At 44.7% G+C, this 115,343-nt stretch carries 98 protein-coding genes, 1 other RNA gene and 2 pseudogenes (2 of these 101 only partly in view); 39 read left to right on the forward strand and 62 right to left on the reverse strand.

Annotation, left to right across the window (positions count from 1 at the left end; genetic code table 11):
* The 5 genes from MJ612_RS10900 to MJ612_RS10920 form a co-directional block, all read right to left on the reverse strand.
* A protein-coding gene (locus tag MJ612_RS10900; RefSeq protein WP_187033502.1) for a hypothetical protein crosses the window boundary here: on the reverse strand, window positions 1–976 show its 5' portion. Its footprint begins 86 nt before the window's first position; 976 of the gene's 1,062 nt are visible here — the first part of the coding sequence; its start codon is at window positions 974–976; its stop codon lies beyond the left edge, outside the window.
* A 498-nt stretch (window positions 977–1,474) separates the two neighbouring features.
* Entirely contained in the window at window positions 1,475–2,668 is a 1,194-nt protein-coding gene (locus MJ612_RS10905) for a hypothetical protein (RefSeq protein WP_250419123.1), read from the reverse strand.
* 249 nt (window positions 2,669–2,917) lie between these two features.
* The gene (locus tag MJ612_RS10910) at window positions 2,918–4,093 is read right to left on the reverse strand and encodes an MFS transporter (protein WP_187033563.1); all 1,176 of its coding nucleotides are present in this window, start codon (window positions 4,091–4,093) and stop codon (window positions 2,918–2,920) included.
* A 178-nt stretch (window positions 4,094–4,271) separates the two neighbouring features.
* Complete coding sequence (locus MJ612_RS10915; RefSeq protein WP_187033564.1) at window positions 4,272–4,772, reverse strand: hypothetical protein; 501 nt, start codon at window positions 4,770–4,772, stop codon at window positions 4,272–4,274.
* Entirely contained in the window at window positions 4,773–5,261 is a 489-nt protein-coding gene (locus tag MJ612_RS10920; protein WP_187033565.1) for a hypothetical protein, read from the reverse strand. It abuts the gene before it with no gap.
* A 133-nt stretch (window positions 5,262–5,394) separates the two neighbouring features.
* On the opposite strand from MJ612_RS10920, the gene MJ612_RS10925 reads away from it, so the two are divergent.
* Window positions 5,395–7,359, forward strand: coding sequence for a peptidylprolyl isomerase (locus tag MJ612_RS10925; RefSeq protein WP_187033566.1), 1,965 nt, complete (start codon window positions 5,395–5,397; stop codon window positions 7,357–7,359).
* A gap of 90 nt (window positions 7,360–7,449) precedes the next feature.
* Here the strand turns inward: MJ612_RS10925 and MJ612_RS10930 are convergent, their stop codons facing one another.
* Window positions 7,450–8,088 carry a thioredoxin family protein gene (locus MJ612_RS10930; protein ID WP_187033567.1) on the reverse strand — a complete coding sequence of 213 codons (639 nt, stop codon included), beginning with the start codon at window positions 8,086–8,088 and terminating at the stop codon, window positions 7,450–7,452.
* A 149-nt stretch (window positions 8,089–8,237) separates the two neighbouring features.
* Window positions 8,238–9,161 (reverse strand): DUF1684 domain-containing protein, encoded by a 924-nt coding sequence (locus MJ612_RS10935; protein WP_187033568.1) that lies wholly within the window; start codon window positions 9,159–9,161, stop codon window positions 8,238–8,240.
* A 110-nt stretch (window positions 9,162–9,271) separates the two neighbouring features.
* Between MJ612_RS10935 and MJ612_RS10940 the strand changes: the two genes are divergently transcribed.
* From MJ612_RS10940 to MJ612_RS10950, 3 genes are all read left to right on the forward strand, one after another.
* Window positions 9,272–10,681, forward strand: a complete 1,410-nt coding sequence (locus MJ612_RS10940; protein ID WP_187033569.1) for an alpha/beta hydrolase family protein — start codon at window positions 9,272–9,274, stop codon at window positions 10,679–10,681.
* Between the two features lie 107 nt (window positions 10,682–10,788).
* Window positions 10,789–11,478 carry an SH3 domain-containing protein gene (locus MJ612_RS10945; protein WP_187033570.1) on the forward strand — a complete coding sequence of 230 codons (690 nt, stop codon included), beginning with the start codon at window positions 10,789–10,791 and terminating at the stop codon, window positions 11,476–11,478.
* 147 nt (window positions 11,479–11,625) lie between these two features.
* Entirely contained in the window at window positions 11,626–12,072 is a 447-nt protein-coding gene (locus tag MJ612_RS10950) for a GNAT family N-acetyltransferase (protein WP_187033571.1), read from the forward strand.
* Window positions 12,073–12,129: 57 nt separating this feature from the next.
* On the opposite strand, the gene MJ612_RS10955 is transcribed toward MJ612_RS10950, so the two are convergent.
* On the reverse strand, window positions 12,130–12,405 hold the full coding sequence (locus MJ612_RS10955; protein ID WP_187033572.1) for a hypothetical protein: 276 nt from the start codon (window positions 12,403–12,405) through the stop codon (window positions 12,130–12,132).
* Between the two features lie 134 nt (window positions 12,406–12,539).
* Window positions 12,540–12,761: a membrane protein insertion efficiency factor YidD gene (gene yidD, locus MJ612_RS10960; RefSeq protein ID WP_187033573.1), complete on the reverse strand. Its 222-nt coding sequence runs from the start codon at window positions 12,759–12,761 to the stop codon at window positions 12,540–12,542.
* Between the two features lie 162 nt (window positions 12,762–12,923).
* Here yidD and MJ612_RS10965 point away from each other — a divergent pair, with 162 nt between their 5' ends.
* The 4 genes from MJ612_RS10965 to MJ612_RS10980 all read left to right on the forward strand — a co-directional run bounded on the left by MJ612_RS10965 (window position 12,924) and on the right by MJ612_RS10980 (window position 20,793).
* Window positions 12,924–15,245, forward strand: a complete 2,322-nt coding sequence (locus tag MJ612_RS10965; RefSeq protein ID WP_250419124.1) for a S46 family peptidase — start codon at window positions 12,924–12,926, stop codon at window positions 15,243–15,245.
* Between the two features lie 200 nt (window positions 15,246–15,445).
* Complete coding sequence (locus MJ612_RS10970) at window positions 15,446–17,779, forward strand: glycoside hydrolase family 20 protein (protein ID WP_187033574.1); 2,334 nt, start codon at window positions 15,446–15,448, stop codon at window positions 17,777–17,779.
* A 138-nt stretch (window positions 17,780–17,917) separates the two neighbouring features.
* Window positions 17,918–18,712 (forward strand): PorV/PorQ family protein, encoded by a 795-nt coding sequence (locus MJ612_RS10975; protein ID WP_187033575.1) that lies wholly within the window; start codon window positions 17,918–17,920, stop codon window positions 18,710–18,712.
* Window positions 18,713–18,714: 2 nt separating this feature from the next.
* A complete protein-coding gene (locus MJ612_RS10980; RefSeq protein WP_187033576.1) occupies window positions 18,715–20,793 on the forward strand; it encodes a hypothetical protein in 2,079 nt (692 codons plus the stop codon).
* Here the strand turns inward: MJ612_RS10980 and MJ612_RS10985 are convergent.
* The 12 genes from MJ612_RS10985 to MJ612_RS11040 all read right to left on the reverse strand — a co-directional run bounded on the left by MJ612_RS10985 (window position 20,790) and on the right by MJ612_RS11040 (window position 31,108).
* A complete protein-coding gene (locus tag MJ612_RS10985; RefSeq protein ID WP_187033577.1) occupies window positions 20,790–21,212 on the reverse strand; it encodes a peptidase associated/transthyretin-like domain-containing protein in 423 nt (140 codons plus the stop codon). The genes MJ612_RS10980 and MJ612_RS10985 overlap by 4 nt on opposite strands.
* Window positions 21,213–21,221: 9 nt before the next feature.
* Window positions 21,222–21,824 carry an RNA polymerase sigma factor SigZ gene (gene sigZ / locus MJ612_RS10990; protein WP_187033578.1) on the reverse strand — a complete coding sequence of 201 codons (603 nt, stop codon included), beginning with the start codon at window positions 21,822–21,824 and terminating at the stop codon, window positions 21,222–21,224.
* Window positions 21,825–21,835: 11 nt separating this feature from the next.
* A complete protein-coding gene (locus tag MJ612_RS10995) occupies window positions 21,836–22,057 on the reverse strand; it encodes a hypothetical protein (protein ID WP_187033579.1) in 222 nt (73 codons plus the stop codon).
* Window positions 22,054–22,566: a GNAT family N-acetyltransferase gene (locus MJ612_RS11000; RefSeq protein WP_187033580.1), complete on the reverse strand. Its 513-nt coding sequence runs from the start codon at window positions 22,564–22,566 to the stop codon at window positions 22,054–22,056. Before MJ612_RS11000 ends, MJ612_RS10995 begins: the two co-directional genes overlap by 4 nt.
* Window positions 22,567–22,649: 83 nt before the next feature.
* The gene (locus MJ612_RS11005) at window positions 22,650–23,060 is read right to left on the reverse strand and encodes an ArsI/CadI family heavy metal resistance metalloenzyme (protein ID WP_187033581.1); all 411 of its coding nucleotides are present in this window, start codon (window positions 23,058–23,060) and stop codon (window positions 22,650–22,652) included.
* A 258-nt stretch (window positions 23,061–23,318) separates the two neighbouring features.
* The gene (locus MJ612_RS11010) at window positions 23,319–23,777 is read right to left on the reverse strand and encodes a hypothetical protein (RefSeq protein ID WP_187033582.1); all 459 of its coding nucleotides are present in this window, start codon (window positions 23,775–23,777) and stop codon (window positions 23,319–23,321) included.
* A 123-nt stretch (window positions 23,778–23,900) separates the two neighbouring features.
* The gene (locus MJ612_RS11015) at window positions 23,901–25,802 is read right to left on the reverse strand and encodes a DUF3857 domain-containing protein (protein WP_187033583.1); all 1,902 of its coding nucleotides are present in this window, start codon (window positions 25,800–25,802) and stop codon (window positions 23,901–23,903) included.
* A gap of 94 nt (window positions 25,803–25,896) precedes the next feature.
* Window positions 25,897–27,861, reverse strand: a complete 1,965-nt coding sequence (locus MJ612_RS11020; RefSeq protein ID WP_187033584.1) for a DUF3857 domain-containing protein — start codon at window positions 27,859–27,861, stop codon at window positions 25,897–25,899.
* Between the two features lie 424 nt (window positions 27,862–28,285).
* A complete protein-coding gene (locus tag MJ612_RS11025) occupies window positions 28,286–28,654 on the reverse strand; it encodes a hypothetical protein (protein WP_250419125.1) in 369 nt (122 codons plus the stop codon).
* A 183-nt stretch (window positions 28,655–28,837) separates the two neighbouring features.
* Entirely contained in the window at window positions 28,838–29,617 is a 780-nt protein-coding gene (locus MJ612_RS11030; protein ID WP_187033585.1) for a TIGR03915 family putative DNA repair protein, read from the reverse strand.
* Window positions 29,618–29,625: 8 nt separating this feature from the next.
* Window positions 29,626–29,826 carry a hypothetical protein gene (locus tag MJ612_RS11035; protein ID WP_187033586.1) on the reverse strand — a complete coding sequence of 67 codons (201 nt, stop codon included), beginning with the start codon at window positions 29,824–29,826 and terminating at the stop codon, window positions 29,626–29,628.
* Between the two features lie 16 nt (window positions 29,827–29,842).
* Complete coding sequence (locus tag MJ612_RS11040) at window positions 29,843–31,108, reverse strand: putative DNA modification/repair radical SAM protein (RefSeq protein WP_187033587.1); 1,266 nt, start codon at window positions 31,106–31,108, stop codon at window positions 29,843–29,845.
* Window positions 31,109–31,350: 242 nt separating this feature from the next.
* Here MJ612_RS11040 and MJ612_RS11045 point away from each other — a divergent pair, with 242 nt between their 5' ends.
* The 8 genes from MJ612_RS11045 (at window position 31,351) to MJ612_RS11080 (ending at window position 40,773) form a co-directional block, all read left to right on the forward strand.
* On the forward strand, window positions 31,351–33,252 hold the full coding sequence (locus MJ612_RS11045) for a BamA/TamA family outer membrane protein (protein ID WP_250419126.1): 1,902 nt from the start codon (window positions 31,351–31,353) through the stop codon (window positions 33,250–33,252).
* A 63-nt stretch (window positions 33,253–33,315) separates the two neighbouring features.
* The gene (locus MJ612_RS11050) at window positions 33,316–33,945 is read left to right on the forward strand and encodes a Dps family protein (protein WP_187033588.1); all 630 of its coding nucleotides are present in this window, start codon (window positions 33,316–33,318) and stop codon (window positions 33,943–33,945) included.
* A gap of 836 nt (window positions 33,946–34,781) precedes the next feature.
* Complete coding sequence (locus MJ612_RS11055; RefSeq protein ID WP_187033589.1) at window positions 34,782–35,621, forward strand: CvfB family protein; 840 nt, start codon at window positions 34,782–34,784, stop codon at window positions 35,619–35,621.
* Between the two features lie 81 nt (window positions 35,622–35,702).
* The gene (locus tag MJ612_RS11060) at window positions 35,703–38,231 is read left to right on the forward strand and encodes a DUF5916 domain-containing protein (protein ID WP_187033590.1); all 2,529 of its coding nucleotides are present in this window, start codon (window positions 35,703–35,705) and stop codon (window positions 38,229–38,231) included.
* Between the two features lie 15 nt (window positions 38,232–38,246).
* Complete coding sequence (locus tag MJ612_RS11065) at window positions 38,247–38,918, forward strand: oxidoreductase (RefSeq protein WP_187033591.1); 672 nt, start codon at window positions 38,247–38,249, stop codon at window positions 38,916–38,918.
* A gap of 45 nt (window positions 38,919–38,963) precedes the next feature.
* Window positions 38,964–39,752, forward strand: a complete 789-nt coding sequence (locus MJ612_RS11070; RefSeq protein ID WP_187033592.1) for an SAM-dependent methyltransferase — start codon at window positions 38,964–38,966, stop codon at window positions 39,750–39,752.
* A 96-nt stretch (window positions 39,753–39,848) separates the two neighbouring features.
* A complete protein-coding gene (locus MJ612_RS11075; protein ID WP_187033593.1) occupies window positions 39,849–40,343 on the forward strand; it encodes a hypothetical protein in 495 nt (164 codons plus the stop codon).
* Window positions 40,344–40,536: 193 nt separating this feature from the next.
* The gene (locus tag MJ612_RS11080) at window positions 40,537–40,773 is read left to right on the forward strand and encodes a hypothetical protein (protein ID WP_187033594.1); all 237 of its coding nucleotides are present in this window, start codon (window positions 40,537–40,539) and stop codon (window positions 40,771–40,773) included.
* A gap of 329 nt (window positions 40,774–41,102) precedes the next feature.
* On the opposite strand, the gene MJ612_RS11085 is transcribed toward MJ612_RS11080, so the two are convergent.
* The 8 genes from MJ612_RS11085 to cmk all read right to left on the reverse strand — a co-directional run bounded on the left by MJ612_RS11085 (window position 41,103) and on the right by cmk (window position 48,006).
* Window positions 41,103–42,044 (reverse strand): succinylglutamate desuccinylase/aspartoacylase family protein, encoded by a 942-nt coding sequence (locus tag MJ612_RS11085; protein WP_187033595.1) that lies wholly within the window; start codon window positions 42,042–42,044, stop codon window positions 41,103–41,105.
* A complete protein-coding gene (gene rimK / locus MJ612_RS11090) occupies window positions 42,045–42,947 on the reverse strand; it encodes a 30S ribosomal protein S6--L-glutamate ligase (protein ID WP_187033596.1) in 903 nt (300 codons plus the stop codon). It lies immediately after the preceding gene.
* Window positions 42,944–43,438 (reverse strand): ATP-dependent zinc protease family protein, encoded by a 495-nt coding sequence (locus MJ612_RS11095; RefSeq protein ID WP_187033597.1) that lies wholly within the window; start codon window positions 43,436–43,438, stop codon window positions 42,944–42,946. Before MJ612_RS11095 ends, rimK begins: the two co-directional genes overlap by 4 nt.
* A gap of 85 nt (window positions 43,439–43,523) precedes the next feature.
* A complete protein-coding gene (locus MJ612_RS11100) occupies window positions 43,524–44,708 on the reverse strand; it encodes a PQQ-dependent sugar dehydrogenase (RefSeq protein WP_187033598.1) in 1,185 nt (394 codons plus the stop codon).
* 95 nt (window positions 44,709–44,803) lie between these two features.
* The gene (locus MJ612_RS11105; protein WP_187033599.1) at window positions 44,804–45,613 is read right to left on the reverse strand and encodes an alpha/beta fold hydrolase; all 810 of its coding nucleotides are present in this window, start codon (window positions 45,611–45,613) and stop codon (window positions 44,804–44,806) included.
* Between the two features lie 162 nt (window positions 45,614–45,775).
* Window positions 45,776–46,318, reverse strand: a complete 543-nt coding sequence (locus tag MJ612_RS11110) for a DUF502 domain-containing protein (protein ID WP_187033600.1) — start codon at window positions 46,316–46,318, stop codon at window positions 45,776–45,778.
* An 80-nt stretch (window positions 46,319–46,398) separates the two neighbouring features.
* On the reverse strand, window positions 46,399–47,289 hold the full coding sequence (locus MJ612_RS11115) for a 4-hydroxy-3-methylbut-2-enyl diphosphate reductase (RefSeq protein WP_187033601.1): 891 nt from the start codon (window positions 47,287–47,289) through the stop codon (window positions 46,399–46,401).
* A 12-nt stretch (window positions 47,290–47,301) separates the two neighbouring features.
* Complete coding sequence (cmk, locus tag MJ612_RS11120; RefSeq protein WP_187033602.1) at window positions 47,302–48,006, reverse strand: (d)CMP kinase; 705 nt, start codon at window positions 48,004–48,006, stop codon at window positions 47,302–47,304.
* A gap of 258 nt (window positions 48,007–48,264) precedes the next feature.
* Here cmk and ade point away from each other — a divergent pair, with 258 nt between their 5' ends.
* Together ade and MJ612_RS11130 are read left to right on the forward strand one after the other, a co-directional pair.
* Window positions 48,265–49,902: an adenine deaminase gene (gene ade, locus MJ612_RS11125; protein ID WP_187033603.1), complete on the forward strand. Its 1,638-nt coding sequence runs from the start codon at window positions 48,265–48,267 to the stop codon at window positions 49,900–49,902.
* A 31-nt stretch (window positions 49,903–49,933) separates the two neighbouring features.
* Window positions 49,934–50,785, forward strand: coding sequence for a sulfite exporter TauE/SafE family protein (locus MJ612_RS11130; RefSeq protein ID WP_187033604.1), 852 nt, complete (start codon window positions 49,934–49,936; stop codon window positions 50,783–50,785).
* Between the two features lie 58 nt (window positions 50,786–50,843).
* On the opposite strand, the gene MJ612_RS11135 is transcribed toward MJ612_RS11130, so the two are convergent.
* Together MJ612_RS11135 and MJ612_RS11140 are read right to left on the reverse strand one after the other, a co-directional pair.
* Entirely contained in the window at window positions 50,844–51,284 is a 441-nt protein-coding gene (locus MJ612_RS11135; RefSeq protein ID WP_187033605.1) for a response regulator, read from the reverse strand.
* A gap of 329 nt (window positions 51,285–51,613) precedes the next feature.
* Window positions 51,614–52,597, reverse strand: a pseudogene (locus MJ612_RS11140) (PLP-dependent cysteine synthase family protein); the annotation flags it as partial.
* Window positions 52,598–52,838: 241 nt separating this feature from the next.
* On the opposite strand from MJ612_RS11140, the gene sucD reads away from it, so the two are divergent.
* Window positions 52,839–53,729 carry a succinate--CoA ligase subunit alpha gene (gene sucD, locus MJ612_RS11145; protein ID WP_187033607.1) on the forward strand — a complete coding sequence of 297 codons (891 nt, stop codon included), beginning with the start codon at window positions 52,839–52,841 and terminating at the stop codon, window positions 53,727–53,729.
* Window positions 53,730–54,022: 293 nt separating this feature from the next.
* Here sucD and MJ612_RS11150 read toward each other — a convergent pair whose 3' ends face one another.
* Entirely contained in the window at window positions 54,023–54,967 is a 945-nt protein-coding gene (locus tag MJ612_RS11150) for a hydrogen peroxide-inducible genes activator (protein WP_187033608.1), read from the reverse strand.
* 168 nt (window positions 54,968–55,135) lie between these two features.
* On the opposite strand from MJ612_RS11150, the gene MJ612_RS11155 reads away from it, so the two are divergent.
* The 3 genes from MJ612_RS11155 to MJ612_RS11165 all read left to right on the forward strand — a co-directional run bounded on the left by MJ612_RS11155 (window position 55,136) and on the right by MJ612_RS11165 (window position 56,897).
* Window positions 55,136–55,609: a Dps family protein gene (locus tag MJ612_RS11155; RefSeq protein WP_187033609.1), complete on the forward strand. Its 474-nt coding sequence runs from the start codon at window positions 55,136–55,138 to the stop codon at window positions 55,607–55,609.
* 48 nt (window positions 55,610–55,657) lie between these two features.
* Complete coding sequence (locus MJ612_RS11160; protein WP_187033610.1) at window positions 55,658–56,215, forward strand: peroxiredoxin; 558 nt, start codon at window positions 55,658–55,660, stop codon at window positions 56,213–56,215.
* A 94-nt stretch (window positions 56,216–56,309) separates the two neighbouring features.
* Window positions 56,310–56,897: a carboxymuconolactone decarboxylase family protein gene (locus tag MJ612_RS11165; protein WP_187033611.1), complete on the forward strand. Its 588-nt coding sequence runs from the start codon at window positions 56,310–56,312 to the stop codon at window positions 56,895–56,897.
* 692 nt (window positions 56,898–57,589) lie between these two features.
* On the opposite strand, the gene rny is transcribed toward MJ612_RS11165, so the two are convergent.
* From rny to MJ612_RS11190, 5 genes are all read right to left on the reverse strand, one after another.
* On the reverse strand, window positions 57,590–59,155 hold the full coding sequence (rny, locus tag MJ612_RS11170) for a ribonuclease Y (RefSeq protein ID WP_187033612.1): 1,566 nt from the start codon (window positions 59,153–59,155) through the stop codon (window positions 57,590–57,592).
* 109 nt (window positions 59,156–59,264) lie between these two features.
* Window positions 59,265–59,549, reverse strand: coding sequence for a cell division protein ZapA (locus MJ612_RS11175; RefSeq protein WP_162347069.1), 285 nt, complete (start codon window positions 59,547–59,549; stop codon window positions 59,265–59,267).
* A 55-nt stretch (window positions 59,550–59,604) separates the two neighbouring features.
* Window positions 59,605–59,901 carry a DUF4349 domain-containing protein gene (locus MJ612_RS11180; protein ID WP_187033613.1) on the reverse strand — a complete coding sequence of 99 codons (297 nt, stop codon included), beginning with the start codon at window positions 59,899–59,901 and terminating at the stop codon, window positions 59,605–59,607.
* Window positions 59,902–59,904: 3 nt separating this feature from the next.
* Window positions 59,905–62,325 carry a phenylalanine--tRNA ligase subunit beta gene (pheT, locus tag MJ612_RS11185; protein WP_187033614.1) on the reverse strand — a complete coding sequence of 807 codons (2,421 nt, stop codon included), beginning with the start codon at window positions 62,323–62,325 and terminating at the stop codon, window positions 59,905–59,907.
* Between the two features lie 747 nt (window positions 62,326–63,072).
* A complete protein-coding gene (locus MJ612_RS11190; protein ID WP_187033615.1) occupies window positions 63,073–63,693 on the reverse strand; it encodes a DUF1684 domain-containing protein in 621 nt (206 codons plus the stop codon).
* A 191-nt stretch (window positions 63,694–63,884) separates the two neighbouring features.
* On the opposite strand from MJ612_RS11190, the gene MJ612_RS11195 reads away from it, so the two are divergent.
* Window positions 63,885–64,448, forward strand: a complete 564-nt coding sequence (locus tag MJ612_RS11195; protein ID WP_222619796.1) for a hemerythrin domain-containing protein — start codon at window positions 63,885–63,887, stop codon at window positions 64,446–64,448.
* Between the two features lie 110 nt (window positions 64,449–64,558).
* Window positions 64,559–65,323, forward strand: coding sequence for a DeoR/GlpR family DNA-binding transcription regulator (locus MJ612_RS11200; RefSeq protein ID WP_187033616.1), 765 nt, complete (start codon window positions 64,559–64,561; stop codon window positions 65,321–65,323).
* Window positions 65,324–65,425: 102 nt separating this feature from the next.
* Here MJ612_RS11200 and MJ612_RS11205 read toward each other — a convergent pair whose 3' ends face one another.
* The 9 genes from MJ612_RS11205 to MJ612_RS11245 form a co-directional block, all read right to left on the reverse strand.
* Complete coding sequence (locus MJ612_RS11205) at window positions 65,426–66,172, reverse strand: GDSL-type esterase/lipase family protein (protein ID WP_222619798.1); 747 nt, start codon at window positions 66,170–66,172, stop codon at window positions 65,426–65,428.
* A 51-nt stretch (window positions 66,173–66,223) separates the two neighbouring features.
* Entirely contained in the window at window positions 66,224–67,147 is a 924-nt protein-coding gene (locus tag MJ612_RS11210; protein ID WP_187033617.1) for a glycerophosphodiester phosphodiesterase, read from the reverse strand.
* A 36-nt stretch (window positions 67,148–67,183) separates the two neighbouring features.
* A complete protein-coding gene (locus tag MJ612_RS11215) occupies window positions 67,184–68,602 on the reverse strand; it encodes a calcineurin-like phosphoesterase C-terminal domain-containing protein (protein ID WP_187033618.1) in 1,419 nt (472 codons plus the stop codon).
* A gap of 11 nt (window positions 68,603–68,613) precedes the next feature.
* Window positions 68,614–69,756 carry a phospholipase D-like domain-containing protein gene (locus MJ612_RS11220; RefSeq protein WP_187033619.1) on the reverse strand — a complete coding sequence of 381 codons (1,143 nt, stop codon included), beginning with the start codon at window positions 69,754–69,756 and terminating at the stop codon, window positions 68,614–68,616.
* 299 nt (window positions 69,757–70,055) lie between these two features.
* Complete coding sequence (locus MJ612_RS11225; RefSeq protein ID WP_187033620.1) at window positions 70,056–71,327, reverse strand: DUF5689 domain-containing protein; 1,272 nt, start codon at window positions 71,325–71,327, stop codon at window positions 70,056–70,058.
* 38 nt (window positions 71,328–71,365) lie between these two features.
* Window positions 71,366–72,805, reverse strand: coding sequence for a SusD/RagB family nutrient-binding outer membrane lipoprotein (locus MJ612_RS11230; protein WP_222619800.1), 1,440 nt, complete (start codon window positions 72,803–72,805; stop codon window positions 71,366–71,368).
* 52 nt (window positions 72,806–72,857) lie between these two features.
* Window positions 72,858–76,100 (reverse strand): SusC/RagA family TonB-linked outer membrane protein, encoded by a 3,243-nt coding sequence (locus tag MJ612_RS11235; RefSeq protein ID WP_187033622.1) that lies wholly within the window; start codon window positions 76,098–76,100, stop codon window positions 72,858–72,860.
* Between the two features lie 29 nt (window positions 76,101–76,129).
* Window positions 76,130–77,473 carry a glycerol-3-phosphate transporter gene (gene glpT / locus MJ612_RS11240; protein WP_187033623.1) on the reverse strand — a complete coding sequence of 448 codons (1,344 nt, stop codon included), beginning with the start codon at window positions 77,471–77,473 and terminating at the stop codon, window positions 76,130–76,132.
* Between the two features lie 306 nt (window positions 77,474–77,779).
* Window positions 77,780–79,429, reverse strand: a complete 1,650-nt coding sequence (locus tag MJ612_RS11245) for a glycerol-3-phosphate dehydrogenase/oxidase (protein WP_187033624.1) — start codon at window positions 79,427–79,429, stop codon at window positions 77,780–77,782.
* A gap of 356 nt (window positions 79,430–79,785) precedes the next feature.
* Between MJ612_RS11245 and MJ612_RS11250 the strand changes: the two genes are divergently transcribed.
* Together MJ612_RS11250 and MJ612_RS11255 are read left to right on the forward strand one after the other, a co-directional pair.
* Window positions 79,786–81,636, forward strand: a complete 1,851-nt coding sequence (locus MJ612_RS11250; RefSeq protein ID WP_187033625.1) for a pyruvate kinase — start codon at window positions 79,786–79,788, stop codon at window positions 81,634–81,636.
* Window positions 81,637–81,676: 40 nt separating this feature from the next.
* On the forward strand, window positions 81,677–81,883 hold the full coding sequence (locus MJ612_RS11255; RefSeq protein ID WP_187033626.1) for a YwbE family protein: 207 nt from the start codon (window positions 81,677–81,679) through the stop codon (window positions 81,881–81,883).
* Between the two features lie 20 nt (window positions 81,884–81,903).
* Here MJ612_RS11255 and MJ612_RS11260 read toward each other — a convergent pair.
* Together MJ612_RS11260 and radC are read right to left on the reverse strand one after the other, a co-directional pair.
* A pseudogene (locus MJ612_RS11260) lies at window positions 81,904–82,200 on the reverse strand (four helix bundle protein); the annotation flags it as partial.
* A gap of 119 nt (window positions 82,201–82,319) precedes the next feature.
* On the reverse strand, window positions 82,320–83,036 hold the full coding sequence (gene radC, locus MJ612_RS11265; RefSeq protein WP_187033627.1) for a RadC family protein: 717 nt from the start codon (window positions 83,034–83,036) through the stop codon (window positions 82,320–82,322).
* A gap of 150 nt (window positions 83,037–83,186) precedes the next feature.
* Here radC and MJ612_RS11270 point away from each other — a divergent pair, with 150 nt between their 5' ends.
* The 4 genes from MJ612_RS11270 to uvsE all read left to right on the forward strand — a co-directional run bounded on the left by MJ612_RS11270 (window position 83,187) and on the right by uvsE (window position 86,946).
* Complete coding sequence (locus MJ612_RS11270; protein ID WP_250419127.1) at window positions 83,187–84,410, forward strand: metallophosphoesterase; 1,224 nt, start codon at window positions 83,187–83,189, stop codon at window positions 84,408–84,410.
* 158 nt (window positions 84,411–84,568) lie between these two features.
* A complete protein-coding gene (locus MJ612_RS11275) occupies window positions 84,569–85,141 on the forward strand; it encodes a hypothetical protein (RefSeq protein WP_187033628.1) in 573 nt (190 codons plus the stop codon).
* Between the two features lie 208 nt (window positions 85,142–85,349).
* A complete protein-coding gene (locus MJ612_RS11280) occupies window positions 85,350–86,000 on the forward strand; it encodes a carboxypeptidase-like regulatory domain-containing protein (RefSeq protein ID WP_187033629.1) in 651 nt (216 codons plus the stop codon).
* 52 nt (window positions 86,001–86,052) lie between these two features.
* A complete protein-coding gene (uvsE, locus tag MJ612_RS11285) occupies window positions 86,053–86,946 on the forward strand; it encodes a UV DNA damage repair endonuclease UvsE (RefSeq protein ID WP_187033630.1) in 894 nt (297 codons plus the stop codon).
* On the opposite strand, the gene MJ612_RS11290 is transcribed toward uvsE, so the two are convergent.
* From MJ612_RS11290 to MJ612_RS11305, 4 genes are all read right to left on the reverse strand, one after another.
* On the reverse strand, window positions 86,947–87,444 hold the full coding sequence (locus MJ612_RS11290; RefSeq protein ID WP_187033631.1) for a DUF4112 domain-containing protein: 498 nt from the start codon (window positions 87,442–87,444) through the stop codon (window positions 86,947–86,949).
* 101 nt (window positions 87,445–87,545) lie between these two features.
* The gene (locus tag MJ612_RS11295) at window positions 87,546–87,755 is read right to left on the reverse strand and encodes a hypothetical protein (protein ID WP_187033632.1); all 210 of its coding nucleotides are present in this window, start codon (window positions 87,753–87,755) and stop codon (window positions 87,546–87,548) included.
* Window positions 87,756–87,979: 224 nt separating this feature from the next.
* Window positions 87,980–88,255 (reverse strand): hypothetical protein, encoded by a 276-nt coding sequence (locus MJ612_RS11300; RefSeq protein ID WP_187033633.1) that lies wholly within the window; start codon window positions 88,253–88,255, stop codon window positions 87,980–87,982.
* A gap of 101 nt (window positions 88,256–88,356) precedes the next feature.
* A complete protein-coding gene (locus tag MJ612_RS11305; RefSeq protein WP_187033634.1) occupies window positions 88,357–88,968 on the reverse strand; it encodes a trimeric intracellular cation channel family protein in 612 nt (203 codons plus the stop codon).
* A 98-nt stretch (window positions 88,969–89,066) separates the two neighbouring features.
* Here MJ612_RS11305 and MJ612_RS11310 point away from each other — a divergent pair, with 98 nt between their 5' ends.
* Window positions 89,067–89,591: a hypothetical protein gene (locus MJ612_RS11310; protein WP_187033635.1), complete on the forward strand. Its 525-nt coding sequence runs from the start codon at window positions 89,067–89,069 to the stop codon at window positions 89,589–89,591.
* 63 nt (window positions 89,592–89,654) lie between these two features.
* Here the strand turns inward: MJ612_RS11310 and ssrA are convergent.
* From ssrA to MJ612_RS11330, 4 genes are all read right to left on the reverse strand, one after another.
* Window positions 89,655–90,024, reverse strand: a transfer-messenger RNA (tmRNA) gene (ssrA, locus tag MJ612_RS11315).
* A gap of 259 nt (window positions 90,025–90,283) precedes the next feature.
* Window positions 90,284–91,420 carry a transglutaminase-like domain-containing protein gene (locus MJ612_RS11320; protein ID WP_187033636.1) on the reverse strand — a complete coding sequence of 379 codons (1,137 nt, stop codon included), beginning with the start codon at window positions 91,418–91,420 and terminating at the stop codon, window positions 90,284–90,286.
* A 101-nt stretch (window positions 91,421–91,521) separates the two neighbouring features.
* On the reverse strand, window positions 91,522–92,907 hold the full coding sequence (locus tag MJ612_RS11325) for a S41 family peptidase (protein WP_187033637.1): 1,386 nt from the start codon (window positions 92,905–92,907) through the stop codon (window positions 91,522–91,524).
* Window positions 92,908–92,936: 29 nt separating this feature from the next.
* A complete protein-coding gene (locus MJ612_RS11330) occupies window positions 92,937–95,294 on the reverse strand; it encodes an ABC transporter permease (RefSeq protein ID WP_187033638.1) in 2,358 nt (785 codons plus the stop codon).
* A 351-nt stretch (window positions 95,295–95,645) separates the two neighbouring features.
* Here MJ612_RS11330 and MJ612_RS11335 point away from each other — a divergent pair, with 351 nt between their 5' ends.
* From MJ612_RS11335 to MJ612_RS11350, 4 genes are all read left to right on the forward strand, one after another.
* Window positions 95,646–97,010 carry a sigma-54-dependent transcriptional regulator gene (locus tag MJ612_RS11335; RefSeq protein WP_187033744.1) on the forward strand — a complete coding sequence of 455 codons (1,365 nt, stop codon included), beginning with the start codon at window positions 95,646–95,648 and terminating at the stop codon, window positions 97,008–97,010.
* Window positions 97,000–98,355, forward strand: a complete 1,356-nt coding sequence (locus MJ612_RS11340) for a sensor histidine kinase (protein ID WP_187033639.1) — start codon at window positions 97,000–97,002, stop codon at window positions 98,353–98,355. The genes MJ612_RS11335 and MJ612_RS11340 overlap by 11 nt, the downstream gene beginning before the upstream one ends.
* Before the next feature lie 234 nt (window positions 98,356–98,589).
* A complete protein-coding gene (locus MJ612_RS11345; RefSeq protein WP_187033640.1) occupies window positions 98,590–100,242 on the forward strand; it encodes a catalase in 1,653 nt (550 codons plus the stop codon).
* Between the two features lie 236 nt (window positions 100,243–100,478).
* Window positions 100,479–101,471, forward strand: a complete 993-nt coding sequence (locus MJ612_RS11350) for a DUF3667 domain-containing protein (RefSeq protein WP_187033641.1) — start codon at window positions 100,479–100,481, stop codon at window positions 101,469–101,471.
* A gap of 93 nt (window positions 101,472–101,564) precedes the next feature.
* On the opposite strand, the gene MJ612_RS11355 is transcribed toward MJ612_RS11350, so the two are convergent.
* A complete protein-coding gene (locus MJ612_RS11355; protein ID WP_187033642.1) occupies window positions 101,565–102,089 on the reverse strand; it encodes a hypothetical protein in 525 nt (174 codons plus the stop codon).
* Between the two features lie 315 nt (window positions 102,090–102,404).
* Between MJ612_RS11355 and cfa the strand changes: the two genes are divergently transcribed.
* The 3 genes from cfa (at window position 102,405) to MJ612_RS11370 (ending at window position 108,530) form a co-directional block, all read left to right on the forward strand.
* Window positions 102,405–103,526 (forward strand): cyclopropane fatty acyl phospholipid synthase, encoded by a 1,122-nt coding sequence (cfa, locus tag MJ612_RS11360; RefSeq protein WP_187033643.1) that lies wholly within the window; start codon window positions 102,405–102,407, stop codon window positions 103,524–103,526.
* Window positions 103,527–103,656: 130 nt separating this feature from the next.
* Entirely contained in the window at window positions 103,657–105,525 is a 1,869-nt protein-coding gene (locus MJ612_RS11365; protein ID WP_187033644.1) for a DNA polymerase III subunit gamma/tau, read from the forward strand.
* Window positions 105,526–105,575: 50 nt separating this feature from the next.
* Complete coding sequence (locus MJ612_RS11370; RefSeq protein WP_187033645.1) at window positions 105,576–108,530, forward strand: M16 family metallopeptidase; 2,955 nt, start codon at window positions 105,576–105,578, stop codon at window positions 108,528–108,530.
* A gap of 229 nt (window positions 108,531–108,759) precedes the next feature.
* On the opposite strand, the gene MJ612_RS11375 is transcribed toward MJ612_RS11370, so the two are convergent.
* From MJ612_RS11375 to MJ612_RS11385, 3 genes are all read right to left on the reverse strand, one after another.
* Window positions 108,760–109,671, reverse strand: a complete 912-nt coding sequence (locus MJ612_RS11375) for an NmrA family NAD(P)-binding protein (protein ID WP_187033646.1) — start codon at window positions 109,669–109,671, stop codon at window positions 108,760–108,762.
* A 99-nt stretch (window positions 109,672–109,770) separates the two neighbouring features.
* Window positions 109,771–110,403, reverse strand: coding sequence for a hypothetical protein (locus MJ612_RS11380; RefSeq protein WP_187033647.1), 633 nt, complete (start codon window positions 110,401–110,403; stop codon window positions 109,771–109,773).
* Window positions 110,404–110,505: 102 nt separating this feature from the next.
* A complete protein-coding gene (locus MJ612_RS11385; protein ID WP_187033648.1) occupies window positions 110,506–112,734 on the reverse strand; it encodes an NADP-dependent isocitrate dehydrogenase in 2,229 nt (742 codons plus the stop codon).
* Window positions 112,735–113,182: 448 nt separating this feature from the next.
* Between MJ612_RS11385 and MJ612_RS11390 the strand changes: the two genes are divergently transcribed.
* Window positions 113,183–114,475, forward strand: coding sequence for an SGNH/GDSL hydrolase family protein (locus MJ612_RS11390; protein ID WP_187033649.1), 1,293 nt, complete (start codon window positions 113,183–113,185; stop codon window positions 114,473–114,475).
* On the opposite strand, the gene MJ612_RS11395 is transcribed toward MJ612_RS11390, so the two are convergent.
* Window positions 114,476–115,111 carry a phosphoribosyltransferase gene (locus tag MJ612_RS11395; protein WP_250419128.1) on the reverse strand — a complete coding sequence of 212 codons (636 nt, stop codon included), beginning with the start codon at window positions 115,109–115,111 and terminating at the stop codon, window positions 114,476–114,478. It lies immediately after the preceding gene.
* 10 nt (window positions 115,112–115,121) lie between these two features.
* Window positions 115,122–115,343, reverse strand: partial view of a dienelactone hydrolase family protein gene (locus MJ612_RS11400; RefSeq protein ID WP_187033650.1) — the 3' end only. 462 nt of this gene lie beyond the right edge of the window; only the last 222 of its 684 coding nucleotides appear in the window; its start codon lies off the right edge, out of view; its stop codon occupies window positions 115,122–115,124.

Consider the following 115,343-nt stretch of genomic DNA (forward strand, 5'->3'; position numbering starts at 1 on the left):
CTGTTGTATCTCCATTTAAATATGCCTGTGCAGCTAACCATGCATTCAGCACATCCTGAGGTATTGAAGCACCGGCAGCCACGTTAAGTTCAGCAGCAATAAACTGGTGCGCCAGGATGATATCAGCGTTACCTCCTCTAGGTTCCATCCACAATATCTCACGATAGGTAGCTGAGCCAAGTCTGGTAAGGGTTGAGTTCAGGTAAGCATCCCAGGTATCATCATATTTTGTGTTACCGTTGCCATTGCCGTTGCCTTTTGGCTTGTAGCCGGAGTGAGTTTTCCAGTAGCCTTGTGTACGGGTACAACCTGTTACTTCTTCTCCTGGAATACAGAATCTGATATCATCAACTGCACCAGAGCCATACGGACCATCGCCATCATAAACTAAAACCAGTTTGACCACATTTTCAATTCCACCAAAGTCAACTGTAAAGCCTACGTTGTCGCCATGTGGCTCCAGATAAACTTCAATCGGATCTGCCTGGCCTGCTACATATACAAAAGCCCATGAATCATTTTCATAAGGATCTATATCCAGTATACGCATTGATTCTAGTGTTACAGCTTCAGTGAATGTGATTCTCATATCAGCACCCCACTGGTTGTCGTTAGGTTCAGACTCAAAACCCAGTTGTTGTGTAATCAACACATTTCCCCAGTCAGTAGTAGCCAGGTCATCGTCATCCCCGGTCCAGTTCTCAGAGTCAAAGATCATGGCCCTGTTATCATCTTCAACAAGAACATCATTTTCGTTTCTGGCTAAACCAGCCAGGTTTACAGTAACTAATCCTCCCTCTGAGGTTACCTGATCTACATAACCTGAATAACCCTCAAATGTAATTACATCGCATTCCTCTGTTGTTCCTTGATTATCGGTTTTAGCACTATCCAGAAGATCATCTTCTTTTTCGCAACCATAAAATACCAGCGCTGCTGCGCACAGTGCCATTAACTTCCCATTAAATCTCTTCATAGTTATTATTGTTTAAGTTTATTGTGCATTAATATTTCAATCCACTGCTAAGGCAGCGTACGGCGAGGGCAAACATTACTTGTACATCAAATATCCAAGGCCATATGACTTAATTAATTAAGTTAAAGAAGGGTGAGGTATGATCAGGTAGTTACTTAAAATAAGCAGCTTTACCCGTATTTTGGAGCGTTGCAAGTTGTTGCACTATGTTAATACGTATACATCACTCCAACTTCAGCCTGTTTTTTAATAATTTAGGGAATATTGCTTTCAAGCAATTGAAAGGCTATTTTATTTTCGTAAATAACTCTTTTTGAAATGTTAATAATTCAGGATACACCTTTTATAAACAGTTCTACCATCAATTGCAGGATTAGCATCTATACTGTGGAGTCAGCAAAATTAAAGGGGAGCCGAAGCTCCCCTTTAAGCTTATAATAAGAACATAACATCAAATTTTAGACTTTTTAAATCTCTTATTTGAATCCCTCTTCCTGATTAAGTTCCCTGTGGAGTTAGGCAGAAGGAGATATCATCGATAGCTCCGGAACCAAAGGCACCGTCGCCGTCAAACCAGATCACCAGCTTCACTACATTTGCAGTGTTGAGCAAATCTACTGTAAAGCCTACGTTATCGCCGTGAGGCTCCAGGTAAATTCGTATCGGCTCTTCCTGGCCTGCTACATACAGGAAGGCCCAGGAGTCGTGCTCGAAATCATCAATGTCGAGTACGCGCATTGATTTCAGGGTCACCCGTTCAGGGAAAGTAAAGCGCAGCTCAGATCCCCATTGATTGTCGTTAGGTGCTCCTTCATCGCCCAATTGCTGGGTGATCAGCACATTACCCCAGTCAGCAGTAGCCAGGTCATCGTCATCGCCGGTTGGATTTTCAGAGTCGAAGATCATGGCACGGTTGTCGTCCACCGGCTCATCGTTGGCATCGCGGGCAATACCGGCCACGTTCAGCACCATACCGCCTTCAGAAACCACCTGATCCAGGTAGCCTGTCTGGCCTTCAAAGGTGATCATGTCACATACTTCTTCTACCTGTGGAGTTAGGCAGAAAGAGATATCATCGATAGCTCCGGAACCAAAGGCACCGTCGCCGTCAAACCAGATCACCAGCTTCACTACATTTGCAGTGTTGAGCAAATCTACTGTAAAGCCTACGTTATCGCCGTGAGGCTCCAGGTAAATTCGTATCGGCTCTTCCTGGCCTGCTACATACAGGAAGGCCCAGGAGTCGTGCTCGAAATCATCAATGTCGAGTACGCGCATTGATTTCAGGGTCACCCGTTCAGGGAAAGTAAAGCGCAGCTCAGATCCCCATTGATTGTCGTTAGGTGCTCCTTCATCGCCCAATTGCTGGGTGATCAGCACATTACCCCAGTCAGCAGTAGCCAGGTCATCGTCATCGCCGGTTGGATTTTCAGAGTCGAAGATCATGGCACGGTTGTCGTCCACCGGCTCATCGTTGGCATCGCGGGCAATACCGGCCACGTTCAGCACCATACCGCCTTCTGAAACCACCTGATCCAGGTAGCCTGTCTGGCCTTCAAAGGTGATCATGTCACAGGTTTCACCTGTCTGGTTTTTGTTTTGGTCTACTAAAAGATCATCTTCCTTTTCGCAGCCAAAGAAAAACAATGCCACCGCACAAATTGCGAGTAGTTTTCCGTTCATTTGTTTCATAGTTGTTTAAATTAAGTTTATTTATAGTTAAGGCATGTACAAACCACTGCAGCACAGTGTAACTTGGGAGGGTCAGATTTAAAGGCTGTAAAATGCATAACAATTCCAGCAACAAACACGCTTGCTTGTTATAACTTGCCTTTGTGCTAGTATAAAAATTCAGATATTAAATAATACGATTTTGAAATAATTAGATAACAGCAGTAAAGCTGTATTTAGCGAAGGATGAGATTAAATTAGCGAACCCAATTAATATTTTCGAGGGGGCACTTTTACAAAAAATAACAGGTAAAAAAGAGAAATCATAACAACAAATGCACTGGTCAGGAACACCAGACGGAAGTTATCAGGATTGTTATTATACAGCCATCCGGAACATAAAGCGCCTATCCCGATACCTGCCTCCAAGGCAATATACATGGTTGCCATAGCCCTGCCACGATGCGCCTCAAGACTCAGATCTATTGTCCAGGCAAATACGGTAGGAGAATTCATACCCTGGCCTATTCCGAATAATACACCAGCCAGCATAAGTTCTGTTAATGAGGTAGAAAAACCAACTGCAAGCATAGCGAGCATCAGCACGAACGTACTGATCCTTAAAATAATTACCCGCCCATATTTGTCAGAAATACGACCGGCAACAAACCTTATTGCCAGAGAAGATAGTGTGAAGCTTAGAAAGAAAAGACCCTTGTTCCGGATACCCAGAAACTCACTGAAATCTGGAACAACGGTAAGTATAGTACCAAAAGAGAATACGGTAAAAAAGAGAACAAGAGAAGGAGCAATTACACGTGGCTCAAACAATTCGCTTCTTGAAATACGCAGCAGCCCCATCCGGAAATGATGTTTATCCTGAACAGTTTCCTTCATACGTGCTATAACCGCCACCGACAAAAATGCAGCCAGCGATGAAGTATAGAACATAATATCCAGAGAGAATTGATTGGCAATGGCACCACCTAACGCCGGGCCTGCCGCCATACCCAAACTACCTGACAGACCAAGCAGGCCGGTTGCTTCTCCCCTGCGCTGCACAGGGATGATATCGGCTACATAGGCCGCGGTGCCTGTAGGAGTAAACCCTGTAGAAAAACCATGTATGAAACGAAGCAACAGAAACGCAGCAACAGACCCAGTAACCGGATATAGAAAACCGCAAAGTATACACACTGCGCCACCCACTACCATTACTGGTACCCGGCCAATCTTATCTGCAAGCTGCCCGCTAAAGGGTCTGGACAAACCTGCTGTAAGTGTAAAAAGAGAAATAATAAGTCCTTTATACTCTTCGCCACCCAAACTGGTAAGGTAATCGGGAAGCTCAGGTATGATCATGTTAAAGCTGGCAAAGAATAGGAATGAGCTTAGGCACAGTAGCCCAAACTGAAGTCCGTATACCCGAGTTTCCTGCTTTTCCATTCGCTGCGTTAATAGCGCCCGCAAGTTGGCAAAGTATACCTTAGGAAACTATAGCTCTACAGGAAATCATCTTCTTGGAATAAACAGTAAAGAGAGTTTCCGGAGGTATAGTCAGAAAACCCCTTTAAACGATAATTAAGAAAAGGTTAAAGTATAGCGAAGTATAAAACAGCTATCACTAAGAGGCTACATTTGCTGTTTGGGGATGTGCCAGTACGCCATTTACATAAATATTTTGCTCCAGAGCAGCCAAACCAATACTTGCTCTTATGTGGCGGGCGGCCTGTTCGTCAGGGATAGTACTTAACCGTAAAGTTACTTCCTGTGCATTTCGTAATTCAAAAACTATAGCGTTTTCGGAAATACGAATTGCAGCTACCTGGCTCCAGGGCAGCACATACTCTCTGCCAAACAATGTTAAGCGATAACTTACCCGCGAAGGATTCATTGAGAAATAGGCTTCCTTTAGCAACGGATAACCCTGGGCAACAGCAATACCCACTATACCGGTTACAAGAACAAGCGCAGCAGCCAGTAACCACTCAAAACGTAATGTAGCAACCAGAAACAGTTCGCGGGCCAAAGCAAAAGCAGCACCACCAGTAAGGAAAACACCAAGTATAAGTATGTTTCTCTTAAGCTGTTTAATCTGAGAATTAGTGTAAAGGGAAATAAACATTTAAATCTGACTATCGGTTAGAGGTATCGCTTTCTGCATTACAACAGACTTTAGCTCTTGCTTAGCCTGTCGGAGGGCAGTTTCATTATGCATCATATGAAGCAGCACACAATGTTGCTCTTCGTTCTTAAGGACAAATTTTACATTAAATAGTTCCAAAAACACCTCATCTACCTCCTCCCAATCAAATTGATGTTCTTTTTGAAGGAAACCGGTTCTATAGATCACACCTTGGCTTGTAATTGTCAGGTGCCTTTTATATTCCGGATGCCGGTTAAGCCATACTCTACCAATAAGGTAAAAGAACCCAAGCATATGTAATAAGTAAACTCCGAGGAACCCATAAGCAAAGCCATCTCCTATTGATAAAAATACCAGCAAGCCCAACTGCAATAACACCAGTATGGTGGCCAGCCAGGTGGTACGCTGCTCCATTTTAAGGTCACTGGTATAAGCTCCTTCAAACAGCCTGATATGTAATTCCTGCATAAAAGAGAAAATTGTTACTTCTAAATATAGCAATAATTTGGTGAAGTGCAAACCGAAACTCATAAGCCACCTCAGAAGAACTGAATGTTTCAGTTAATTTTATTAGTATATTCAGGCACCGAACAGACTTTATATGAAAAGAATACATACGTTTGGGTTTGGCCTGCTTTTGCTAAGCGCCTGCCAATACCTGCCTCAGAAAAGTGAGCAACTACCATCCATAAACAAATTTTCTGACCCGCAACTGCAGCAGCTATATACGTTGCAGGACGAACGCAAAACAGCTGACCTTCTACCTTACCTGCAACATGGCAAACATACTTACCGCCAGGAGGCAGCATTGGCTTTTGCATCCGTACAGGACACCCTGGCTATTCCACAGTTGCTAAGTCTGCTAACGGATACATCTACAGCGGTACGTTCGGCTGCGGCTTATGCTATCGGCCAGACTGGTCATAAAAAGGCTGAAGACGCATTGGTACGCCATATACAACAGGAAACACGACCGCAGGTGCAGGCAGAAATGTTAGAAGCTCTTGGCAAGATTGCAACACCAGCAGGTGTTAACTTTCTGGCAACTTATAAGGCGCATGATTCAATTGCCTTGGCCGGTCAGGCCTGGGGGCTGTATCGGGCCGGGTTGCGCCAACAGCACTCCAACCAAAGTATAGCGTTGGGCGCCCAATTGCTGGCAGTTAACAATCCGTTTGAAGCGCGGCTTGCGGCAGCTCATTTCCTGGCGCGCATTCCTAAAGTAGATTTAACCTCTTATCGCCAGCAACTGATCGCATCGGCTACCTCTGACCCTGAGGCGGAAGTACGCATGGCGGTGGCCCAGGCCCTGGCAAAAGTAAGAGCCATAGATAAAGCAACGTTCCTGACAGGAATAGCACAGAACGATCCTGATTACCGTGTACGTCTTAGCGCTATTCGATCTATGGCAGGCCTGGAGTACAATGAAATAAAGACAGCCATACTTGGCGGCTTACAGGACAAGAACATCAACACAGCTGTAGCAACCTCTGAGTTTTTACAGGCTAACCCGGCAGGCGTAAGTATAGCTGATATGCAGCAGGCGCTTAACAAGGTTCAGGATGCACGTGTTCGTGCTAACATGATCTGGGTAATGCTTAAAAACAGCCCGGCTCCAGAATTTATGAGCAACCGCTACAAAACATACTTCGAGAATGCTACTAACCCTTACGATAAAGCGCAGTTCCTGAAAGCTCTGTCTGGTGATGTTAGCAACTACAATTATATTGCGGATGCCATGTTTGCAGCACAACAGCCTGTAATTGCTACCACTGGCATGGATGCACTGTTGCTGATGCGCACTCAACCTGATTTCCCGACAAGGCTGGAAGCTGATTTTGCAGAGATCTTTAAGAAGGCAGTTGGCTCCGGTGATGTTGCTCTGGTAGGTATGGCTGCCGGAGCTATTCGTGACCCAAAACTCAACCTGCGCAAATATTATAACAACGACTTCAGTTTTGTGGCACAGGCACAGCAAAAGCTACAACTGCCTCGTGACATGGAGACCAACATTGAACTGCAGCGCACCATCGACTACCTGAACAATAAGGAAAGTATAACCCCCGTGAACCCGTTTACACACCCGATAGACTGGGCCTTGGTAAGCACAATCCCGGCAAATCAACAGGTGGAAATCCGAACAGAAAAAGGATTGGTTGTGCTGCAACTGTCCGTGGAAGATGCTCCTGGCTCTGTTGCCAATTTTGTAGAGCTAACCAAGAAGAACTTTTTTGATGGTTTATACTTCCATAGGGTTGTACCAAACTTTGTGGCGCAGGGTGGCGATAAACGTGGCGATGGCTGGGGCAGCTCCGAATATTCTATCCGTTCTGAGTTTGCACCATTGCATTACCGCGAAGGGTTTGTAGGTATGGCATCAGCTGGCAAGGACACCGAAAGCAACCAATGGTTTATAACACATTCTCCTACCCCACACCTGGATGGCCGCTATACTATATTTGCAAAAGTAGTGGAAGGCATGGATGTGGTGCACCAGCTTGAGATCGGAGATAAGATACACTATGTAAAACTTAAAGAAACTCCTGCAGGCAGCGCTTCAAAATAAAACCTGCTATTTTAGCTGACCTATAGCTACAGGTACACAACATAAAAGGCGACACCATGGTGTCGCCTTTTATGTTGTAGTTGCGTTGCGTTATATGCTCTCAGTTATAGTTTCGTCCACGTTTGCCCACTCTCTAATTAAAGGAACAAACTCCTGTTGCAGCGTACGGCTTCTGTCTTTGCCATACCAGCCATGCAGCTTTTCGGCCATTTCTTTAAAGTCCATTTTTTGCGCTTTGGCATCCAGCACCAGTTGTTGTGCCGGCTCCGGGCGTGGTCCCCAGGTTCCTAATTCTTCCAGGGTCTCAGCATCCAGGGCGATTAATTTTGGTATCGAACGGCCTCCGTTTGTCAGGTAAGCATCCATCACATCCAGGTGCTCGTCGCGCATCAAAAATTTCACGTCAATAAGCGGACTGGCTTCTGCTATTTTAACTATACCCGGCAGGTTTTGAGCTGCATCGCCACACCATGCTTCAGTTATCACCACCCACACCATCTCTCTATCTATACTTTGCAGTGTGTCCAGCAGTTCGCTTGTAAGCACACATGATTTCTCGCCACGGCGCATACGGTGCAGGTTCATGCGGGTGTATTCTACCAGGTCAGCAGAATGGTTAGTGCCTGTTGTTTTATTTTCGGATAACAGTTGCTCTGTGAATGTAACGTATTGGGTGTAATCCATCGCCTGCTCCAGGTGGGCTGGCGTAATAGTCTGTTGTTTTTGCATTACTTTTGTACTTCTATCTCCTAAAATTAAAGCTATACTATATCCGTATGCTGGTATAGGTATATGCTCTGTTATAGAACACCCAACAGCCTGAATTGTTCCGGATCTTAAGTATAAAATTCATTTATTACTAATACAGTGATTTCTTATTAATAACCTCCTTCAAAAGCTTTCTCGCCGACAGGCACAGGTATTGGTAAAAAGTTCTGCTTTGGCGGCAGCGGACAGGTGGCATAGGTTACAAAGGCACAGGGCGGGTTATATGCTTTGTTAAAATCGATGGTGACATTGCCGTTTGCATCCGGCAGATCGGTGTACAGGTAGCGGCCGGCGCCATAGGTTTCGTGCCCGTTGGTCTTATCAGCAAAAATCACGAACAGCTGGTTTCCTTCCTTTAGAGCATCCAGTTTATATTCTTTGCCACCAACGGTAAACACCAGTGCTCCCGGCGTTTCTTCCCCGCTTGTCTGGCCCAGCACATTGTTAATAGAAATCTTCCGGCCTGAAACGTTTGGCTCTAAGCGGGCTGTCAGTTTCCAGTCAGGGTTTACTTCGTATCGATCTATACCTTTAAAAGTGGTTCTTACTTCGCTTTCTGTATCGAGCAAACGTACGCCATACTTATCGCCACGCTTAATTACGAACCAGGTTAGCGGACCATGCTTTAACCGTGGAGCCTCCACCGAATCTGAAGTATAAACCAGTGCCTCCTGTACGGGCTTACTATCCAGTTGCACCTCAACACCATCATTCAGCTTTACTTTTACCTGATTATCTGCAAGTATAAATGTTCCGGCCTTAGCTGCTATCTTACCTTCCGGAAAAACAAGGTCATTATCCGGGGCACTGCCGAAGGTGTTTTCACCGGGCTCCAGCCAGAACAAACCAGCCAATGCCAGCCAGCCGTCTTCCTTTTTAAGATTATTGATACGCTCTTTGTGCCATTCTTCTATACTTGCTTTATAGGCGGCATTATCAGTCTGTGAGGTTTTAACTGTATCGGGAGCGCTGGTGCAGGCTGCAAACAAGGTAGTTACGGCAAGTACAATCGCATAAACCAGGTTCTTTTTCATAAGTAACATTTACGGAACATGCAATTTAAACAAAGGGCATCAGCAAAGCATCATTCAAAGATTATACTTAATCAAAATTTACTACCTTAGCTACACAACCACTTATAACTATGAAAAAACACCTGCTCTTTTTTCTGGCAACTTTACTAGCTGCCTTTTCAGGCTATGCACAGCAGCCAGCACGAACTATAACCGGCAGTTGGAACGGCGCCCTGAATATAAGCGGCACCAAACTCAGGCTGGTGTTTAATATAGAGAGCACCAACGGCACCTTTACCGCAACCATGGACAGCCCCGACCAGGGTGCTAAAGGCATTCCGGTAACTTCAGTAAAGCTGGTGCAGGATAGTATATACTTAGACATTCAGGCTATACGCGGATCTTATGCAGGTAAAATAACCAGACCCGAAACAATAGACGGTTACCTGAAGCAGGCTGGCCAGACCATGCACATACCCTTAACTAAAGGCGAGCCAGCAGTAGCCAAACGACCACAAGAGCCTGTAAAACCTTACCCATATCAGGAAACTGAAGTAACCATAGATAACAAAGCGGCAGGTATAAAGCTTATTGGCACACTCACCTTACCTAAAACCAAAGCACCTTACCCGGCAGTAGTGCTTATTACCGGCTCCGGCCCCCAGGATCGCGACCAGACCATAATGGGGCATAAACCCTTCCTGGTGCTGGCCGACCACCTTACCCGCCAGGGCTTTGCCGTACTGCGCCTCGACGACCGTGGTGTAGGAAAATCAGAAGGAAACTTTGCGACAGCCACTACCGAAGACTTTGCCTCTGACGCCGAAGCAGCATATACTTACCTGAGGAGCTTTACTGGTGTGAACTCTAAAAGAGTGGGTTTGCTGGGCCACTCGGAGGGTGCCCTGGTAGCAGCACAAGTAGCAGCTAAACACCCCGAAACAGCTTTTGTAGTACTGATGGCCGGAAGCGCCGTGCCTGGCACCGAACTGCTGGTAGCCCAGAACGAAGCGCTTTTAAAAGCAGGCGGTGTGCCACAGGAGCCGCTACAAAAATACCTGCAGTTTCGGAAAGCTCAGTTTGAAGTAGCCGCTACAGAAGCCGATGTATTTAAAGCGGCTGAAAAAATAAAGCAGCTGGAACAGGAAGCAAAGGCAAAACTTACCGATCAGGAACAAAAGCAACTTGGCCTTACCCCGCAAAGCGAACAAACTATAGTTGCCCAGCTCAGTTCGCCTTGGATGCGTTATTTCCTAGCCTATAATCCCGCCTTAATTTTGCAGAAGTTGACAATGCCTGTGCTTGCCATTAACGGAACAAGAGACCTGCAGGTACCTTACAAGCAAAACCTACCAGCAACCGAAAAAGCGCTTAAAGTTGCCAGCAACAAGAAGTATATTATACAAGAACTTCCGGACCTGAACCACCTGTTCCAGACTGCCACTACCGGCATGGTAAACGAGTATGGCCAGTTGGAAGAAACTATAGCCCCCACGTCCCTGGAAATTATAAGCAATTGGATAAAAGGTGTTGCGAAGTGACTATGAGTGTATTCGTTTTACCTATAACGGCAATCTGTTGATTTCGACAATAAACTGTATATCTATGTTATATACAGCAGTGAGTCGCTATTTTATTTACACATAAGATGAAAACCGTCCTGATCATATTGACTTGCCTCTTTTACCAATCCGCTTTTGCACAATTTGCTATTATCTCAGACAAAGACGGATTTGTAAATATTAGAAGTTCGCCAAAAGATGGCAATAACATCTCCGGCAAACTTTTAAATGGGGAGGTCGTGTTTTGTTTTAAGGGTGGAAATACTTGGCTTCCAATTGACTATGATCTGAGCCGTGAAAACAAAAGCGGCTATATCCATAAAACGCGACTAAGATTTATACAGAACTTCACAAAAGTACCTTGCCAAGTTTTAACGGATTCTAATGCGATCTTTAAAACAGACTCCTTAACAATTAGAATTACTAAGGTTCCATTCAACCCCAAGAACAATAAATTACAATTTCATAAAGGTGATTCTTCCAATAATGAAACGAGTTACTTGGAGAAGGTAAATGGAAAAGAGATTTGGGGGACAGACGGCAATATACCTAAAAAGCAGTATGGACAAATCCTACTACAATTAGGTAAGGACAAAATTTACCTGCCAGTCGAAAATTTGTATGAGCCGAACTTAGACTATACTTCAGTTACAATTGACAGCAATAAGACAATTTACCTATCCGCATTAAATAGTGACGGAGCTGGAGGGTATGCTGTTCTATGGATAATAGAAAAAGGAAGATTTAAAAAAAGAATCACAACTATACCATTTTGATAAAAAACAGCCAATAACACCCCTTGCTTTAATGCGGACTGAGGTGGTGTTAGGAACTTAAGTGCTATTGCAAAATTTATTTATATACCAAACTTTGGTGCTCTTGACCCCGAACCGTAGTAAGCCTAAATGCTATAACCAACCACTATGATACGCCCCTACACCCCCACCGACAAACCTTCACTTATTGCCCTGCTAAAACTGAACATACCGCTATACTTTGCCGAAGCCGAAGAAGCCGACTTTATCGAGTACCTGGAGCAGCACCTGGAAGATTATTTTGTGGTGGAAGAAGATAACATTATAGTTGGGGCAGGCGGCATTAACTATTTCCCTGACGAGAAGCTGGTCCGCATCTCCTGGGATATCGTTCATCCTGCGTATCAGGGTAAAGGTATAGGCTCAAGCCTTATGCAGCACCGCATTAATTATATCCGAAAACAACCGGGTGTAAACCTTATTGTCGTACGCACAACGCAACTGGTTTACCCGTTTTATCAGAAAATGGGTTTTAAGCTGGTAAAAACTGAAAGAGACTACTGGGCTGAAGGCTTCGACCTTTACGAGATGCACATGCCGCTACCAGAACTATAACCGGTAAAGAATAAACCCCAGGAGGCCAAAAACAACATTCGATTTTTAAGCCAGAAGTTAACTTTTCATGGGCTCCAGTTCCAGCACTACACTTTTTACTGATTTTTTCTTTAACAGGTCAGTGATAGTCTGTAAAGCAAACAGCATGTCCTTTTTATGGCGATAGCTGTATAACGAAAACGACTCTTCGCCTTTTCGCGCTTTCTCTATAATATATAAGTTATGGGCACTCGTATTAAAAAATGTTAACGAGCAGTTTTCTACGCGTACAATATCTACCAATGGTACACTATAACTTCTACAACCCTTGGGTACAGGAATTTTAATATTCATTTTGCCTACGTTAGACTCAAGAAAAACTTAGGCGCAAGCCGTTACTCCGGCTAAAGCAAGTGCAGTATACATATTTTTGTTGAATCAGCCGAACATTACTGCATCTTATACTTTTCTCTTGTTTTAGTCAGGCTTCAGGGTACAGGATCGTAACCGCTACTACCCCAGGGGTGACAACGACCTATACGCTTGATTGCCAGCCAACTACCTTTGAACGGGCCATACTTGTTTACAGCCTGCAACGCATACGTAGAGCAGGTAGGCGTATAACGGCAGGTAGCTGGTTTTAAAGGTGAGATCATGTGCCGGTATACCCAGATCAGGCCAAGCAGCAGTTTTTTAAATACCCAAATCATTGTATCGTATTTCGGTTTTCGTGTTTTGTATTTCGTGATTCAGATATATCAACTATAGTTCGTCATCGAAACACAAAACACACTTTAAACAAGCCCTAACATCCGTTAGGAGAGCAAATTTTTATTAAATTGCAGCAGTTTAACTAATCTAAACAAATTTCCATGTTAAAAAGAATCCTTTCACTCCTGCTTTTAGTTGGTTTGAGCATGCCGTTTGCTGCCAAAGCCGACGAAGGTATGTGGTTACCGATGCTGATAAAGCGTTTGAACCACGCTGATATGCAAAAAAAAGGACTTCAGCTTACCGCTGAAGAAATCTATTCTGTAAACAACTCCAGCCTTAAAGATGCCATCGTGCAATTTGGTGGTTTCTGTACAGGTGAGTTCATCTCGAAAGAAGGTTTATTACTTACCAACCACCACTGCGGTTACGGCCAGATACAGTCTCACTCTACACCGGAGCACGATTATTTAACAGATGGTTTCTGGGCAAAGAGCCACGCTGAAGAACTTCCGAATGAAGGTCTTTTTGTTGATATTTTAGTGCGCATGGATGATGTGACAGGCAAAGTACTGGAAGGCATCGACAACAACACACCAGAAGCAGATCGTGCAAAAAAAGTAGCTGAGCGTGTGCAGGCCCTTGCCAAAGAAGCCAGCAACAACGGCGAATACGTAACGTATGTGCGCGATTTCTTTAACGGCAACGAATATTACCTGTTCGTTTACAATCGCTTCACCGACGTTCGTCTGGTAGGTACGCCTCCATCATCGATCGGTAAATACGGCGGCGATACGGATAACTGGATGTGGCCACGCCATACTGGTGACTTCTCTATGTTCCGTGTATACATGGGCAAAGATGGCAAGCCGGCAAAGTATAGCAAAGACAATGTTCCTTACAAGCCTAAGCACCACCTGCCAATCAACATCGGCGATAAAGAGCCAGGCGACTTCTCTATGGTATTCGGTTTCCCGGGCCGTACAAAGCGTTTCATGACGTCTCAGGGCTTACAGCTGGAAGTTGATCACCTGAACAAAACCCGTATTAAACTACGTGACACAAAGCTTAACCTTTGGAAAGCTGACATGGACAAAGATGCGGCTACACGTATCAAGTATGCGTCTAAATATGCGTCTCAGTCTAACTACTACAAATATTCTATCGGTCAGAACGAAGGCATTAAGCGCATGAAGACCATAGAAGGCAAAAAAGCTGATGAAGCGAAATACCAGGCATGGGCTAACGCCGATGCAACCCGCAAAGCAACTTACGGCAACGTATTACCGGAAATTGAAGCTGCTTACGCCGAGATTGAAAAGTATAACCTAGGTTCTATTTACCTGAGCGAAGCTGTTTTAGGTACAGAATCGTTGATGATGGCTTACCGCCTGTCTGCGCTGAACGCTGCTCTTAAAGCCGGTGACGCTGCTGCCACACAAAAAGCTGTAGAAGATTTGAATCCACGGGTAGATGCGTTCTTCAAGGACTATAACATGGCAACAGACAAGAAAGTGTTTGCTGCTATGATGAAGTATTATTCTGAAGACATCAACAAAGACCAGCAGCCGGCCGCTTTCAAAAACCTGGTTGCCAAGTATAAAGGCGATTTCGACAAACTGGCTGACCACGTTTACAGCAACTCGTTTGTTGTATCAGAGCAGAAGCTGAAAGACTTCCTGAAAAACCCGACTTCCAAGAAACTGGAAGCAGATCCTGCCTTTGCAATTGTGCAGCCGATCATGGAGAATTATACTACTAACATTGCTCCTAAACTGACAGCAGCAAACGCGAAACTGGCAACTGCTAACCGTTTATATGTAGCTGGCCTGCGCCAGATGAACCCTGATTTTGTATACTACCCTGATGCTAACTCAACTATACGTTTAAGCTACGGTGGTGTGAAAGATTACAGCCCGCAGGATGGTGTGGTTTACAACTACTACACTACCATGGAAGGTTTGATGGCAAAAGAAGACCCAACCAACGAAGAGTTTATAGTTCCTGCTAAACTGAAGCAACTGTACCAGGCAAAGGATTACGGTCGCTATGCTAACGATAAAGGCGAACTGGTAGTAAACTTCATCACTGATAACGACATTACTGGTGGTAACTCAGGTTCTCCGGTAATTAACGGTAAAGGTGAACTAATCGGTCTGGCATTTGATGGTAACTGGGAAGCAATGACCGGTGACCTTGTATACGATGCAGACTACAAGCGTTGCATTAACATGGACTCTCGTTACCTGTTGTTCATCATCGATAAATATGCAGGTGCCAGCAACCTGGTTAACGAGATGACTATTGTTAACACAGACAGCCCGGGTGCAGGCGCAACTACAGCTGCAACTGCAACGCCACAGTCTGAGTTACTGGATGCAACGATCACTGAAGCTCAGGAGAAACTGCGTTCAGGTAAAACTGAGTTTAAGATCGAGAAGAAAAAAGGTGACGCAAGAGTTAAACTACAAGTAAAAGACTAAGCACCTTTTAACATAAACAGAAAAGCGCTGAGACTCATCTCAGCGCTTTTTTTATTTATATAGAACTCATGATTAAGATTCTTTCATGGCGCGAGCGTCCTAATATCATTCCAGCCTGACCAGAAAAATCATATTAATCACTGATCCTGTTGGCATTTTACAGTAATCCTGCTTATTCTTGATGATCAAAACGTTACCCAATGCTGAGACCTGTTTTACTTATACTTTTTATACTTTCCATACTTATACTTCCGGCATCAGCTCAGTATAAAACTTTCTCATCCGTCTCAATTATTCCACAGCCACAGCAGATAAAAGAGCAGGAAGGTAACTTTATACTTAACGCCAATACCAGAATTTACCTAAACCCTGACCAGCAGTTCCTGGAATTTACAGCACAGCAATTGGCGCAGGACATTAAAAAAGTAACCGGTCAGCAACCACAGGTGCTATTCAAAAATCCTAAGAAAAGAGCAGCTAACTATATCTTAATTACATTAACCAACACCCCCGACACGCTCGGCCCGGAAGGTTATACTTTAAACGTTGAGCCTACCAAAATTATACTTGCCGCCAACCAGCCGGCAGGTATAGCCATGGGTATACAAACTATAAACCAACTGCTGCCCATCAAGCAGAGCTTAGCGCCTGTTACCATTCCAGCTGTAGTGATTACGGATAAACCCCGCTATAACTGGCGCGGCCTGCACCTGGATGTGGCACGTCATTTTTTCCCGGTTTCGGATATCAAGAAGTATATTGATTACATGGCGATGCACAAGCTGAACACTTTCCATTGGCACTTAACCGATGATCAGGGCTGGCGCATCGAGATCAAAAAATACCCGAAGCTAACACAGGTTGGCGCCTGGCGCGAAGGCACGTTGGTTGGTCATGCACTGGAAAGGCCGCAGCAGTTTGATAACAAGAAGTATGGTGGCTACTATACTCAGGACGAGATTCGGGAAGTGGTGCAGTACGCAAAAGAAAGACATATAACTGTAGTACCTGAAATAGAAATGCCCGGGCACGCGCTCGCTGCACTGGCTGCTTACCCCGAACTGAGCTGCACCGGCGGACCTTTTAAAACAGAGCGAGCCTGGGGAATTTTTGAAGATGTATTCTGTGCCGGGAATGAGCAAACCTATACTTTCCTGCAGGATGTGCTCTCTGAAGTAACCGAACTTTTCCCGGGGCAGGTCATGCATATTGGCGGCGACGAAGTACCTAAAACCCGCTGGAAAGCCTGCCCAAAATGCCAGGCCCGGATGGAAACCGAGAACTTAAAAAACGAAAATGAGCTACAGAGCTACTTTATTGAGCGGATCAGGAAATTCATGAAAGCAAAAGGTAAACGCATTATGGGTTGGGACGAGATCCTGGATGGCGGTATACCTGCAAATGCGCTGATCATGTCGTGGCGCGGAACAGCGGGTGGTATAAAAGCAGCCGAGCAACAGCACGGCGTAGTTATGACGCCTACTTCGCACTTATACTTCGACTATTACCAGGGCGATCAGAATCTGGAACCACTGGCTTTTGGTGGCTATACACCGCTCAGCAAAGTATACAGCTTCAACCCTACTCCTGAAAAACTTACCCTATCTGAACAGCGGTTTATACTTGGGGCACAAGCCAACCTCTGGACAGAGTATATCCCGACATTTAAGCAGGTAGAGTACATGTTGTTTCCGCGAATAGCAGCCGCAGCCGAAGTATTCTGGACCAACCCTGAAAACAAGAACTGGGAAGACTTTAAACAGCGCATGCAGCCCCAATACCAGCGTTACGATGTACAAGGTATAAACTACGCCACCAGTGCTTTCCAGGTAAAACAACAGGTAACTACAGATACCACAAAGCGCCACGCAACTATAACCTTTACTACTGATGCAGCTGGCACGCAGGTGTTTTATACTTTGGATGGCTCTACTCCTACCACAGCAGCGCAACTATATACTGAACCTTTTATAGTTAATAAATCAGCAACTATAAAAGCAGCTTCGTTTGCAGATGGTAAAATGACAGATGAACCAACCGCTACAAAGCTAACCATACATAAAGCCTTTGCACGTCCTGTAAAACTACAAAAGCAACCGAGCCGCTACTTTAAAGCAATGGGCGGAGCTACACTTGTAAATGGCCTAACCGGCTCCGAAAACCAAAACGACGGACAGTGGCTTGGTTTCGCAACTGATGATTTTGAAGCTGTAGTAGACCTGGAGCAAGCAACAACTATAAGCCATATCAGCAGCTCGCAGTTACAGAATATGCTGGCCAATATTTTTCTGCCAACAAAGGTAGAATTTGCTGTTTCGGAAGATGGAAAGAACTATAAATCTGTAAAGAACATAACCAATACCACCGACCCTTTAAAAGGCGGCATCTTTACCCAAAATTTTTCAGCCGGGTTTGATCCGCTAAAAGCCCGCTATATAAAAGTAACAGCTCGCAACATCAAAGTCTGCCCGCCAAAGCACCGCTCTGCCGGCAAAACCGCTTGGTTATTTGTAAGTGAAGTAGTGGTGGAGTAAAGAACCAAACATCTTCTTGCCCGTAAAGCTTACTTCATAAAGTACAAAAACTACGCGCATGGGATAAGGTTACTCGGCTTTCTGTATTTCTGTTTTCTACTGACTCCTTTCCTGGCAAAGGCGCAATCCGATGTGCCGATGGGTGCACGTGCGGCGGCACTGGGCAATGCATCTGTAATTATACCGGATGTATGGGCACTGCACAACAACGTAGCAGGTATAGCCGGGCAAACTAACATACAAGTTGGCGCCTATGCAGACAACAGGTTTGGCATACGGGCCTTTACTACGGTAGCACTTTTAGGCATCTATCCTACCGCGAAGCATGGTGTTTATGGCATCAGCATGAGCAGGTTTGGAGATAAATTATACAACCAACAGCATATTGGGCTAGGCGCAGCACATAAACTGGGTCAATTCAGTATAGGTGCAAAAGCAGATGTGTGGCAGGTAGCGGTGCAGGGTTATGGCAGCCGGAAAGCAGTAACGTTAGCTATTGGCGGGCAAGCCGAGATTATACCGGGGCTATACTTTGGTGCACATGCCTATAACCTGAACCAAGCCAAATTAGCCGACTTTGAAGACGAGCGTTTGCCTACCACCATGAAAGCAGGCATTGGATATGTACCTTACAAAAAGCTCCTGTTACTAGCCGAAACAGAAAAGAACATAGACCATAATGCCACTTTCAAGGCAGGTATCGAGTATCAGGTGCTTCCCGGCAAATTTATACTTCGCAGCGGTTTTCAGTCCCTTGCAAACACGCTTAATTTCGGAGCAGGTTTTTTAGCACGGCAGTTTGTTATAGATTATGCGTTTGGCTCTACCACGCAACTCGGCAACAGCCATCACTTTTCTGTTTCTTATAGTTTCAGCCGCAACACTAAAGTACCTACCACAGGCACACCCCCTGCAAGTATAAATCAGCTATAGTCATGTTTCGAGTCTTATACATTCTGGTGCTGATCTTATACTTTTACCTGCCTGTGCAGGCACAGGATTACCCGAGGCAGACGGTTGATTTTGATCTTTTTGTGCAGGAACTGTTTGCGCAGCAGGAAGATGAGAACATCTTTTACGAAGACCTGTACGAAACGCTTTTCCAGTATTACCAGCAGCCTATAGACCTGAACAATACAACCCCTGAAGAACTGGCTTCGCTGTTTATACTTTCGCGTCCGCAGATCGTTTCTTTTTTCCAACATATACAGGACAATGGCAAACTACTCAGCATCTATGAATTACAAGCTATACCAGACTTCGACCTGAAAACCATTTACCAACTGCTCCCTTTTGTGCGCGTAGATAATGCCGGAATGTATGCTGATTCCCGTCCGCTCTGGCAACGCATGATCGGGGAAGACAACAATGCACTTATACTTCGGTACGAACGGACCTTGCAGGAAAGGCGGGGCTATACTTCCACGGATATCAGCAGTTCTCAAAGCCGTTACCTGGGTTCACCAGACAAATTATACCTTCGTTACCGGAGCAGCGTGGCCCAGGATTATAGTTTTGGTATTACTGCCGAAAAAGATGCCGGCGAAGCTTTTACTTTTGACCGCAACACCCGCCGCTATGGTTTTGATTTTTACACAGCACACTTCCAGATCTATAACAAAGGTAGATTTAGAACCATAGCCCTCGGCGATTACCAGCTACAGATCGGGCAGGGTTTACAGCTGTCGTCGGGGTACAATGTGGGTAAAGGCAGCGAAACGATAACTACGTTGAGCCGTGCTAACTTAGGTATAAGGCCTTATAGCTCTGTATTGGAATATGCTTTCTTCAGAGGTGCAGCGGTAACATATAGTTTAAAAGATAATCTGAACCTTACAGGTTTCTATTCTAGTAAACGTGCTGATGCCAACCTGCAAGGCGACACTATCTCCGATTTTTCCGAAACTTTTACCGGCATCCAAACATCTGGTTTTCATAGAACGGCTACTGAACTGGCCAACAAAGGCCGTGTGCGGGAGCAGGTTTATGGTACTAGTCTGCAATATCAGAAACAGGCCTTTACACTTGGCTTTACTGCAGTTGGCACAAACTATAGCTCTCCCATCAAAAAAGCAAATGCTCTGTACCAGCGTTTCGAGTTTAGCGGCACCAGCAACTATACTTTCGGCAGCAACTATAGTTATACCTGGCAGAATGTGTACCTGTTCGGCGAGACGGCTATAAGTAAAAGCGGTGGTGTTGGCAGCGTAAATGGCCTGATCGCAAACCTATCTAACAAAGCAGAACTGGCGATGCTCTACCGCTATTATAGCCGCGAGTTCCATAGTTTGTATAGTGGGGCTTTTGGCGAAGGCAGCCGGAACATTAACGAGCGCGGCTTTTATACCGGCATCAAACTAAAACCCATTGCCCGCTGGGAAATAACTGCCTACTACGATCGCTTTTCGTTTCCGTGGCTGCGTTACCGCGTTGATGCCCCCTCTTACGGAGACGAATACCTGGTGCGGCTATATTTTAAACCCAACCGACAGAGCGCCTTGTACGGCCAGTTCCGGACTGAAAGCAAAGGGTTAAATGCACCTAACAACACCACTTCTGTAGATTACGTGGCACAGGCCCTGCGCAGGAGTTACCTTTTATACTATGAATTTGCTCCATCAACAGCGCTCAGTTTAAAAAGCCGTGTACAGTTCAGCAGTTACGAGCACGAGGCACCACAGCAAACCGGTTACCTGATAGCCCAGGACATAAACTATACATTCAAAAATATACGCCTTAGTACCCGCTACGCCCTCTTCGATACTGACAGTTACGATACCCGCCAATATGTGTATGAGCGTGATGTGTTATATGCTTTCTCTGTTCCGGCACTAAGTGGCAAAGGCACGCGGATTTATACTTTGCTGCAGTTTCAATTGGTAAGGGATCTGGATGTATGGGTGAAGTATGGAATTACCAACTATAGAAATGTAGATACCATCGGTTCAGGCCTGGAAACTATAGAAGGAACTATAAGATCGGATGTAAAAGCGCAGGTAAGGTATAGGTTTTAGTTAAAAGCTCCTTCACAATTTATTAAAGGCTTCTCATCTTGGGCCATATAAAAATCAATAATTAATGAATCTCCTGCCTGAAATTTCATCGGTTTTGACTCCACATCTAAATAGCCAACATACCTGGATATCAATTGATTAAGTTCTGTACCCGGAGTTGTTTTAAAATTATAATTTCCATAGTCATCTCCTGAAAAGTAGCAACCAAGTTTAACAGCCACTCCAGGCATTGGCTGCTTCGTGTGCGCTTCAATTATTCTTCCGCCGACATAAAACTCACCTTGAGCAGCCAAAGCTTTGCTCTTGTATTCTTCAAGTGTATAGCCTCCTTTGTTGTAAGTTGGAGTCAGAACCAGTTGTTCCGTTTTGCAGCTGATAAATAGAATGGCAAACACAAGGCAAAAGAGAAAGTTTTTCATAGGTATAGTTTAGGGTTTATATTGCTGCAACGGCTTACAACTGTCTTTTATACTTGCAGAAACTATACTTCCGTCGTGGCTGAATTCCAGATGGCAGCATTCCATAAAAAGAGCTTTTAGTTTCTCGCGGCCACGCTGCACCCTTGATTTTGCACCGGAGTAAGATATACCCAACCGCTCCGCAATTTCTTTCTGGCTTACGCCTTCCAGTTCGCTCAGGCGCAGGGCTTCGGCGTATTCTTCAGGCAACAAACTGATCAGCGGCTCAACTAAGGCTTCTACATCATGCCGGGTATCATCCGGGAGCTCTTCTAACTCAAGTTCGGTTATAGTTTGGTAGCGGCTGCTCTCCCTGAAAAAATCATACACAGCATTTCTGGTGATCTGGTACAGCCAGGCTTTCATGTTTTTAACCTCGGGCAGCTGTTCGCAGTGCTTGTAAACTTTCAGGTATAGTTGCTGTAATATGTCGTTAGCTTCGTCTTTATCCAGGATGCGCTTCTGTACAAAGCCCTTTAGCTGCGCTTCGTAAGCCAGGAAAACAGGAGCTACCGCCGAACAGGTATCTGCAGTTAGCTTATTTGGTTCAGGTGTATGGCAGCAGTTATCCATCAGAAATCAAGTTAAAGTAGTTGACTAAGTATGGCAGCACTGAAGAGTACCGTTAATACAATTATACCTCTTTTTACGGAATTTCCATTTCTACTTACCCATAGTTCGTACAGGTGCTTTTTATCATCCCTGATGTGCACTTTACCAGTCGCAAACCTGTAAACGTAAAATGCCAACAGGTAAACCAATCCTAACTCAGACATTGCAAAAGCGATCTTCAAGTCGAGGCTCATACGCCAACAACCTTACTGCGTCTTTCCATCAGGCAGATGTCGCGCCACTGCCCATGTAATTGTCCCAACTTTTCACGCACACCTATTACCCTGAAGCCGCATTGTTCGTGTAGTTTTATACTTGCAACATTTTCCTTCAGGATACCTGCCTGTAGGGTCCATATACCTTCCTGTTCCGATGCTGCCACCAATCTGTTAAGCAGAAGCCTGCCTATTCCCTGCCGTTTAAACTCCGGATGAATGTATACGCTTACTTCTGCTACGCCGGCATACACACATCTACCCGATACAGCTGTAAGTGCAGCCCAGCCGGTAACTCTTCCGTCCTGCAGTGCCACCAGTCTGCAACTTTTCATATACTTAGCGTCCCACTCTTCCCATTCAGGTGCTTTGGTTTCCAGGGTTGCGTTGTTGGTAGCTATGCCTAATTCGTAAATCTCTTTCACCTCCGGGTAATGGGTTGCCAGCAGTTCTGTAACTATAGTTGTAATTGAGGTTGATGCTTCCATTGTGCTATGAATTTAAAGTAAAACAGCAACAGCGACAAGTATAAAATGTACCTGTCGCTGTTGATTTATAGTTTTAAGTTGTATTAAACGGTTGCTTCAGATTTGCGTGCGTTGGCGCCTTCGCCATAAACAGTTGCCTCCCCGAAAGTATAAAAAGCCTCCCAGTCTACGCCTTGTGGGTCTGTTATCCACGACTTCTCTGACTTGGCATAGCAGCAGGTGCATTTTCCTTCTTCGCGGATGGCGCCTTTTGCCTTTTTCAGGTTGCCGTATACTTCTGCCAGTTCTTCTTCGCTCTCAGCCTGTATACCCAAATGCTCTATACCTGCATTCTCAGGGTGCAGCGAAATGGCAAAGTTTATACGTGGGTCTTCCAGCATCCATTTTGCATAATCTTCTTTCAGCACGGTTGGCTCAGTGGCAAATAAGGCAGTATAAAAACCTACTGATTCTTCCAGGTTCTTTACTCTTACATTAACGTGAAATCTTTTCATGGCTTATCTATTTAGGTGTTCTGTTTCATTTACACCCTGATGACGGAGCCTCTCTTAAAAAGACGCAGCCCACAGAAAAAATTTTCTGTGGGCTGCGGGTTATTTTGTAGGGAGAGAGGTAACGGTTTGTATAAAAGGCGAAAAAGGCGTAGCCGAATAATGGCTTTTATACCTTGTTATGCTTAGGCGTTTCTATTTCTTTGCTAGTTTATTACAAAATCTTACAATGCTTTATAATGTAAAACAATATTTGAGTATTTAGAATCCAGCATGTTTTGAAAGTCTTGCAATGTCAAAAATTAACTTCTCAAATGATTCCTGATCCCAAAATCTAGGATGCATATATCCATGAGCTACGCTATTTCGATTATCTCCAATATCGGTGGGTCCAGATTGAGAGAAATAGGACTTGATTTCAGGTAAAATTTTCACAAATTCAGGCTTTCTATCTTTATTTTCAGCGATTGCTAAATCAATCAATTTAATGCCAACCTTTCGGTATTTCTTAGGGGTTCCATCTGTATTGAACAAATCTATACCATATTCACTTGTTGTCGATCTAATCATTTCTTCCAGATAAGAATATGCAAAAGGTGTCAATACAGAATAAGAGTTTGGAAAGGCTAAATACACTCTTCTAAGCACTTCCCAATCAGGCCCCCAATTCCACATATGAGTATAGTTATAAATTTCGTCAAATGCTTCATTCAGATCCATCACCTTATTCTTTAGTGTTTGGGTAAAAGTGAACTTTTGATTTTTTACGCTTAAGCATAACTACTGCATAAACGAAAACATACGCTTATCTGCATTATATATGGTGCAATGTTGAAACTTAGCTTATGGTATGTTCTTCACAAACACCAGCTGCTGGCCATCGGCTTTTACTACGTTGTTCATAAACTCCAGCATTTTAGTATAAGCTTCAGGCTTGTAGCGGCCTTTGTTCATTTCCAGCGTGCGTACATACATCACTTTTTGCCCATCAACTTTAGTGGTTGTTTTAAAGGAGCCAAACTCTGTGCTATAGTTGGCGTCGTTAGGTTTATACTCCAAAGTATAGCCTGCCGGCATTTCGTAAGTTATAGTATCTGTGTTGGTATAAGCTGAGGTACGCTCAACATCCCATTTGCGGTTCTCTACAGTATTTGGCGTGCTGTCCCACTTATTCATCAGGTTTGGTGTCAGGAACATGCGTTTGCCACTCAACGTAGCTGTCTGCCGCAGGCTTAGCTCCAACTTCTCTGTTACTTCGGGCTTTCTGCCTTTTTTCAGGTCAAACGAGAACTTATTTACCTCAAATGCCGGGATATCAATGTTTTTGTAGAGCCACTTGCGCTGGTCTTCAGGCGATGCCGTGAGCATGAGGCTTCGGTGGTCTTCATGATTCTGGCCGGTATATCGTGTTATCACGTTAGCGACACCATTCCCTTTCTCATCAATCTTTACTGTCACAGACCTGTGCTGTGCATTATCAGCTGCTGTATATACTGGCGTATTAACAACTTTCCCTCCTTCCGGGGTTATAAGTAATGCTTTTCTGTTCCCCGTAAAGCTACCCAGGTACCCCGCTGACTCGATCTGGCTGGTACACTCTAACCATAAAGTGTCTGCTTTTAGTGGCACAGAAAGTATAACGTGGTTAAACTGGCTACTCGGAAATTCAGACATCATTGCTGGTGCATTATCTCCTGCCCGGATCAGGGCATGGTAAGAATCTATACCTATTGTTTTAAGCATAGCCTGGGTATAGTTTGTAAGCGCTTTGCAGTCGCCGTAGCCTTTGCTGTCTACAAAGCTGGCTTCAAAAGGCTGCCAACCACCAATACCTAATTGTATAGAAATGTAACGGGTGTTATTCTGCAGATACTCATACACACGTTTAATTTTTTCTTCCGGAGTTTTGGCATCGGCTACCAGGGCTGTTATTTTGGCTTTGGTTGCCTCCGGCAATACATCACGGCCGGCATTCAGCTTGTTTATCCACTGGCCATAGTTCAGCCAGTTGTTCATGCTGCCGGCATAACCTTCTACTTCAAAATCGGTAGGAGCAGTACGAACTACAGGCACCAGCTCAGCCATCGAAGGCATATAAGGTTCTGTTTTAAAAGGTGCCAGGTTACTCAGCTGCCAGGTATAAATTTCCTTCCCTTCTTCGGTTCTTGTAGTACCCTTTTCCGGGAGGTTTGCTTCCTTGTAACGCAGCTTCATACCAGCTGGCATAACTACTGTAAAAGTAGCTTTTACAACCGCCATACTTACCTCATCGAGCGGGGCCCACATAGGATAAAACATTGTATTTGATGACGTAGTCTGGTATTCAAACTCCACGGTAAAAGGATATACCGTGTGCTCCAGGTTGGCAATCTTAACCCGGTTATCTTCCGCTAAAGAGATATCAGAAAAAGAACTCACATCCAGAATATCGCTGTTCTTCAGCGTCTTTATTTTCTTGCCGGTACGGTCAAAAGATGTGCCTTTAATATAGTTTACTTTAGAGAGCTTATCATAAGGCACTGTTACCTTTGCACGGTGCAGGCCATTCTCGTTAAGTATAGTTATACTTGTTTTGAAATATGCAGTAGCACTGCCCGGCGAATGAACAGTAAATACAGTTTCTTCTGAGTTAACAATTACGTTAGCACCTTTATTAAGCGCTGCAGGTATTGTATGCTGTTGTGCTATAGTTGCAAAAGGGATGGCGGCCAGCCAAAATATCAGGAAAGCTAGTTTCTGTCTCATTACTTTAATGTGCTTGCTAAGAGCAAAAACAGGTAAAAAGAATTCCAAATGAATTGGTGTATCTTTTTACCTGCCTGCTGTTGTACTCTTTTAATTAATTTGAAGTGCTTTTCTTTAACACGATCTGCTCTGCGTGCTTCGCAATGATCTGGTTGTAGAATTCTTTCAAGTAAGGATATTCCTGGGCAAAGAAAACAGACTTGTTGATATTGATCCTGCTCATCACCTGTATGGTGTTGCCATCCTGTTGTACCATATACATAAATTTACCACCATTTTCAGGAAGCGATACAGATACATTTTTAGGAGCCTCATCCATTACATAACCTGCCGGTATAGTATACTTCGTGATGATTGTCTCATCCTGAGGAGATGCGAAGTCTACAGGGTAAAGACGCTCGTTTAGTTTGAAAGGATTTTCTTTCTCGCCATGGCCCATCAGCGGGTTCAGGTAAATAACCTCATTTGACTGCCCGTTGCCGTTAGCTGTAATGCTATACTTAATATTTAAAGCTTCTCCGACCTTATCCCTGTTCTCGAACACAGGCTTACTTAATTTATAGTTACCTACCTCACGCGATAGCCTCTCTGCAAACTTTTCCTCGCCTTCATCAGCCAGTGTTTTACGCAGGCTAAGGGCATAGTAACCACCAGCAGATTCAGTAGCCTGACCTGCCATATCACCGTTCTCTTTAAGCGTTACATCTGTTGTTATAAACTGTGAGTAAATGGTAGGCTTTAGCTCCACCCAGCGGTGCGCTTTTTTCTTGATCAGGTAGCCTTCGCCGTTCAGTGCCCTTACAGGCAGCATACCAAATGATAGTAGAGGGTCTGTAGCATCCAGTAAATACTCTTTACCATCAATTACAACGTGAGCCACAACATAGTTAAACTTGTTTACCAGCGGTGATCCTTTGGGCGGACGACCATTGGCACGTGTACTAACCAGTACCGGAGTAGCCTCAAGGGCTGCCTCCTGCAGCATGGCTGTCAGCATCAGGTTAATATCAGCAACGTTACCAGTGCGGGCATCATATGCTTTGCGGGTCGAAGAAGTTGTTAGGTATGTATTCTTTTCATTCCATTTCATCCTCCCCTTTACATGATTATAAATTGCCAGTGCCAGTTGCTCTGCTGTCTTGTTTTGCGCTGCAAGTGCAGCTAGCTCTTCTTTAAAGAAACCACTACGGTTAAGCTGCATACCAAAACGCTCGTGAGTCATCAGGTCGCTGGTTACATCGTCCCAGTTACCAGTCATCTGCCGTGCCGCTTCGCCCGGGTATCTTACCTGCTGCAATTCAAACTCAATTTTAGACTGATAATCTCTCATGGTTGTCACAAAGCGTTCTTCCTTCAGAGCAGGAACATCTTTCATCGTCCACACATAGGCATTATTCACTAAATCAGGTGTGCCGGTAGCTATACTATTCTGACTGCGATTGTGAAGCGGATGATACCCCTGCATCAGGAACTTATAGTCGTAATAAGACGGAATCTCAGCGCGGTACTCACTCCAGAGGGTAGGTATAGTTGTCTGAAATTCCCACTCGCGCAGGTTGTATACAAAGTCTGAAGTAATAGAATATTCCACATCGATTACAGAGCCAACTTTAACATTAGGCATTGTAAACTTCTTAGAGTACCAGTTTTCGTTGTGCTGCTCTTCGAAAACACCTTTGTTATCGAACTTGTGCTTTACTACTTCACCATTTTCAAGCGTATAAGTTATACCTTTTATATTACTTACACGCTCTTTCTTACCGCCATTCACATAAAATGGCACTTCAAAATTTGCCCAGTCATACCCTGACTTTTTCAGTATTTTGATTCTGGTATGGCGGTAGGTGACAACCTGTATCTCGTGATTGAACAGGAACTTAGTGTATCCATAGTCTGATAGAACTACAGCTTCAGCGGAAGTATCCTGCTCAAACTTCGATAACTTAAGTTCAGTAAGATCGACTTTGCCATATTTGGCGGCCTGTGCATTAGCACCTGAAGCAACAAAGGCAAGCAGTAAGGTTAGTAAAATCGGTAGGGTAAATGTATTTGCTCTCATAGGCTGTAAAAAAATTAGTTTATATGCTACTTAAACTATAGACCTGCCAAAGCTACCACGCGATAGCAGACTAAGATTTGTATATACAAATTAAACTATATTTTTTACATCAAATACTTATACCCTATTAAAAATCTTAAAATTTTTCTACTTAAAAGTAGATAATAAATATCGAAATTGTATTTAAGAAAGCCTATATCAAGTCAAGCACAAGCAATGTGTACAGCCATTGTTATTTTTTGAAAAACTACTGTAATGAGTTTATAAGCGGGTATGCCTAAAGTATTCCTTATGCTTTCATAAAGGAAATATTACAGGCCTCTTTACGGCAGGCAGTAGCAGGTAATCAGGAGGGATTGAAGGAAAAGGAAAGAACAGAGCGGCAGCCAAGGGTGAGATTGGGGCCTGCAGCTCTGTAGTTGTACTATAGGTAGGTAGAAAAATTATCTGTGTTTAGCCAGAACTCCCGGCATGCTTTGCGTTGCTGTTCTAAAAATTCAGAATCTTTTTTGAGCTCTCTCCAGTTGCCATAACCTAATCGCTCACAAAGCCTGAAGAAGTTATCGCCCTGGTTTTTCATGCCTTTTGTGCTAACCAAAGCACTCAGCAAAGGCCTTCCTTCTGAATGCTCCTCTTCTGAAATTTCATCTATAACTTCCGTTAATCTTGATTTTTCATAAGTGTTATCAAGATTCAGCCCCAGTTCGGCTTCATAAATCAGGTTCTGAAAGGTCATTTGATTGGCTCTGCCGCGAGCCACCTGAATAAGTTTTTTACGTACGCGTGTATTCATATGTGCAAAAACTATAGCTAAAGCCGCATGCCATGATAAAGCCACTTTATGCATTAGCAGGTCCTCTGCCGCTTGTTTTAAAATAAATATATAGTAATGCTTACGAGTAGCGTACGGGGTATGTTACAGGCTGGTGCAATTTTTTATCTGTTGTTACAGATAAGATAATGTTAGCAGGTTAGTTTATGCCTGTAGTCTGGGTTGCTTTTCAGAGAGGTACTTCCAGTATCGTTTGGGTATATGACGAAGGTGCAACTTAGGATTCTTGCGCTCAGGTATGTTTACATGATCAAAGTATACCTGCCATAGTTGCTGATAGCTGTGCTCCTCTGATGTTATAGCTGACTCAGGCAATACTCCCATTCTTTTGCGGGGCGCTGCTGTATCCAGTGTTATAAAAGCAGTTGTTTGCAGATCATAATAAGCTCCGTAGCGGCGGCGGGTGTCGTAAATTGCCCAGCGCTGGTCAGCGTAACGTTTAGTAAAATGAGTAACAATGAGCGGCAGCACGTTAAAGTCTGGCTCTATGTGCGCGTAGTAAAGGTCATCATTAGTTTTCTGAAAGCGCACAAAGGCTTCCATACGGTGCTTTTCGCGGTGCACCTGTTTGGCTGCTTGCTGCACCTGCAACACACAAGGCGCGGTATAGTTGCCTTCTATACTCTCTGCTGTATCAAAAGTGAGCTTTATATAGTTAAATATAACCAGCTCAAAATTGGGTTGCTCCCACAGGTACGTATGGTATAGTTCTTTTTGCGCCGTAACAGATAAACGTTTTTGCAATCCCTTCCATACCCGCTGTGCTTTTTCGTCATCGGTTACTACAGTTATAGTTTCCCCGAAGATGGCTGGCTGCGCTACCTGCTCCTGTTCTATGGCAGTAGGCCAGGCTTTTCGCTCATAGGCTTCAAACACCACTGTGAGCAGTCCTTCAAAAGAGCCGTCGTAGGTATAAAGGTGCATTTTATACTTTACTGATTGTTGTTGCGGGCTTTCTCCTGCTTGCCTTCCGCCTGCATTCTTTGCAGGTGCGGCACCAGCATGTTCAGTTTGCAGTAGCAGGATACGCGGGCAACTTTGTTATTCTTTCTCATTACTTTTACTTTGATCGTTTTTATCTTTTTTATTTCTGATTCTGAAGTTGCAACAGGGCTTTTATACTTCTGTGCCATAGTTATACTTGCTTTATTATCCCACTTGCCTGAACAGGTCCAGCTGCTGGGTTAGCAACGGGCTGCGCAAGGCTCCATCTCCAAACAAAATTTTATTCCGGATACGCTGCGAGTCGAAGTCGTATGGTTGCAGGCTTTTTTGGTTGCAGGTGATAAAGTACTTTGCCCGCTTCAGCACCACTCCCATTTGCCGCAGATGCTCAAAATTTAAAGAAGCAAACCTACGCGCAGATACGATCTTCTTCGCCGACTTTACACCGATTCCGGGTACTCTTAATATCATTTCATAGTCTGCCGTGTTCAGTTCCACAGGAAATACATGGCGGTTGCGCAGTGCCCAGCTTAGCTTCGGGTCAATGTCCAGGTCCAGGTGCGGGTTCTGGTCATCGAGTATCTCTTTCACATCAAAGCCATAAAAGCGCATCAGCCAGTCGGCCTGGTAAATCCTGTTTTCTCTGATAATTGGAGGTTCCGTAATAATTGGCAGGCGGTTATCAGCACTTACCGGCACGTAGCCAGAATAATACACGCGCTTTAAACTATAGTCTTTGTATAGCTGGCTCGATAGCTGCAGTATCTGCTGGTCGTTTTCGGCGGATGCGCCAACTATAAGCTGTGTACTCTGACCAGCTGGTGCAAATGCAGGTGTAGATTTAAATAGTTTTTGTTCCTCTTTGGTCTGTATCAACTGCTGCTTAATATTATCCATCGGCAACAGGATGTCAGTATAGTTCTTTTCCGGAGCCAGTTTTTTCAGGCTGCTTTCAGATGGTAACTCAATATTAACGCTTAACCTATCGGCATATAAACCGGCTTCTTTTATCAGCTCTTCGCTGGCGCCTGGTATCGTTTTAAGATGTATGTACCCGTTAAACTTTTCTTCCTGACGCAGCTTCTTAGCAATGCGCACCAGGCGCTCCATGGTATAATCTGCATTAGAGAAAATACCCGAGCTCAGGAACAACCCCTCGATGTAATTGCGGCGATAGAAATTTATAGTCAGGTCCACCACTTCCTGTACCGTAAAGGCAGCACGTTTTATGTCGTTGCTCTTGCGGGTAACACAGTAGGCACAGTCAAAAATGCAGTGGTTTGTAAGCAGTATCTTAAGCAACGACACACAACGGCCATCTTCAGTATAGCTGTGGCAAATGCCCATACCTTCAGCGTTACCTAAGCCTTTGTTCTCATTTTTGCGTTTGCCACCACTGGATGAGCACGAAACATCATACTTGGCAGCATCTGCTAATATCTTTAGTTTCTCAGTTATCCTGCTATCCATTTAGTTATACTTGCCTGGTTTTGTGCTTTAAAGGTAACACATCATTAGCAATACACCTAACTATTTTAGCAAAAACTTATAAACAGGCTTATCAACACCTAACCATTTACTAATTTAATTAGCATATAAATCTTTGCCACTTCTTCTGATATCAATTTTAACATTGCTTCGTAAGTATTCTGCTCTTAAAAAGCGTTATCTTTAAAAGCCTATACTTGCTCCTGTCGCTACCAGAATATATTATGTGTTACCTTTCAATGCACCTTAGTTTGCCGCTGCGTCCGCTTCTGCTGGGCCTGCTGCTACTTTGCGCTTTGACTGCAACCGCACAAAAAAAGCCGGTAACCAAACCCATTACCCCTCCCGATACAACTATAGCTACAGACACTACCCGCCGCTTTGAAGATCGCGTGATGAAGAACCTGCGTGAGCTTTCGGAACAAAATACAATGATGGGCAGGCTGCTGAAATCTATCGTGGATTTTAACCCTGAAGAAGACGATCCACTTAACCTAGATGCCGAACTTATAGAGCGGGAATATGAGCGGCATAATTACAAGGTAGTACGCAACATACAGATTGTGGCTTTAGATGCCATTGGTTATTCTATACATGATACTACCAGCATGCCCGGAACCTGGCTTGAGAGAACCGGCAATCTCTTTCATGCAAAAACAAAGCGTGGCCTGATCAGAAACAAGTTGCTGTTTAAAAAGAATGAACCCCTTGAGCCGCTGGCGCTGGTAGAATCAGAACGTTTGCTTCGCCAGACAGATTTTATACTGGATGCCCGCATACTGGTTGATGAACGCACTACCACCGACGATAGCCTGGATGTAGTGGTTATTACCAAAGACGTATTCAGTTTAGGCGGATCGGGTTCTTTTTCACCATCGTCCGGGGCTGGAAGGATAACAGTTCGTGAACTCAATTTTTTAGGTCTAGGCCACCAGCCTGAAGTAACCTATCGCTTTAACCAGAATGCTCCGCGTCCGTGGGAGTTTGCAGGCCGTTATAGTATAGAGAACATTGGCAGGTCCTATATTACAGCCGACGTTGCTTACATTAACCAGAACTATTACAAGGAAAAGAGCGCCTTTCTGCACCGCGATTTTTATGCTACCAATACCCGCTATGCCGGTGCCGTAGGTATAAGTGAAGTAGAAGAACGCATTTTGTTACCACCCACCAGTTCCGACACCATTCCTGTATTTGGCAACCTGGGTTACACCCGCCGCGATGCCTGGTTTGGCCGTGCCTTTCACTTTAAGTCTTATAACCTGGGATACGAACCCCGTACCCCCCTGATAGTAGGAGTAAGAGTGATCGACACAAACTATAAAACTATACCCACCGAGAACTTCCAGAGCAACCAATTATACCTAGGCAGTATTGGTATTAGCGTGCGTAAATATTACAAAGACCGTTACTTATTTGGCTTTGGACGAACTGAAGATATTCCGGCCGGAAGTATAGTTTCAGTTACGGCCGGGTTTGAAGATGGCGCTATAACTAACCGCCGCTACCTGGGGGCTTCCTTCTCTTTTGCCAGGTACAGGCAAAACGCTGGCTACCTGTTTGGTAGTGCATCTTTTGGTTCTTTTATTGACGATGATAGCTGGCAGCAGGGTACATTGCAGGTGCAGTCGTTATACTTTACCAGACTATACGAAAGCGGCAACTGGAAACTGCGCCACTACATTCAGGGTCGTACAACTTTTGGCCTTAACCGCAACCCCGAAGAGCTTCTAACCATAAACAACAACGAGGGACTACGTGGCTTTAACTCGGCACTGCTGCGCGGGAGCAAACGTGTAACACTTAATTACGAAGCTAATATTTACACCCCTTTCTCCTTTTTAGGCTTTAAGCTGGCAACGGTAGCTATTGCAGACGTGGCCTGGCTTTCGGCTGGCAATAAAACAAGCCCTTTTAAAAACAAGCCTTATACCGGCTATGGCATTGGCTTCCGATTCCATAACGAATACCTGTCCTTTAGTACGCTACAGATCCTGTTTAGCTACTATCCACGAACACCTGGCAACGAAGACATCAGCCGTTTTAAAGTTTACGAATCATCCCGACCTTATTACGAATTCACCGATTTTCGTTTCTCGCGTCCCGGTGTAGCGGAGTTCAGGTAATGTCTGTATATCCTTTTTAGTGATTTCACGGTAAGTATAGCTGTTGAATTACAAACTATATCTATGGAAAAGCTAAGAGAGAAATCAGAATATGAAGGAAACCCGGTCGGGTTATCAGATAATACCGCAAAAGTAATGGCTGCTGAACTAGACCGCCATTTATCATCTTTTATTACCCTTTTTAACCAGTACCACAAACACCACTGGATGGTAGAAGGGCCTCAGTTCCGCGACCTGCACCTGTTCTTCGAAGATCATTATACCCAACTGCACGAGCAGTACGATGCCATTGCCGAGCGCCTGACGGTGATGGGTTACTGCCCAACCTGTCACCCTAAAAAGCAACTGGAGCTATCGTACATCGAGCACGAAGAAGAAGGTGTTTACCGGATAAGAGAAATGCTGGCAAAGGATATGGACGATGAGAAAACGATAGCTATAGAGCTGCGCAAAACTATAAAACTGGCCATGCAACACGAAGACTTCGCCACTAAAGCCCTGCTGGAAGGCATCCTAATCAAAACAGAAGACCGCTGTCATCATATTGAGCACTTCTTAGGCGAGGACGGTTTATCTATTGGCTTGATCGCCCGCCCGGAAGACATTATGGAAGAAGACGATAAGAAAAGCCGCAGCAGCAAAGCTGGCTTAAGAACAACAGCCAAGAAGCCTGCAAAAGCAAAAACGAAGTAAGTATAAAGTATAAATTAGAAAGGCAGCTCGTAACCGGGCTGCCTTTTTATTTGAATTATATTTTACTGAATTCCTTGCCTCACAACTTATAAAGCTTCTGTGGCCATTTGGATCTTGTAGTTTTATAGTTTCAGGAGATTCAACCACCCCTAACCCCTCCTTGTCTAAGGCGGGGAGCTTTTCTGCTACAGTTATAGTAGATGTTATAGTTTTATAGTTTCTGTTTAAACACCCCTATAGTCCCCTCAAGGGGACACTTCTGCTACTGCTATAGTTAGAAGTATAGTTTTATAGTTACAGTCCCCGAGCAGACAGGTCGCGACCTGTCTCTAAGGAACTATAACCACGAAAAAGCTAAACGCATATGCTTCTCCATTATACTATAAAGTAAGCTATCGAAGTGTTTTCAGTCTTTGGGTTGAGCGCCTTTGATTTGTTGCGGTGGCGCAGCCAACACGAGGTAACGAGGGTAGCTTCAAATCAGCAGCGCGATGCCCGAAGACGAGGCCCCGCGGCCGTGAGCGCACCAAAGTAAGCTATGATAACTGTAGGCAGGTAGAGCTCCCAGGATTGGTAGTTATTATGGAAGAAAAGGCTTGGTACAGGTTGCAAGCAGCATCAACTAAAGGACATATAAGATCCCTCGACTGCGCTTGGGAGGACAAATAAATAAAAGAAGAAGATTCATCACCTCTTCTTTATACTTAACTCACTACTTATTAGACTTTAGGAGAAATATATAGCCATTTGCTATTTAACTGTGTTACAACTTTTAAAGCCACCTGCTTTTTGTTAGATTTGTAGAACGGCACTTTACAACATAAACAACAACTAACATGGTAGATTTAGGCAATTATAACGAGCTGGAAATAGCCCGTGAAGTAGACTTTGGAGTTTACCTTACTTCTGAAGACGGTGATATTTTGCTACCAAGAAAGTATATACCTGAAGGCGCTAAAGTAGGCGACTTTGTGCGTGTGTTTGTGTACCGCGACTCTGAAGACCGCGTAATTGCCACTAATCTTAAACCTTATGCAACGGTAGGCGAGTTTGCCGGGCTGCTGTGCAAAGACACATCTGGCTTCGGTGCGTTCATGGACTGGGGACTGGAGAAAGACCTGCTGGTGCCGCTCAATAACCAGAAAGATAAAATGGTACCCGGCCGCAGGTACTGCGTGTACATCTATCTAGATGATGCATCAGACCGCATTGTAGGTACATCCAAAATAAACAAATTCCTCAACACCGATATATCCCAACTTAAAGAAGGCGAACAGGTTAATTTATTGATTGCAGATTATACCGACCTTGGTTACAACGTCATCATCAACAACGAGTATAAAGGCCTGCTCTACCGCAACGAAGTTTTTAAAGACCTGGAAATAGGTGACAAAGTACCTGGCTATATTAAAACCATCCGCCCGGATGATAAAGTAGATGTGACGTTGCGCAAACCGGATGCAGATACTTTTAGTGAGATGGATGAGACCGCAGCCAGAGTAATGCAACTACTGGAGGAGCAAGGCGGCACCCTGAACCTGTCTGATAAAAGCGACCCGGAAGACATCTACACTATAGTTGGTGTGAGCAAGAAGATGTTCAAACGTGCCATCGGTAGCCTATATAAAGAAGGCAAAATCCAGCTATTCGACGATTACATTAAACTCAGGCGTTAGGCAGGCCATACTTTCGAAACACTACTCTTTAACAGACCAACAACCTTTTATTGCCGCGCTCCCGTCAGGCGCAGTTAAAACATGCTATACAAGTACCTCACCCTTGCCATAACTTTTACCTTACTTACAGGCACAGCTTCAGCCACTAACACTGACAAAAATAAAGAGCCCGAAGCTGCCGACCTTAAAATGAAAACCACAATGGCCATGCGCGCTACACAAGCGCCTGTGTTGGATGGTTATTTAGAACCCGAAGTATGGCAGCAAGTTCGCCCTGCCACCAACTTTGTACGCTACGACCCGCTCAACGGCAAGCCGTCGTCGCAGGAAACGGAAGTATACCTGCTCTACGATAATGAAGCTGTTTACATCGGGGCAAAATTGCACGACACTGCACCTGATTCTATACTTACCCAACTTGGTGGCCGCGACTCCGGCGAGAATAACGCTGATATGTTTGCCGTGTATTTAGATACTTACAACGACAAGCAGAATGCATTCTCGTTTATGGTTTCGGCGGCAGGTGTTCAAACGGATATTAAATTCTCTCAGGGTCGTGAAGACTGGAACTGGGATGCCGTGTGGGCCAGCAGCACCAAACTGACTGACGAAGGCTGGGTAGTAGAGATGAAGATTCCTTATGGCGCTATCCGCTTTCCGGAAACTGAGGTGCAGACCTGGGGCGTAAACTTTATGCGTGTTATCCGAAGAACCCGTGAGAAATCATACTGGAACCACGTAAACAATTTGGTAGAAGGTTTTGTGAGCCAGGAAGGTCGCGCCATAGGAATAGAAGGTATAAAATCTCCGGTACGTCTGCAGTTTACACCTTATGTATCGGGTTACTTAAACCACTATTCGGGTGACACCAAAGGTAAAAGCAACTATAGCCGCTCGTTGAACGGAGGCATGGATGTGAAATATGGTATAAACGATGCCTTTACACTGGATGTAACCCTGGTACCGGATTTTGGGCAGGCACAGTCAGATAACCAGGTACTGAACTTAAGCCCGTTTGAGGTGAAGTTCGGGGAGAACCGCCAGTTCTTTACCGAAGGCACGGAGCTATTTAATAAAGCAGGTTTATTTTACTCGCGCCGCATTGGAGGCACACCTATGTTTCGCGGCAGTGTAGGCGACTCGCTGCAGGAGAACGAGGTTATACTTGAAAATCCAGGTATAAGCGGACTGCTGAATGCAGCAAAAGTATCTGGCAGAACTATAAAAGGATTGGGTATAGGTTTGTTTAATGCGTTTACGCGCAACATGTACGCGACTGTACAAAATACTGAAACCGGTGAAACCCGCGAAATATTAACCGACCCGTTTACCAACTATAGTGTATTTGTACTTGACCAAACTTTGCCACGCAACTCATTCGTTACTTTTACTAACACCAATGTTAGCCGTACCAAAGGGGTTTACGATGCCAACGTATCGGGTTTACAGCTGCGTTTTGCCGATAAAACGAACAATTTTGCCATACGCGCCGGTGGCAACCTGAGCCAACTATACGGCAGCAATATTATACTTCGTGGCGATACACTACCTGATAAGCTGCATTTAGGACACCAGTATAATGTAAACCTGAGCAAGATAAGTGGCAACCTGCGCTATGGCATTAACCACCACGTAGAGTCTGATACTTATGAGATAAACGACCTTGGCTACCTGAGCAACAACAACGAGATCAGCAACAGTGCCAGCATCAGCTATAACTTTTTTCAGCCTATCTGGAAGTTCCTGAGCTGGGGAAGCAGCATGAGTGTGAGTCAAAGCATGCAGTATGCCCCGCGCGAGTTTGTAAGTACAAGTATGGGCGTGAGCACCAATGTGCGCTTCCGTAACTTTATGAGCTCATACTGGAGTTTTGGCATGCGTCCGGGTAATGCCTACGACTATTATGAGGCACGATCACGAGAGATTCTGAGAGTATTTATAAAGCCACCTGCTTTTGACACCAACATCGGTATCAGCTCTGATTATCGTAAGCGCCTGGCCTTTGATGCATCAACAGGTTTCTGGAGATCTAATCGCTACGACCAGTTCAGCTGGTGGGGTAACCTGAGCCCACGTTTCCGGGTCAACGATAAATTCTCGCTGGTACAGAGCAACAACTATCGCCAGGAGAAACGCAACATCGGGTACGCGGGCAAAGACGAAAACAGCCATATAATTTTTGCAGACCGTACGATCAAAACGTTTACTTCCACCCTGTCGGGGGCTTATATTTTTAACGAAAAAGCCGGTATCACCTTAAACATGCGTCATTACTGGTCTAGTGCTGCTATCCTGGATCTTTATGAGCTAACTGAGACAGGATTTTTACAGTCACCTACTGCTGAGCGCAACGGAAACCTTAACGGCCGTTTCAACAACATAAACTACAATGTATTTAACGTTGATTTAGTATATAGCTGGCGTTTTGCACCAGGCAGCGAGCTGATGGTGGTTTGGAAAAACGAGATAAAGGATCAGCGTAAAGAAATCCAGAACAAGTATATCGAGAATGTTTCTAAAACACTGCAGTCTCCGCAGAACAATAATTTCTCGGTTAAATTATTATACTACATCGACTATATAGCTATTAAAAACGTACTCTCAGCATAAGCCGTAATTTGCCTTATGCACAAAACCCGAAATGCGTTAATTGCTGGTGCCAGCGGTCTGGTAGGTGGCCATTGCCTGCGCCTGCTTCTGGCAAGCGAAAGGTATAGCCAGGTTATATCTGTTGGTCGACGCGAGCTGCCACTTATACACCCCAAGCTAGACCAAAAGGTAATTGATTTTAATAACCTGAAAAAGTATAGCGCAGAACTTGCCGCTGACGACGTATATTGTTGCCTGGGCACCACTATAAAAAAGGCCGGGTCTAAAGAGAACTTCTATAAAGTAGACCATACCTATGTGGCGGAGCTCGCCAGAGTTACGGCTGCCCGAAATGCTGCACAGTTTCTGGTGGTTTCAGCTATGGGGGCTAATGCCGATTCCCTGATCTTTTATAACAAAGTAAAAGGCGAGATGGAACGTGATGTGCAGCAACAAAACTTCAGGGCAGTACATATTTTCAGGCCGTCGTTGCTGTTGGGCGAGCGCGAAGAGCACCGCAGCGGCGAGGAACTGGCTTCTAAAATAATGCGGCCGCTGAGCGGATTGATGTTTGGCCCGCTACGCAAGTATAAGCCAATACTGGGAGAAGATGTAGCCAAAGCCATGTTATATGCCGCCTCTCAACAGGCATCCGGTATCCATATCTATCCATCAGATGAATTAGCTGAGATGGCTGCCAAACTATAGCTTATTACCTGCGTAAAGCCTTAGCATTTATAACAGCTATACTTTATGCAGCATCGCCACTTACGGCACGTTTTCCCAAAAGCCACCCAATACGACCCGGAGTGGGTGCGCATGCACTCGATGGGCGAGAACGTACTCTTTAACCTCGAAAGCCTTACCAAATCGCTGCACCTGAAGCCAGGCATGCGTGTGCTCGACCTGGGGTGCGGCAAAGCAATCAGTTCTATCTTTCTGGCTAAAGAATTTGGGGTTACAGTCTGGGCTGTAGATGAAGCCATCTCGGCAAGCGATAACTATGAGCGCATACTGGAAGAAGGCTGCGAAGACAAAGTTATACCTATTGAAGCCGATGCCCGCTCGCTGCCCTTTGCCGAAGAGTATTTTGATGCCGTAATTGTAGTAGATTCTTATACTTATTTTGGCACAGATGAAAAGTACCTGCCCTACATTGCCCGGTTCGTAAAACCCGATGGCTATATTGCCATTGTGGATGTTTGCTTCACAAAAGAGATTGAGTCGCTGAAGCAGGTACCCAAATTTTTGAAGCGGGATTATCAGAATTACTGGTACTTTATACATAGTGTAAACTGGTGGCGCAAGCTATGGGAGAAAACCGGTTTAGTACAAATTGAAGCTGCCGAAGAACTTTCCGAAGCTGAGGTAGTAAGAGAGCATTACATCAAAGATTTTGAGAAAGAAAAAAAACCGGATGCTTTTGCCAAGGCTCTTAAGCTTGATGATCAGCATTTTATCACTTTTTTTAAGCTAATTGGCCGCAGAACCCGCAGAACGGCCTACTTACAGAGCTATAAAATTGCACCAAAAAATAAGTAAGGCGTACAATAATTGTTCAACTCTGCGTTAGTTGTTTTAATTTTACGCAATCTGGTAAAGCAATTACCAGTTGCACTTTTAACTTTTAACCTTTTCATGAAAACGTTTATTCGAATTTCTTTTGCACTTGCCCTGATTTTGTCAGCAGCATTTAGTGCAAATGCCCAGAGTGGCTACAAAACAGGTATAGGCTTTAGAGGTGGTATTGCATCTGGTCTTACTGTAAAACATTTTATTAAGAGCGATGCCGCCATTGAAGGTATCCTGAGCACTAACTTCAGACACCGTGGTATGGTTATTACAGTGCTTTATGAGAAACATGCACAGGCCTTTAACGCTCGTGGCCTGCAGTGGTACTATGGTTTAGGTGGCCACGTTGGCTTCCACGAAGGTCATTATTATTATCACAAAAATCATGAGCATTACCACGACGACCGGGTAGTGGCATTAGGTATAGATGGCGTGCTTGGTTTGGAATATTATATTCGTGATATACCATTTACCATTGGTGCCGATATCAAGCCATACATCAACATTCCAAGCGGTGGTGGTTACTGGGATTCAGCCCTGCACGTGCGCTACGTATTTTAATTGCTGATAAAGAACTGATTTAAAAAGGTCCTGCTACACATAAGCAGGACCTTTTTTATTTACATGCTTTGATAAAAGTATTATTATGCAGCTTGTTTAGTCTGATTCTAAATTTGCGGTAACTGCAAACAACACGGGTATCAGTTAAGTATAATCAAAGTATAAATCTGAGTTTAACTAAAACCAACATACTATGGAAGCAACATGCAATCACTGCACCCACTGGGAGCAGGACCCAAACAAAATGCAGATGCAAACTAACCAGTTTGGTGTTTGTGATGAACTTACCGGCCAGCACGCTATGGAGCCATCTTATGTATTGCCACTTGTACACGAAGCATCGGCAGATCTTAAACCAAAGCGCTTTGAGATGATAACAGGCGCTGAGTTTGGCTGCAACCACTTTAGCGAGCGCAAGCGTTGGGTATAAATCTAGAAGTATATATAAAAACAAAGGCCCGGCTATAGTTGTAGCCGGGCCTTTGTTTATTAGCTCTAAAACTAACTTACACCTTTTATCGAAAAAAATTTATCTCTTTAATCAAATACAGCTTTAAAAATAAGTATCAGTGAAAATATAAAAAGCATAAGTATAACTCCCCAATATTTGATAAACGAGTTTAAGTCCCCAGCATCAACTATTTTATCATATCCTGTTTTCTCACTTAATATTCTTCTCCATTTCTTATAAGATCGAAAAAATAAATAAGACAAAACGAGTGCAATTAAACCATAAATTAATTCTTTGCTCATAACTCCCTAAAACGCAATATGCAGCAAGGCATCCCCCTGATTTACTACAGGCATGTTATTTAAACCTACCACATAACCAGTAGCCGGTGCATTCATGCGTACTTCCATCTCGCCATAAGGGTCGGTTATACTTCCTATGTTCTGTCCTTTTTTAACATGGTCGCCCGGCTGTATAAGCGTGCGCCACAGTCCGGCATTTTTAGCACGCAGCCAGATATCTTTCATGCATACTACCGTTGGTTCCGTTACTTCGGTGCAGTTAGCAGTCATGCCCAGGTGGTGCAGCACGCGGCAGGTACCCTCCATACCTAATTTTATACCTTTCTCATCAAAGCGCAGGCTCTCGCCGGTCTCATATACAAGTATAGATTTGCCAAGTTTACCAGCTTCTTTACGCAGCGAGCCCTGGCGGTATGGCGCGTTAAGTATAAATGGCGCTGCAAAGGCTTTAGCTAACTCTTCGTTTATATGATCGCCGAGCACACAACGTATCTGGGGGTAATTGGCCCGACTGGACCCACCTGTATGGAAATCAAGGCCGTAATCTACGTACGGCAGCACTTCCTTCATAAAGCGGTAGGCTACGCGGCTGGCTAACGATCCTTCGCGGTTACCCGGGAAACTACGATTCACATCTTTGCCATCGGGCACATCTCTCGAAAAGTTCAGGAAACCATAAATATTGAGAACAGGCACAGCAATTATGGTACCTTTCAGGGGGTACAGCATTTTTTTGGAAAGCATACGCCTGATGATCTCAGTGCCATTCACTTCGTCGCCATGCATACCCGCCATCAGTAATACCACCGGCCCATCGTGCACCGACCGGAAAACGTAAACGGGAATTTCTATTACAGTGCCGCTAGGCAGTTTACTGATTACTAACTTAGTAAGTACTTTTTCACCACGGTCTATACTTCTACCGTTGATAACTATAGTTTCAGGCATTTACTCTTTTATCCTCTTCTTTGGCTTTGTCTGGATCAGACTTTCTACATACTCTATTATTTTTCCGGCTATGTCTTTCTGCGTAGCTTTTTCTATACCTTCCAGACCCGGCGATGAATTTACTTCGAGTATCAGTGGCCCACGTTTTGACTGCAGCATATCCACACCAGCTATACCTAACCCCAATGATTTGGCAGCCAGCAGGGCAGCAGCTTTCTCCTGGCGGGTAAGTTTAATAAGTGTTGCTTTGCCACCGCGGTGCAGGTTAGAGCGGAACTCGCCTTCCTTGCCCTGGCGCTTCATGGCTCCTACTACTTCGCCATTCACAATAAATGCCCTGATATCGGCGCCACCTGCTTCCGAAATAAATTCCTGCACTATAACGCGCGCTTTCAGGTTATGAAATGCTTCAATCACAGACTCTGATGCTTTTTTGGTCTCGGCTAATACAACTCCCAGACCTTGGGTACCCTCCAGCAACTTAATTACCAGCGGCGCGCCTCCTACTTCTTTTACCAACTCCGATGTTTCTTTGGAGTAGTTGGTAAAAGCCGTTTTAGGCATACCAAGTCCGGCGCGGGAAAGTATCTGTAATGAGCGCAGCTTATCTCTGGAGCGAACTATTGCCTGAGAATCCACGGCACTTTTTACTTTCATCATCTCGAACTGGCGTACCACGGCTGTACCGTAAAAGGTAACAGAAGCACCAATCCGCGGAATAACAGCATCAATATCTGTCAGGCGTTCGCCTTTGTAAAGGATGTGCGGGTCGCCCTGCTCTATAATAAGGTCGCAACGCAGGTGGTCGAGTACAATGGCCTGGTGCCCCCGCTGCTCGATGGCCTCCACCAACCGGCGGGTAGAGTACAACTTAGGGTTGCGGGAGAGAATGGCTATCTTCATAAGTTGGTGTGTTTCTGCTTTTGTTTGATCTTATACTTCTGAGAGACATTTTTGCGGGAAACATCTACTATAAACCTGCCTTTTAAAAGCGTGCGCCCAATGAGTACCGGGTACTTCATATCGCTGCGGTCTGAAAGAGAGAACTCTGCCTCCATTACTTCACCGAAAAGCTCGATAGTTGTACGGATAACATAACGTTGCTGCACCTCGCCAAAAGAACTTTTTATTTCGCGCAGGTCGTACTCAGCAAAGCGTAGCTTTTTATGGTTGTATTGCGGATGCGATGGATCAAGCAGCTCTACACAAATAATTTTTTTCCCGTTTGGTGAGGTTTCTTCATGTATATCAGAGCAATGAATGGCCGATGTAAACGCACCTGTATCTATCTTGGCTTCGATCTCCGCTATGTCCAGTTCAGGCAAAGCTACCATTTCTCGGCGGCCAATCACCTTTTTCTCTGGCTTGGGAGCAAGTTTCTTTTCCTCTTTCATCAAAGCGAAGATAGGCTAATTTAATTATGAATTAAGAATTACGAATTAACACAAGCTTAAACTATGGTTCTATCATTTATAATCTCTATGTATTACTATACGAAATTCTGTAAATGGCATTGTTGGTATCATCGGATACAAGTATAGCACCATCCGGCATCACAAGTACATCTACAGGTCGGCCCCAGGCTTTACCATTTTGCAGCCAGCCTTCAGCGAAGGGCTTATAAGAAGCAGCATTGCCCTTCTCATCCAACGTTACCTGCATCAATCGGTAGCCCAGCGGTTCGGAGCGGTTCCAGGAACCATGTTCTGCAATTAGAATCTGGTTCTTATACTGCTCCGGAAACATATCTCCTGTATAAAACTTTAAGCCTAGCGACGCCACATGCGGCCCTAACTTCTGTACTGGTTTTACAAACTCATCGCATTTCCGGTCTTTGCCAAATTCAGGGTCAGCTATTTCGCCGGCATGGCAATACGGGAAACCAAAGTGCTGGCCTTTTTTTGTTGCACGGTTCAGCTCATCAGGTGGAGTGTTATCGCCTAGCATATCGCGGCCGTTATCTGTAAACCATAGCTCCTTTGTTTGTGGGTGCCATGTAAAGCCTACGGTGTTGCGTACGCCTTCTGCAAAAATCTCCATGCCTGTGCCATCTGCATTCAGGCGGGTTATAGTGGAGTAAACCTGGTTTTCTTCTTTACAAACGTTGCAGGGCGCACCAACCGGCACATATAGTTTCCCATCCGGACCAAAAGCAATATACTTCCAGCCGTGGTGTTCGTCGCTTGGGTACTTGTCATAAACCACTTCGTACTTCGGCTTGTTGCGCATGTTCTGTTCTATATCCGGGAACTTGATAATGCGGCTGATCTCGGCAACATACAGGTCACCATCTTTAAGAGCTACACCATTCGGGGCCTTCAAGCCTGATGCTACCACTATAGTTTCGTCTGCTTTTCCGTCTTTGTCCTTATCAACTATAGCAAATACTTTATCGCTGCTGCGCGTGCCCACAAATAACACTCCTGAAGGACTCATGGCCATAGAGCGGGCATTCTCTATATTTTTAGCGAAATAATCTATTTTAAAGCCATCAGGCAGTTTTATCTTTTGCAAGCTTTCATCTGCAGGCTCACTTGGTTCGTCGTTTTTAGCTGTTTCTTTTGCCTGTTCATTTTCGGTTTTGGTTTCTGTTTCAGAAGAACAGGCCGTACCTAAGGCTAGTACAGAGAGGCACAGGGCAAGCAGGCGGTTCTGGTATTTCATAGTGCTTAATGTTGGAGATGTTACAAGTATAAATCTAAGCTATAGTTCGAGATAAGTATACTTAGCATCAAACACAATGTTTTCAGAACCTTTATTTAATCAAGATTCAGGCTCTTACGCTTGTGCAGCAATTCAGCAACGTCCTGCAACAGGTTTGAGTGGCCTGTCTTTAAAATAACAAGTTCACCTTTATCAAGCGCGTCCATAAATACACTCACACGTCTTGGCGAGATTATCTCATCATATTCACCCAGGAACATAGTTACTGGTATTTTATACTTGTTGAGCAAACGCACGATCTGGCGGATGTCAAAATTCAACTCCCGGAAACCGATCCAACTACGGTACACGCGCAGGCGTTTGGCAGTGCTGTCCATCTGGTAATGCGCAAACCGGATCAGGCTTTTGTGTGCCAGGTTATACTTGTTGAGCACCTGCAGGAATTTAAAGAAAGGCTCCGGCTTAATGACGGTGCGTTTAAAAAGCTGCTGCATCCAGCCGGGGTAAGTGGCAATGTTGTACCAGAAGCTTGTCTTGATACCGTCAGGAGCGATCAGGTATAGTTCTTCTACTCGCTCCGGCATCTGCTCTATCAGGGTCAGGGCAAACTTGCCGCCCATGCTAAAGCCCATCACCGAAAACCGCTCTATTTTATACTTTTCCAGAAAGTGCTCTATTATCTCCTTCAGGAATTCCTTTGTAAGCGGCATATCGTCTTTATGCAGCCTGCTGCCCCCATGAAAGAACAGGTCGAAGGCATAAATGGTATAGTCGTGGCCAAGGGCATGCTCCATAGGGTGGTAATACAAGCTGCTCTGCCCATACCCATGAAAAGCCAGTAGCACTTTGTTCCCATCGCCTATTACGCGGTAATGTAACTTCGATTTATCCCTGATCAGGTACAACTTCTAATTATAAATGATGAATTAAAAATCATGAATGGTAACACTAAACTATAGTTTATTCGTCATGCATACAATTTGGTTGTCTTAACCACAGGTTCAGGAAGATCAAACGATTCATCTCACATCATAATCTGTTAGGACTATAATAATCTTCAGCTTGAATTATAGTCTTGATACCCCACCCGAAACTATAAATTTCATAACATCGGAGCTTGGTAGGTTAAGGTAGGTAATGTTGCGATGAGGTACCAGAAAGAGCTCTCCGGAGAAGTTATAAGAGTGCGGGAAGTATACGGCCACTTTGTCATCAATATTTAGCTTTTCCAGCACATCCTGCGTCACAAAACCCAGTTTATAATTCTCGGAATCTTCGGTCATCTTCACCATCACAGGTTTGTTAAACTTCTGGTTATCACCCACAAAAGCATTAAACAGATCGCGTACACTGGAATAGACAATGCCAACTAACGGCACCTTATGAAAGATGCGCTCGGTAAGTATAATAAAAGGCTTAACGAGGAAAGAAGACCCGATAAAGCCAACCAGCGTCAGCAGGACCACCATCAGCAGAATGCCTAACCCTGGTATGCCCAGGTCGAACATACCGTTCAGCCAGTCTATAATGGCTACCACTATCCAGACGGTAATGGTAAAGGGTGCTATAATCAGAAGTCCGTTAAGGAAATAACTGAATAAACGTTTCATGTTGTAGGGTTCACAAAAAAGGCTTTGCCGAAGCAAAGCCTAAATGTAGCAAAAATGCTTATATTTTATAGTTGCTATACTTAGTAAACAGGCTCGGTTAGTGCGGCTATGCCATCGGCCACCTGCTGCATCAGCCACATCGGCGTAGAAGTTGCCCCACAAATACCTACACTGTTGGCGTTCACAAACCAGTCTTTCTCCAGTTCGGTCTCGTTCTCGATAAAGTAGCTGTTAGGGTTATGCTGCTTACATACGCTGTACAGAGCCTTACCGTTCGAGCTTTTTTTGCCGCTCACAAATATCAGCACATCGTGCTCAGTAGCAAACCTCGACAGTTGTGGCTCCCTGTTCGATACCTGGCGACAGATACTATCGTTGGCATCAAACTCAGGCTGTGTACTGTCTTCGTTGGCTTGTTTTATACGCTCTTCTATTAATGCTTTTATGTGGTAGAAGCCTTTGGTGCTCTTGGTAGTCTGGCTGAAGAGTGTTACCGGACGTTTGAAATCGATCTTATCCAGGTCTTCTTCGGTGGTAACTATAATGGCTTCGTCGCGGGTCTGGCCTGCCAAACCTATCACTTCAGCGTGCCCTACCTGGCCATAAATCACAATCTGACCGTTGTCTTCTTTAATAGAATCGAAAGCATGCTTTACACGGTTCTGCAGTTTGAGCACTACAGGACAGCTTGCATCAATCAGTTCCAGGTTATTCTCCAGCGCTATCTGGTATGTTTCCGGTGGTTCACCGTGTGCACGGATCAGCACTTTACAGTCGCGGAGGTTGCGCAGTTCCTCGCGGTCTATTACACGAAGGCCTTTGGCATAAAGGCGCTGCACTTCCATGCTGTTATGCACTATGTCACCGAGGCAATATAGTTCTTCTACATGTTCCATTTCGTCCTCAGCCATTTGTATGGCAAATTCAACGCCGAAACAGTATCCAGAATTTTTATCTATCGTGATGGTCATGGCTTACTCTTCTTAATTCTGCTCTACAGTATACTTTTGTTCAAGCAACTTAGATGCCACCTTATGCATTACAAATTCCACCTGCTCATCAATCGTCATGTGGGAAGTATCCAGCAGATCGGCATCATCAGCACGACGCAACGGGCTCTCAGCTCTTGTAGAGTCTATATGGTCGCGCTTTTTAAGATTCTCTTTTATATCATTCAGGTTTACCAGCTGGTTTTTAACCAACAGCTCCTGCTGGCGGCGCTTCGCTCTGGTATCTACGTCAGCAGTCATAAATATCTTTACTTCGGCATCCGGGAAAACAGCGGTACCAATGTCACGGCCATCCATTACCACTCCACGGCGCTTGCCCATTTTCTGCTGCTGCGCCACCATGGCACGTCGCACTTCCGGCACCACGCTTACTTCACTCACCTGGTTTGAGATATACATTTTGCGTATCTCATCTTCCACGTTCAGACCGTTCAGGTACGTTTCGTTGCGCTGTGTTTTAGGATTATAATGGAACGTGATGTCGATGTTGTTTAGTGCATCCTTTATTTCTTTCGGATTTGTAAGGGACACATGATGATCGAGGAAGTATAGCGTAACCGCCCGGTACATGGCACCGGTATCAATGTAGGCGTAGCCTAGTTCGGCTGCCACCTGCTTGGCCGTTGTGCTTTTGCCGCACGATGAATGGCCATCTAACGCGATCACGATTTTCTTCATAAAAACAAGGTAAGTATTAATTGGAATCACAAGGGCAGGGAGCTTTACCGCGCTTGCTCATTTTCTGGTATTTAGCCGTTTTTTTCTGCTGTGCGGTCTTTTGGCTGCAACTACTCAAAGAGCCGGTTGCCAGAACGCACGCTATTACCAAATATGAAATTATCTTTCTCAAAACGACTGTATTTAATGCAAATATAAAGTAATTTACGGGTTCGAGCCCCATTTGCAGGCAATTTATCTAAACTAACACCTAACACCATGCAGGCAGCCTACACCGTTTCCGGACGTATTATAGATATACACAACAAAGAGATATTTGAAGGTACAGTTCATGTTGCAAACGGCCGCATTTCTAAAATAGTTCGTGAAGCTACCAATGCCACAAATTATATTTTACCCGGTTTTGTAGATGCCCACGTGCACGTAGAAAGCTCTATGCTGGTGCCTTGTGAGTTTGCCCGACTGGCTGTAGTACATGGCACTGTAGCTACCATTTCTGACCCGCACGAGATAGGCAATGTACTGGGCGTGAAAGGTGTGGAATACATGATAGAGAACGGTAAAAAAACTCCTTTCAAATTTTACTTCGGAGCGCCATCGTGTGTACCAGCTACTCCTTTCGAGACGGCCGGTGCCGAGATAACGGCTGCCGACATAGAAGAATTGTTTAAGCGCGACGAAATTGTATACTTAGCCGAGATGATGAACTGGCCCGGCGTGCTGCACCGCGACCCGGTGGTGATGGAGAAGATAGAGCTGGCTAAAAAGTATGGCAAAGCAGTTGATGGCCACGCTCCCGGTTTGATGGGCGAGCAAGCCAAACTATATGCATCTGCCGGCATCACTACCGACCACGAATGCTTTACCGCCGAAGAAGCGCTGGACAAACTGGCTGTAGATATGAAGATACTGATACGCGAAGGCAGCGCCGCCAAGAACTTCGAAGCACTAATACCTTTACTGCCGCAACACTACCAGAATATCATGTTCTGCTCCGACGACAAGCACCCGGACAACTTAGTTGAAGGCCACATTAACCTGCTGGTAAAGCGCGCGCTGGCAAAAGGCAACGACCTGTTTCATGTATTGCAGGCGGCAAGTATAAACCCTGTTGAGCACTATAAACTAAACGTAGGCCTGCTCCGCGAAAACGATCCTGCTGATTTTATACTTGTAGACGACCTGGATAACTTTAATGTGCTGGCCACTTACATTAATGGTGAAATGGTTGCTGAGAAGGGCAAGTCCAATATTGCATTTACTGAGAGTGAAACCATAAATAACTTTAATACGAGCCCTAAAACGCCGGAGCAATTTGCCGTACCTTCCGCAGATGCTCACAAAATAAGAGTAATTGAAGCTTTTGACGGGCAGCTGATAACCAAAGAAGGTATAGTTGAACCGAAGATCGAGAATGGATTTATAGTTTCGGATGTGGCCAACGATATACTGAAAATGACCGTGGTGAATCGTTATGAAGAAGCTGAGCCTGCTGTAGCATTCATCAAAAATATAGGCATAAAGCAGGGTGCTATCGCTTCCTCGGTAGGGCACGATTCGCATAACATTATAGCCGTTGGCGTGGATGATGAAAGTATAACCAGAGCTGTAAATCTTATCATTGAGGCTAAAGGTGGTGTATCGGCGGTTGACGGAGATCGGGAGCAATTACTACCATTGCCGGTAGCCGGCATTATGTCTGCCGAAGATGGATATAAGGTAGCTGAGGCTTACTCAGGTATAGATAAGATGAGCAAAGAGATGGGCAGCAACCTGGCCTCCCCGTTCATGACGCTTTCGTTTATGGCTCTGCTGGTTATCCCTTCCCTTAAGTTAAGTGATAAAGGATTATTTAACGGCGATACCTTTTCGTTCGTACCACTTATTAAAGCATAACATTATTCCGGTGCCTGGAGCACGGCTGTAAATGGAAGAATTACTTATATTCTTTATTGGTATACTTGTCAGCGGTTTCGGAACGGTTATCGGGTTTGGTGGTGGTGTTTTTATGGTGCCCATCCTGATCATCTTCTTCGGTTACAACATCGAGATCGCTATTGGCTCCACGATGGCGGCACTGGTACCAGCCTCCTTTATTGCTTCCGTCTTTAACCTCCGCGACAGAACTATAGATTACCTGGTAGGCACATTAATTCAGCTGCCGGCAATAGCAGGCACGGTACTGGGGGCTTTTATGGTGGCGTTTCTCCCGGTGCTTAAACTGCAGCTTATTTTTGCTCTTTTTGTGATAGCCGTCGGCTTTGCAATGGTTATACCTGCCAAACAGAAAGCTACTACCAACCATGCAGGTATGATGTACCGGATGCGTCGTGTGCCAACAACCTTTATCCGCAAAAACAGAGCGAAGCACCTGGCTTACAGGTTAAATGGCGGCGTTGTTTCTACGCTGGGATTTGCCTCAGGTATAATGGCAGGTTTATTCGGGATAGGTGGTGGATTTGTACAAACACCCATGATGATAAAACTCTTTAAAATTCCTGCCCAGATCGCTACCTCCACTTCCTTATTCATACTTGTTATTACGAGCTTTACAGGTTTCATCACGCACTTCCTGTTAGGCAATGTTCTTTGGAGTCGCTGCCTTCCTTTGATTGCAGCATTTGCCCTTGGCGCTTTGGGGGGCAACCTGTACAAACAAACACGCGGCAAACTAACCAACATGGAAACTATGATCGGGATCGGACTTTTTATGGCTGGCTTAGGAGTGCTGCTCAACCTGGCCGTTAAATCAAAAGTGGGTATAGGTTTCTCTTTTTAAAGAAACAAAAAAGGCCACTGCTGTTACAGGGCCCGCTTCTAATCAGAGTTCAGTTAAGCTATACTTTATCCGCTCTTTCGCTTGGGAAATACTTTTGTAGCAGCTTATCCATTTTATCGGCTGTAAGTGGTTTGGTAATATATTCCGCCGAGTATTTATTGACTATATCAGTATCCTGAGGGTGGGTAGAAGTAGTCAGCACTACCATTACAATCCCTTCTCTAAAGTCCTGGTTAAGGCGTTCGTAAAGGTCCAGCATTTCAAAACCATCCATCACCGGCATGTTGATATCCAGGAATATCATTTCCGGTTTAAAATACTCTGAGCTGCCAGGGTCGTAGTTATTATTGCTGACATTATACAGGTAATCAAAAGCCTGCTTTCCATTTATAAAAGTATGAACGTGCTCGGTTATCTGCATCCTGTCCAGCAGGCGCTCGTTTAGAAAGTTTGTTGTTTCATCATCATCGATGAGTAGTATACCGGAGAGTTTTTTCATTCTTAAATAATCGCTCAAAACTTAATGCTATTCAGGCTAAAAACATGTATTAAACACTTTTTAGTGCCACAGAAAAGCATTTTACAGCTAGTTAATAGTTATTAACCTTTCAGCTTACCGTATTACTGGCCTGCAAAGCTTTACTCAGAAAGTTACGCAGACCAAGCTAAATACAAGCCTTAAAATACTACGTCTGAAATAGCACGAGGTGCTTCAATTATAAAGAAATAAGAAGCAAATTCGAAATTATACTTTAGCTAAAGATACAAAAAAGAACAGCCCGACCAATAAGCCGGGCTGTTCTTTCTAAAATCTATACTTTATACTTAGTCGATATAACCTTGTGTGCGCATCCAGTCATCGTTGTAGATCTTACCAAGGTAACGTGTACCATGGTCCGGAAGCAGCACTACGATCACATCATCTTCTGTTAAGTTATTTTCGCGGGCATATTCCAATGCACCATATACAGCCGTACCGCAAGACCAGCCCACAAACAGGCCTTCTTCTTTTGCCAGTCTTCTGGTCATCACAGCGCCATCCTTGTCTGTAACTTTAATAAACTGATCGATCAGGTCGAAGTCTACGTTCTTCGGCAGGATATCTTCACCTATACCTTCGGTAGCGTAAGAGTAGATCTCGTTCTCGTCGAAAATACCAGTCTCTTTATACTTTTTGAAAACAGAGCCATACGTGTCGATACCAATCGTTTTAACATTCGGGTTCTTCTCCTTCAGGTATTTAGAAATTCCTGTAACAGTTCCGCCTGTACCTACACCTGTAATAAAGTGGGTTACTTTACCTTCCGTCTGCTCCCATATTTCAGGGCCGGTGCTTTCGTAGTGGGCTGCCCAGTTCGACATGTTGTCGTACTGGTTCGGGTAAAATGAATTTGGTATTTCTTGGTTAAGGCGCTTAGCTACTGAGTAATACGAATCCGGGTGCTCCGGTGCAACGTTGGTAGGGCAGACCACCACTTCGGCACCTACCGCACGCAGTATGTCCATTTTCTCTTTGCTCTGCTTATCAGCTAATGTAAAAATACATTTATAACCTTTGGCAATGGCGGCAAGCGCAAGGCCCATACCTGTATTGCCTGATGTTCCTTCAATGATTGTTCCGCCCGGCTTCAGGATACCTGCTTTCTCGGCGTCTTCAATCATTTTAATTGCCATGCGGTCTTTTACAGAGTTACCTGGATTAAGATATTCTACTTTGGCAAGTATGGTAGCTTTTACGTCTTTGGTTACGTTATTAAGCTTTACCATCGGGGTGTTACCGATCGCTTCGGTAATATGGTTCAGATACTTCATGTGAGGTATTTTTGAATTCGGTGCAAAGGTAAGTAAATTAAATTATGTTTTAAGCTGGCTGCTTTATTGCCTATGCTATCCTGCTTTTTATAAACAACGTAGTTACAGGCCAATCCCGTTCCGTTAGGCGCAACTGTATGGCATATATTAGGTATAACTATTTTTTGTGCAGGCCATAAAAAAGCCTATTTTTGCACATCCTTATTATTTGACGGTCTATACACAACTAAATAAGATACACATGAGTGTTTTAGTAAATAAAGATTCGAAAGTGATCGTACAGGGCTTTACCGGCTCAGAAGGTTCTTTCCATGCATCTCAGATGATCGAGTACGGCACAAACGTAGTTGGTGGTGTTACTCCAGGCAAAGGTGGCCAGAACCACTTAGACCTTCCGGTTTTCAATACAGTGGCTGACGCAGTAAAGAAAACAGGTGCTGATGTATCTATCATTTTCGTACCACCGGCTTTTGCTGCTGACGCTATCATGGAAGCTGCTGACGCGGGTATTAAAGTTATTGTGGCTATTACAGAAGGTATACCTGTAAAAGACATGGTGGCTGCTAAAAACTACATCAAAAATAAAAATGTAACCCTGATCGGCCCTAACTGCCCGGGTGTTATCACGCCAGGCGAGGCTAAGGTTGGTATCATGCCAGGTTTCGTGTTCAAGCCAGGTCGTATCGGTATCGTTTCTAAATCTGGTACGCTTACTTACGAAGCTGCCGACCAGATCGTGAAAGCTGGTTTAGGTATCTCTACTGCTATCGGTATCGGTGGTGACCCGATTATTGGTACGCCTACAAAAGATGCAGTACAGTTATTGATGGAAGATCCTGAAACAGACGCTATCGTGATGATCGGTGAGATTGGTGGTAACTACGAAGCCATGGCTGCGAAATACATCAGCGAAACTGGTAACAAGAAGCCAGTAGTTGGTTTTATCGCTGGCCAGACTGCTCCTGCTGGTCGTCGTATGGGTCATGCGGGTGCTATAGTTGGTGGTGCTGATGATACAGCTGCTGCTAAAATGAAGATCATGCGTGAGAACGGTATCCATGTAGTGGAGTCTCCGGCTGAAATTGGTGAAGCTATGGTAGCTGCACTTCAGCAGGCTGGTATCAACGCATAGTTAATAAAGCTTAAAGTATAAAAGGCTGCTCTGTAAAGGGCAGCCTTTTTTGTTTTTTCTCTGACGCCAGCATCTATCTGTTGCCAACAGTGCGTGTGAGTCTCCAGACTCACTTGAGCAAGTATAACCAGCGAGTCTGGAGACTCGCATACACCCTACGTCACCGGTCAGATACCGGTGCCAGTGAGATTTATAGTTTAAATTACTAAGTCCAGACGCTAGCAGGAGCTGCGCACGCTGCTAGGTCTTCTACTTCTTAACACTTTTAACTCCTATACTCTCTAATTCCCAACCTAACTTATACCTATCACCTTTTGCTTCTGCCGCTTAACTATACTTTCTGGCACTGAATCAATTATTTCTTTCTGCAGAACTTCTATCAATCTTTTCTTCAGGAAACTTTTGTGCACTACCAGGCTTACTTCGCGCATAGGTTGTGGCTCACTGAATGATCGTACCAGTTTCTTTTTATCATCCGGCATTTCCAGCACAGACAACTCCGGAAGTAGTGTAAGTCCGTGCTGAGTTTCTACAATACGTTTCAGTGTTTCCAGAGAGCCACTTCTGTAATCAAAGTTTGCGCCTTCAGAACCGCCAACTTTGCCTCCCCGGTTACAGATGTTAAGTACCTGGCTTCGGAAGCAATGGCCTTCGTTCAGTACCCATAAGTCGTCTGGCAGTAACTCTGCAGGGTTTATCTCTTTTTGTTTTGCCAGCTGGTGATTTGGATTTACATACACCATAAAAGCTTCGTAAAACAGGGGTAGCTCTTTTATATTCCTGTTATCGAGTGGCGTTACCAGCAGGCCTACATCCAGCAATTCATGGTTTAGTTTTTCTATAATTTCATTTGTAAGTAGCTCCTGCACCACAACTCTCACATGTGGATACTTCTCTAAAAAACTGGTGATAAAAAGAGGCATCAGGTATGGTGCCAGTGTAGGTATAACCCCAATGCGCAATTCGCCGCTCAGTTCCTGCTTCTGGTTCTGAACCAGTTCCTGTATCTTTTTAGCTTCTGCTATTACAATGCGTGCCTGCGCAATAATTTCCTTTCCTACTTCTGTTGGTCTTACCGGTACCCGACTTCTATCAAATAGCTGTACACCCAGTTCTTCTTCCAATTTCTGCAACTGCATACTTAGTGTAGGCTGAGTCACAAAACAATGCTCTGCGGCTGTGGCAAAATGCCTGTGGGTATCCACAGCTATCAGGTATTCCAGTTGTACTAAGGTCATAGGCAGCGAATTTATTCTAAGTAAAAGTATAGCAAACCTCTATACTTAGTAATAAAGGTACATTATAGTTTTAAACTATAAAAGTATAAAAACAATCAATTTGATTTATGAAGTATCAGAAGTGACCTTTGTGCTGTACAAAATACAACAACCAAATTATTTAAGACTATGACTAAGCTAACAAACATCGGTTTACAGAAAGAAGATTCGCAACAGATAGCTGACAAATTAAACGAGCTATTAGCCAACTACCACCTGTACTACCAGAATCTGCGTGGCTTCCATTGGAATATAAAAGGGGTAAACTTCTTCCAGTTGCATTCCAAGTTCGAGGAACTATACAACACTGCTCTGGTGCGCATCGATGCTATTGCTGAGCGTATTCTAACTATAGGTCAGCAGCCGCTGCACACTTTCTCAGACTATGTGCGTGTTTCCTCTATACAAGAAGCCGCTAACCTGAGCACTGACAAGGAAACAGTTACTGCCACCCACCAGAACCTGACAGTTATACTTTCGCTGGAGCGCGAGATTATGAGCCTGGCTGCCGAAACCGGCGATGAAGGTACTGTTGGCCTGATAAGTGAAGACATCAACGAGATAGAGAAAACACTCTGGATGCTGAACGCCTTCCTGAGCTAATCACACTATCAATCAAATCCAATACATTATAATTCACCCTTATATATCATGACACAGAACAGAATATTATCTGTAGGATCAACATTCCCGGCTTTTACCAAACAGGCTGTGGTATCATTAGAAAAAGGAAAAGAATTTGCTGACCTGACCAGCGAAGACCATAAAATTAACGACCAGTGGATGGTGATGTTCTGGTGGCCAAAAGACTTCACGTTTGTTTGCCCTACCGAGATTGCTGAATTCAACAAAAACTATGATGAGTTCAGAGACCGCGATGCGATGCTGATCGGTGCCTCTACCGACTCTGAATTTGTACACCTGGCTTGGCGACTGAACCACGAAGACCTTAACAAACTACGCTTCCCGATGTTGGCCGATACATCAAAATCACTGGCAGAAGAGCTGGGCATATTGGAAGCTAATGAGAAAGTGGCTTACCGAGTTACTTACATCGTGGATCCGCAGGGCATTATCCGTTGGGTAAGCCTAAACGACCTGAGCGTTGGCCGTAATGTAGCTGAAGTACTGCGCGTGCTGGATGCCCTGCAAACCGACGAACTATGCCCTTGCAACTGGAAAAAAGGCGAAGAAACGATCGCTGTTTAAATAAAAGAAAAGGTGTTAGTGAACAGAGGCAGAAGCGGCACAATTAGTGTGTGCTGCAACTGCACCTGTTACCCTACAAACTATACATACTAATATGCTAACTGCAACTCAAGAAACAAAATTCGACTTACTCCGCGACCTGGGCCTTTCAGAAGAAAGTAAGTTCCTTCCACTGGAGAAACTGACAGAAATTGAATCAAGATACCTGCGCGACCTGCGCGTGAACCTCAAAACTGCTATTGCCGGCGAATCGCTTAATCCTAAAGAGGCTTACCTGGTTGCCCTCGCGGCAGCTACCAATGAAAAGAACGATGTGTTAAGCAAGGCTTTTGAAGAAAAGGCGTTGGAAAATGGCGCTGAGCAAGGTGAAATAGCAGAAGCTATTGCCTGCGCTTCATTACTGGCTACTAATAACATTTTATACCGCTTCCGCCACTTTGCCCATAAAGATATCTATGAGCAGCTGCCTGCCCGTGTGAAGATGAACATTATGGCTAACCCGGTTTTAGGTAAAGAATTCTTTGAACTGGTGAGCCTGGCAGTTTCTGCAATTAATGGCTGTGAGCGCTGTGTAAATGCCCACGAAGCGTCGGTTCTGAAGTTAGGTGCCACCGAAGGCCGTATTTTTGATGCTATTCGGGTAGCCGCTGTAGTGGCTGGCCTTGGCAAGATCATCAAGTAATTAATACAGCTTAATCATAGTAAACCGCCTGCAGCCTCTGCAGGCGGTTTTGTTTATTGTAGTAGACTTACAGTTTCCGTAATCCAACCACCCCTACCCCTCCTTATCCAAGGAGGGGAATTTTACTGTTACTGCTATAGTTGGAGTTATAGTTTTATAATTGCTGCAGTAAACACCCCTATAGTCCCTTCAAGGGGACAGTGCTGCCACTACTGTAGTGTCAATAATAGTTCTATAGTTACAGACCATGAGCGGACAGGTCGCGACCTGTCCCTACGGAAATACATTGCTGATAAAGCTATACAACTATTGCATCTCTAAGTGACCATAGAAGCTACTATCGAACTGATCTCAGTCTTTGGGTTGAGCGCCTTGTGAATATCTGGTGCCGCAGGCATTGCGACGCAGGAGCAAAAGAGATTCGCGCAGCGCAATGCCCGAAGACGGGGCCCCGCGGCCGTGAGTGCACCAAAGGAAACGATGACAACTGTAGGTGGGTAAAGCTCCCAGGATTAGAAGTGGCTATGAAAGAAAGGCTTGTTTCCAGTTGCAAAAGACTTCAACTATAGGACATATAAGATGTCTCGGCTGACGCTCGAAATGACGATAATGAAACGATAAAACAAAAAACCGCCTGCTATACTAAGTATAACAAGCGGTTCTACACTTGGCTAAAAGTGAAATCTTAAATATTACTTCGCGTAGCTGATCGCTCTCATCTCACGGATAACCGTGATCTTGATCTGACCAGGATATTGCATTTCCTTCTCGATCTTCTGCGAAATATCAAACGACAGCTGTGCAGCTTTTTCGTCTGTTACATTATCAGCATCCACCATAATGCGAAGCTCACGACCTGCCTGAATAGCGTAGCACTGGTTAACTCCTTCAAAAGAGATAGCAGCTTCTTCCAATTCTTTCAGACGCTTGATGTACGACTCCATGATCTCGCGACGTGCACCTGGTCTTGAACCGGAGATAGCATCGCATGCCTGGATCAGCGGAGAGATCATCGCTGTCATTTCAATTTCGTCGTGGTGGGCACCAATGGCGTTACAGATATCTGGGTGCTCTTTGTACTTCTTGGCTAGCTCCATACCGATGATCGCGTGTGGCAATTCCGGTTCGTCTGGGGTTACTTTACCAATATCGTGTAGTAAGCCGGCACGTTTCGCGTGTTTCACGTTCAGGCCAAGTTCAGCAGCCATGGTAGCGCAAAGGTTGGCTACCTCACGCGAGTGCTGCAGCAAATTCTGGCCATAAGACGAACGGAAGCGCATACGGCCAACCATCTTGATCAGTTCAGGGTGCAGACCATGTATACCTAGATCAATGGCTGTACGCTCACCAATCTCAACAATCTCTTCTTCAATGTTTTTGCGGGTTTTGGCAACCACCTCCTCAATACGGGCCGGGTGAATACGACCATCTGCTACCAGGCGGTGCAACGACAGACGTGCAATTTCTCGGCGAACAGGGTCGAAACCAGAAATAATGATTGCCTCAGGGGTATCGTCAACTATAATTTCAACGCCGGTGGCAGCTTCAAGGGCACGGATGTTACGGCCTTCACGACCAATGATCTTACCTTTAATATCGTCGCTCTCGATGTTGAATACTGAAACGCAGTTCTCAATGGCATGCTCAGCAGCCGTGCGCTGAATGGTTTCGATAACGATCTTTTTGGCTTCTTTGGTAGCAGTTAATTTGGCTTGCGCTACAATGTCTTTGATGTGGGATGATGCCTGCGTGGTGGCTTCGCTTTTCAGAGCTTCTACCAGCTGCTCGCGGGCTTCAGATGCGGTAAGGCCGGCAATTTTCTCTAGCTGCGCAACAACCTCTTTGTGCTGGTTCTCTACCTCTTCTTTGCGCTTGTGCAGGTGCTCCAGTTGCAGGTTAAGGGCTTCTTTTTCTTTGTGCAGCTCGTTCTCACGACGCTTGTTATCTTCCATCTGCTTGGTAACATGCTGCTCACGCTGCTTTACCTTGTTCTCATTCTGGATGATAATGTTCTTCTTCTTGTTTGACTCTTCTTCAAACTCCGACTTCAGCTTCAGGAATTTCTCCTTTGCTTCCAGCATGCGGTCTTTTTTGATGGCCTCAGCGTTTATCTCCGCTTCGCGAATAATAGCCTTAGCTTTCTGGCGTGCAGCTACCTCCTGCTGCTTGTACACTTTCTGCAGCAGCATACGCCCAATGTAAACGCCCACAGCGAGCGCCACAATGGCTGTGATTAAAATGGATAGAATATCGGGCATGATAACATGTTTTAAGGTTTATTAAAACACATTAGCAGACGCTGCAATAAGACGGGTTAAAAGCTGTTTTATAGCTACGAAGTATAAATAAAGGCTGTGCGGCAACAAACTACTTTACCGACGACAGAAGATCATCCAGCACGTTAAGCTGCTGGCCTACCTTTGAAAGATGCTTGTTCTTGTCCTCCTCCAGTTTTAGTTTCTCTACCATGGTCTCAAATGCAACCATAGCCAGCAGATCCTGCTTATCCTGGATACCGAACTGGTCTTTAAAGAACTTTAGCCGCTCGTTCAGCAACTTGCCTACTAAGCGAAGTCTTTCTTCTTCTTCTTCCTTTACCCGCATCGGATACTCGCGTTCTGCGATGCGAATCTTAATTGATAATTCACTCATCCGTTGCGTTGTTTATAGTTACTGCTCACCTTTTCTGCGCTGTATATCATATACTTTAGTCGCGCAGGTAAGCAATACACTTATCAATTTCTCTGATATATTCGTTTAGCTTGAGCTTTAACTCAGTCGAATTTGCAGGGTTTCCTGCTATCGTGTCTACAATTTTAACAATATTCTCCTGATTTTGAAAATTTTTTATTTGCTGATCTTTCTCGTCCAGCTGTGTTTCCAGGAGTTTTATTTCTTCGCGGGCACTACTTAGCTGCTGCTGCACATCTGCGTAGCGACTAAGTAGTTTTCTCAGCTTATCTTCAATCTGCTGTAGATGTTGCAGTTGCGATTCCTTTGGCATGGTTTATTTCCGGATAAAAGCTCCTAACTGTTTCTCAAATTGCTGCATCAGGCGTGTCATCGTGGAGTCAATTACTTTATCTGTCAGAGTCTGCTGCCTGTCGAGCAAGGTAAAGCTAATGGCATAGGCTTTTTTGCCCTGCTCAATTTTATCGCCTTCATACACATCAAACACGTTCACATCCTGCAGCAGCTTGCGCTCTGTTCTGAAGGCAATGTGCTTCACCTGGTCAAAGGTAACAGCTTTATCCAACACTAAAGACAGGTCGCGGCGCACTTCCGGGAACTTAGGCAGCTCTTCAGCTACAAGGTTGGTTTTATACTTCTTCAGCAGGTAATCCCAGTTCAGTTCAGCGTACCACACCTGCTCCTTCACTTCCATAAACTTGGCTACACCGGCATCCAGTGGCCCTATCTCGGCTAGTACGGTCCCATTTTTCACGTAAGCTATACCTTGCTTCATGTACGGGTTCGGCTGCAGCGGCTGTATTTCATAATCCGAAGCATTCAGTTTGCGCAATACATTCTGCACCACACCAGCCAGGTCATGGAAAGCCATTTTCACACCCGGCTGTTTCCAGCTTTCGGCAGTCAGGTTACCAGCCATGTACAGCGCCAGGCGGCGGCTTTCTTTGGTTGTACCGTCCTCCAATTGCTGGTATATTTTGCCCAGTTCAAATAATTTCAGGTCGCGCTGGCGGCGGTTAATGTTGCGGCGCAGCACTTCCAGACCTGAGAACACCATGCTTTTACGCAGCACGTCCAGGTCTTCGGAGTTATAGTTTACTACGTTCACCAGGCCTGCCACTTCAGCGTCGCCGGCTGGCTTATAGTAGTTAGAGTTTGTAATAGAGTTGGTGATGATCTCCAGGAAACCGTTGTCCGCGATGTAATCCATGATGGTATCGGTTACATCTTCGGGGTAAGGCTTCGAGAAGCTGGCCATGTAGGTAGTAGCCATGTGGCCGCTCATCTCAATGTTATTGAAACCATAGATGCGCAGCACTTCTTCCACCACATCGGCTTCACGGGTAACATCCACTTTAAATGGCGGCACAGAAAGCTCCAGGTGTGTTTCAGATTCACCTCTCACTTCGATGCCCAAATCAGTAAGTATAGTTTTGATGCGCTCTGCACCGATGTGCTGGCCAATAAGTTGGTGTGTGCGCTCTATACTTAAGCTGATGTCTGTATTAGCTATAGGCTGCGGATAAACATCCACGATATCAGAAGAAATAACACCACCGGCAATTTCCTGCATCAGTAAAGCAGCACGCTTTAAGGCGGTAATTACCATGTTCGGGTCTGTACCACGCTCGAAACGGAACGATGCATCGGTCTTTAAACCATGCGTAGTGCCTGTGCGGCGTACATAATCCGGTGAGAAATAAGCGCTTTCTATAAATATAGTTGTAGTCGCTTCGGTTACTCCTGACTTCTTACCACCGAACACACCAGCAATCGCCATAGGTTCTTCAGTGTTGCAGATCATCAGGTCGTTGGCCTTCATTTTGCGCTCTACATCATCCAAAGTTACAAAAGGAGTACCTTCAGCTATAGTCTTAACTATAATTTTATCGCCTTTTATCTGATCAGCATCGAAAGCGTGCAACGGCTGGCCCAGCTCGTGCAGTACATAGTTGGTAACGTCTACTATGTTGTTGATCGGTGACAGGTCGATAGCACGCAGGCGTTTCTGCAGCCACTCCGGCGACGGGCCAACTTTTACACCAGTTATAGTTACACCAGCATAGCGCGGGCAGGCTTCGATATTCTCAACTTCAACAGCTATAGTTCGGGAGGTATTTTCTACCTTAAAAGCGGATACATCCGGCAGCGTAGCGGGTGTTTTAAGCAGTGCCTGCAGGTCGCGGGCCACGCCAAAATGCGAAGCAGCATCGGCACGGTTAGGTGTTAATCCTATCTCAAAAACTTCATCCGGGTTCAGCCCGAAATAATCAGCGGCAGGTGTTCCGTTTGGCAGGTCTGTGTTTAAAACTATAATTCCGGCATGTGATGTACCGATACCTATCTCATCTTCGGCACAGATCATCCCTTCCGACACTGCTCCACGAATCTTAGATTTTTTGATCTTGAAAGCTTCGCCGCCCGTTGGGTAAAGTGTGCTGTTTACAGTTGCTACTACCACTTTTTGCCCCGCAGCCACATTCGGCGCACCGCACACGATCTGGCTCGGTTCACCAGTACCAATATCTACCGTAGTCAAGCTTAGTTTATCGGCATCCGGATGGCGCTCGCAGGTAAGTACTTCGCCTATCACAATACCTTCCAGACCGCCTTTTACAGCTTCCAGTTTGTGAATGGCTTCTACTTCCAGGCCTGCGCCCGTTAGTAAAGCCCCTACTTCTTCCGCATTTTTATCTATATGAATCAGCTGTTTTAACCAGTCGAGTGAGATCAGCATGTCGTATTTTTTATTCTTTTAAAGTATAACCTGTAAACTACAGGCCTTCAACTTCAAAATTAAACATTATTCTGTTTCCTGCTGCAAGTGATGTAAAATTGTCGGAGTTTATAGTTTCTATCTTCTCATTTCGAGCAGAGTAGAAAAATCTTATATGTCCTATGAGGTATATACTTGTTCAGATCTAGCCACACTTTCATAGTTACTATCAATCCTGGGAGCTTTACTTACCTATAGTTGCCATACCTGGCTTTGGTGCCCTCACGGCCGGGAGGCCTCGTCTTTGGGCCTAGCGCTGCTGATTTGAAGCTCCCCTCGTACCTCGGGTTGGCTGCGCCACCGCAATAAATCAAAGGCGCTCCACCCAAAGACTGATATCAGTTCGATAGCTATAGGTCTTATAGTTTGAGAAGTAATAGTTTCATAGCTTTTCTCCTGGTTATAGTTTCGCAGGGACAGATAAACCTGTCCTTTCTCTTGGACTGTAACTATAAAGCTACAACCACAACTATAGCAAGGACGGTTAAAGCTCCCCGCCTTAGATAAGGAGGGGTTGGGGGTGGTTGGACCACTATAGAACTATAACCAAAGACACTGCCATGCCTGTCCCTGTCGGGCCAGTTGCATCAGGAGATGCAACATCATACTAAGACACGAGCGAGGATGCTCGCGCCAGATAATAGAATCCTGGCCATCCATTAATCCTGAAAATCCTGACTCAGACGAAAAAGAACTAGGGTGAGGTAATTATTTCTGTACTTCGTACGTTTTCTCTCCTGCAGGTATAGCTATAGTCAGGCGGTTATCTTTTGGTGGTACCGGACACACGTATTCGGGGTTATAGGCGCAGAAAGGACTGTAGGCGCGGTTAAAATCAAGCACTACGGTTTTAGCATCTTCTTTAAATGGAATATCCATGTAGCGGCCTCCACCATATGTTTCGAAGCCGTTGGTTTTATCGGTAAACGGCACAAACAGCTGCTCTTTCTCTTCGGAAAGTTTCTTGTAAAGCGTCAGGCGCTGAGGTTTGCCTTCCAGTTCAAAAGTAGCGGCAGCATAACGTAAGTATGGCTCGTAACTGCCATTGGTAAGCGGCATCAGCAAGGTATCCTGTTTGGGAAGCTCTTCTACTTTTGCAGAAACCCTATACTTTACATTTGGCTCATAATAAACCAGGTTCTTGAAAGTTTGGCGACCTTCTTCGGTAAATGGGCTGTTGGTGCGGCTCCTGAACGACAGGTCTTTGTCTTCACGCTCTTTCAGAAGCGGCTTCAGGTAATTTTCTTCACTCAGGAAGGTTTCTTTTACGAAATAGAACAGCACCAGCAGAATACCGGCATATATTACAAGCTTTACAGGGCGTTGCATAGTTTCAGTAGCTAAAGTTCCGGGCAAAGTTCGGAAATTTTGTGCTCATACTTACACTTTGTCAGATGCTATTACTTCTAATCTTGCTATTTACGCTTTGGCTGGTTCTCATCCATCACACCTTCTTTACACGCAATCGTACAACTAATAACTCCCTCTCATTTCTTAATAGATTCTGATTATCACAAACTATGAAGTATCTAGCATTTGCTGTGGCTATAATGCTTGTAACAGCATGTACTGAGCAGGAAAGAGATGTAAATACGAATCATACTGAAAAACACGAACGTGCCGACAATAACACAACTAGTATGGAAACACAAATACCTACCTCGTTAAAGGCGGAGCACGAAGAGCTTCACAAAAAGTTAGAAAGCTATACAAAATTGCCTGGTAAAACAGGTATTGCTGCTAAAGCTGTTGCCGATAAACTTCATCCACATTTTAACAAAGAAGAGGAGTATGCCCTACCCCCGCTTGGCTTGCTTCCTGACCTGGCTGAGGGTAAAACATCTGATGAAATGAGAGCTGTTATACCTCAAACAGATAAGTTAAAAGAGGAATTTCAGCAAATGCTGGCAGAACATCAGCAAATTGTAAAAACGTTAGATGAGCTCAGTGCAGCTGCAAAAGAAGAGAATCATCCGGAGGTAATGCAGTTTGTGGATGCTCTGAAACTCCACGCCAAAACAGAAGAAGAAGTACTTTATCCTACGGCCATTCTCATCGGTGAATATCTGAAGCTGAAATTATAGTTGTCAGATGTAGTATACCTTCGCTTGCGCCTTCTAAAACTTATGGCCGTCACTATTCTTTAAATTACTTTAGCCCTATATTTACAGGTATAATACTACAACGCGCCCTTATGTTAACATTAGCTGAAAGACACCAGCAAATATTAAGCAAACTAAAGCAGGAAGGACAGGTAAACGTGCTGGACCTTTGCGAAAAGCTAAGTGTTTCGTCTGTGACTATCCGGAAGGATCTTAAACTACTGGAAGACAAAGGATTGTTATTCAGAACCCATGGTGGCGCTACAGCAAACAACCCTTATACTACCGACCGTTCTGTAAACGAAAAAGAGAAAATACAGGCTTCTGAAAAGATGCGCATCGGTGCGGCGGCGGCAAGCCTGCTCCACCCCAACGATTCTATACTTATTGCTTCGGGTACTACCGTACTGGCTCTTGCCAGAAACATACCTGCTACCAATAACCTGACTGTCATCACCCCTTCGCTAAACATTGCCCTGGAACTGAACCGACACCCGGAAATAGAAGTGATGCAACTGGGAGGCGTACTCCGCAAAAGCTCTTCTTCGGTTACCGGTCCTTACGCCGAAAGTATATTGGCCGACTTCTCGTGCAGCAAGCTTTTTTTAGGTGTGGATGGCATTGATCTGGACTTCGGTTTAACGACTACAAACGTAATGGAAGCGCACTTGAACCGCCAGATGATCAAGGTATCCCAGAAAACCATAGTCCTGGCAGATTCCACGAAGTTTGGAAAGAGAGGGTTCGGTAAGATTTGTGGCTTTGAGTATATAGATCAGATTATTACAGATAGTGGTGTATCGGAGTATAATGTGAAAGCGCTGGAAGGCATGGGAATTAAAGTAACTATAGTATAACAACTGTAAAAGAAAAAGGCCTCGCAGGATTAACTTCTTGCGAGGCCTTTTTCTTTTAGTATAGTTACTTTAATAAGCTATACTTGAAATACATATTATTGCTTATAGGTATTTTTTCAGGATACCAGCCCATACTTTATAGCCAGCTATAGTTAAATGCAGGCCATCGTGGGTGTATTCCTGTTTTAGTTTGCCATCGCTGTTTGTAAAATTTGGGTGCAGGTCTATCACCGTTACTTTTTCAGTTGCTGCAATTTCTTTTATCCCCTTGTTTACAGCCACAGTCTGTGCTTCTTTGTTGTAGTGCTTCTTAAACTTATCAAAAGTATTGTTGGTTGGCAGCAATGTCTGCACGTAGATTTTTGTTTTCGGAGAACCGGCTTTTATTCTGCGGATAATCTTTTTATAGTTGGCAAGTATAACTTCTTCCGGCACGTTACGCGAAATATCATTTATACCAATCAGCAGGAAAACTTTTGCCGGTTTTCCTTCAATCACTTCATCCAGGCGCTCCAGCACACCAAATGTAATATCACTGGATATACCGCGGTTGCGTACATTTTTATTCTCCAGCAATTCGGCCCAGTCTATGTGAGCTGTTAAGCTGTTACCTAAAAAGATGATGTCTTTTTTTGAGTTTTTATGTTTTCTGAAATAATCAACCTGCACCTGGTAAGTAGCCGGGCGGTAGGTGCTGTCGTACTTAGCAACTTCAGACTTCGTGCCTTCCACCATCATAACTCCCGGGGCATAAGTAGTGTCAATTCTTTCCTGGGCAATAGCTCCCAACGAAAAAAACGAACCGGTTAAAGTAAGTACAAGCAGGCAAAGGGTATTCTTAAGCTTCATTTTTGATACTCTTGATCAGGTAATTAATAAGTTTATACTTGCCGTTACAGCTTATTTTTGCATCTCCTTAAACAGGTTCGGGTAATCCGATATGATGCCATCCACACCCATTGCTTTCAGTCGGGCAATATCTTCGGCTGTATTCACTGTCCAGGGAATTACTTTTATGTTTTTAGCATGTGCTTTTGCGATCAGTTCAGGAGTTACCAGTTTATAGTTGGGGCTGTAAACCACTGGCGTAAAACCCAGTCGCTCAATATTCTCTTCAAAGCTATCTTTATTACTCACCAACAGTGATGCTCTAATATGCGGGTATTGCTGGTGCAGCACTTGTAGCGTTCTCGGGTCGAAAGACTGTATAATTGCCCACTGAGTCAGCTTCTTCTCTTCCAGTACTTCCACCAGTTTTTTCACAAAAACAGCCGGCTCGGGGTGTATAGCATTATCTCCGTCCGGCACAGACTTGGTTTCGATATTATAGAAAACCTGCGGCAGGTTATTCTTCTTAATATGCGTCTGCACCGAATCTATCAGCTCTGACAGCAAAGGTATGTAGGTCTTTAGTTTCTGCTGCTGCGGATACGCATCATAGAACTTGGTCCCCATCTCAAATTGGTGCACCTGGTCGTAATCCATCTGGTAGATCGCGTACTTCTTATTTTCTTCCTTGGTTATATCTTTACCATCCGGGGTGCGGGCATACAACGGGTTAATATGCGGATCATGCGTTACCACTACCTTTCCATCTTTGGTAATGTGCGTGTCCATTTCCAAAGTTGTAACCCCTAGTTCCAGCGCCTTCATCATAGCCGGGATTGAGTTCTCAGGCATCAGGCCGCGTGCGCCACGGTGCCCTTCTGTATCAAAGGCAGGTAGTTCAGGATTCTGTTGCTGCGATATAGTTTCTGTACTTTTGCAACCTGCCAGCAACAGCAATGCAGCAAGCGCAACAGGTACTATTTTATTTATGATCATGGTTTGCTAAAGTATAAATCAAAGTATAGACTATAGTTATGATATCGCTTTCTGACTTTCGTATTTTCTTCCGAAGCGGTCGGTAGCTACCACTTTAAGCTGCTTAACAGTTGCCGGAACAAATGCTTCAAAGAAGTGCTCTGTTTCGCGGGGCTCTACATAAGTGCGGCCTTTTGGCAACTGATCGCCCTGGTATTGTTCCCACGCAACCGGGTCGTATGATACAATATTCTGTAAGGTTCCTTTATACTGATTATCAGCCCACCATTCTACTTTCCATTCCGGGTCCCAGTTCCAGACGTTTACCAACATGCGATTCTGATTTTCCGCAGGTTGTACATACACCGTCATTTGGTGGTCAGCATCAAACCCTGTCGACTTGTAGTACCATTTTAAATCTGTGCCATCTACTTCATAAACCGCATACCCGCCTGGTGCTCCATCGCCGCAAACCGGCCCCGTCCAGAGGTTACCACATACGGTGCCATGGTTGTGCTCAAATATGCCTTGCTCTATTACGTTGCGGTTATAGTGCGTGTGCCCCGTCATGATGTGTACTTTGTGGTTTTTCAGGATCGGGTAAAGTTCTTCCTTGTTCTTTACACCCCAGTGTACCGGAATGTGTGCGCAAAGTATAACCAGGTTATCGGTGGGCACCATGGCCAGGTCTTTCTCCAGCCATTTGAGCTGGCGCTCTGTAATATAACCGTCGTATTGTTTGTCTTTGCCCAGGTAACGTACGTCATCCAGCACCACGTAATGCAGCTTGCCGCGATTAAAAGAGTAATACGTAGGGCCATATGTTGCTTCAAACGTTTTATCTGAAACTTCATCGCCACCTTTGTTCAGGTCCTGGTCGTGGTTACCAAGCACCTGGAAGAACGGAATCCCCATAGTGGCTACGCCCTGGTCGTAATCTTTGTATAGCTCAGGATTATCCCATGTAATATCCCCTACTGTTATACCGTGCACCAGCGTACCGGCAGCCATACTTTGCAGGGTTTTTACTGTATCCGGCACCGACTCATCCAGCATGCGTTGTGCATCTTTTTTATTGCGCGGCTGTGGATCAGCCCAGATAATAAAATTATGCTTTGCATCATCAGTTGGCAGGGCCTTTAACTCAAAGTTATAGTCCTGTTCAGAGCTATTATCAATGTATTGGTAGTGTCGGGCAATGCCGTTTTCATTAGGGAAATCATAACCAGCCGGTACCGATACCCACACGAATTTTGCCTGCTCGTTTACCGGCAATTCATACTTGCCTTTGCGGTTAGTCTTTACCACACTATACCCATCGGATACTACCACCCCTGACAACTTTTTGCTACCGGCCATTACTCTGCCTTTAATGGTTTTTGTAGAGGGTGTTGCAAGTGCCGAAGTATAGCTTCCACTAAGTATAAGGCCGCCTGAAAAAAGGAGTATGCGCTCTAAAAAGGATCTTCTCTTCATGACTGTAATAGTTAAATGCCCGGCACCGTTTTCAGGCTTTCAAAATAATTAATGTAATTGTTAAAAAGCTCATGATTCTTCAGGAGCAGCATGGTTTCGTTGTTGTTGCGGAGCGCATTCTGGGTAAAGTTATGCGAACCCGTAATCAAGATTTTAGTGTTGGGGTTGCCCTGCCAGTTACCCTCTATAAGTATAAACTTTGAATGGATATTCGCTTTTGAGATGTCAAACACTTTAAGGTATGCGCCTTTCTGCTCCAGTTCCCTTAACCCGGTCATAATGCTTGCATCAATCTTGTTTTTAACAACCAGTTCTATAGTAGCGCCTTGCTCCTGTAGCTGAGCCAGTTTCTCTACAATGTTCAGGCGGCTATTTGTCCAGTCAGACATGCCAATTTTTATAGTTGCCGTAGCCGGATCTGTAATGTTGTTAAGGAACTCGATAATTGTGTCGTCGCCGTAAGCAGTGCCGTTGCGGCGTTTGGGCATGAAGTAAGCATTTATACCTGTGGCGGCATCGTTATACTCCTTGTAATAATAATCTTTCATACCAGATGATGCCTTGGCCTGCATATCAGTCCAATAGGTTTTATAAGCCTGGTATAAACTTGTATGTGATAGCATTATTGCATCCTGAAACTTGCCTGCATCAGCCTCTGTAAAATTGTGTGATGTCTGGAATACCACGTTCTGTACATTCCCATTGGTGGTTACAACCTCCGAAAAAACAGCAAACTTATTATGGTTAATGGCTATTGAGCTTGCATCATTAATGATAGAGATGATCACATTGCCTTTTGCTTCCAGACCACGCTTTAGCTCGTGGTAAGGCAACGGGTTTATTTCCTGCGATTCTTCACGGCCCATGTCCATAGCTACGTAAAGTTTTACGCCCCTCTCATTAGCGGCTTTTATAGCCTGTATCAATGGCGGATAATCTAAAAGAAAAATACTCAGGTGGATGGTCGCATTTTCAGGAGTAGCATTGATCAGGGAGATCAGGTTATCAAGTATAGTTAGAGAAGTAGAGCCCTGTTTAATCTTATTTACATCTGTAAAAATAGCATCCGGGAAAGTAGCGTTAACAGGTGTAATTGTATCAACCTCTGGCGGAGCAGGAGCCGGAGTTTCTGTTTTCTCGCTCTTGCAGGCCACAAATAACAGGCAAAAAAATAAGGCGTAGAGGGTATGCTTAAACATGAATGTGCGTTCGGGGATTTTATATTTTACTTTTCTTGTGGTGCGGGCTGGCTCTTACTTAAAAGCCAGCACCTGCCCCAAAGAAACTAAAACTGACGAACCTGGAATGCCTGGCCTATACTTTAAAGTATAGGCCACGAACAGGTTTGGGTAAGGTAGCTTTCAGCAACTATAAATTATAATTTGCCTGCGCTACAGGATTAAAAAAATTAAGGCGCCCCTGTTGTCAGGGCCGCCTTAATGTAGAGTTATACTTAGTATGAGTAAACAGCGAAGTCATCTATACCCAGGCGGCCGTTGTCTATAGTTGCGCTCGATATACCCAAACCAAGTTTGTTTATTCTAAAACGAACCGGTCCATTGATGTCCATCAGGAAAGTAGCCATCTTATAGTCTCGCGCAACATCTGTCACGTCTGCACCTATTTGTGTCCATGTCTGGCCCTGATCCTGTGAATACTCCAGGCGCCATTTGCTTGGTTTATCGGTTGAGTAGGTTGCATACCAAACTGTAACTTTAGATGCTCCGTTTGGTAGGTCAAAGTTCATTTGCAGGTATGCAGACTCTTTTAAGTCTTTTGCCATACGAACTGCCTGTTTTCCGCTAATAATAACATCCCTCTTTGCATCAAGATCACCTAATATAGATTGGTAAAGAAGCCAATTTCCTGTTGCCAAATCCCTGTAATTGTCTGATGAGCCATCAGCTTTCTTCATATTATACTGAGACTTGGTAGCAGCAGCAGGTTCTTCAAACTTTTCAGGCCAGTTTGGATAAATTGGACCACTAGGATTTATAGCATCAGCTATTGTTCGCATGCGCAGTATAGGAGTACCATCAGTAGAAACAGTTGGGATGCCTACAAAACTTGCGCTTGCTGGTAATTTACGATCAGCGAAGATTGCATCTGCTGTAGTATGCAAGGTTATAGTTTTACCTGAACCATCGCCTAGTTGTTTATTGCCCGCATAAGTTTCGCCTGAAACAGGTATAGGATCTGGACCTCCAGTTACCATCACCAACGTGCTCTCATACTTATGAAAGTTTGTAAGAAGTTCGCTGACAGCAACCGGCTTAGGAGCTACTGGCAAACCTTTTTCCTTTTTCTCGATACTCTCAGGTTTAAGTCCGATAATCTGTAACACACCATCTTTACGGGTAAGTGTTGTACCTCTTACATCAAACAATATGGAGTCACCTACCTGGTACCTTCTGGCTTCTTCTTCGCCAAGGTTAAGAATGATTCCACGCTGCATGCCCCTCCATGAATCCTGTATGGCAACAAGGCCTGTTGGCCAGTTCCTACCATTTGGATCTGAAACTACTACCCCACCTGCCTGGTATGCATCAAACAACGGGCCTGGGCCAAGTGCCAAGTCCTTTTCATGAAATGCATCACGCACTACATACAGCGATGCTACCGGGTTAGGAGTGCCCTCCGACGGATTTGGATCTTCTTCTACACAGGAAGTAAAACCTAAAACACTTACACAGAGGGCCAGAATTGATAAATATCTTTTTTTCATGACGTATGTCTTTTAATCTTTCTATTAAATCCCAGCTGTTATTGATCCCACCATACTTTAGTGTTAATGTCATCGCCCCCCATGGCTGCTACCGCAGCGCTATAATTGGCACCATTCAGCGATTGCACAGTTATAGGATACCTGAAGCGAGATGGCATTACACCGCCATTCTGTACACCAGGTCCTATTGGTAGTACCGGGTGACCGGTTCTTCTGTACTCAAACCACTGCTGGAAATCAGTAAAGAAAAGGGTATAATACTTTTGCAGCATGATTTTGTCGAGCTTAGCCTCAAAGTCAGCAGCATTGTTCCAGGCAACTGCTTCTTTCTCTAAGTGGCCAGCAGGTACTTCAAGCCCCCACATGGTAATAGCACCTGCGACACCCTTATCATAATAAGTCTTAGGGTCAGACGAGATGTACCCTCTAAGGGCAGCTTCAGCAAGTATAAACTGTACTTCACCATAGTTTAGGATATTACCTAATAGTGGTTCATTCATAAGAGCTTTCGGATAATAAGACTGTCTTTCAGGGATATTACCTGGCACATAACCGCTTGACATACCACTATAACCTGAGCCATATTTGGTAGCCCATTTAGTTAGGCGAGGGTCTTCCATTTCGTTCAAATTATTCACGAAGAACTCAGACAAGCCATGACTGCCATTAAAATCATACTCGCGCAAGTCGGCGAATGCAGAAGTTAGTGGTTGTGTAGTAGTATATCTTAAAATTGCAGATTCTTCATTACTTTCAAAGATTGGGTAGAATGAAGTATTTGTTTCTACAATTTCTCTGATCTTACCTGCTGCATCAACTTCAGGTCTGCCGGAAACACGCATCAACAACCTCAGGTATAGCGAGTTACCAAGCTTGCGCCATAAAGTCAGGTTACCATTGTATAGCGGATCAAGTCGTTGTTCATCTTCCGGCAGCATTAGTGGAAGGTCTGTTGCAGCTGCCTCTAAAGAAGCCAGTAAAGCATTGGCTTCTTCCAACTTGGCAAACAGGTCTTTGTATATTAATTCCTGAGAGTCGAACTTAGGTTGCAGTCTGCCGTCACGGCCTTGATTTGCTTCGGTGTAAGGTACATCTCCATATGTATCTGTTATTAGAGATGTAACCCATGCATCCAATATCAAACCGATACCCATGTAGCTCTTCTGTTGTGTAGCCTGTGCACTTTTATAAATATTTACAAAGTTTGTGCGTTGCAGGTACCAGTTGTTCCACATATAATCTGACTCTCCAGGTCTAATTACATAACGGTGAATCTCATCTGTGTCAAGTATAGTTACATGCACCTGCATCAACTCATTTGTAAGGCGCAGTGCACGGTTGTTATTACGGGTAACTACATCATGCAATGCAGGCGCAAGTAAAGCAGACGGTGTAGCCGCCTCAGTTGCGTTAGGGTTGGTATTCAGTTCCTCAAACTCCTTAGTACAGGAAGAGGTGGCAAGGCATGTTGCTGCCATTGCCGCAAGGGTATATAATTTTATCTTTTTCATGATAGATTCTTCCTTAAAATTAGATGCCTACAGTCAGGTTAAGACCAAATGTTCTGGTTGGCGGGAACTGGCCGATTTCAAAGCCTCCTACAATATCGCCATCACTTAGGGTACCTATTTCCGGATCGAAAGCAGGCCACTCTGTGATCATGAACAAATCGCGACCAAATACTCCAATACTTGCTTTATGTAATCTTAATTTCTGCAATATGGCGGCAGGTACTGTATAGTCAAAGCGTACTTCGCGCAGCTTAATATAATCAGTGCTGAAGGTGTTGGCTTCAATATTATCACGACCAAAATGACGGGTATAGTAGGTCTGCATGTTCATTACCAGCACATCATTAGGGCGGTAGCTACCATCAGCGTTTCTGATCACACCTTTACCAACTATACCATTGTAGCGGCCAGGTAGCGTTTTATTAAGCTTGCCTTCTTCCATCAGTACAGCATGTGTTAAAGAGTAAGCTACACCACCAAACTGACCATCAAATAACACGTTAAGTCCGAAGTTTTTATACTTCATGTTGGTACCAATGCTACCTCTCCAGTCTGGGGTTACTTTTCCTAAATATTTCGCTTCTCCACCAAGTATAGGCAAACCATTTTCATCATACACAATCTGTCCATCCGGTGCGCGCTCGTAGCCAAGGCCATATAGTGCTCCCATCGGGCCACCCGGACGGGCTTCCATTGTGCCACGATTTGCAGGACCATTTGCCATTATAAAAGTTGTAAGACTGTCAACCAATTCTACTACTTCATTCTTGTTGGCGGCATAGGTAGCAAACAAGTCTATATTCAGGCCATTTTTGTTTTCAAGTAATTTACCGTTAGCCTGTATCTCAATACCTTTATTCTCTACTTTACCTGCGTTCAATACAATCGCATTATAACCAGTTGATCTGTCTAGAGGTGCCTCCAGAATTTGGTCACGCGTATTGTTCTGATAAACAGCTATGTCTAAACCAAGTCTGTTACGTAGCAAACGCACATCCAGACCCAACTCCATGCTGGTTGTATTAAGTGGCTTTAAATAGTAGTTAGGCAGAGTTCTTGGATTAGTTAGACCAGAAGGGAAACCCTCTACCACTTCATAATTATAGGCTGTTAAGTATGGCTTTGTACCTCCACTACCAACATTAGACCATGAACCTCTTACTTTTAGGAAAGATACCGCATTAGGCATCTGTACCATATCAGAGATAACAGCACTAAGGTTAACAGATGGGTAAAAGAAAGGCTCAACTTTTGCTTTATACTTGCTTGCCAGCGTACTGGTCCAGTCGGTACGACCTGTCACATCCAGAAAGATCACGTTATCATAGCTAAACTCTGCTAGCGCATATAAGCTATTTACATCATAGCCACTGCGGTAAGGGTAAGCCAACGGTATTTCTTTGCTGTTGGCAAAACTATATATACTTGGATAAAGTAGCTTATCTGCTCTCAGCTCATCTCTTGAATAACGGTTAGACATGGTGCTACCACCTACTGAAATACCGCCTTTAAATTTTTCAGAAATATCACGGTTATATCTTAACATGAAATCGCTGGTACTCTCACGACTAAAGATGTTCTGCGTACGGAACATACCAACCGGAAATTTCTCAGTATCCCAAGGGCGCTGCTGTGAACGGGCTTCGTGTGTGAACTCCATTGATGAGCGCAACATCAGACTCAGGTTATCGGTGAAGTTATAAGTAGCTGAAATATTACCAACTATACCATCTCTGTTAGACTTGTTAAGCATTTCGTATGCCTGTAGATAAGGGTTATCAAGAATACCACTGAAAGGGCTATTCTGCTTTAAACCTTCCTGACCTGGCAACCAATAAGGTTTAAACCATTCCAGGTTAACGTTTGGTGATAAACCCCTGATGAAGTACATGATGGTGTGGTTGTTGTACCCCGTAGAAGGCAGGTTATCGCTGCTATTATTAGTATAATTAATTTTTGAGGAAAACTGTAGCTTATCTGTTACCTTATGGTTTAAAGAAAGTGCTATAGTGTTACGGTCGTAGCCTGTATTCGGCACGATCCAGGTGTTTTTCAGGTTTGTGAAAGATAAGCGGGCAGAAGTCTTCTCTGTTCCACCGTCTATACTTACACTATTCGTGAATGTTTTAGCTGCTTCAAAGAAGTCTTTGCGGTTGTTTTTGTATGGTACCCATGGCGTACGAGTCGCACCAGTTGTACCGGTTACCGGGTCATATTGGTAATAGCTTTGGCCATTAAATCGTGGTCCCCAAGCAGAACTTGTACTTTTAGTGCTCTTACCGTCTTCGGTTGCATTATAAGAGTACCATGTATCCTGACCACCTGTACCCTGACCATACTCATACTGGTAATCAGGCCAGTGCGATATAGTGCTTACAGTTGTATTAGAGTTTAAAGTAACACCAATACCCTTCTTTTTGCTATTGCCGGATTTTGTAGTTATGATGATCGCACCGTTTGCCCCTCTGGAACCATAAAGTGCAGCAGCACCAGGTCCTTTCAGTACTGATACACTCTCAATATCTTCTGGGTTGATATCATTAAGGCCATTACCAAAGTCTACAGGGTTGTCTGATGACAAGTAGGCGCTGCTACCAGTACCAGTTCTTGGGCTACTCATGATCACACCATCCACCACAATCAGAGCTTCGCTGCTACCGCTCAGGTTATTTTCACCACGAAGTACAATTTTGTTAGATGCTGCAGGTCCACCACCTGATTTAACCATATTAATACCGGCTACTTTACCAGAAAGAGCATCGGTCCAGTTATTAGATACTGCTTTGGTTAGTTCGTCGCCTTTTACCTGTGATACTGAATATCCCAGCGCTTTCTCTTCACGCTTGATACCCAATGCGGTAACTACTACTTCTGAAAGTTGCTTGCTATCAGGGTTCAGGGTTACAGCCAGGTTCTCCTGAGGGCCGGTTACAGTTATGTTCTGTAGCTGGTAGCCCACAAATCTGAAAGTAAGAACTGCTCCTTTTTCTACCTCTACCTTAAAAGAGCCTTCAACATTTGTAACGCCAACAGGTTGCTGGTTAGCAAGTATAGTTACACCTGGTAATGCACTTCCGTCATCACCTGCTACAACTTTACCTTTTACTGTTACTTTTTGTGTCTGGGGAGTCTGTACATACACGGAAGACGCAATTGCATCTGCCGCCATGCCATTTCCTGCTAAAAGCAGGCACGAGCATAGCCAAAGACTTTTCTTCAGACTATTCCTGCTCTTTTTGGGCGGAAGTAAAGGTTTTTCCATCTGATTTGATTTAAAACTGGTATTGAGAGTTATCTTGATTGAGTTAATCCTAGGTTTATTTTTTCTTTGTTCCAGGTGAGTGCCGTAAAGAAAATTGAAAGCACGCAGGCAATTACAAGTACTATAAAGCCACCGTCCCAGCCCCAGGCATCTACTACAAAGCCCATGGCAATATTCGCAAACAGCGCACCGCCCATGTAGCCAAACAAACCGGTAAGGCCAGCTGCGGTGCCTGCCGCTTTTTTAGCCACTAAGTCCAAGGCCTGCACACCTATTAGCATTACCGGCCCATAGATTAGGAAGCCAATAGCAATAAGTGCCATGTTATCGATCCAGATGTTACCGGCTGGGTTTTTCCAGTACACAATTACAGCTACTAGTACCAGCAGCATGTAAATAATAGTAGCAGGTGCACGGCGTCCTTTAAATATTTTATCACTGATCCAGCCGCAAAGCAGGGTACCAGGTATACCAGCGTACTCGTAAGCAAAATAGGCCCAGCCAGTCTCTTTCACTGAGAAACCTTTTGCTTCTTCCAGGTAAGTAGGAGCCCAGTCGAGGATGCCGTAGCGTACCAGGTACACAAAAGCATTGGCAAAAGCGATATACCATAGCATGCGGTTATTGAACACATACTTAAAGAAGATCTCTTTAGCGCTTAGCTCTTTTTCGTGGTCGGCTGTATAATTTTTCGGATAGTCGTTTCTGTATTCTTCTATAGTTGGCAGGCCGCAAGACTGAGGCGTGTCGCGCACCAGCATGTAAGTTACCAGTGCAGAAAGCAGCGCAATTAAGCCAGGGAAGTATAAAATGCTTTGCCATGTACCGAAAAGGGCAATAGCAGCAATAGAAAGCGGGCCTATTAAGCCCCCACCTACGTTATGGGCCACATTCCAGATCGACATTTTGGTGCCACGCTCATTTGTAGAGAACCAGTGAACCATAACGCGCCCGCAAGGTGGCCAGCCCATCCCCTGAAACCAGCCATTCAGGAACAACAACACGAACATGATGGCAATTGAACTGGTAGCAAAAGGTATTATGCCCATCGCTATCATGGTTAAGGCAGAGAGCAGCAAACCTACGCTCAGGAAGGTTCTGGCATTACTCCTGTCAGACACATTACCCATCAGGAATTTACTCAGACCATAAGCGATAGACACTCCAGACAACGCAAAGCCAAGATCTGCTTTAGAATAACCTTGCGCTATCAGGTCAGGCATTACCAGCGAGAAATTTTTTCGCACTAAGTAATAGCCGGCATACCCAATAAAGATCCCGATAAAAACCTGAAGACGCAGTCGCTTATACTCCGGATCTATTCGTTCTAAGGGCAGCCGATCAGCGTGAGGGGCCGGTGAAATAAGACGCATACTTATCTTGTAAAAATTTTAAGCTATTCGATTTCCGTTTTAAAAATTACTGCAACTACACCTACCAAACTACCACAAGCAATAGGATTCTTTTGCGAATGCAACTTTTTATTTATATACTTATTTACTCTTATCGTCCTGTGTTACGAACGCTCTAATTTCTAATTTTTTACTAAAAATCCAGCTATTTTATTAATCTCTATAACACTTATGACTACTTCAAATATAGAATTTAACTAATATTGCCCATTATTCCTATACCTTGAGCCCGCCATTATAGTCTCAGTTAAAGTATAGTTTAAAAGATTAAGCTACCTGGCTGGAACTTTGTGTTTCAACTGAAGTAAGCGCGTATGGTTCCAGCAAATACTGGTTTGCCAGTGCCACAAAATTATTTACCTGGTTCTGTTTCCAGGCATCACTTAAGCCTAGTTCGTTTGCCATTATAGTTGCTACTGCCGGTGCCATGTCAATTGCTACTTTTGCGTTCAGGAACAAAACACGCATTCTTCTGGCGAGCACATCCTCTACAGTTCTGGCCATCTCGTGCTGCACGGCCCATACTACTTCTACCTGTGTATTCGGGAAAGCAGTATTTAATTTTTTATTTAATTCCGGGCGTTGATTCAGCAATTCTTTTATACCCTGCGCATCGCTACCATACACATTCAGGTAATTTGCTTCTGTGCCTGGTTTAGCATAACCATGTATTTTCAGATTAGCCGTAGCACAAGGCTTAGCTGAAAGCTGACCTATAGTTATAGCTTTCTCCATGGTGTCTTCCGCCATTTTGCGGTAAGTAGTCCATTTACCACCTGTTATGGTTATAAGACCAGAGTCGGCAACTATAAGTTTATGACTACGGGAGATCTCTTTTGTACTGTTAGTACCCTTTGTAGGCGCAGCCAACGGACGTAACCCGGCAAATACACTGAGTACATCGTTGCGCGTAGGCTTGCGTGACATGTACTGACCAGCCGTATCAAGTATAAAATGAATTTCATCTTCCAGCGCTGTTGGCTCCAGGCTACTGCTATTAAGAGGCGTATCTGTTGTACCAACCAACACATGGCCATGCCACGGAACAGCAAACAATACACGCCCATCCGGTGTCTTAGGTATCATCAAAGCAGTTTCGCTTTTCAGGAAAGACTTGTCCAGCACCACATGCACTCCCTGGCTTGGGCGCACCAACGGGTCCTGCGCAGGCGTATCCATTTTTAAAACATCATTCACGAAAACGCCAGTAGCATTAATCACCACTTTAGCCTGCAACTGATATTCTTCGCCACTTTCCAGGTCACGGGCGTTTACCCCTGCTACCTTACCTTTTTCATCTTTGGTGAGGCCGGTCACCTTAAAGTAGTTCAGCAACACACCTCCCTGCTCGGCACAGGTCTGCGCTAAATTGATAGCTAAACGGGCATCATCAAACTGGCCATCATAGTAAACTATACCGCCTTTCAGGTTGTCCGCAGCTACATTTGGCAACAGGTTCTTAACAGTTTTTTTGCCCAGAAGCTCTGTTTTCTTAAACCTGTATTTTCCTGCCATCCAATCGTATATTTTCAAACCGATACCATAGAACCCCTGGTTAAACAAACTATAGCTCGGAATCACGAAAGGCTGCACACGCACCAGGTGCGGCGCATTCTGCAACAGCAAGCCGCGCTCGTGCAAGGCTTCATACACCAGGCTTACATCACCTTGTGCCAGATAGCGTACTCCGCCATGCACTAATTTTGTACTGCGGCTCGATGTTCCTTTTGCATAATCTGCTTGCTCAAGTAGTAGTGTCTTATAACCTCTTGATGCCGCATCTACTGCCACACCCAGACCAGTTGCGCCACCGCCAACAACTATTACATCCCAGATAACAGGCTCCTGCTGTAAACGTGCTACAAACTTGTTCCGGTTAAATATACTCCCTCCCGCTTCTACTACTTTCGAATGCATTATTAATTTATTGTTATTATTTTCTTTGTATTTCGTTTAAAGCTAAAAATAAAACATATATAAAAGCAAACGAAACTTAAAAAAAATTATCAAAAGCTTTTGTAAGTGCATTCAGGGCAATTGATACCTGTAATACCAGGTTCTGATCTTACAGCTTTACAAAACGAAACCAACCGAAAACTATAAACAGCTATATTTCTAAGAGTATTAAGAGTTAAAAATAAGAGTACTTAACCAGCAGGCCAGAAAGGAGTTACCTAAGAATATTTTTTTCAGAGCTATACTTTAGTTTTACCAGATAAACAAAACCTGGATACCCTAACTACAGTTTTAGTTGATAAGCAGCACTATGTAGTATGCCACAGCTAAAACCACATTACAGAAACCTGATCGCTCAGCTCTCCGACCTCCAAAAGGAAGCACTGGCTTTAGAAAAGAAATTTTCAGGAGTGATCAGGAAAGTACATCCTAAGTTTAAGAAGAGCGCCAAGAACCTTTTGCATTACCTTTCTTTGCGTCAGCATGACATCAGGGAGTTGCAGGAAGCCTTGTCATTGCTGGGGCTTTCATCGTTAGGACGAGCTGAAGGACACGTACTGGCGAGCCTGGATGCTGTACATTCTCAATTATGTCATTTAGCTGAGTGCCCTCCCAGGCAGAAGCAGCTGGCTGTTTCCTTTTTCGAGAACAGAGAATTACTCACCCAACATACCCAAAGCCTGTTAGGGCCACTCCCCGAAAATCGCACCACCCGCATTATGGTAACATTTTCTACTGATCTGGCCACCGATTACGACCTGGTAACACGCATGATGAAGGCAGGCATGAACTGCGCCAGAATAAATTGCGCACACGACGATGAAAAGATCTGGGCTGCCATGGTTCGGAACATTCGCAAAGCTGAAAGAGAAACAGGTTTGCCTTGTGCTATACTTTTTGACCTGATGGGACCGAAACTCCGGACAGGTGAACTAACAGAAGGCCCCAGAGTAATTGCCATACGCCCTATACATAACGAACTGGGCTTAATCGCATCTCCGGCTATAGTGTGGCTAACGGGCACGGGCGCTGCCTCTCCTATAATAACAGATGCAGTATTACCAGTAGAAGACAACTGGGTAACTCAGCTACAAGAAGGTGATAATATTACTTTCAGAGATACAAGAGGTAGAAAGCGGTCTCTGTCAGTAATTCGAAAGGAAAAGAAAGGCGTAGTAGCTCACCTGCTCAAAACATCTTACATCGCGACGGGCACTAAGCTAATTGTTAAAAATAAAACTGTTGCTGACAGTACAACGAAAGTTGGCAAATTACCTGCCATTGAAGTACCTATACTTTTAAAGAAAGACCATTTCCTGATTCTGAACCGAGACCCTATACCTGGCGCACCGGCCCAGTTCGATGCCAGTGGCCATATACTTAAACCGGCTCATATCTCCTGCACATTGCCTGAAGTATTTGATAAGGTAAAAGATGGAGAACCAATTTTATTTGATGATGGTGAGATTGAAGGGATTATAGAGGAAGTAAAACAGAATGAACTGCTGGTTAAAATAACATTCGCCAAAGATAAAGGAAGCCTGCTGCGCGCTGATAAAGGCATAAATCTTCCGGAATCTAAATTACACCTGCACGACCTGACAGAAAAGGACAAACAGGACCTGAAATTTATAGTTAAACATGCCGATATAGTGAACCTGTCGTTTGCCAATCATCCTGTTATGGTTGAGGCCTTATACGCCGAATTGAAGAAGCACCGTGCAGATAACCTGGCGGTAATGCTGAAAATTGAAACCAAGGAAGGTTTTAAAAATCTGCCTCACCTGCTGCTGGCTGTAATGCAGACATACCCTGCCGGCATTATGATAGCTCGTGGCGATCTGGCAGTGGAATGTGGCTGGCAACGACTGGCTGAAGTACAGGAAGAAATCTTATGGTTGTGCGAAGCATCTCATATTCCGGTTGTATGGGCTACGCAGGTACTGGAAACATTAGCCAAAAAAGGGCGTCCGTCGAGAGCAGAGATAACAGATGCTGCCATGGCACAACGCGCTGACTGTGTTATGCTTAACAAAGGCCCGCACATTATTGAAGCCATAACGATGCTGCACGACATTATGCACCGGATGCAGGAACACCAGCAAAAGAAAACATCAAGATTACGCAGCCTGCACATTTCAGAACTCAGCACCGAAGCTACTGATTAACTTTTTAACCCTTACCTTTACCTTGCTTATACTTAAAACTATGGACGGAAGAAAACGCTCAAACATAAAACCTGGCACCCGTGTAAATATCGTTATGAAAGAAGACCAGCGCACCGGTTACCTGACCGAAGGCTATGTGCAGGATATCTTAACCAACTCACCAAATCACCCACACGGCATAAAAGTAAGACTAGAAACCGGCGAAGTAGGGAGAGTGAAAGAGATTCTCTCTGAGTTAGAAAGTTAGAAGGTTAAAAAGTTAGAAAGTTATTTTTTAACAATCGAGGACTTCCTGATGCTGGTCAAAATTGCAGTTAGATCACCAAATTCTTTCTTCAGATTTATCAAACGCTCTGCAGGAATTATTCCAGATTCTTCAAGCAATTCTAACCAGAACTGGCTCTCATCAGCCTCCTCTAAAGCAATACCTATTTTAGCTGCAAATTCTGCACCGGATCTTGCACGGCAGGCGGCTCTGTAATTTGCAGCAACTGAAGTTGCAGAACGCATCAGTTGCCTCCCTAAAATCTGTGCATCTGGTTTATTCGGTAAAGCCTGAAAAAGTTTGACAACACGTCAAGCAAAAGCTTTAGTCCTTGACTTAAACTGCTCTGCGAAATCATAATTACTCAACCTAATCTCTTCCATCACTTTCTAACTTTTTAACCTTCTAACTTTCTAACTTACAAAAGCCCTTCATCGGCGAAGCTATAGTAGTCGTTGTCGGTAAAGATGATATGATCAAGTATGGGAAGGTCGAGAAACTGACCTGCTTCTTTCATTTTCTTGGTAAGAGCAATATCGGCAGCGCTTGGTTTTATATTGCCACTCGGGTGATTATGTACTAGTATAACAGAACTGGCAAGTTGCTCCAGCGCTTTCTTAAATATAATTTTAGGGTCTGCCACTGTACCGGCTACTCCACCTGCACTTATGCTTTCCTTCTTCATTACAATGTTGGCTCGGTTCAGTAGTATGATCCAGAATTCTTCGTGCGGCAGGTCGAGTAACTGGGGTTTGATATAATTGTAGATGTCGGTAGAGCAGGTAATCTGTGTTTTGGCGGTGGCGGCAGTTTCTTTTCTTCTTCGGCCAAGCTCCAAGGCACTTACTATAGTTATCGCTTTGGCCTCCCCTATACCTTTGTGCTTCATCAGGTCTTTCACCGAAAGACGGGCAAGCTCGTTCAAATCGTTACCAACTGCAGTAAGTATAAGTTTGGCTACATCTACGGCCGTTAATTTCGGTGTACCGGACCCAATAAGTATAGCTATCAATTCGGCATCGCTCAGGGCAGCCTTCCCTTTTAATAGCAGTTTTTCACGCGGACGATCTTCTTCAGCCCAGGTTTTAATATTAAGTGCCGGTTGGTAAGCGGTAAGTGTGTCAGTGTGCTTCATGCGGTACAATATTTGTTAAGTATAAACTGTGCTACTGAAAGTATTTTATACTTTATTTAGTTCAGCAAATAACATTTTACTTCTATTTAAATTTATATTTTACCAGTGCTACCCTATTGGCAGCACCGGATGTTTATTATGATGCAACGCATGATTTCTTTTATAATATTAATTGCTATCCTCTTCCTGGTCGATTTGTATGTATTCCAGGCGCTTAAAACAGTTATTCAGGGTTTATCAGGTAACACGCAGCAGTATATCAAAGTCGGTTATTGGGTGCTGTTTGTCGCGGCAATTGTAGTCTTCGGCATTTTTGCGAATACACCCAGAAATCCGTCTAACCTCCTGAAGACATACCTGACAAGCATCTTCTTTATACTTTATGCAAGTAAGTTGCTGGTGATTCTTTTCCTGTTCGTGGATGATATCATAAGAGTAGGCAAACTGGCGCTCAATTCCTTCAGCCCTGAAGTTGCATATGATCCATCGCGCAGTAAGTTCCTGAGTCAGGTGGGTTTCCTGGTAGCTGCTGTACCATTCACTGCATTTATATATGGCATGGTAAAAGGTGCTTATGATTACCGGGTTAAACGCATTACTTTAAAATTCCCGAACCTGCCACAGGCTTTTGATGGGTATAAAATGCTCCAGATATCAGACTTGCACACAGGTAGCTTTCAGTCTACGGAGCCATTACAGGAAGCAGTACGCCTGATAAACAAGCAGGAAGCGGACCTCGTCTTTTTTACTGGGGACTTAGTTAACAATGTGGAAACCGAACTACACAGCCACTTAAACACACTGAAAGAGATAAAAGCTAAAACAGGTGTATTCTCGGTGCTGGGTAACCACGATTACGGCGATTATGTGAACTGGGGCAGCAAAGAGGCCAAACGAGAAAACCTAAGAAGGCTCATAGACTCTCATGGCAAAATGGGCTGGCAAATACTGATGAACGAGCACCGTAAGATCGAAAAAGATGGTGAACACATTGCTATACTTGGCGTTGAGAACTGGGGTAACCGGGCTAACTTTCCGAAGTATGGAGACCTGAGCAGGGCGTATGCCGGCACAGAGAATAGTCCGTTCAAAGTGCTGTTGTCGCACGATCCGTCGCATTGGGATGGCGAAATAAATCAACAATATGCTGACATCGACCTGACCTTATCGGGCCACACGCACGGCATGCAGTTTGGCGTGAACATACCTGGCCTTAAATGGAGCCCGGTACAGTATATGTATAAACAGTGGGCAGGTTTGTACCAGAAAGGCAAACAATATCTTTATGTAAACACAGGCCTTGGCTTTATTGGCTATCCGGGGCGTGTGGGCTTCCTGCCTGAGATAACTGTATTCGAGCTGAAGAAAGCTTAAGTAAAGATTGCTGCCACATCTAAAATTGCATAATAAATGTGGCAGCAATTATCTCTTCAATTAACCTTACCTACCTACGCACGTAAAAAATCAGGCGTGCGGCCACTAAACTTATACTTGCAGCGCTGTGCGTTTTGTATAACTCAAGCACATAAGCAATGAAAAAGATATTTTATACAATGGGTATGGCAGCTGCTATACTTTTTACCTCCTGCACCGAAGATAAGGGTACATCTACTGAAGTAGCAGATGCAAATAAAGATGAGAGAATAAACCCGGCTCACCTGATGCAGTACCCAATGCCCGGCACAGCGGCATCCAGCACAGCAAGTTTAAGCGAAAACACCAATCAAAATGCTGAAGCTGGCATTACAACAGCAGAAACAAAAATGACTGCAGAAGAGATGGTGCGGAATTATTATGTAAAGAATGATCCGACATTATATTACAAACGCAGCTCAACCAGTAAAATGGCGGGCATGACCAGCGATAAAGGAACTACGACAAAAACCGGAGAATTTACAGGTACTGCTACGGCTACCGATCAGGATGATGAAGAGGGAGGAAACCAAACTACAAATATGAGACCGGGTAGTACTACTGCAGATGCGCAAAGTGGCCGCAAAGAAAGCACAACCAACAAATCAAAAACTACTACTGACAAAAAATCAACTACAACAAGCAAGAAAAAAGAAAGATTAACGCCGTACGAAGATAAAAAACAGCGTTAGGCCTACATAATATCATATTTCCCACAGCCTGTGACCAAACAAATCACAGGCTGTGCTTTTTATACCTGCAGCTATTGTTTGTTTTATAGTTATTTACCTGCTCAGCAACTGGTGTAAGTATAAATTTTGGAGCTGGCATACTTTTTGGCCATCTTTGGCGTAATACACTCAGGCTTTTTGAACCTGGCACTGCACCCTAAATTGTTACATGCACCGGTACCTTTACTTTTTCAGGTTTACGCTTGTCGTTTTGCTTTTTGCAAGCGCACCTGCACTTGCACAACGCAGTGTAAGAATAAGTGGCACAGTGCTGAGCTCTGATAAAAAAACACCGGTGCCAGGTGCTGGCGTTATCCGGTATGGCACTACAAAAGCTGTGATCTCTGATGCCGAAGGTAAATTCCTGATAGATGTTGAACCCGATGATACCCTGCTGATACGTGCAGTAGGTTATAAGCCATTGTTATACTTGCCCCAACGCTTGCCTGTTTCGGAGATGCGCGTGAACATTGTGCTGCAGGAAGACAGTATAATGCTGGGTGAAGTAGAAGTAACCAACCGTCCATCAGAAGAAATGATACAACGCGCGTTGCGCAACATGAACCGCCCGGACCCTAATTATACAAAAAACCCGGCTTATGTACCTGCCCCAAAGCAGACACCGCCTCCGCCTCCCCCGCCGCCAACAGTGCTAACACCAATCAGCTTGTTGTATGACCTCTTCTCCAGAGAAGGGAAAGAGCTAAGAAAACTGCAGGAATTATACCTGATACAGGAGTTTGAACGCCGCAAGAAAGAGCAGGAAGAGTATAACCGTTTCTTTAAAGACAACACCGGCTACGAAGAAAAAAAGAAGTAACAGCCAAACAAATCAGTGGTGCGTAAGTTAGCATAAGCAAAACTACCGCATCATGAAAATAGGCTACCCCTGCATTAATCAGTCTCTGGACTGTACCTCTTCCCGCACCTTCAGGCTGGCTTCTTATTCAGAAGAGCGCCTTATCGAGATTGTGACTTCTAACCTGGCCTGCCTGCAACGGATTCTGGAGTATAATGTGCAGCATGGTCTATATTTTTTCCGATTGTCTTCTGAGCTTGTTCCTTTTGCCTCACATGAAATAAATACCTATAACTGGCAGGAGCATTTTAAACCTACATTTCAGCAGTTGGGCAGGTATATAAAGGCCCATAACTTACGCATATCCATGCACCCCGACCAGTTTGTGGTTCTTAATTCACCTAACTCTAATACAGTAAAGAACAGTATAGCTGAACTGGTGTACCAATGCACCATACTCGATTTAATGGAACTTGACACAACAGCTAAATTACAGATACACGGCGGCGGCGCTTATGGCGACAAAGGCTCTGCTATAGATCGTTTTGCAGATGTATACCACACCCAGCTACCCGATGCTGTAAAGGCCAGACTATGTGTAGAGAACGACGACCGCACCTATACTTTATTGGACTGCCTGCGCCTGCACGAACTGACAGGAATGCCTATCATATTTGATAACCTGCACCACGAATGTGTGAACAACGGCGAACCAATGCGCGAAGCGGTAGAGATAGCAGCAGCAACCTGGCAACCGGAACGGGATGGCATTTTAATGATGGATTATAGTGCACAGGCTCTCGACGAACGCAAAGGCAAACACGTGCAAAGTATATCAGAACAACTATTCCATGACTTTTTAGCTGAAACCGAAGGCTTGGATATGGACATTATGCTGGAGATAAAAGACAAGGAAGCAAGCGCCCTGAAAGCCGTAGAAGTAGCCCGGGCGCTGGGCCGGCTATAGTTAAAATATAGCTGCCAATTGCCCGTATATCCATTCTGCCAGTTCCCAAAGCACCCAGATCAGCAGTATAAAGAGCAGCACTATGCCTATCAGCACACCTACAATTATGCCTTTACCGCTGCCCTGGTACCTGCCTTCTTCATAATGGCGGGTGAGCAGGCGCACGTTACGCTCGTTAGCTTTAAAGAAAAAGTCGAAGATGTTACCAAGTACAGGTATACTTCCGATTACCGTATCCAGGGCAATATTCAATAACATTAAGGTAACCAGTTTCCCACTTGCGCCATGCCGGGCCATAGTCATTACCAGCATTGCCGACATACCAAAAGAAGCCAGATCTCCGGCTACAGGCAAAAACCCAAGTATAGGATCCAGGCCAAAACGGAAGTTGGTACCAGGTATCCTGAACTGGTTATCCATTAGCTTCACCATGTGGTTCACCCACTTCAGTTTTTCGGTGTGGGGCGTGCGGCCGTAGCGTATATTTTGTGGTTCCATAGTAGCCGCTTATACGCATATATAGCTGTTAAGTATAGCCTAAGCTATACCTTGCTTATACTTTCCACAACTAGACTTCAGATAAGTAAGTTCAGATCTTTTTAGTCGCGGCTTTTATACCTGTTCTGTTTGAAGTTTTTCTTTTTGCGGGCATCCCATTTCTGGTTTCTGCTCTCCTGGCGGTTACGTTCAAAACGCATACTTTGTCCGTCATCATCAATAAGTATGGCTTTGCGCCCTTTCATGGGGTTACAGGAGGCGGCCATCAGGCAAATAAAAGTGTAAAGCAAAAGTTGTCGAAGTATTCTCATAGGTAAAACGGGTGATGGCACAAAGAGACATTATGAATATAGATACATCTTTGGGTGCCGGTAAAACATTAGCTAATAACTTGAGATTACTTTATACTTTTATTTTTTATATTAGTTTAATTCAAATTAAGATAAAATATATTTTATAATCTAACGGGCACAAAAAAGGCAGCCGGAACAGATAATTTCTGTTCCGGCTGCCTGATAAAACGTAAAAGTAATTATTACTTTTTCTTGCCTTTGCTTTTTCCTTTACCCTTGCCTTTTGTGTGGCCCGGGTTAGTTGTATTAGGGTGATGAGGGTTGTTCGGGTTCTTGTACCAGCCTTTGTGCAGGCCATTGTCTTTACGGGTTGTACTGGCGCCAGTAGTTACACGTACAGATTTTCTATCCAGAATCACTTCTTTAACAGAACGGCTGCTGGTGCTTTTTTTAGATGAAGAGCAGGAGGCTAGTAGTACTATGGTGGCCATCATCCACACGACTTGCTTAAATTGCATTTCTTTAGATTAATTTATACTTGAAGCTTATAAGGGTACTTGCCTGTAAAATTATAGAAATGCTATAGAACTAACCAAACTCCTGCCCTGAAATTTGCACTTTAATTGTAGCGTTTAAATTTCGGCAGACTCAAGTTATACTTTACCGCTACCAGTCGGATAATGATGATCAGGATAACTGATGAGAGAAATGCTACGGTACGCTGCACATCAAAATGCGCCAGGCCAATGTACATAAAAGCCCCGGCAAGGCAGGCGCTTGCATATACTTCCTTCTGAAAAATAACAGGTGTTTCGTTGGTTAGCGTATCCCGGATAACCCCGCCCATTACGGCTGTAAACATACCCATTATAGCCGCTATAACAGGATCAACGCCAAGACTTAGTGCTTTTTCGGTGCCCACAACAGTAAAGAGCGCTATACCCAATGTATCGAAGAGCGACAACGTGCGACGCAGACGGAGCAACAGTTTATAGAAGATCGCAGCAAAAACAATCCCGGCAAAAATGGCATACAAAAACCGTACATCCCCGATCCAGACCAAAGGATAGCTACCCAGCAACATATCGCGTAAAGTACCGCCGCCAATGGCCGTAACAAAACCTGTAAAACCAGCGCCAAACCAATCCTGGTCTTTTTCATCCACGGCCAACGCCCCCGATATAGCAAAGACAAATGTCCCGATCAGTTCAAGTATGTATTGTATTTCCAATTTAAGTATCTTCCTTATTATCTTAATTTATATATTTAAGCTGATATATACTAAAGCAGTATTTATACTTAGGGGCTTATTTTAATTACCAATTGTATATGGAACAAGTTTACTCAGAAGAATTAGAACTTCCATTACATCAGCCTGTCTGGAAATTTTGTCTTTTATGTTTTTTAAGCGGTGGTATATACTTACTATACTGGCAGTATAAAAGCTGGAACTATCTAAAGCAAAAAGAACAGTCAGATATTCAACCTTTCTGGAGAGCTGTATTTGGTATATTTTTCATCATAAGTCTGAATAGAAAGTTAGCTCATCTTGCAGGGGAAAAGCAAGGAGAATCTGCAAGTAATTATGCCGTAATTGCAGGTGTCATTTATATTATAATGTATATAACACATAAATTTCCAGATCCATACTGGGTCATTTCACTATTTGCTTTTTTACCCTTAATCCCTATTGTAAAGTATCAAAACCTTTACATTTCTGAAGAATATCCTGAAGCACCAGTTGTTAGCAGGTTTAATGGCTGGGAGATTGCTATAGTAATTCTTGGCGGCGCATTAATGTCCATTATACTATTAGGTTTCCTTTTCCCTGTTCCGGAAGATCCATACTACTAAAGTCAATCAACTATAAACGTAAAAAGCCCGCAGTTACTTAAAACCGCGGGCTTTTATACTTAATGGTGGAGATGCAGGGATTCGAACCCTGGTCCAGACAAGGAAACCGTCGTGCCTTCTACATGTTTAGGTTTATTCTGATTGTCGGGAGTTTGCAAGTATAAACCAGGCTTATGCGCCCTCCTTAGATGCTTAGTTTCGCCTGTGCACCGCACCTTTACACAGACTAGTAAATCGGATCGAAGCCTCTGATGTGCAAGCAGATTTACGAAACCTGCACGAGACTATGGCTAGTGCTTAATACCTAGATTAAGCAGCCATGGCGTAGTTATATTCGCCAGTTATTGTTCGAACGGATTTTTAACAGGTGGTACGTTCATCACCCGACATGCTTACACGCAATCTGCACAAGCTGTCAATTCCGGTCATCCCCATAAGTTAAAGAACGAATTCTTGATTTTTATACTTCAAGAAGTATGCCACAAACATACGCAATTTTACGGCATTATGATCGTGGTTTCTTAAATATTAAACACATTTATACCGCTTAAAAGTTTCAGGTTTAGAGTTAAGTATAGTTGAATAACCAAGGATTCGTCTGTAAAAAACCGACCCTTCCTCGGCATGCAACAGGCACACCTAGGAAGGGTTTGGGTTTTCAACTTTAACTAATCTGAATTGGTTTATACCTGCTATCTCAGGGCTGTAGTTGGCTTATTTCCCATTACTGGTGGCTGGTAGAAATCGACAATCGAGTTGGTATACTTGCAGTAATCCAGCGGATTGGTGATCTGGAACACTTTCGGCTGTTTTGCACCAACCGGTATCAGCATCAGTGACTTTTTAGAGTCTACCGTCTGGCGTTCAAAAGCTACGCCTTCGCGGTTATCGAAGCGCACATCAAAGTAGTACAGGTATGGGTAGATCCAGTTTACGTACTGCGCTTTGCTGGTACCGGAAAGACTTCTGATCTCCAGTTTGTTATAGTTGTTGGCAATGGCCTGCTGAAATTCCACGGCATTTAGCGGTACATTATTCAGCACCGGCATTACGTCAAACTGTCCATCCAGCATTACCCATTTCTTCAGGTCTGGCAGGTATACTTCTAATAACACATGACCGGCACCATACTGGGTAGTTTCTACATCTTTTGTTTTAAGGCCCAGACGACGTGCCGGCAACCCAATGGCATTCAGGCTGGCAGCGGTTACTGTTCCATACTCCACACAACGGAACTGCTTTCCTGCTTTAGCTTCGGCAAGTATAGTCAGTGCATCAGGCTTAGAAGGTTCATTCATACCATTGTGCTTCCACTGCTTATGCACCCAGTTTACCATGCGTAGCGCTCTTTCAGTATCGTTGGTAGCGCCTTTTACAATTTCATCCAGGTTATATTGCTCGCGCAGGGTGTTCAGGAAATCATTGTTCTTGTTCTGCTCATAGATCAAAGTATAAGCTGGTATCGTATTGGTCTCATTAAACTTCTGCGCCACAAAACCATAGCCTTTTATTTCAGTCAGGGCGTAGTCTTTGCCGTTCAGTAACACATAAAATTTGTGCGACTTGCCCGGCTTCACGTTAAAGCTGATCGAATCGGAATCGGTATGGAAAGCGAATTTTACTTTATTGTTAGGTACTGGCACCTGCATTACATCTACCTCAATCTGTGGCGATACATTCCAGTTACCTCTCACCCATTCAGAGCCGATCTTATAATCAGCAACAGCATTTTTCGCCGCAATTACAGGTAAGCCTTTATAAGTTTTTTGTGCGATGGCCGGCACTACCAGCATTAGTAACACAAACAGAGATGATAATGATTTTTTCATGGTTTTATTTAGTACTTAAGGTTATAGATCAAATCTTCAGACTATACCAGCGTCATCGGAGTCCTCTGCAGCGCAGGTATAGTTTGGGTATATCTTTCAGACTACTTCGCGGCCAGCTTCTGGCCTTTCAGGTGTTTTAGGGCGCGCTCCAGCACAGGGTCTTTTTTCTGGATGTAATCCTGCAGGGTCATTTTTACTTCTATATCCGGCTTCACACCATAGCCAACAAACTCGCGGCCGTCCGGGTAGGTATCTTTTTTAGTACAGATGCGGGCCATACCGCCACCTGGCAGCTCGAACATAAATGGCTGACCGGTGCTGCCAAAAGAGTTCTCTCCTATTTTGGTCATGTGTTGCTGATTATCGGCATAGATCAGGAAATCTTCGGCGGCGGATGCGGTGCGATGCCCGATAAGTATAGCGGTAGGCACGATCACTTTCTCACTTTGCTTTACCTTGTTCTGAGCAGGTTTGTAATCAAAAGTGTGCATCAGTTTATCCTGGTAAGCCAGCAGCGAGCGGGTAGCCCATTCGTTGTTAACCGTATCTTTTGCTTCTGTAAACTTGCCCCATGCTTTAAAGCTGGCCAGGTGCTGGCGCGTAGAATTTTTAGAACCATACAACAGCGTGTCCGGGCTCAGGTAATTCAGTATCTCAACACCTATACTTGTAGAGCCGCCCCCGTTGCCACGCAGGTCAACTATAAGGGCTTTGGCTTTGCGCAGCTCCGGCAACACCTGCATAAACAGCTCATTTATCTTCGGGTCATGAAATCCGTTCAGGGCCAGGTAAGCGGTCTGGTTCGGGTACCACTTCAGTTCCAGCAGCTCGCGTTTTTCCATAGCCGGGTAAACTTCCTTCTCAGTTGTTTTGGCATGGGTAAGTGAGAGAGTTTTTACTTTGCCCTTTGGTGTTCTATAGGTAATGTTATAGGTTTCACCTTTCAGGCCTTTCAGCATATTGGCAATAGCCCAGTCCATCAGCACATAATCCGTGGACGAGGAAATGTAGGGCAACACGTGCTGCTTCAAGTAATCTGCAGTTGACTGTCCGTTTACTTCTATGATCTCACTGCCTACCGGTACTTCCTGTTTCGCACTCAGGTTGGTTCTGGTAATAATGGCTTTGTTATCGATGTTGGTCAGGAAGATCCTATACTTGCCGAACATGTTGGTATACTGCATTGTATCGATGCGTTGCGGAAAGTATACATTGGTATGGCCGTCGTTCAGCAGGGCACAGAATTTCTGCAGCTCGCGGTAATATTCGTAGTCATTTGGTGTTTGCTGTACTTTGGTAATGGCTTCGCGATAAGCATTGTCCCATTTGGTGCGGTCCACTTTATCCAGGTACACGAAGTTATAGTTTACCTCCTGCCAGAATTTCGACAGGCCGTATACTTTGTCGGCAACAGATAAGGTGTTAGGTAGTTGGGCCTTAGCTACAAAAGTAAGCAGCAACAGGAATGGCACTAAAATTTTTTTCATAGGTAGTTTATAGTTGACACTTTAATAATCTATTCGGTTCTGAGAGATGTGATCGGGTTGGCTATGGCCGTTTTAATAGCATGGAAACTGAGCGTAACCATCGCAATTATGAAAGTAGAAATACACGCTATGGCAAATACCCACCAACTCAATTCTGTGCGGTCAGCGTAGTCCTGCAGCCAGCCATTCATCAGGTACCAGCCCAGCGGCAAAGCAATTACATTGGCTACCAGCACCAGCTTCAGGAAATCTTTACTCAGCATGAACACGATACTCGAAACAGAGGCCCCCATCACTTTTCGGATACCGATCTCTTTTGTGCGTTGCTCAGCGGTGAAAAGTGCCAGCCCGAACAACCCAAGGCAGGAAATAAAGATGGCAATGCCGGCAAAGTACTTGGTGAGCTGCCCAATAATCGCCTCTGTCTTGTAGATCTGCTCGTAATCGTCGTCTATAAAATGATACTCAAAAGGGAAAGCCGGATTATGCTTTTTAAGCACACGCTCCATTTTGGCAAGGGCCTCGGTTGTTTTGCCCTGGGCAATGCGTGCCAGCATAAAGTTGTTATTCTGAGGCTGCAACCGCATTACCAGCGGCTGCACTTTTAACTGTATTGGGGCAGTATGGAAGTTCCTGATCACCCCTACAATAGTCCCTTTACGCTCCCACTCCAGCCACTCTCCAACTGGCTCTTTTAACTGCATCAGTCGGGCAGCCTCTTCATTTATCATGTAGGCTGCTGTGTCGGTGCCAAATTCTCTTGAGAACTCCCGGCCACTTTTCAGTTTTACATCCAGTGTTTTCAGCAGGTCGTAATCCACATTTAATGTACTGAACAGGATATCGGCATTCGGGTCTTTGCCTTTCCAGTTTATACTGGTAGAGTTGCCTACTTCTATCGGGCTCTGGTCTGTTGACGAAACGGCAACTATACCCGGCGTATTCATCAGCTCACGTTTTACCACTTCATAGCGGTTTCGTAATTCCCCCTCCAGCGGCACATACACCAGATTCTCGCGGTCCATGCCTATGTTTTTGGTGCGGATAAAGTGTAGTTGCAGGTATACTACCAGCGTACTGATGATCAGCAATCCTGAAAGTATAAACTGAAATACCACCAGGCCTTTGCGGAATATACCCACCCCTTTATTCATTTTCACAGTGCCCTTCAGCACCACCGCCGGATTAAAAGACGACAGAAAAAAGGCCGGGTAACTACCTGAAACAATGCCTGTAAGTAAAGCCACGCCCAGCAACATAGCCAGCAGCACCGGGTTAGTAAGGTCAAGTTCAATAAACTTACCGGTCAACTCGTTAAACTGCGGCAGCAGCATACCTGCCAGGTTCAGGGCCAGGAAGAGCGCCAGGAAAGCGATCAGTACCGACTCTACCATAAACTGCTTTACCAGCGACGATTTATTGGCACCAATGGCTTTGCGTACACCCACTTCTTTAGCGCGTTTGGCAGAGCGGGCCGTAGCCAGGTTCATGAAGTTGATGCAGGCAATAACAAGTATAAACAGCGCCACAATCGTAAACAGCCGCACATTCTCTATTCTGCCGCCACCTACTTTACCCGCCCTGAAATCGCTGTATAGATACATATCTGCCACAGCCTGCACAAACACATCCGAGTCGTCTTCCTTATTATGTTTGCTGATGATCGGCTCCACTTTTTTATTGAAGGCATCAACGTCTGTTCCGGGTTGTAGCTGTACAAATGTGCGGATACCATAAGCGCCCCACAGTTTTGTCCATTCGTGCATCGGGTCGTTGGCCAGGTCCTGGTAAGGCATCAGGTAATCGAACTGCAACGACGAGTTTTCAGGAATATCCTTTAAAATGCCTGTGATGCGGTAGCTCTGCTGGTTGTTTACTTTCACTATTTTATTCAGAGCCGCGTCAGCAGAGCCAAACAAATTTTCGGCTTTCTCTTCTGTGATAACCATTGTATTGGGCTGCTGCAAAGCCTGTGCTGGGCTGCCATGCTGCAGCGGAAAAGTAAACATCTTCAGGAAGGCAGGATCTACGTAGCGGCCTGTCAATTTCAGAGCTTTGTCGCCGTATGCAAAAAGTTGTGTAGACGACCAGTTCATGCGTGCAGCCTCTTTTACTTCCGGCATTTCTGCTTTCAGTGCTTCAGCCAGCGGGCCCGGATTTGCATCTGTGTTCAGATCATCGGCACCCGGGTAATGCTGTATTACCCGCACACGGTACAGGTTGTTCAGGTCACTGTGAAAACGGTTAAAACTAAGCTCATCCCGCACCCACAAAAGTATAAGTATACTACAGGTCATACCCAGCGCCAACCCCGAGATGTTGATCAGGGAAAAAACTTTGTGTCGCATCAGGTTGCGGTAGGCCATTTTCAGGTAGTTCTTTAGCATAGTTTCAGAAATTTATCGGCTCAGGTAAAATACTTTATTTTGAACTGCAGCTAACAGATGCTGCCTGCTGGCAAACTAGTAAGAAATTAAAATGCCAATTTTGCAAATGATTGATTTATAGTGATTTACATAAATCATAGATCTTAAAACTGTCCGCTTCCGATACACATTTTGGGAGGACACCTGTGCGGTTGTGTTACAGCATTTTAAGGGGCCGGAAACTATAAATTGTATTAAGCTACCCTTTGTAAGATGGCAGCAGACTCCCTGTTTGCAGGCTATAAACTAGAGAAGTATAAAACTCCGGATAAATTATTTAAATTCGGTATCAGAACCAGAATTGCTTGCACTATGGCCACAGGAAAAACAGGCAGAGTATTAATAGTTGACGACGAAACCGACGTACTTTTTGCGCTGAAAATGCTGCTGAAGACCGAGGTAAAGGAAGTTATTACTGAGAAGAACCCGGATAACCTGCTGAGCTTGCTGGCAAAAGAAAAGTTTGATGTCATTTTACTGGACATGAACTTTAAGAGTGCTCTGAACACCGGCAACGAAGGCCTGTACTGGCTGCGGCAGATCCTGGACAAAGACAAGGACGCCACGGTTATATTGATCACGGCCTACGGCGATGTAGAGTTGGCTGTACGGTCGCTGAAGCAAGGCGCTTACGACTTTATAGTAAAGCCCTGGCACAACGACAAACTGCTGGAAACGCTGCACAACGCCCTGCAGGCTAAAAGCGGCAAAAAGTCAGGCAAAGCAGCTATACAGCAGCACACTACCATACTTGGCGAATCGGAAGCGATACAGGATATACTTTATAAAATAGAGAAAATTGCGCCTACCGAAGCCAACGTGCTTATACTTGGCGAAAACGGAACGGGAAAAGAGTTGGTAGCCCGTGCATTGCACGAAAAATCTTTCAGAGCCGGTAAGCCTTTTGTAAGTGTGGACGTGGCTGCCCTGACAGATACCTTGTTTGAGAGTGAGCTTTTTGGGTTTAAGAAAGGTGCGTTTACTGATGCCAAAGAAGACAGAAAAGGGCGTTTCGAAGCTGCAAATGGCGGCACTTTGTTTTTAGATGAGATCGGCAACATCTCCCCGGCTATGCAGGCCAAACTGCTTACTGTTCTGCAAAACCGGCAGGTAACGCCGCTGGGCTCCAACACGCCTGTGCCTGTAGATATCCGGTTAATATCCGCTACCAACGAACCAATTTACGAACTGGCCGCTAAGAACCTGTTCCGTAAAGACCTGATATACCGCATCAATACCGTAGAAATTACACTACCGCCTTTGCGTGGCCGTGGCAATGATGTAGAACTGCTGGCCCGTCATTTTGCAAAAGTATACGCCGAAAAAAATCATAAGCCTGTACCTGAATTTGCACCTGCTACTTTGCAAAAATTAAGGCAACATAGCTGGCCGGGCAACGTGCGTGAACTACAACATGCCGTAGAGCGGGCCATTATATTGGCTGAAGGCAACGTACTACAACCCCAGGATTTCAGTTTCTCGGCCATGGAGCTTGCCCCTGCCACACAGGCTATACCTGCTTTTGCTGCCGATGCAAGCATGCCTTTAAGTGAAATTGAGCGTGAGACCATACGCCGCGTAATCGAGAAGAACAAAGGCAACATCTCAAAAGCTGCCAAAGAACTCGGCCTTACCCGCACTGCCCTTTACCGCCGCCTGAACAAATATGATATTTAAACGACTGGAGCTCGGGCTGTTTGTCCGGTTTATACTTTTGCTGGGCATGATGTACGTCACGCTGGCTTACCTGACACAGTTTACCTGGCTGCAGGTAACATCGGGTATACTGGTGATGCTGGCACAGGTCTGGGAGATGGCACGGTATGTAACCCGCAGCAATAACGAGTTGGCCAGGTTCCTGGAGGCCGCAAAACAACGCGACTTTTCGCAGCGCTTCAACGAACATTCTAACACCTCTCTGCAGGAGCTGCACAAAGCTTTTAACCTGATCAACAATACGTTTAAACAGCTGCACATAGAGCGCGAAGCGCAGTTCCAGTACATGCAAACTATACTTCAGTTGGTTGATACCGGTATTATAGCAGTAGATGCGGAAACCGGCGAAGTGGAATGGGTAAATGATGCCTTCAAAAAGATACTAGGTGTACCTTACCTGAAAAGTATAAACTCCCTTGAGAGCCGCTACCCTGCCCTGTACACGCATCTGAAAAGTATAAAGTCCGGGGATAGTGAACTGGTAAAACTGAAGTTACCAACCGGGCAGTCGCAGTTATTGATTTCGGCAACGGCTTTTACTCTGCAGCACCGCAACCTGTTACTTATAGTTCTGAAAAACGTCAGCGCCACCGTAGATGCCACCGAAACTGAAGCTTGGCAAAAACTGCTCCGCGTCATGACGCACGAAATCATGAACTCTGTTGCTCCCATTGCGTCGCTGGCTGATACCTTGGGTAAACATTTACACTCAGAACGCAATCGCTATACTTTGGAGCCGGATACGCCTGTAGATGTGGAGCTTTTAGAAGACACGGAAGAAGGCATCAGCATCATTAAAAAGCGCAGCGAAGGACTGTTACGTTTCACGCAGTTTTACCGAAACCTAAACAAGCAACAGCACCTTAACCTCACCACCATTTACGTGCAGGAGCTTATCGGAAGTATAGATACCCTGATGCGCCCGCGCATGGAAGAGGAAGGCATTGAGTTTATCTGCAAAGTATCATCCCCAGCTATAACTATACCCGGCGACGTGAACCTGCTGGAGCAGGTGCTCATCAATCTGATTACCAATGCACAACGGGCAGTACGCAATCGGCCATCTCCACAAATTATACTTGTAGCCAAACAGCAGGACAGCAAGGTAACGATTGAGGTACACGATAACGGCACCGGCATACCCGAAGAACTGCTTGAAAATATTTTTATACCTTTCTTTACGTCTCATAAAGAAGGCTCTGGCATTGGCTTAAGCTTGTCAAAACACATTATGCACCTGCACAAAGGCACTATTCAGGTAGAAAGCGAAGAAGGGATTGGCAGTATCTTTAAATTAGAATTCTAAACGCTTACTCCCCGCTTCAGCACAGATTTCCCGCGTCTTTATTTTCTTCAGGAAAGGTTTAACACTTGTAATCCTATCCGACCTTAAGCCACCAAAAATCCAATATTAATTTAAACTAATTTAGCTTTTAATAGATTTTTCAAAGTCAATTATAGATAAAATCTATAAACATAAGAGCCATACATAAAGTATACCTGTTAAGTTAACTATTTCATCATCAACAGGTATCGCGATATGAACGAAAACAAAAAGTACCGTACTGCCAGCTCAGGCAACGGCCAGAAAGGCAATGGCCAAGAAAAAGGAAAAACACTTACTACCCGTCAGGGCCACCCCGTTACCGATAACCAAAACATCAGAACAGTGGGTAACCGCGGACCTGCCACTATGGAGAACTACCACTTCATAGAAAAAATATCTCACTTCGACCGGGAGCGCGTTCCGGAGCGCGTAGTACATGCCCGTGGTGCCGGAGCACACGGTGTTTTCCAGGCTTACGGCACGATTGGCAACGATCCTGTAGAGAAATTTACCCGCGCCAAGGTTTTTAAAAAAGGTAAGGAAACGCCTGTTTTTGTACGCTTCTCTACAGTAGGCCATGGCACGCACTCACCCGAAACACTCCGCGATCCGCGTGGATTTGCTGTTAAGTTCTATACTGAAGATGGCAACTGGGATTTGGTAGGCAATAACCTGAAGATCTTCTTTATCCGCGATGCCATGAAATTTCCGGACCTGATCCACTCGCAGAAACCGGACCCGGTGACCAACATCCAAAGCGCCGAACGTATTTTCGATTTCTTCTCGGGTACACCTGAGGCTACTCATATGATCACGTTCCTTTATTCGCCTTGGGGCATTCCGGCTACCTATCGCCAGATGCAGGGATCAGGCGTAAATACTTATAAATGGGTAAATGCGGATGGCGAGGCTGTGCTGGTAAAATACCACTGGGAGCCGATGAAGCAGGGCATCCGCAACCTGACGCAGAAAGAAGCCCAGGAAATACAAGGCAAAAACTTTAACCACGCCACCCAGGACCTTTATGAAGCCATTGAGCGTGGCGATTTTCCGGAGTGGGAACTGAATGTGCAGATCATGAGCGACGACGATCACCCGGAACTGGATTTTGACCCGCTGGATGACACCAAGCTATGGCCAAAAGAGCAATTCCCATGGCACCCGGTAGGTAAAATGACCCTGAACCGTAACCCTGTAGATTACTTTAACGAGGTAGAGCTTTCTGCCTTCGGTACAGGTGTGCTCGTAGATGGCCTTGATTTCTCTGACGACAAAATGTTGCAGGGCCGTACTTTCTCTTACTCCGATACCCAGCGTTACCGCGTAGGGGCTAATTACCTGCAGTTACCGATAAATGCCCCAAAAACACACGTAGCAACCAACCAGCGCGGCGGACAAATGGCTTTTGATACCGATTTTGCAGAAGGCCAGAACATCCACGTAAATTATGAGCCATCTATACTTGGTGGTTTAGAAGAAGCCCCAAAACCAGGTAAAGACTACACGCCACGCTACGAAGCGAACCTAGTGCGCCAGAAGATTGACCGTCAAAACAATTTTGGCCAGGCCGGTGAAACCTACCGCAACTTCGAAGACTGGGAACGCGATGAGCTGATAAATAACCTCGGCAACGACCTGGCTAAGTGTGATAAACGCATTCAGGATAAGATGCTGGAATACTTTACGCAGGCTGATGAAGATTATGGTCGCCGTGTAAGAGAAAGTATAGACAGAGCAACCAAAGAGCTCCTGAAAATGATGAAGCACGATATGCTGGAAGGCACTGATGGACCATTAGGTAACATAACCGGTGAGGAAGGTGTGCAGCAGGCGCAAAGCGACTCTCATTCTGCCAAGCCTTATTAAGGTATACTTCAATATAAAGTTTAAACTAAAACCGTGATCAGCCCATACTGGAACTGATCACGGTTTTTCTTTCAGAATAATTTCTTCTTCTAGCGCAGCTGTTTTTTTGTTATACTTTCCTTGAGCTGCACAAATACTTGTTTAAGACATATAGTTTAATCTAAATATTTATTCAGAAATAAAAACAAATAAAGATAGGTTTGTTAATTTTAGAGCATTATTAGGCTTAAATCTTTATGAAAAAACATTATCGCTCTGATAATAGCTGCCTGAACTGCAGCACAACTGTTTCTGATAAATTTTGCCCTAGCTGCGGTCAGGAGAACCTGGAACTGCATGAAGATTTTCTGCACCTGGTATTGCACAGTGTAGGCCATTATTTCCATTTCGAGTCGAAGTTTTTTAACAGCATTGTGCCGCTTTTCACAAAGCCGGGTTACTTAACCAAAGAGTATTTTGCAGGCAAACGCGCTTCGCACCTCAACCCGATAAGCATGTACATTTCTATCAGCATCTTGTTCTTTTTTCTTTTTACGGCTAACTCTAACAGCAATAAAAAAGACATTTTGGAAGAGAATGCTACACAAGAAAATACGGCAGTGAACACTGCAGCAGATAAACAATCGGGAGCTGACACATATACTATTCTGAACAATGCCAAAGCCGTATCTGACAGCGCCAGTACCCGCAACGATGCTATTGTTTACACCGCCCCTACAGCAACAGAACCAGATACGGCAGATAAAAAAGGCACCACACTTTCTCTGGTCGATGAAGATTCACTACCACAATCGTTAAAGGATAAACTAAAGAAGGTAATGGATGATGACCTGAGTGGTCAGCTTTTCCTGAACAAGCTGGTAAGTCATTTTCCGAAAATAATGTTCATCCTGCTGCCGTTGTTTGCGCTTATCCTAAAGCTGGTACATATCAGATCAAAAAAGTATTATGCTGAGCACTTGATCTATTCTATACACGTACACTCGTTCCTCTTTCTGTTCGGATCTATACTGATAATCCTACAATGGATACTGCCTTTTATTTCAGGCTGGATAATGTTTATCGGGTTTATTATAATGCTATGGTACATCTACAGATCGATGCGGAACATATACAGGAGTTCAAGATGGCTCACAGTATATAAATTCTTTATGCTGGCTTTTGCTTATGGTTGCCTGATGTTGCTCAGTGGCTCTATTGTGGTTTTAGCTACCCTATATACTATGTAAGAGTTTGCTGTTAACAAGCTCAGAAAGTATAAATCTGTACAAAACATACCAGCAGCCTAACTATACTGTTGCTAGGGTTAGGCTGCTGTAGTACTAATTACCGAATAGCTTCCCCCTAACCCAGTTTACGCTGTCAGAGGCCTTGTCAGCATAGTTATTGATATCATTCACTACATCACCTACATGGTGTTTTTCCCAGAGCGTGCCAAAAACTTTACTGCGCGGCTTCTCTATATCTAATAGTTTTTTCTTGCTCTGGGTATTTTGTACAACTGGTCGTTTAAAGCCTTTTACTTCTGTCAGTACATAATGCTTCCTGTTCAGCAATACATAAAACTGCTCCGTTTTAGCCGGGCTTATCTCATACACAGCCGAATCAACATCGGTATAAAATATAACTTTCTCCTTCTGCCCTGCCACCTGTATGTGCAAAGAGTTTAGGTCATATTCCGGTTTAATATTCCAGAAGCCATTCACAAGCACTTTCCCAACACGCACATTCACTGTACTGGAATTTGCCATAAGAAGCGGCAAACCTTTATAGGTAGTTTGCCCAAAGGCCGGAGTTAACGAAATAGTAAGTACAACGGATGTGGCTAACAGCTTAAGAGTTTTCATGACCTGGGACAAACAGCAGATAATATAATCAAAGCTTTTTCCATGCCTATTCTTCTGTAGTAGTACAAGCAAAATTTAAAGCAGTATAGAAACAGCAATTTAACATCTATATATTAATTTATTCAAATCAAATCTATTTTTATTCCCCTCAAATTTTTCTTATGAAAGCTACAAATCAGCTTCTGACGAAGCTAGGGTAAAGCATTTAGACTATTAAAATCCGAGGCCACAATTACAATCTTCAACTATACATTGCTACCTGCGTTCATAATTGCAAGCACATAACTATTACAGAAACAAGCTTTTAAAATTATCATGAGCGTTCTAACTATACAGCAGCAGGTAGCAGCTATCTTAGCCACGGCAGGTGTTAAGATAAACGGCCCGGATGCCTGGGACTTGCAGGTGCACGACGAACGGTTTTATAAACGCATACTTACCGATGGAACCTTGGGACTGGGCGAAGCTTACATGGATGGCTGGTGGGATTGTGAAAGTATAGACCAGTTTGTGTTTAAGGTGCTGAAGGCAGATCTATATAAAACGGCAAAATTAGGTTGGCGATCGGTATTGCAGCTATTACTGGCTAAGATGCTGAACATGCAGGCCAAGGGCAAAGCCGCCCGTAACGCGCAGCGCCACTACGACATCGGCAACAAACTATACCAGCTAATGCTCGACAAGCGCATGACCTATAGTTGCGGCTACTGGAAAAACGCTTATAACCTGGACCAGGCCCAGGAAAACAAACTCGACCTTATCTGCCGGAAACTATACTTACAGCCGGGCCAACGCGTGCTGGATATTGGCTGTGGCTGGGGAAGCTTTGCAAAGTATGCTGCCGAAAAATATGGCGCAGAAGTAGTTGGCATAACCGTATCAGAAGAGCAGGCTGCACTGGGCAGTGAGATGTGCAAAGGCTTGCCCATAGAAATCAGACTGCAGGACTACCGGGAAATAAAAGAACCGTTCGATTATATTGTGTCGGTGGGAATGTTTGAGCATGTGGGTTACCGTAACCACAGAACGTTTATGCAAGTAGCAGCCCGATGCCTGAAAGACAACGGCCTTTTCCTGTTGCACACCATTGGCCACAACTATTCAAGAACCTCCGCTGATCCGTTTACAGATACCTACATTTTCCCGAACTGCCTGATACCTTCTATTAAACAACTGGGTGGGGCTATGGAGCATATTTTTATGGTAGAAGACTGGCACAACTTCGGCCCCTATTACGACCCAACTTTAATGGCCTGGTTCCATAATTTCGACAGCAACTGGCCTCAATTGCAGGGCGAGTATGGAGAGCGTTTTTACCGCATGTGGAAATATTACCTGTTATCCAGCGCCGGCTCGTTCAGGGCGAGGCATAACCAGCTATGGCAACTCGTACTCTCTAAAAAAGGCATTGTGGGCGGGTATGAGGCGGTACGGTAAGTACAGGTTTCAATTATTTCAGTCTATACTTTGTTATCTTAACAGAGGCTGAACCCGTGGATAACTCTATGGAAAACTGTTGGATAAAAAGCACTCCCATCTCAGCTTCAGATTGATTATCTTTGTAGTAATGGAAAATTTCGTAGTATCAGCGCGTAAGTACCGCCCGAGCACGTTCGACAGCGTGGTGGGGCAGCACCATATAACCAATACCCTTAAAAACGCCATCAGTAGCCATCATTTGGCGCAGGCATTCCTTTTCTGTGGTCCGCGTGGGGTAGGTAAAACTACCTGTGCCCGCATCCTGGCAAAGACCATTAACTGCCAGAACATTACCCCGGAAACCGAAGCCTGTAACGAGTGCGAATCGTGCCGCAGCTTTAACAGCAACAGCTCGTTCAATATACATGAGCTCGATGCGGCCTCTAACAACTCCGTAGAGGATATCCGTAACCTGGTGGAGCAGGTGCGTTATGCGCCCCAAACCGGCAAGTATAAGATCTATATTATAGATGAGGTGCACATGCTCTCGAACCAGGCCTTCAACGCATTCCTGAAGACCTTGGAAGAGCCGCCTTCTTATGCCATTTTTATATTGGCTACTACCGAGCGCCACAAGATCATCCCGACTATACTTTCGCGTTGCCAGATCTTTGATTTTAACCGGATCAGGATTGATGATATGGTACGCCATTTGGGAAGTATAGCCCAGAAAGAAAGCATACAGGCCGAGCCGGATGCGCTGCACCTGATCTCGCAGAAAGCAGACGGAGCCTTGCGCGACGCCCTGTCTATTTTCGACCAGATGGTAACCTTCTCAGGCAGCAATGTAACCTACAAAGCCACTGTCGAGAACCTGCACATCCTGGATTATGACTACTACTTCAGGTTAACGGATGACCTGCTGAACCAGAATTTATCGGGGGCATTGTTGTTGTTTGATGAGATCCTGAAGAATGGTTTTGATGCGCATAATTTCCTGGTAGGTATAGGCGAGCACTTCCGTAGCCTGTTGGTTTGTAAAGACCAGGCAACGGTGCAGCTGCTGGAAGTTTCAGATAACATCAAGGCCAAGTATGCGGAGCAATCTACCAAGTCTTCGGTTTCATTCCTGTTATCGGGGCTGAACCTGGTGAGCACCTGCGACATGCATTACAAGAGCAGCAAAAACCAGCGCCTGCACGTGGAGCTATGCCTGATGAAGATGGCCCACCTGAATGCAGCGTTCAGCTTTGCACAGGAAGGAGCAGAACCAAAAAAAGCTAAGGTAGCAGCGCCGGCACCCGCCTCTACCGCATCAGTTATTGGTGCCACCACTGCGCTTATGCCAGTACAGCCGGCAGCCGCAGCTATACCTTCTGCAGGCCTGCAACAGCCAGTTCCGGCAGGAAGTATACCATCAGCAGAATTGCAGCAGCCACCAAAACCGCAACAGGTAACTCCTGATGCTCACCTGGCTCCGCCTAAAGCAGCGGCTGCACCTGCACCGGAGCCAGACAGGTCGCGCCCGGGTATGCCACCACCCAAAAAGCTGAGCAAGATCCCGAGCTTGAAGGATATACAGCAACAGGCACAGGCTACCACAACTATAACAACCGCTGCCGAAGAAGCCGAGGAAGTAAGTTATGGTGCATTTATACCTGTAGATCAGGCTAAACTGAAAACAGCCTGGCATGCTATACTTCGCCGCAAGAAGGAAGAGAATATGATGGAGTATACACTCCTGAACCGCCAGTATCACGTAAACGACCAGAACGAGATAACCATGCACCTGGATAACCACGTGATGATGGATCAGTTCTCGGCGTTGCGACCGGCTATACTTGCTGAGCTAAGACAACAGCTGGGTAACCGAAGTATAAACCTGAAGGCGGAAGTGGTGGAAGTACAGGATGAGAAGCGCCTGTATACGTCTCAGGACAAGTTTAATTACCTGGCCGAAAAGTACCCCGTTATAGTTGACATGAAGCAGCGTTTCGGGTTGGATACCGACTTTTAAGCCTCGCAAGGCTATACTTTTATAGTTAGAACCTCACATTAACACAAACTATGACCACAAGAAAAGGAGTATCGCTTTTCCTGGTGGGCCTTGGCCTTACATTTACTCAATGTAAGAACGAGATCAGCCAGACACAGGCAACAACCGAGGCCACTTCTGCGGCTAAGACCGAAAAAGAATATACTTACGAAACAGCGCCAAATGACCCGCTGAACGCCCGCATCTATACCTTGGATAACGGCCTGAAAGTATATTTGACAGACTACGAAGAAGCGCCACGCATACAGACTTACATTGCAGTGCGAGCCGGCTCTAAAAACGACCCTGCAGATGCTACCGGACTTGCTCACTACCTGGAGCACATGGTGTTTAAAGGCACCTCTGAACTTGGTACCCAGAACTGGGAGAAAGAGAAAGTAGAGCTTGATAAAATTGAAGCGCTATACGAAAAGTACAGAGCGACGAAAGACGAAGCAGCCCGCAAAAAAATCTACCACCAGATCGACTCTGTTTCGGGAGTAGCGGCTACCTATGCCATTGCCAACGAGTACGATAAAATTCTGGGTGCTATTGGTGCAAAAGGAACGAACGCCTATACCTGGGTAGACCAGACTGTGTATGTAAACGATATTCCGAGCAACCAGTTGGAGCGCTGGATAGAGCTGGAAGCTGATCGTTTTGCTGACATGGTGCCGCGTATTTTCCATACCGAGCTGGAGGCAGTGTACGAAGAGAAAAACCGCACCCTGGATAACGACGGCTGGAAAGTACAGGAAGCGATCAGCGCTGCCCTTTTCCCGACACACCAGTATGGCTCGCAGAGCACTATAGGAACTATAGAGCACCTGAAAAACCCGTCCATCACCGAGATCAAGAAGTACTATAACAAGTACTACGTACCGAATAACATGGCCATTACCATGAGCGGCGACATTGATTTCGACCAGACTATCCGCCTGATAGACAAGTACTGGGGAACGCTGGAGAAGCAGCCGGAGCCAACTTTTGAAGTAGCCCAGGAAAAGCCAATCCAGAAGCCAATCGTAAAGGAAATTTTAGGCCCGGATGCTGAGAATGTATCCATTGCTTTCCGTACACCGGACATCAATTCTAAAGATGCGCTGGTGATACAGATGATCAGCAATCTGCTTTATAACGGCCAGGCCGGTTTAGTAGACCTGAACCTGAACCAGCAACAGAAAGTGCTGCAGGCGTATGCTTACGACACCCCGATGAAAGATTACGGTATGTTCCGGATGACAGGCATGCCGCGTCAGGGCCAGACCTTAGACCAGGTACGTGACCTGTTGCTGCAGCAGCTGGAACTGATCAAGAAAGGTCAGTTTGATGAGTCGCTGATACAGGCTGTGGTAAATAACGACAAGATAAACACCATGAAGGCCTACGAAGACAACAGCAACCGCGCCGATGCCTTTGTTACTTCGTTTATTTATGAAATGCCGTGGGAAAGATTTGTGAGCCGCCCTGCTGAGTATGCAAAAATCACGAAGCAGGATGTGATGGATGTAGCCAACAAGTACTTCAATAACAATAACTATGTGCTGGTTTATAAAAAGACCGGCAAAGACCCTAACGCCCAGAAAGTAGAGAAGCCTGCTATTACGCCGGTAGCCGTTAACCGCGATGCACAGTCGGAGTACTATAAAGCTTTTATGGCGAAGGAAGTGCAGCCGCTGCAGCCGGTTTTTGTAGACTATAAAAAAGATATCACAGAGTCTAAGTTAAAGCAGAACATCCCGCTTCTTTACACCAAAAACAAGGAAAACGGCCTGTTTCAGCTATACTACATCCTGGATATGGGCACCAACAACGACCCTAAACTGGGTATGGCTGTTAACTACCTGAAATACCTGGGAACCGACAAGTATACAGCAGAAGAGCTTCAGAAGGAGTTTTACAAGCTGGGTACTTCCTTTGATGTGTTCTCTTCCGGAGACCAGGTGTATGTAAGCTTAACCGGCTTGGATGAGAATTTTGAGAAAGGTCTGAACCTGTTTGAAAGTGTGTTAGCTAATGCCAAGCCAGACCAGCAGGCCCTGAATGATATGGTGGCCGGTATGCTGAAAGCCCGTGAAGATGCCAAGAAAAACAAAGGCGTTATTCTGCAGCAGGCCATGATGAACTACGCCAAGTATGGCCCAAAGAATCCGTTCAACACCGTGCTTAGCGAGAAACAACTGAAGGCCGTCAAGCCGCAGGAACTGGTAAGCATCATCAAGAGCATTCCGACCTATGAGCACCGCGTACTGTACTACGGCCCACGTGAAACGGATAAGCTAACCGCTGCCCTTAACTCCGGCCACAATGTGCCTGCTACACTTAAGCCGGTACCTGCCGAGAAAGTATACAAGGAGATAGACTTTACACAACCAACAGTTTACTGGGCTGACTATAACATGGTGCAGGCCGAGATGATGTTTGTGAGCAAATCGGTGCCTTACAACAAGGATATTATACCTGTAGTGCGCCTGTATAACGAGTATATGGGTGGCATCGTGTTCCAGGACCTGCGTGAGTCGAAGGCTCTTGCCTACTCTACTTACTCCAACTATGGTACTGCTTCTAAAAAAGACCGTGCAAACTACCTGGTGTCGTACATCGGGGCGCAGGCTGATAAATTATCAGAAGCTATGGCGGGTATGCAGGCCCTGTTAACAGATATGCCTTTAGCAGATGCTAACTTCCAGAACGCACAGGCAGCATTGCGTAACAGCATCTCAACAGAACGTATCACAAAATCCGACATCCTGTTCAGTTATGAACGAGCCAAGAAGTTGGGCCTAACTTACGACATCCGCCAGGACGTGTATCAAAGCGCCAACACCATGACCTTTGACCAGTTGAAGGAGTTCCAGCAGAAGTATGTAAAGGCTCAGCCGCAAACTATACTTGTGATTGGCTCTAAAGACAAGCTGAACTTTAAAGAACTGCAGAAGTATGGAAAAGTGAAGCAACTGACACTGAAAGAGCTGTTTGGATATTAACAGTTTGATATTAGACGTTAGACAAGTATAAAAGCGGCAGCCAAAGTATGGCTGCCGCTTTTGTTTACATGAAGTTTAGTTTTTGCGGAGGAGTTCTCCCCTTGAGGGGAGTTGGAGGGGTGTTTACCGTTGCAGGGAGAATTGCGAATTAATTAACTACAGGTACTTTAACTTCGAGAGTTACACCCCTATAATCACCTCAAGTGGATAATTTAAATAAAATGAAAGTTTACCGATTCGCCAGCACTTCGGCTACCCTTGTCCATCTTATTTCAGGATAGCGGTTGTTATCTAAAGACTCCAGTTTTGCCATACCTCTGAACATATCGCGCATATACTGCATACCCTGCCATGCAGGATAGGCTTCATTTGAGCCAGGTATAACTGTTTTTGTTATCTTAATGATGGTGTTTAACAAACCTAAGCCACCAATCCGGAGCAGCTTAAATTCTTCTCCTGTCGCTTTACCCGCCGCTTCACATAATCCATGGACAGTTAGTACATCGCCGGCAATGCATAGGTAACGTGGTGTGTTTGGGTCAAGCGCTGCGGCAGCGGTATAATCGGCTGTATTTTGTATGGTGGTAAAGTCCATAAGCTGATCCGGGTTGCCATAGTACATGACTCGTTTGATTGGGAAGAGAATTATAGGCGCTTGCCCGGTAAGCAGATCAGAGAACATGCCGCATAAAACAGAAGTCGCAGCTATAGGAGCTTTTTCTAAACGTTCTTTAAATTCTTTCCTGAAGTCCAGGTTGCGGTTGTTGCCGTAGGGTAGCTTCGTGAAATCAATGGCAAAGTCGGAAGGTATAAAACGTGGTACTCCGGCAGCCACAGCAGCATCTAGCAACAACGTCTGTATACCAACCATAACATAGTGCAGCCCTGACAAAGCCGACACCACACAGGTAGCTCCTTCGCAGGCTTTCATTAATTCAGCAGCATTATGGAAATCTACTTCACAGATAGTAGCCCCTGATTTCCGCAACGCATCCACTTTATTTGCATTACTGTCTGCCCTAACCAACACTCGCACAGTAGCTCCTTTCTCAAGTAGCGACCTGGCAATACGCCCACCTAAATTTCCTGTGGCACCTGCCAGAACTATAGTTGAAGTATGTAAAGTGTTGCTAATTTCCATAGTTGCTTAGTTACCTTTGGTTTGTAACAAGCTTTTAATGGAAAGGTTACGGATTAAGCAGCATGCTAAGCATAAGAGCAACTTGCGTAATATCGAGAATTAGAATCCGCCAGTACTTAAATAGCGGCCTAAATCATAACTAATGATAGTATATAAGTTCTGTCCATTATCATCTTTTGTTACTCTGAATCTAAAAGCACAACGTTTAATCTCATCTTCTTGCTTCTTATCAAAATCAACAGAAAGTTTAGTATCACCTTCAACATAATCTTCAGTTATCGAATTATTATATTCAGAGATACGTGAGCTGTACTTCTTCATTCCTGCTGCAGCTACTTCTTTTTTCAAATCCATAAACACTTTAGCATTGCAGCGATACTCAACTCTATAATTAAAATGTTTTCGATTTGTACCTGAATCATAATTTAAATTAGGTGATTCATCATACTCTATTTGTAAAAGCGCTTCTACCCCTGATTGATACTTATTTGGTCTGAATGACCAAAATACTCTTGCACCAAACCATCCAGCAATTCCAGGAGCTGTTTCCTCATCTTCTTTCAGAGCTTTTTCAAACTCCCAGCCCTTATCCATTAGAAAACTATTTATATCTGTAACATCTTTATTAGATAATGATTTTAACTGGTCTAAAGTTAAACTCGATGTTCTTACTTGTCCTAAGCATAATATTGGATACAAAGTAAGGGCTACAATGAAGTAAAGTTTCATCATACAAAAAACGATATTAAATATTAGTGAATATATAAAATATGATATAAACAAAAAAGGCTGCCCGATCTCTCAGGCAGCCTTTTTTATACTTTATACTTCAGATTAGAAGTTAGCTAAAGCAGCGTTCAGCGTTTCGCTTGGGCGCATGGCTTTGCTGGTTTTCTCTTCGTTCGGGTGGTAGTAACCGCCGATGTCAACTGGCTTGCCTTGTGCTGCAATCTGCTCATCCACGATCTTCTGCTCGTTATCGGTAAGCTCTTTTGCTAAGCCAGTGAAGCGGTCTTTCAGCTCCTGGTTCTTGGTTTGCTCGGCAAGTGCCTGTGCCCAGTACATCGCCAGGTAGAAGTGGCTGCCACGGTTATCGATACCACCAACTTTACGGGCCGGCGACTTATCCTTCTCCAGGAACTCAGCGTTGGCTTTGTTCAGTGCTTCTGCCAATACTTCAGCCTTCTCGTTCTTGGTCTTGTAAGCAAGGTCTTCCAGCGATACAGCCAGTGCCAGGAACTCACCAAGCGAATCCCAACGCAGGTAGTTTTCTTCGATAAACTGCTCTACGTGCTTCGGTGCAGATCCACCGGCACCTGTTTCGAACAATCCACCGCCATCCAGCAACGGAACGATCGAAAGCATTTTAGCACTTGTACCCAGCTCCAGGATCGGGAATAAGTCAGTCAGGTAATCGCGTAGCACGTTACCGGTTACCGAGATAGTATCTTTACCAGCTTTGGCACGCTCGCAAGTATAACGGATAGCCTCCACCGGAGACATGATCTTGATCTCAAGACCGTTGGTGTCGTGGTCCTGCAGGTACTTCTCTACTTTCTTGATCAGGTTAGCATCGTGTGCACGCTGCGGATCAAGCCAGAAAATAGCTGGTGTGTTGGTAATTCTAGCTCTTGTAACAGCCAGTTTTACCCAGTCCTGGATAGGAAGGTCTTTGGTCTGGCAAGCTCTGAAGATATCGCCTTCCTCAACTTTCTGTTCCATCAACGTGTTGCCGTTCGCATCAACTACACGCACAGTGCCAGCAGCTTCCATCTGGAAAGTCTTGTCATGCGAGCCATACTCTTCTGCCTTCTGCGCCATCAAACCGATGTTCGGAACTGTACCCATCGTAGTCGGGTCGAAAGCGCCGTTCTCTTTGTTGAATTTGATGACTTCCTGGTAGATGCCTGCATAAGAACGATCCGGAATGATCGCCTTCGTATCATGCAGTTTGCCATCCGGTCCCCACATCTGGCCAGACGAACGGATAGCCGCCGGCATAGAGGCATCAATGATCACGTCGCTTGGTACGTGCAGGTTGGTAATGCCTTTGTCAGAGTTCACCATCGCCAGTTCAGGGCGCTGCGCCATCTCCGCTTTCAGGTCAGCTTCAATTTCAGCACGCTTCTCAGCTGGCAGGTTCTGGATTTTTGCGTAAACATCGCCTAGACCGTTATTCGGGTCAACGCCAGCTTCTTTCAAAGCAGCGGCATGTTTTGCAAAAGTATCTTTGAAGAAAACTGTTACCGCGTGGCCAAACATGATAGGGTCAGAAACCTTCATCATGGTTGCCTTCAGGTGCAGCGACAACAATATACCTTGCTCTTTTGCATCCGCAATTTCCTTCTCCAGGAACGAACGAAGCGCATTTTTGCTCATCACTGATGAATCCATCACTTCGCCGGCTTTCAGAGCAATTTTGTCTTTCAGCACTTTGGTCTCGCCGTTCGCGCCTACAAACTCGATGCGTACCTCGGTAGCGTTATCAACTATAACAGACTGCTCGCTGCCATAGAAGTCGCCACCTGTCATGTGCGCTACATGCGTTTTAGAGTCAGAAGACCATTTACCCATCGAGTGCGGGTGCTTCTTGGCATACTGCTTCACGGCATCCGCCACACGACGGTCAGAGTTACCTTCGCGCAATACAGGGTTTACTGCACTACCTAAAATTTTCGCATAGCGTGCTTTTGCATCCTTCTCAGCATCGTTTTTAGGGTCAGCCGGGTAATCCGGGATGTTGTAGCCCTGCGATTGAAGCTCTTTGATAGCCTCTGTAAGCTGCGGGATTGATGCACTGATGTTTGGTAACTTGATGATATTAGCCTCAGGCGTTTTAGCAAGCTCGCCCAGGTAAGCCAGGTCATCGTTCTGTTTCTGCTCTGCTGTCAGGTTCTCCGGGAAAGCTGCAATAATACGGCCAGCCAGGGAAATATCTCTTGTTTCTACTTCAATGTCGGCAGCCTTTGTGAAAGCCTGTACGATGGGCAAGAAAGAACGCGTAGCCAGCGCCGGCGCCTCATCGGTTATAGTATAGATAATCTTCGATGCTTTTGTAGTCATTGTAAAAATCTGGTTTAAGGCTGCAACCCCGCTATGGAAGCAAAAGCTACAGGTTAAAAATGCTGTATTTAAGGTTAAAGTAAAGTATAAACTCAGCTTACAGGCAATCTATTTTACCTTGTCTGGTTTGGTCAGCAAATATAAGAGTCTTTTTGATATTGGAGAGTCAGGAAATACGCTTTACTTCCAGAGAGTTAAATTGGCTGCAAATGTTACAAACTATACTTTAGTTACAGCTATTCCCCTAACCCTTATCCCGTATACTTTAACAAGCAATTGCAGTAAATGTACTGTAGCTTATAAATCCGCTAGCGGGCAAAAAAGGAGAGTTATACTTAAAATTTAGGTAGTTATACTTAAAAAAGATAACATCAATTGCGTAGCTACGTCTTACGGTGGATGTATTAAATTTTCTTGATATAGAAATCCATTATATACGGCCTTGCATGTGAAACTATCTACAACTGTTCTGCTCTCTGTTTTCTTGCTTCTGCCAACGCTGCTTTTTGCGCAGACTCACCGCATTATGTGCCTCGGCAATTCTATTACACAAGCCGATAATGAACATACGAGTTACCGGTTTCCGCTTTGGAAAAAGTTGGTAGATGCAGGAATAGATGTTGAATTTGTAGGCTCTCATGCTACAAACTTTGGTGGGCTATCTCCTGCGCAGGGTACTGTATATAAGGGCAAAACTTTTACAAACCGAAACGAAGGCCACTGGGGCTGGCGTGCTGATGAAATTTTATATGGAAAGGACGGCAATACCAATAACAAGCTTCAAAGCTGGCTTACTGCCTACACCCCGGATATAGCCCTGATCCACCTGGGCACAAACGATATTTTCCAGGGACATAGTATTGTCAGCACAATTGATGAGATAGACCTGGTAATACAGCTGATCCGGGAGAAGAATCCAAATGTAACTATACTTTTAGCTCAGCTTATTCCTTCAAATCTGTCACATGATAATATAAACCAGCGACTCATTACCCTGAATTCCGAGATAGCCATACTTGCCGAAGAGCTGAACACACTCGCGTCTCCGGTTATTTTAGTAGATCAGCACACAGATTTTGATGCCGCACAATATACCTACGATGATGTGCACCCCAATGAGCAGGGCGAAGAGGCGATGGCCCAGTGCTGGTTTGATGCTTTAAACACAGTGCTCAAGCCTCTGCCGGTATCATTTCTAAGCTTTAAGGCCAGTTACACACACCATAATAAAGTACAGCTCACCTGGACAACAGCTTCAGAGAGAAACAATCTATACTTTGAGGTTCAGCGTGCCCAGGATTCTACACACTTTTCTACGATAGCTACTGTAACAGGAGCCGGAACCACACAAACTAAATCCACTTATAGTTACCTTGATATTACAGCTCCATCCGGTGAACTATACTACAGGCTAAAACAGGTAGATAAAAATGGTAGCAGCACTTACTCCGGCATTATACACATCAGCAAATCCCCTAAAAAACATAAGCTCTCTATTTACCCGACAATAACACACAATGAGCATATTTCCCTGCACCTGCAGCAGCAACCCCATACATCAGTAGAGCTGGCTGTATATGGAGCCAATGGCACTTTGGTGCAGCGTATAAAGGGCCAAAGTAATGCAAGCGGTGATTTTAAAAGAACAATAATTACAACTGAGCTTCAGGGAAAAGGATTATACATTGTAAAGTCGGCATCAGGGTCGCAGGTGCTTGGCAAATTTATAGTTGAGCAATAATCAATAGCTCTGCTGGTCTTGCTGGTGCAATAATGCTATTACTTCTTCATCAGTGGTCTGGCCAAATTCTGCATAAAACTGCCCTACCGCCTGAAAAAAAGGTGGCTCCAGCAGGCATACTACTTCATCAACCATGTTGCTTATGCGTTCTACAGCAGAAGGTGGTGCAACCGGAACAGCCACTACTACTTTAGCCGGGTGCTGCCGCTTTACCAGTTCTATAGTTGCTACCAGGGTTTTGCCGGTTGCTATGCCATCATCTACTATAATTACAACTTTGTTTTGAAGTGTTGCAGGCTTTCGGTCGCCCATAAATAGTTTATACTTTTGGCGCAGGCCTTCTCGAATGCGTTCTGCTTCCGCCTCCACATATTCACGGGGCACTTCTATACTTGGGTCTATGGTCTTGCTGTCCAAGCCTACAGAACCGATGGCATATTCCGGGTTGGCAGGATGACCGATCTTTTTTATAAGTGTTACTTCTAAAGGCATTCCTAAACGCATGGCAATGGGTGCTGCCACGGGCACGCCACCACGAGGTATAGCCAGCACAACACCATCTTTACCTTTGTATTTCTCCAGGCGGTCGGCCAGCATTTCCGCCGCTTCCTCCCGGTTCCTGATCATCTCCATCATTTATAGTTTGCTAAGGTTGGTCCTGCCGGAGCGCGTGTTGCTTACCGGGCTCCAGGTATTTCCGGAACCAGTCTGTAGCCAGTTGTGCTGCCATCTCCAGTGCTCCGGGCTCTTCAAATAAGTGCGTAGCATCAGGCACAATTTCCAGGTCTTTTATACACAGCATCATATCCTGCGCCTGCCGGTTCAGGTCCAGTACTTCATCATCTTTACCACCAACTATAAGTAAGGT

It is taken from the genome of Pontibacter deserti (genome assembly GCF_023630255.1).
Lineage (GTDB): Bacteria > Bacteroidota > Bacteroidia > Cytophagales > Hymenobacteraceae > Pontibacter > Pontibacter deserti.

Bases quoted from the DNA above. Each gene is read 5' to 3' on its own strand.
- MJ612_RS10905 (WP_250419123.1), bottom strand. From the start codon at position 2,668: ATGAAACAAATGAACGGAAAACTACTCGCAATTTGTGCGGTGGCATTG.
- MJ612_RS10910 (WP_187033563.1), bottom strand. From the start codon at position 4,093: ATGGAAAAGCAGGAAACTCGGGTATACGGACTTCAGTTTGGGCTACTG.
- MJ612_RS10915 (WP_187033564.1), bottom strand. From the start codon at position 4,772: ATGTTTATTTCCCTTTACACTAATTCTCAGATTAAACAGCTTAAGAGA.
- MJ612_RS10920 (WP_187033565.1), bottom strand. From the start codon at position 5,261: ATGCAGGAATTACATATCAGGCTGTTTGAAGGAGCTTATACCAGTGAC.
- MJ612_RS10925 (WP_187033566.1), top strand. From the start codon at position 5,395: ATGAAAAGAATACATACGTTTGGGTTTGGCCTGCTTTTGCTAAGCGCC.
- MJ612_RS10930 (WP_187033567.1), bottom strand. From the start codon at position 8,088: ATGCAAAAACAACAGACTATTACGCCAGCCCACCTGGAGCAGGCGATG.
- MJ612_RS10935 (WP_187033568.1), bottom strand. From the start codon at position 9,161: ATGAAAAAGAACCTGGTTTATGCGATTGTACTTGCCGTAACTACCTTG.
- MJ612_RS10940 (WP_187033569.1), top strand. From the start codon at position 9,272: ATGAAAAAACACCTGCTCTTTTTTCTGGCAACTTTACTAGCTGCCTTT.
- MJ612_RS10945 (WP_187033570.1), top strand. From the start codon at position 10,789: ATGAAAACCGTCCTGATCATATTGACTTGCCTCTTTTACCAATCCGCT.
- MJ612_RS10950 (WP_187033571.1), top strand. From the start codon at position 11,626: ATGATACGCCCCTACACCCCCACCGACAAACCTTCACTTATTGCCCTG.
- MJ612_RS10955 (WP_187033572.1), bottom strand. From the start codon at position 12,405: ATGAATATTAAAATTCCTGTACCCAAGGGTTGTAGAAGTTATAGTGTA.
- yidD (WP_187033573.1), bottom strand. From the start codon at position 12,761: ATGATTTGGGTATTTAAAAAACTGCTGCTTGGCCTGATCTGGGTATAC.
- MJ612_RS10965 (WP_250419124.1), top strand. From the start codon at position 12,924: ATGTTAAAAAGAATCCTTTCACTCCTGCTTTTAGTTGGTTTGAGCATG.
- MJ612_RS10970 (WP_187033574.1), top strand. From the start codon at position 15,446: ATGCTGAGACCTGTTTTACTTATACTTTTTATACTTTCCATACTTATA.
- MJ612_RS10975 (WP_187033575.1), top strand. From the start codon at position 17,918: ATGGGTGCACGTGCGGCGGCACTGGGCAATGCATCTGTAATTATACCG.
- MJ612_RS10980 (WP_187033576.1), top strand. From the start codon at position 18,715: ATGTTTCGAGTCTTATACATTCTGGTGCTGATCTTATACTTTTACCTG.
- MJ612_RS10985 (WP_187033577.1), bottom strand. From the start codon at position 21,212: ATGAAAAACTTTCTCTTTTGCCTTGTGTTTGCCATTCTATTTATCAGC.
- sigZ (WP_187033578.1), bottom strand. From the start codon at position 21,824: ATGGATAACTGCTGCCATACACCTGAACCAAATAAGCTAACTGCAGAT.
- MJ612_RS10995 (WP_187033579.1), bottom strand. From the start codon at position 22,057: ATGAGCCTCGACTTGAAGATCGCTTTTGCAATGTCTGAGTTAGGATTG.
- MJ612_RS11000 (WP_187033580.1), bottom strand. From the start codon at position 22,566: ATGGAAGCATCAACCTCAATTACAACTATAGTTACAGAACTGCTGGCA.
- MJ612_RS11005 (WP_187033581.1), bottom strand. From the start codon at position 23,060: ATGAAAAGATTTCACGTTAATGTAAGAGTAAAGAACCTGGAAGAATCA.
- MJ612_RS11010 (WP_187033582.1), bottom strand. From the start codon at position 23,777: ATGGATCTGAATGAAGCATTTGACGAAATTTATAACTATACTCATATG.
- MJ612_RS11015 (WP_187033583.1), bottom strand. From the start codon at position 25,802: ATGAGACAGAAACTAGCTTTCCTGATATTTTGGCTGGCCGCCATCCCT.
- MJ612_RS11020 (WP_187033584.1), bottom strand. From the start codon at position 27,861: ATGAGAGCAAATACATTTACCCTACCGATTTTACTAACCTTACTGCTT.
- MJ612_RS11025 (WP_250419125.1), bottom strand. From the start codon at position 28,654: ATGAATACACGCGTACGTAAAAAACTTATTCAGGTGGCTCGCGGCAGA.
- MJ612_RS11030 (WP_187033585.1), bottom strand. From the start codon at position 29,617: ATGCACCTTTATACCTACGACGGCTCTTTTGAAGGACTGCTCACAGTG.
- MJ612_RS11035 (WP_187033586.1), bottom strand. From the start codon at position 29,826: ATGGCACAGAAGTATAAAAGCCCTGTTGCAACTTCAGAATCAGAAATA.
- MJ612_RS11040 (WP_187033587.1), bottom strand. From the start codon at position 31,108: ATGGATAGCAGGATAACTGAGAAACTAAAGATATTAGCAGATGCTGCC.
- MJ612_RS11045 (WP_250419126.1), top strand. From the start codon at position 31,351: ATGTGTTACCTTTCAATGCACCTTAGTTTGCCGCTGCGTCCGCTTCTG.
- MJ612_RS11050 (WP_187033588.1), top strand. From the start codon at position 33,316: ATGGAAAAGCTAAGAGAGAAATCAGAATATGAAGGAAACCCGGTCGGG.
- MJ612_RS11055 (WP_187033589.1), top strand. From the start codon at position 34,782: ATGGTAGATTTAGGCAATTATAACGAGCTGGAAATAGCCCGTGAAGTA.
- MJ612_RS11060 (WP_187033590.1), top strand. From the start codon at position 35,703: ATGCTATACAAGTACCTCACCCTTGCCATAACTTTTACCTTACTTACA.
- MJ612_RS11065 (WP_187033591.1), top strand. From the start codon at position 38,247: ATGCACAAAACCCGAAATGCGTTAATTGCTGGTGCCAGCGGTCTGGTA.
- MJ612_RS11070 (WP_187033592.1), top strand. From the start codon at position 38,964: ATGCAGCATCGCCACTTACGGCACGTTTTCCCAAAAGCCACCCAATAC.
- MJ612_RS11075 (WP_187033593.1), top strand. From the start codon at position 39,849: ATGAAAACGTTTATTCGAATTTCTTTTGCACTTGCCCTGATTTTGTCA.
- MJ612_RS11080 (WP_187033594.1), top strand. From the start codon at position 40,537: ATGGAAGCAACATGCAATCACTGCACCCACTGGGAGCAGGACCCAAAC.
- MJ612_RS11085 (WP_187033595.1), bottom strand. From the start codon at position 42,044: ATGCCTGAAACTATAGTTATCAACGGTAGAAGTATAGACCGTGGTGAA.
- rimK (WP_187033596.1), bottom strand. From the start codon at position 42,947: ATGAAGATAGCCATTCTCTCCCGCAACCCTAAGTTGTACTCTACCCGC.
- MJ612_RS11095 (WP_187033597.1), bottom strand. From the start codon at position 43,438: ATGAAAGAGGAAAAGAAACTTGCTCCCAAGCCAGAGAAAAAGGTGATT.
- MJ612_RS11100 (WP_187033598.1), bottom strand. From the start codon at position 44,708: ATGAAATACCAGAACCGCCTGCTTGCCCTGTGCCTCTCTGTACTAGCC.
- MJ612_RS11110 (WP_187033600.1), bottom strand. From the start codon at position 46,318: ATGAAACGTTTATTCAGTTATTTCCTTAACGGACTTCTGATTATAGCA.
- MJ612_RS11115 (WP_187033601.1), bottom strand. From the start codon at position 47,289: ATGACCATCACGATAGATAAAAATTCTGGATACTGTTTCGGCGTTGAA.
- cmk (WP_187033602.1), bottom strand. From the start codon at position 48,006: ATGAAGAAAATCGTGATCGCGTTAGATGGCCATTCATCGTGCGGCAAA.
- ade (WP_187033603.1), top strand. From the start codon at position 48,265: ATGCAGGCAGCCTACACCGTTTCCGGACGTATTATAGATATACACAAC.
- MJ612_RS11130 (WP_187033604.1), top strand. From the start codon at position 49,934: ATGGAAGAATTACTTATATTCTTTATTGGTATACTTGTCAGCGGTTTC.
- MJ612_RS11135 (WP_187033605.1), bottom strand. From the start codon at position 51,284: ATGAAAAAACTCTCCGGTATACTACTCATCGATGATGATGAAACAACA.
- sucD (WP_187033607.1), top strand. From the start codon at position 52,839: ATGAGTGTTTTAGTAAATAAAGATTCGAAAGTGATCGTACAGGGCTTT.
- MJ612_RS11150 (WP_187033608.1), bottom strand. From the start codon at position 54,967: ATGACCTTAGTACAACTGGAATACCTGATAGCTGTGGATACCCACAGG.
- MJ612_RS11155 (WP_187033609.1), top strand. From the start codon at position 55,136: ATGACTAAGCTAACAAACATCGGTTTACAGAAAGAAGATTCGCAACAG.
- MJ612_RS11160 (WP_187033610.1), top strand. From the start codon at position 55,658: ATGACACAGAACAGAATATTATCTGTAGGATCAACATTCCCGGCTTTT.
- MJ612_RS11165 (WP_187033611.1), top strand. From the start codon at position 56,310: ATGCTAACTGCAACTCAAGAAACAAAATTCGACTTACTCCGCGACCTG.
- rny (WP_187033612.1), bottom strand. From the start codon at position 59,155: ATGCCCGATATTCTATCCATTTTAATCACAGCCATTGTGGCGCTCGCT.
- MJ612_RS11175 (WP_162347069.1), bottom strand. From the start codon at position 59,549: ATGAGTGAATTATCAATTAAGATTCGCATCGCAGAACGCGAGTATCCG.
- MJ612_RS11180 (WP_187033613.1), bottom strand. From the start codon at position 59,901: ATGCCAAAGGAATCGCAACTGCAACATCTACAGCAGATTGAAGATAAG.
- pheT (WP_187033614.1), bottom strand. From the start codon at position 62,325: ATGCTGATCTCACTCGACTGGTTAAAACAGCTGATTCATATAGATAAA.
- MJ612_RS11190 (WP_187033615.1), bottom strand. From the start codon at position 63,693: ATGCAACGCCCTGTAAAGCTTGTAATATATGCCGGTATTCTGCTGGTG.
- MJ612_RS11195 (WP_222619796.1), top strand. From the start codon at position 63,885: ATGAAGTATCTAGCATTTGCTGTGGCTATAATGCTTGTAACAGCATGT.
- MJ612_RS11200 (WP_187033616.1), top strand. From the start codon at position 64,559: ATGTTAACATTAGCTGAAAGACACCAGCAAATATTAAGCAAACTAAAG.
- MJ612_RS11205 (WP_222619798.1), bottom strand. From the start codon at position 66,172: ATGAAGCTTAAGAATACCCTTTGCCTGCTTGTACTTACTTTAACCGGT.
- MJ612_RS11210 (WP_187033617.1), bottom strand. From the start codon at position 67,147: ATGATCATAAATAAAATAGTACCTGTTGCGCTTGCTGCATTGCTGTTG.
- MJ612_RS11215 (WP_187033618.1), bottom strand. From the start codon at position 68,602: ATGAAGAGAAGATCCTTTTTAGAGCGCATACTCCTTTTTTCAGGCGGC.
- MJ612_RS11225 (WP_187033620.1), bottom strand. From the start codon at position 71,327: ATGAAAAAAAGATATTTATCAATTCTGGCCCTCTGTGTAAGTGTTTTA.
- MJ612_RS11230 (WP_222619800.1), bottom strand. From the start codon at position 72,805: ATGGCAGCAACATGCCTTGCCACCTCTTCCTGTACTAAGGAGTTTGAG.
- MJ612_RS11235 (WP_187033622.1), bottom strand. From the start codon at position 76,100: ATGGAAAAACCTTTACTTCCGCCCAAAAAGAGCAGGAATAGTCTGAAG.
- glpT (WP_187033623.1), bottom strand. From the start codon at position 77,473: ATGCGTCTTATTTCACCGGCCCCTCACGCTGATCGGCTGCCCTTAGAA.
- MJ612_RS11245 (WP_187033624.1), bottom strand. From the start codon at position 79,429: ATGCATTCGAAAGTAGTAGAAGCGGGAGGGAGTATATTTAACCGGAAC.
- MJ612_RS11250 (WP_187033625.1), top strand. From the start codon at position 79,786: ATGCCACAGCTAAAACCACATTACAGAAACCTGATCGCTCAGCTCTCC.
- MJ612_RS11255 (WP_187033626.1), top strand. From the start codon at position 81,677: ATGGACGGAAGAAAACGCTCAAACATAAAACCTGGCACCCGTGTAAAT.
- radC (WP_187033627.1), bottom strand. From the start codon at position 83,036: ATGAAGCACACTGACACACTTACCGCTTACCAACCGGCACTTAATATT.
- MJ612_RS11270 (WP_250419127.1), top strand. From the start codon at position 83,187: ATGATTTCTTTTATAATATTAATTGCTATCCTCTTCCTGGTCGATTTG.
- MJ612_RS11275 (WP_187033628.1), top strand. From the start codon at position 84,569: ATGAAAAAGATATTTTATACAATGGGTATGGCAGCTGCTATACTTTTT.
- MJ612_RS11280 (WP_187033629.1), top strand. From the start codon at position 85,350: ATGCACCGGTACCTTTACTTTTTCAGGTTTACGCTTGTCGTTTTGCTT.
- uvsE (WP_187033630.1), top strand. From the start codon at position 86,053: ATGAAAATAGGCTACCCCTGCATTAATCAGTCTCTGGACTGTACCTCT.
- MJ612_RS11290 (WP_187033631.1), bottom strand. From the start codon at position 87,444: ATGGAACCACAAAATATACGCTACGGCCGCACGCCCCACACCGAAAAA.
- MJ612_RS11295 (WP_187033632.1), bottom strand. From the start codon at position 87,755: ATGAGAATACTTCGACAACTTTTGCTTTACACTTTTATTTGCCTGATG.
- MJ612_RS11300 (WP_187033633.1), bottom strand. From the start codon at position 88,255: ATGCAATTTAAGCAAGTCGTGTGGATGATGGCCACCATAGTACTACTA.
- MJ612_RS11310 (WP_187033635.1), top strand. From the start codon at position 89,067: ATGGAACAAGTTTACTCAGAAGAATTAGAACTTCCATTACATCAGCCT.
- MJ612_RS11320 (WP_187033636.1), bottom strand. From the start codon at position 91,420: ATGAAAAAATCATTATCATCTCTGTTTGTGTTACTAATGCTGGTAGTG.
- MJ612_RS11325 (WP_187033637.1), bottom strand. From the start codon at position 92,907: ATGAAAAAAATTTTAGTGCCATTCCTGTTGCTGCTTACTTTTGTAGCT.
- MJ612_RS11330 (WP_187033638.1), bottom strand. From the start codon at position 95,294: ATGCTAAAGAACTACCTGAAAATGGCCTACCGCAACCTGATGCGACAC.
- MJ612_RS11335 (WP_187033744.1), top strand. From the start codon at position 95,646: ATGGCCACAGGAAAAACAGGCAGAGTATTAATAGTTGACGACGAAACC.
- MJ612_RS11340 (WP_187033639.1), top strand. From the start codon at position 97,000: ATGATATTTAAACGACTGGAGCTCGGGCTGTTTGTCCGGTTTATACTT.
- MJ612_RS11345 (WP_187033640.1), top strand. From the start codon at position 98,590: ATGAACGAAAACAAAAAGTACCGTACTGCCAGCTCAGGCAACGGCCAG.
- MJ612_RS11350 (WP_187033641.1), top strand. From the start codon at position 100,479: ATGAAAAAACATTATCGCTCTGATAATAGCTGCCTGAACTGCAGCACA.
- MJ612_RS11355 (WP_187033642.1), bottom strand. From the start codon at position 102,089: ATGAAAACTCTTAAGCTGTTAGCCACATCCGTTGTACTTACTATTTCG.
- cfa (WP_187033643.1), top strand. From the start codon at position 102,405: ATGAGCGTTCTAACTATACAGCAGCAGGTAGCAGCTATCTTAGCCACG.
- MJ612_RS11365 (WP_187033644.1), top strand. From the start codon at position 103,657: ATGGAAAATTTCGTAGTATCAGCGCGTAAGTACCGCCCGAGCACGTTC.
- MJ612_RS11370 (WP_187033645.1), top strand. From the start codon at position 105,576: ATGACCACAAGAAAAGGAGTATCGCTTTTCCTGGTGGGCCTTGGCCTT.
- MJ612_RS11375 (WP_187033646.1), bottom strand. From the start codon at position 109,671: ATGGAAATTAGCAACACTTTACATACTTCAACTATAGTTCTGGCAGGT.
- MJ612_RS11380 (WP_187033647.1), bottom strand. From the start codon at position 110,403: ATGATGAAACTTTACTTCATTGTAGCCCTTACTTTGTATCCAATATTA.
- MJ612_RS11385 (WP_187033648.1), bottom strand. From the start codon at position 112,734: ATGACTACAAAAGCATCGAAGATTATCTATACTATAACCGATGAGGCG.
- MJ612_RS11395 (WP_250419128.1), bottom strand. From the start codon at position 115,111: ATGATGGAGATGATCAGGAACCGGGAGGAAGCGGCGGAAATGCTGGCC.